A 115,343-nucleotide genomic window follows, 5' to 3' on the forward strand; every position below is an offset into this window, starting at 1 on the left:
CTAAACTATTTTATTAATAGAAGTACAAATGCTTCTGCAGAATCCTTTAATGCCAAAATTAAAGCTTTTAGAACGCAGTTCAGAGGCGTGAGAAACGTAAAATTCTTCCTCTATAGATTAACTACTATTTTTGCTTAATTCTAAAATCCCACAACTTTTGCTCTTGATCCTTGAAACCTTTGATGCTGTTGTTGTAGAAGATTAAAGGGAATCTAAATAATGGGTATACAACACAACCTAGTTATAATTGCAAAAAAAAGCCTCAAATTTCTTTGAGGCTTTTTGCAATTTTAGCGGTCTGGACGGGACTCGAACCCGCGACCTTCGCCGTGACAGGGCGACATTCTAACCAACTGAACTACCAGACCGTTGCTTTATTGCGAGTGCAAAGATACACGCCTTTTTAAATATCACAAACGTTTTTTGAGTTTTTTTTGTAAAATTTTTTATAAAAAATATTTTCAACTGATTTACAAGGTATTACAACTCGAAAAAAAGCATCAAAAATCAAGATTAATTAAGCAAATTTTTGACGTTCCACTAAATAGGTGGTTAAAACCGTATTGAAGTCCTTATTAATATCGGCTTCAACATACTTTATTTTATACTGTGCACACTTTAAACGCAAAGCTTCAAAATAGTTTTTCACGGTTTCCCTATAACTCTCTTTAACAGCATCGGCGTATAGATTAATGTACTCACCTGTTTCAACATCTATAAAACGTTTGGGCTTATTGTCAAAATCGAAGTCTTGTTCCCTTTTCTTATCCATCACATGAAAAAGCACCACTTCATGCTTATTGTATTTTAAATGCCTTAAAGCTTCAAACAACTTCGCTTCGTCTTCCGAAGCTTGAAACATATCAGTAAATAAAAAAATCATGGAACGCTTATGTATTTTCTCTGCAATTTCATGCAAATACTTATAAGTTTCGGTGGTTTTGTTTAATGGGTTTGATACAGCGACTTGATTTAACTGATCTAACAACATTTGATGATGCCGCTCACTCCCCTTCTCTGGCGCATAATAATCATATTGATTACTATACACGCTTAAACCAACCGCATCGCGCTGTTTTTTTAAAATCTGCATTAACGATGCTGCTGCTAAAACCGAAAACCCAATTTTATTCAAATCATCAAACGAAAAGCCATTCATTTTCGGATAATGCATCGAACTACTATTATCTATAATCATATGGCAACGCAAATTGGTCTCATCATCATAGCGTTTGGTATACAATTTTTCGGTTTTAGCGAATAATTTCCAATCGATATGGCGCGTGCTTTCTCCTTGATTATAAATTTTATGCTCAGCGAATTCGGCAGAAAACCCGTGAAACGGACTCTTATGCATGCCTGCAATAAACCCTTCAACCACTTGCTTGGCAAGAAGTTCAAGGTTTTTAAAACCAGCTGCTTTATTAAGTTCGTTTTGTAACATATAAGAAGAGCCCCTCCTAGCCTCCCCGAAGGGGAGGAACACTCGTGTGGAGCTACATGGTTTTTAATTTATTTTAAACGTTTATATTCTCAATATTTTATTAGGAATGAGTAAAAGTTCCCCCTTTTGGGGGTTAGGGGGCTTAGCTTGGTCTATCTCACCCCATCAACAATACCATAAGCCACAGATTCCTCGGCACCCATCCAATGGTCGCGATTAAAATCTTTCATTACCTTTTCAAAGGTTTGTCCGCAATTATCTGCTAAAATCTGAGCACTTAATTCTTTTGTAATCACAATTTCTTTAGCTGTAATTTCAATATCACTAGCTTGGCCGCGTGCGCCACCACTAGGCTGATGAATCATCACACGAGCATGAGGCTGAATAAAACGTTTGCCTTTAGCGCCTGCCGATAAAATAATCGAACCCATAGATGCTGCAAAGCCTGTGCAAATCGTAGACACCTCGCTGTTTAAAGATTTTATACAATCGTAAATAGCAAATCCAGCAGTTACATACCCACCTGGGCTATTAATATAAAGTTCAATATCGGCCGTACCTAAAGCATCTAAATACATCAACCTATCAATAACATGTTTAGCCGATTTATCGTCTACCTGGCCCCATAAAAACACTTTACGTTGTTCTATAAATTTGCTATCAATAGCATCTTGCACTTTTATCTTATCGCTCATTTTGAAATTAATTTTGTTCTAAAATAAAAAAAGGTTCGCCAAATAGACAAACCTTTTCAATAATCTTTATATAAATGGACTATAAAAGTGCATCTATAGCCTCTGTATAAGCATTTTTAGGCGCTACACCAACTTGTCTTCCAACCACTTCTCCGTTTTGAAAAACTAAAACTGTTGGAATATTACGTACACCATATTTAGCAGCAAATTCCTGATTAGCATCTACATCCAGCTTACCAACAACGGCTTTACCTTCGTATTCATCACTAATTTGCTCAATAATTGGTCCAACCATTCTACAAGGTCCACACCATGCAGCCCAAAAATCTACTAAAACTGGTTTATCACTTTTTAAAACCGTTTCCTCAAACGTTGCATCTGTTATTTCTAATGCCATAATTTTTATATTTAAATCTGTTTTACGTCTACTTAAAGTACAAAATTAGTCAAAAAAAACTCGAAAGCTTACAATCCTACAATTTGTTTTCCTTATAGCTCTATTGTTTCGCCCTATTTCTCATTATTTGGGCGCATAAACCAGGCTATCCACTATATCTTTTTTGTGCTTTTAAATAGTAACAACCTTTCAAAAAACAATTAACAAATCATCACTTTAGTTCCTTTTAACCGTTACAACTAGCACAAAAAAGGATGCCGTTTCTATCCTTTGCGCAATGCACAACTTCTATAAAATTAAGGATTATATTTTTACATATAACGCTTTTATTTCATGACCTCAAAAGTTTTTGTATATGAAACGTAGCGTGAAAATCCGCAAGGAATTTCCGCCGTAAACCGAAGATAGTAAATTTGCGAGGACTTTCCGCGAGGAAAGTCAGAAGCAATGAAATATAGCCGGTGTTACCTGCTGGTTTTTAATTCCGTTTGCTTTTTAAAAATCAGAAACATAGACCAAAGTAATAATATTCCAAAGCCTAGAAACATTGTTATTGCTTGGTATGAATTAAATAGACCAATCTTTATTTCTATAATTGGCGAAACAAAAAAGTAAATAACATTATATGTGATATGAGTAAAAATACTTAACCAAATATTTAGTGTTCTAAGATATACATAACCAATTATTAATCCACCAATAAAAGTTGTCAGGAAACCAGAATCACTAAATGTATGTGCAAGTCCAAAAATTAATGCTGAAATCCACAGAGCTTTCGAAAAACCTTTTGAATTGTAGATTTTTTGAGCAATTATCCTACGGCAATATAGTTCTTCTAATAAGGCCCAAACAATTATAAATACAACTAAAAGAATTGATTCAGATTTTGTTCGGTTAACTTCGCCAATCCATTCCCAATCCATTAATTTATAGCCTAGTAAAAGAACAAAATGGTTAAAGACGAAAAGACCAATAATCCCAACTGTAATAGGAAAGATATATTGAAGTTTGAAGTTTTGATTTTCTTTTTTTGGAAGTGAGCTTGGATTAAACTTAATTAAGAAAAGCGCAGCAATAATAATTGACAATATTTTAATAATCCTTATTGTCCAATAGTCAGTAAGTCCATATGAGAATTTAAATCCAAGAAGTAAAACAAGTAAACTTAAAAATAAATTTAGGTACAGGTTTTTAGTCATATTTCATTCAAAATTCGATTTATTTCGGGCTGATTTTTCAACTTGCAGGTAATAAGTTATATCAAACACATTAAACCCACAACATCAAGATAACTTAGTAATCTATAATTCAACTACTAAATTCCCTTTTTCACAGTATGAGATTCCTGCCTTCGCAGGAATTAGTTTAGCTTAAAACGTATGTGTTGCGATTCCAGTTCGCTAATTAGTTCCTGACTTACCCTTACTTTTTGTTTTCGACTCGGCATATTTAATTTCACTTTGTCTTTAGTGTCGTAAATCACAAAATTAAGCGCCTGATTTCCAGGGTGCATATTAAAAAGCTCTTTTAAAGCCATGATTTTAGGCGTGTCCAAATCGTTTATATCTACTTGAATAGACAGTTTTTTAGCATAATTTTCCATCACATCATGCAGCAACTGAAAGCTGTTAAACTGCAACCTCGGATCACTTTTCTTGCCGGTATCTTTATTCGTCCAGCCTTCGCGCACAAATGTTTTTACAAACACGAAATTATTATGCATTAAAAAGTGTCTGAATTTTAAATAATCTTCACCAAAAATTCTAAACTCATAACTATCATAATAATCTTCAATAGTAAATAATGCCCAACCTTTGCCTTGTTTACTCACACGATGTTGCACATCGGTAACCACACCACCAAAAACCAACTCACGATTTACATAAGGTTCTAGCGTATTAAACATGCCAACCGTAGCATTGCAAAAGGTTTTCATTTCGGTTTTAAAATCGTCTAGCGGATGCCCCGAAATATAAACCCCTACCACTTCACGCTCTTTGCTGAGCTTCTCCATAGTACCCCATGACTCGCATGGTGGCACTTCGGGTTCGGCAATTTGTACCTCACTAGCTTCGCCAAATAAACTAACTTGCGCCGAATTTTCATTTTCTTTATGCTTTTGGGCGTATTTTATAGCTTTTTCTAAAAAAGTAATACCATCGCCATCATCATGAAAAAACTGTGCACGATGTGTATCGGCCAAACCATCAAAACCACCAGCTAAAGCTAGGTTTTCAAAAGCCTTTTTATTGGCTGCTCTTAAATCAATTCGTTTGGCCAAATCGAATATGGATTTATAAGGGCCATCTTCTTTTCTGTTTTCAACAATAGTCATCACAGCTCCATGACCAACACCTTTTATGGCTCCCATTCCAAATCGAACGGCCCCATCTTTATTTACCGAAAACTTATAGTAACTCTCATTCACATCAGGCCCTAGTACATCAAGCTTCATACGCTTACATTCGTCCATGAAAAAGGTCACCTGCTTAATGTCATTCATATTATTTGAAAGCACCGCCGCCATATATTCGGCAGGATAATGCGCTTTACAATAAGCGGTTTGGTAAGCAATCCAAGCATAACAGGTGGAGTGCGATTTATTGAAGGCATAACTCGCAAAGGCTTCCCAGTCTTTCCAAACTTTCTCTAAAATTTTAGCATCATGTCCGTTCGCACTAGCTTGCTCGATAAACTTAGGTTTCATTTTATCAAGTACCGCAATTTGCTTTTTACCCATCGCCTTACGCAGTACATCGGCCTCACCCTTTGTAAACCCTGCAAGACTTTGAGACAGTAACATTACCTGCTCTTGATATACCGTAATACCATAAGTTTCCTTGAGGTACTCTTCCATGGCTGGTAAATCGTACTCAATCTCTTCATCGCCATGCTTTCTTCTAACAAAACTCGGGATATATTCCATTGGCCCCGGACGATACAAGGCATTCATGGCAATTAAGTCTTCAAAAACCGTAGGTTTTAAATCGCGAAGGTGTTTTTGCATACCGGGCGATTCGTACTGGAATACCCCAACTGTTTCACCACGTTGGAACAATTCGTATGTTTTCTCATCATCTAAAGGAAAACTATCGGGATCGAGCTCTATACCATGCTTGGCTTTTACAATTTTAACCGTATCCTTAATAAGCGTTAAGGTTTTCAGTCCCAAGAAATCCATTTTTAGCAGTCCCGCATCTTCCACCACCGAGTTATCAAACTGGGTGACATACAAATCGGAATCCTTAGCTAATGACACCGGAACGAACTTGGTAATATCGTCTGGCGTGATAATTACCCCACAGGCATGAATACCAGTATTTCTAACCGAACCTTCAAGAGTTCTTGCTAGATTTAAAGTTTCAGCTTGCAAATCGCTACCATCGGCAATATTTAAAAGCTCGTTTACTTTTTCTAATTCTTCAGCTCTAAATTTCTTTGCTAATTCCTTTTCATCCAAACCAAATATTTTATTCAGCTTAGACATATTCGGAATCAACTTGGCAATTCTATCGGCATCAAAAAGCGGTAAATCCAGTACACGTGCCGTATCTCGAATAGACGATTTTGCCGCCATGGTACCGTAAGTGATAATTTGTGCCACCTGATTGGAGCCGTATTTCTCAATCACATAATCCATAACACGGCTTCGACCTTCATCATCGAAATCAATATCGATATCGGGCATGCTCACACGATCGGGATTTAAGAAACGCTCAAAAAGCAGATCGTACTTCATGGGGTCAATATTGGTAATCCACAAGCAATAGGCCACCACCGACCCTGCTGCCGAACCACGGCCTGGCCCCACCGAAACATCCATATTTCGAGCCTCACGAATAAAGTCTTCAACAATTAAGAAATATCCCGGATACCCTGTGTTTTCAATAACACTTAACTCGAAATCGAGACGCTCAATAACTTCCTCCGAAAGAGGTTCGCCGTAACGTTTCTTAGCACCTTCATAAGTTAAATGTCTTAAAAAAGCATTTTCACCACGCTTACCACCATCAACTAAATCTTCATCATGCTTAAATTCCTCGGGAATATCAAAAGCTGGTAATAAAACATCACGTGCTAATTGATACGCTTCAACCTTATCTACAACCTCCTGCACATTAGAAATCGCTTCAGGAACATCCTTAAACAGCTGTTTCATTTCTTCGGAAGACTTAAAATAGTATTCCTGATTTGGCAATCCGAATCGGTACCCGCGTCCGCGACCAATTGGTGTCGCCTGCTTTTCACCATCTTTTACACAAAGTAAAATATCGTGCGCATTAGCATCTTTTTTATCTTGATAATACGTGTTGTTAGAAGCTACTAATTTAATGTCGTGTTTACGCGCCAGTTCTATAAGCGTAGGATTCACACGATTTTCATCTTCTTGATTGTGGCGCATGATCTCGACGTACAAATCGTCACCAAACTCTTCTTTCCACCACAAGAGCGCTTCTTCCGCTTGGTTTTCACCAACATTAAGCACTTTACTTGGCACCTCACCATATAAGTTTCCGGTGAGCACCATGACATCTTCTTTATATTGCTGAATTAATTTTTTATCAATTCTAGGCAAATAATAAAAACCATCTACAAAGGCATGCGAAGATAATTTGGCTAGATTATGATAGCCATTTTTATTTTTAGCGAGTAAGACAATTTGATACCCATTGTCTTTTCGCGTTTTATCTAAGTGATCTTCACAAACAAAAAACTCACAACCAATAATGGGTTTAATTTCTTTGGCCGTAACGGTTGCTCCCGTAGCTTCGGCTTCTTTAATTTTGGCTTGAACACCACTATTGTGTCGGTTTACCGCATTCACAAAGTGAAAAGCCCCCATCATATTAGCATGATCGGTTAAAGCCACAGCTGGCATGTTGTATTTTGCTGCTGCCGAAACAATATCGGCCACACCCATGGTTGATTGCAATACCGAAAACTGCGAGTGATTATGCAGATGCACAAAATCGACATCTGATAGCTCGGAAATATTTTGTTTGATTTCTTCGGAAGACACATCAACGGTTTGCGCCTTTTTGATGCGTTCCTGGATTTTAGCACTTTCCTTTTTAAGGTTGATATGCTTTAATCCGATTAGCTGGATTGGCTCTGGATTGGCCTTTTTATAATTCTCGAAATAATCGGGCTGAACGTCCAGTGCTTCTTTAGTGTATTCCTCTAAACGAATAAGCTCTAAAAAACAGCGGGTTGTCGCTTCCACATCGGCAGTCGCATTATGCGCTTCGGCAAATGGTTCGTTAAATAGAAACTCATGTAATTCGGTAAGCGTTGGGAGTTTAAATTTACCGTAGCGTCCACCGGGGATTTTACAAAGTTCGGCCGTATGCTCGGTACAAGTATCTAAAACAGGGAGCTCTTGCAAGTTATTTTCAACGGCCTCACGCACAAATTCGGCACCCATAATATTTAAATCGAACTTCACATTTTGTCCGACTACAAATTTTGTTTTCCCTAGGGCTTCATTAAATTTCTCTAAAACCTCAGCTAAAGACACGCCTTGCTCTTCGGCCAATTCGGTAGAAATACCATGAATTTTCTCGGCATCATAAGGAATATTAAAACCATCGGGTTTCACCAAATAATCTTGACTTTCAATACAGCGTCCCATCTCGTCATGCAGCTGCCATGCGATTTGAATACACCTTGGCCAATTATCGGTATCGGTTATGGGCGCATCCCAACGTTTTGGCAATCCGGTAGTTTCAGTATCGAAAATTAAGTACATATTCCCCTCTTAATCTCCCCAAAGGGAGTAATTAATATTTATTTTGTTGACGTGTTGTTTTTGGTTATTCGTGAATTTGTTTGGTTCGAATAACGAGCCTATAAAAATACGTAGAATTTACACTTTTAGAAAATGAACCGCTAAAAGTTGTAAACAAAAAAGCGATGCTTCCAGTATTACACTGAAAGCATCGCAATTAGCTCAATTTAGACTTGGTTATGAAGCCAATTCTGCATGAACTTTTTCTAAATTAATAGCCGCTTGAATGGCGTTTCTCTGATTGTTTAACATGATATCAATACTTGGCGGCATATTACGATCTTTTAAAATCTCATCATATTCATTAAGACTTTCCTTTTCTCCACGAATAACCTCTTCTAAAACAACTTCTACATCGTTAGACATTAATAAGGTTTTTAAAACCACCCAATTTCTATGCACTGCACCTTTAAAGGTTCCGCCGTCTTTTGGAATTTGTCCGTGCTTTAAAATCTCAAGTCGTAAAGCTTTGGCAAAATCACCACGTTCAATCGCTCTTTTTTTAAAGAACATTTTCAGTCTTGGGTTATCTACAGTTTCGGCTGCATTCAAATACCCTTTTTCGGCATCATAATTCTTGATTAATAATTCGTTTAATTTATTTGAAATTTTCTCTGTGTACTTCATAATAGCTCTGTCATTTTAAATTTCAATAACTTCTTTTAAGATGTGTATTGTTTCACATCGTATACCTCAATATACCTTGAAAACTGTGTATTTACAAAGGATTAACAAACTTTACCACAGTTTTAAGAGCCCTTAACAAAATAGTCATCACAATTAAGATAAATTATCATAATTTAGTAGATTAAAATTTAACACATGAATTACAAATACCTTATTTTATTAGTATTAGCCGTTTTTTCAACAAAAATGCAGGCTCAAAACATACCGCTTTACGTAGGCACATACACCAATGAAGATGCCGAAGGGGTATACCAACTTCAATTTAACACCGAAACAGGTACGTTAAGTCAACAAAAATTAGCCATTAAAATTGACAACCCATCATTTATCGAATATTCCCCAGATCGTAAATATTTATACTCCACCAACCCTACTGGAGAAGGTTTTGTATCATCATACACGGTGAATGAAGATGGTTCTTTAACACTATTAACGCGTGTACGCAGTTACGGAAAACTACCATGCCACATTGCTTTAAACGAAGCTGGTAATAAAGCTGTAGTTTCAAATTATCTTGGCGGAACCGTTTCTATTTACTCTATTAATAAAGATGGTAGTTTAGACGATGCCTCTCAAGTTTTCGACCAAAACTCTGAAAAAGCAAAATCGCATGCACATTCGGCACAATTTTATAAAGACGATTTATTTGTAGCCGATTTAGGAAGAAATTCTGTTTTTCAATATGAATTAAAAAAAGGGGAATACAAACTTGAAACCGATGCCATAGTAAAAACAAAAGACAATCCTGGTCCGAGACATTTTACAATGACCAAAGACGGTGAATTCATGTACATTATTAACGAACTAGGAAGCAGCGTAACTTCAGTAAAAAGAAACAACAGTAAGTTTAAAGAAATTGATTTCGATTCTACCCTAGCGGAAGACTATAAAGGTAAAAATGCATCGGCTGATATTCATTTATCAAAAGATGAAAAGTTTCTATATGCAACAAACCGTGGTGAAAATGCGGTGGCAGTTTTTAAAAGAAACCTTAAAAAAGGGACTATTGAAAAAATCCAGAATATCTCTGTTCACGGCGATTGGCCAAGAAATTTCACCATAGACCCTACAGGAAAATTTCTTATTGTAGCAAACCGCAGAAGCAACAATCTAGCCGTTTTTAAAATAAACCAATCTACAGGCGAGCTAACTTTTTTACAAGACCACAAAACACCAACGCCAGTTTGCTTACTTTTTTAATTTTCAACCACAATAAACCACTGAAAATTAAAAAAATATAGTATCTTTGCGCCCTCATTAATAATCGAGGTCGAGAACCTCAAATAATTAATTATTATGCCTGTAAAAATTAGATTACAAAGACACGGTAAAAAAGGAAAACCTTTTTACTGGATCGTAGCAGCTGATGCTCGCGCGAAAAGAGATGGTAAATACTTAGAGAAATTAGGTATCTACAATCCAAACACAAATCCTGCAACTGTTGAATTAAACGTTGACGGAGCTGTACAGTGGTTACAGAATGGTGCACAACCAACTGACACTGCAAAAAACCTTTTATCTGAAAAAGGTGCTTTACTAAAAAATCACCTTGCTGGTGGTGTTAGAAAAGGCGCTTTAACTGAAGAGCAAGCAGAAGCTAAATTTACTGCTTGGTTAGAAGAAAAAACAGGTAAAATTCAAGCTAAAGTTGATGGTTTATCTGAAGCGCAAGCTAAAGCTAAAGCTGAAGCCTTAGAAGCTGAAAAAGCAGTTAACGCTGCAAGAATCGCTGCCGCTGCTCCTGTAGTAGAGGAAGAGGTTGCTGAAGAAGCTCCTGCCGCTGAAGCAGAAGCATCTAACGAAGAAGAATAAAAAAACAAATTTTTTATACTTTTAAACTCCGATAATTCGTTATCGGAGTTTTTTGTTTAATAATAACTCTAAGAGTTATTATTAAACATTCCCGCGAAGGTGGGAATCTCTATAGTATATATTATAAAGTTTTCCTAGTGAGCGGAAATCTATTAGACTCTAGAATTATTTTTGAAAAGATTCCCACCTACGTGGGAATGATAAAACCTGTTTTCAATGACAAAAGAAGATTGTTTCTATTTAGGTAAAATTGTAAAAAAATACAGTTTTAAAGGTGAAGTTTTGGCAAAACTAGACACCGACCAACCCGAAATTTACGAAAACTTAGATGCTATTTTTTTAGATTTAAGAACAAACCTCATTCCATTTTTTGTTGAAAGTTCACAATTACACAAATCGGAATTACTGCGTATAAAGTTTGAAGACGTAGACTCTGAAGCCGATGCCGACGCCATAATGAAGAGCGATTTGTACTTACCTTTAGATTTACTACCAAAACTAGAAGGCAACAAATTCTATTTTCACGAAGTGATTGGTTTTACTATTGAAGACATTAATTTTGGAACAGTAGGCACTATTAAAGCCATTAACGACTCGACTGCACAAGCGCTTTTTGAAATTGATAGAGATGGTGTGGAAATATTAATTCCAATGAATGATGAGTTTATTGTGAAAGTAGACCGCAGCAATAAAACCATATTAGTTGAAACGCCAGAAGGCTTAATCGACTTATATTTAGAATAGAAATAGGCTGTCTGAAAATTTTAAACCCGCCATTCTGAATCAAATTCAAAATGACGAAAGCACTTTTCAGACAGCCTATTTTATTTTTTAGTACAATTCTATTTTCAAGCGTAAGCCACTAAGTCTTGCCGATCTATGGCATCCATAGCTTCTTGAATGCTATCGCGATGCTTCATTAACAGTTTACAGGTTGATAAAGGCAAACTTAAAGCCCTTAGTGAATCGTTATACTTATTTATAGTTAAAGCTTGCATCTCACGAACCTCGTGAACCAAGTTTCCTTCGTCTTCATTAAATAAAACAAAGTTTCTAATATTCATCCAAAACTTATAAAATTCGGTACTTAAGCGACCTTCATATTTGTATCCGCCACCAAGATTGATAATTTCAAGTTTTATATCACGGCAAAATTCATTTCGTTGAATACCTTTTTCACGAAAAAAGCTCTTTAAACCTTCATCTGAAACTTTACTAATTAACTCTAAATAAATTTTTTCAACCTCCGTATTCATAATAAGAAGGCCATTTAAATTATCTAAAAATTTCTTGTTGTTTTTCATAGCTATTAATATTTAAGTTCAAAACAACCATAGAGTTAGGGAGAGCGTACAGTTGTTCTAGAACAAAAATAAAGATGAAGAATTGCGTTTCTATTTATTTAACAGAGTTTAGCTAATTTTAAGACTTTTTAACGGGTTAATTAATACAAAATCTTGTTCTGTTAACATATTAAACGGTTTTTAAACCCCTCTTTTTCATTTTATTAACATTTAAATTATATGAAAAATATTGAGTTGAAATTTAATTTTACCGAAATAAAAAACAATATTCACTAGTTTTACAACTCAAAATAAAACCATGTCCAATAAGCCATTTACATTTAAGCAGTTTAAAGTTAACCAAGACCAATGTGCTATGAAAATTGGTACCGATGCCGTTTTACTTGGCGCTTGGGCACCAATAGACCACAAACCCTTTTCGGTATTAGATATAGGTGCTGGCACAGGCGTTTTAAGCTTAATGCTTGCCCAAAGATGCCAGGCCGAAATAGTAGATGCCTTAGAAATAGATGATGCAGCTTACGAACAATGTGTTGATAATTTTGAACAATCCCATTGGGGCGATCGGCTTTTTTGTTACCATGCTGCTTTAGAAGAATTTGTTGATGAAATTGAAGACACTTACAATTTAATAGTCTGCAATCCGCCGTTTTATGCCGAAGATTACAAAACACAAAGTACCCCAAGAGATTTGGCGCGGTTTCAAGATGCTTTACCTTTTAAACATTTGGTTGAAGGCGCTTCCAAACTTCTTTCAAAACAGGGTGTTTTTTCGGTTATTATACCTTATAAAGAAGAGGCCCTTTTTATCGCATTAGCTTCAGAAGTAAATCTTTATCCGAATAAAAAACTTCACATTAAAGGCAACCCTTCTTCGGAAATAAAACGAAGCTTAATCGCCTTTTCTTTCCGCGAAAGCGCTATAGATTCCAGTGTGATGATTATTGAAAATGACAGACACGACTACACGGAAGATTACATAAACTTAACAAAAGATTTCTATTTAAAGATGTAATAAAATCGGCTAAAAATGATTAAATTTGAGTGGAACAATGTCTGTTTTATTAATTATTAGGCATTTTCTATAAAACCCTCTTTTTTAATTTCGTCTTTATGCGTCCAGATTTATTTGAAGCTCCAGATTACTACAACCTAGACGAATTATTAACCGATGAGCATAAATTAGTTCGCGATACCGCCCGAAAATGGGTAAAACGTGAGGTTTCCCCAATTATTGAAGATTATGCACAAAAGGCCGAATTCCCTAAGCAAATTATTAAAGGCTTAGCCGAAATAGGCGCCTTTGGATCGTACATTCCTTTAGAATATGGTGGCGCTGGATTAGACCAAATCTCTTACGGTTTAATAATGCAGGAAATTGAACGTGGTGATTCTGGCATTAGAAGCACTGCTTCTGTACAATCTTCGCTAGTCATGTATCCCATTTGGAAATATGGCAACGAAGCGCAACGCAAAAAATATTTACCCAAACTTGCCAATGGTGAATGGATAGGATGCTTTGGGCTAACCGAGCCCGACCATGGAAGCAACCCAAGCGGCATGGTTACAAATTTTAAAGACCAAGGCGATCACTATTTACTAAATGGTGCCAAAATGTGGATTAGCAATGCGCCTTTTGCACAAATAGCCATTGTTTGGGCCAAAGATGAAAACGGACGCATTCACGGCTTAATTGTGGAGCGTGGCATGGAAGGGTTTTCAACACCAGAAACACATAATAAATGGTCGTTACGGGCCTCATCCACTGGCGAACTCATATTTGATAACGTTAAAGTCCCAAAAGAAAACCTATTACCCAATAAATCGGGATTAGGCGCACCACTTGGTTGTTTAGATTCTGCCAGATACGGCATTGCTTGGGGCGCCATTGGAGCAGCTATGGATTGCTACGATACGGCTTTAAGATACAGCAAAGAGCGTACACAGTTTGGAAAACCGATTGGGCAGTTTCAATTGCAACAAAAAAAACTTGCCGAGATGATTACCGAAATTACTAAAGCCCAACTTTTAACCTGGCGTTTAGGGGTTTTAAAAAATGAAGGCAAAGCCACATCGGCACAAATATCGATGGCCAAAAGAAACAACGTAGACATGGCCATTACCATCGCTAGAGAGGCACGACAAATATTAGGTGGCATGGGCATTACTGGTGAATATGCCATTATGAGGCATGCCATGAATTTAGAGAGTGTTATTACCTACGAAGGCACTCACGACATACATTTATTAATTACAGGATTAGATATTACAGGATTAAATGCTTTTAAATAAATACTACTCCTGCGAACTTCTTGCTTATAAATTACTACTTCTTAAATTAATTTTAAAACTCAAACGTTTTCGGTAAAATATTTAATGAAAATTATTTAGAAGACTGACTTTTGACAGCTTTTATAAGGTTTTTACAGCATAAATTTGTTAATAAATAAGAGAAGATTACACATAATTAACTTATTATTATCATGCAAGAAGAATCAAGAAAAGACATTATCCAGTTTACAAACTTACAACTAGCTTCATTATGGCTACCAACGTTTAAGGACAAACCGGATAGTCCAGTTAAATTTTGCAATCCAAAATTTGAAGAATTAACAAGAGGAATGGTAAAGCATGTACAAGCTAACTCCAGACTTTTAGCAACACATCATGCTCCTGTAGATTCCCGTATTCAAAATTTTTTAAATGACTATTTAAAAGATATTGACACAGGAAAATCATACGTTATTCCAAACAACACCCTTATTCTTTCTAGAAAAGGACAAGCAAGAGAAGTTAGTTTACCACCAGATGGCGATTCTTTTGAAAGCAACATGGTAACTTCAAAAAGAATTAAACAAGGCATTCTAAACAATCCTTTGCATGATAAAAGAACAACGAAAGGCACCTTTCATATTGTTGAAGGGCCACTTCCTGTACCTTTAGATAAAAAAGAAGTGCCTAAAGTGGTTTTTGCACACTTTTTAAATGCGGCATTTAATCCTTCGGATGAATTAAAAAATTTACCATTCACATCAAGTCAGCCGGAAAATGAGCAAGCCAAAACTTTAGTGTCTATGATGCTAAGACCGGTGGTTTGTCCGGAAGTTAAAGGTGTGATTTCAGAGAAATCTTTAGAAGTACGTTTCTTCGCTCCAGGAAGCCTTGTGAGTAATTTAGATTTTGTGGAATCTATCTTTGGTAATGCTGGCGATCCGCACTTAGCTTTAAATGATGCTGCTTTAGACACCGAACACTGGACAGGTCATACAGGTTGTATTATTTTGGCGCCTCAATTATTAAAACTTAAAAAGAAAGATTTAGGCTTGCCACATATTGATGATGCTACCGAGCGTCAGAAAAACGACGGTATGTGCTGGACCAATGAAGATGAACTGTACAATGATGGTGGTGCTTTTAAAATTACCTGTAGAGACGATCGTGGTGTAGTTGTTACCATTATTGCCGACAACTACTACGGCTATTCTAAAAAAGAAATAAAAACCCAAATAAGCTACTCGGCCAACCTTTATGGTTTGGTTGAAGAAGAGCATGCTGGTGGGGCTATTGCCTTTGCTAGACGTGTTATGGGAAGTACTTTAGATGGTAGAGATTACACCGAATTCCATCACAACAAACACAGTTTTGAAGATGTAAAAAGCATATTAGGTGATCGCATCGAGGTACAACCAGAAAACTATGCGATTGATAAAAAGTATCCTAATATTATATACATTCCTGAATCTGCTTACGTAAACACCAACACGAATAGTATCACTTGGGAGCACAACGGAAAGGAAGAAAAGTTAATTCTTTCGCCTCGTAAAACCTACGTGCACCCTACAGGAAATAAATTTAGACTTGAAAAACATCAATCTGTAGATTTATGGCGTATTGTAGACACGTTTGCAGAAGGTATTTTTTGCCACAAACCATGTACGGTTTCTGGAGGTGGAAAATCGGAGATTTCAAAATCGATGCAAAACGCGATTACCTATAGCACGTTTAACATTCAGGATATTGAAGAAGATTTCAAAAAAGCAGACGAAATCATTGAGTTTGATTACACCACACGTTGGAAAGTAAAAGACCCAAACAGACCAAAATCGAGATCGTTTTTAAGTGAAGAAAGATCTTTAAGTTCTGCAGTGAAACTGCTAACACCTTCTGATGAAAATTCGGATGAGTACAACAAAATGTTGGAAGAAATTCCAGTTCATATCAGATCGTTAGTATTGTTTGTAAAACGTTTATACAGACAAGCACGTGGGGTTTTAAACTGGAAAGATTACATGTCGGTTGAAATAATTAACGGCGAAAACGGTACCGGACTTTTACACAACAACACCCCTGTAGTTGGTAGTTATGTACGTATTGGATTTAATCAAAAAGGAAACTGGTTACTTAATAAATTAAGATCTGACTTTTCACCTTGTGAAAAAATTCAAACCGAAGATGATATTACAGCTTCAATTACTTTGCCAAGAGAAGACTTTAAAAATTTAAACCCAGAGTTTAAAAACAAAAGTTTAAAAGTGGTTACCAACTGTGAGGCACATCTATTCCAAAGACCTGATGAAGCTGTTGTGAGAGGTTATGATAAAAATGCTGAGTTAGATATTGTTAGTGATGGTCGTTTTTTAACAAACTATGAGTTACTAAAAAAACAAGACGCTATCGATATTTATAACGACACGATTCATTTCGATAAATACACGCAGCCTGTAAAAGATTTCATTACAGAAATTGTAAACAGTCCGAAGGAAGAAGAATATTTCGTATTACCATCGCATACTAGAATTGTAAACGGTGAACCTACGAAAAACCCACGTTATTTAGAGCCTAATGTAAACGTGAGCGAAACTGAAGCGACTTATTTAGCTGAAGTTGGTGTACGTTTAGTTAGAAAAATAAAATCTGAAGACCCTGTAATTAACGTTGTAAACGCTGTTTTACCTGGTAGACGTAACAACCCTGCTGATAAAAAGGCTGGAATACGTGCGTTGGCGGTGTACAACCCAATTCATTACCAAGAAACTCCAGAATTGTTCATGGACTTTATTTGTAGTTTAACAGGTAAATCACCATCAACTACTGGTACAGGTTCTGAAGGTGCTTTAACTAAAGGGCCATTTAACATGTTAACCCCAACAACCGATTTAAACAATGCGTTATTATCGCATATTTTAACCGAATCGGATGCCTTTAGTACGGCTGCTGGTTATGTTGGAGGTAATAATCAAGTAGACCATGACATTAGTTTACTTATCCCGGAAATTTGGGCGCGTTTAGAACCCTCTGACCGTGATCCTAAAAAATTAATTGAAACAGGTTGTTTAGAAAAAATAGATGATTTTGAATATAACGGAGAAACTATTTTAGCTAGCCGTTTAGGGTATAGAATTACTAAACAGTTTTCTCACTTATGTTTAAACCGTTTATTTGACGAGCCTACTGCTGTTTTTAACGAAGAAATGTTAAAACCAGAATTACAAGGCATGGAAGATTATGTTGATGGTATTAAAAACATCGTTGAAGCCCAAGAAAAAGTAGCTTTACGTTATTTTGAAGACGGAAGTATTGAAGCTGCCATTCCACCATTAAAAGTATTAATACACATGATGGCTTACGGAAATTACGAAGGGAAAACCATGGACGATCCTGAATTGAGAAAGTTATTTGATAGAGACTACGTATTAAATAGTGACTGGTACAAAGAAAGACTGAAATTAAAACAACAAAAGGACATTCAGTTTTACGCCAATCAAATTGCTTATTTAGAAACGTTTGTTACTAACCCTAACAACACGAATATTGCGTCTGAAATGCATATTCAAGAGCGATTAGATCACGTAAAAGATCAATATAACGAAGTTAGTTCTGAAGCTTACTTAAACAGTTTAGCAGGTACCATTGGAGCCGATCCGTTGTGTAGAAAGTAAATTTAAACACTTATTGAACACCTTAAAAAGCCACCAAAATTTTGGTGGCTTTTTTATTTATAAAACCCCAAATGTTTAGAACAAAATATTTCCATTGATACTTACCCACCTCTAAACCTGTACTATATTGTCAATTACATTTAAAATTCATTCATTTTAAAACATTTATTTTTAGTTTCATTGATAATAAAATAAATTGCTCTAAGTAAATTTTTCAACGCCAACTAAAAATAAAATTCATGAATCGTATAAAGACGCTCTTATTTGTAATAATCATGCTTAACATGACACAAATTTCAGCACAAAACACACTTGATCGAATTTCAGTAAAGGCTAATAGTTTTATTTCAAAAAATGGTAAAAAAGTTGTTTTTAGAGGATTAAACACCAGCGATCCTGCAAAATTAGTAAATCAAAATCACTGGAATAAAGCCTATTTCACCGAAATAAAACATTGGGGCGCAAATATTGTTCGCTTTCCCGTACATCCAACAGCATGGACGAAATTAGGCAAAGAGAAATATTTAAAGCTTCTAGACGATGGTATAAAATGGGCAACCGAACTTAACCTATATGTAATTATCGATTGGCATAGCATTGGAAATCTACAAACCGAAATGTACCAAAGTGACATGTACGACACAACTTTAAAACAAACCTACGATTTTTGGCGTACCATCGCTGTAAAATACGGCGCAAACACAACGGTAGCATTCTACGAACTTTTTAACGAACCAACCACTTACAATAACACTTTAGGCACCGCAAGTTGGGACAAATGGAAAGCCATTAACGAAGAATTAATTACTATAATTCGCGCCAATAAAGGCGAAGGCATCCCTTTAGTTGCTGGCTTCAATTGGGCATACGACTTAACGCCTGTACTTGAAAACCCTATTAACGCCGAAGGCATCGCCTATGTAAGTCATCCGTATCCAGAGAAAAGAGAAAAACCTTGGGAAGCACAGTGGACAAAAGACTGGGGATTTATTAAAGACAACTACCCTTTAATACTTACTGAAATTGGTTTTTGCGGCCCAGAAGATCCAGGCGCACACAGCCCTGTGATAAGCGACGAATCTTACGGTGATGCCATTACAAATTATGCCGATGAAAAAGAAATCTCTTATGTTGTTTGGGTTTTCGATCCGGAATGGGCACCGCGTTTATTTGAAGATTGGAATTACAAACCTTCACGACATGGTAAATACTTCAAAAAGAAACTTCAAAGTTATGCTTCCGATAAATAATTCAGTTTAAATCAAATACCATTTTAATGAATCTAAATTATATTTCCATACTTCTTATTGCTTTGCTTTTTAATTGTAGAGAAGCTTCAACAACTGCAGAAAGTACTGAAACAGACAAAACAACCCCAACAAAATATGAAGCAAACAACGAAAACTTTCAATATTTTGGAAGACATGAATTCTTAGAAAAAAAAGTGGCTCTAATTTCTCCAGCTGCTTACGTTAGTATAAATTTTGAAGGTGATGTTTGCCATGTTTATTTACAAGCGGAACAAGTGCCATACAACTATGTGTCTTTCGAATTGGATGGCAAATATTTAGGACGCATAAAAATTGACAGCCAGGCAATGAAACCTTATAAAATTGAGGTGCCTTCAAATTCAAAACAGCACCATTTAAGAATTTTTAAAGAATCTGAAGTCTTCAACGGACCAGTTCTTTTTGAAGGTATTCAAGTAGTATCTGTTCTACCAAAAAGTAAAGACGCCAAATACTACATCGAATTTATTGGCGACTCCATAACCTGTGGTGCCGCTTCCGATGGTAGCACAACCCCTTGTGATGAAGGTGAGTATTTCGATCATGAAAACGCATATTATTCTTATGGAAGCAACGTTTCAAAAGCCTTAAATGCCAATTTTGCGCTTAGCTCGGTTTCAGGAATAGGCATGTATAGAAATTGGAATGATGAAAACAGTGAAGAACCCATTATGCCTGAGGTATATGAGAATTTATATCTAAATAAAAATCAATCAAAAAAATACGATTTCAAAAAGCAACCTGATATTGTTAGCATAGGTTTAGGCACAAACGATTTTTCTAACGGCGATGGTATAAAACCACGTCTTCCTTTTAACGAAGCCAAATATATTTCCAACTACATCGCATTTATAAAGACGGTGTACAGCAAGTATCCCGATACACAAATTGTATTACTAAACAGCCCAATGATTGGCGGAAACGACAATAAACGTCTTGTTTCCTACCTTAAAGAAGTGCAATCGCATTTCACTTCAAAAGCAAAAAAACCAGTTATTTTTGAGTTTCAACAAACATACATGAACGGCTGTGCATACCACCCAAGTGTTAACGAACACAAAACCATGGCAAGCAATCTAACCCCTTTCTTAAAAAATCTACTTGATTAAATATGAAATACTGTGTATTTATATGCTGTTTATTTTTAGGTGAATTGGCTTTCGCCGATGTTATTCTGCCTTCCATGTTTTCAGATCATATGGTTTTGCAACAACAGGATCAAGTACGAATCTGGGGATGGGCAGCCCCAAATGAAGACATTGTAATTTCCCCATCATGGAGTAACAAAACATACAAAACCAAAGCATCAAACCAAGCCTTTTGGGAATTAAAAATAGAAACTCCTAAATACGGCGGACCCTTTCAAATTAAAATTAACGGCTATAACGAGCTTGTTTTAAAAGATGTTCTAATTGGTGAAGTTTGGCTTTGTTCTGGACAATCTAACATGGAAATGCCTGCCAGTTGGGGCATAAAAAATGGCGATCAAGAAATTGCAGCTGCCAACCATACAAACATTCGTTTTTTTACGGCTCCAAAAATTTCAGCAAAAAATCCGCAAAATAACATCTTAACACAATGGGAACTTTGCACACCAGAAACCATGAAAAAATCTAGTGCTTTAGCCTATTTTTTTGCCACAAAAATTCAAGAAAACTTAAAGGATGTCCCTGTCGGGCTTATAGTATCTGCCTGGGGAGGCACTCCAGCAGAAATATGGATGCCTGAAAACACAATTACTAATAATGACACACTAAAAAAAGCTGCTGAAAAACTTAACTCTTCAAAATACGGTCCAATTGAACCTGCCAGAGCCTTTAACAGCATGATTAACCCACTAATTGGCTACACAATTTCTGGCGTACTTTGGTACCAAGGCGAATCGAATGGTGGCTCAACAGTTTACGACAAAACACTAGAAGCCTTAATAACCTCTTGGCGTCGATTATGGCAAAAAGACTTTCCTTTTTATTTGGTGCAAATTGCTCCTTATAATTACGGTGACAATCATTTTGGTGGCGTACAAATTCGCGATGCCCAACGCAGGGTTTCAAACAACATCCCAAATACCGAAATGGTTGTGATTAGTGATGTTTCCCCTATTGATGACATTCATCCAAAAGACAAAAAATCGGTTGGTTTTCGTTTGGCGGATATTGCTTTAAAAAAACATTATAAAGTCATTGATGGCTTAGTTGAAAGCCCCAACCTTTCCGCTATAACATTCAAAAAAAATGAAGCCATTTTAGCATTTCAATACGCCGATGGTCTGCACCAAAAAAACTTGAAATCGCTATTTGAAATCGCAGGGGAAGACCATGTTTTTCACTCTGCAAAATGTAAAATAAAAGACCAATTAATTACTGTGAGTTCAAAACAGGTAAAAACACCAAAATATGTGAGATTTGCATGGAAAAACAACAGTCAATCTAACATTTTTAATAAGGCAAACCTGCCACTTTCTAGTTTTACAACAGAAAATTAATGCTATGAAACGATTAAAAAAATACGCACCATTGGCATTAATACTTACCTCATTTTTAAACAGTAATGCACAACAATCCTTTCCAATGAATAAAGAAACAGAACAAAAGATAAACCACTTATTAGAAAAAATGACCATTGAAGAAAAAGTTGGTCAAATGAATCAATACAATGGTTTTTGGGACGTAACAGGACCAGCTCCTGAAGGCGGAAGTGCCGAAAAAAAATATGAACATTTAAGAAAAGGCTGGGTCGGGTCGATGCTTACCGTTCGAGGCGTAGATCAAGTTCGAGCTGTTCAAAAAATTGCTGTAGAAGAAACCCGATTGGGCATTCCGTTAATTATTGGTTTCGATGTGATTCATGGCTACAAAACATTAAGTCCCATTCCGCTTGCCGAAGCTGCTAGTTGGGATTTGGAAGCCATTAAAAACTCGGCAAGTATCGCTGCTGCGGAAGCATCGGCCTCTGGAATAAATTGGACATTTGGTCCTATGGTAGATATTTCCAGAGATGCCCGTTGGGGTCGTGTGATGGAAGGTGCGGGCGAAGATCCTTTTTTAGGAAGTAAAATTGCCGAAGCTAGAGTTAAAGGTTTTCAAGGGGAAGATCTTACTGCCACAAACACAATTGCCGCCTGCGCCAAACATTTTGCAGCTTACGGATTTGCTGAAGCAGGAAAGGAATACAACACCGCAGATATTGGCACCTCAACCTTACACAACATCGTTTTACCACCTTTTAAAGCCGCTGTAAATGCAGGCGTAAAAACACTAATGAATTCCTTTAACGAACTTAACGGCGTGCCTGTAACAGGAAGTTCATACCTACAACGTGACCTCTTAAAAGGCGCCTGGGGATTTAATGGTTTTGTAATTTCAGATTGGGCATCTATTAACGAAATGATTAGTTGGGGCCATGCCAAAGATAAACGTGAAGCAGCAAGAATAGCAGCTATAGCAGGTTCCGATATGGATATGGAAGGCTATGTTTATGTTGAAGAATTAGCACAATTAGTAAAAGATGGTGTTGTAGATGAAAAAATAATTGATGATGCTGTTAGCCGAATTTTAAGAGTGAAATTTGAATTAGGTTTATTTGACGATCCATACAAATATTGTGATGAAGCTCGCGAAAAAGAAACCATAGGAAACCCGAAACACCATGAAGGTGTATTGGACATGGCTAAAAAATCGATTGTACTTTTAAAAAACGAAAACAACCTCCTTCCTCTTAAAAAAGAAGGTCAGAAAATTGCCTTAATTGGCGCCTTGGCGAACGACAAAAACAGTCCTTTAGGAAGTTGGCGTATTGCTGCCGACAACAATACGGCTATTTCTGTTCTTGAAGGCATGCAACAGTACACGGGCAATGATTTAATTTTCGAGAAAGGCCCAGACTGCTTCATTGGTAATTCAACTTTTTTAGATGAAGTTATTATAAACAACAGTGATAAAACAGGTTTAGATGAAGCTGTAAACGCTGCAAAAAAAGCAGATGTTGTGGTTTTAGTTTTGGGTGAGCATGGCTTTCAAACAGGAGAAGGACGAAGCCGAACCGATTTAGAACTTCCAGCCTTACAGCAAGAACTATTAGAAGCCGTTTACAAAGCCAATAAACAAGTTGTTTTAGTCCTTAATAACGGGCGACCTTTAGCAATTAACTGGGCCGACCAAAATATCCCTGCCATTGTTGAAGCTTGGCAACTGGGCACGCAAACAGGACACGCCGTAGCCCAAGTGCTTTATGGCGATTATAACCCTAGCGGAAAACTCCCCATGACCTTCCCTAGAAATGTTGGGCAAGTCCCCATTTATTACAATTACAAAAACACAGGACGCCCAACTAACAAAGACAATAACGTGTTTTGGTCGCACTATTCCGATGTTGAAAAAACACCGCTCTACCCTTTTGGTTTCGGATTAAGTTACACCACTTTTGAATATTCCGATTTGAAACTAAACGGTACTGCTTTTAAAATTGGGGATGACATTAAAGTTTCTGTCAGCCTTAAAAACACAGGAACACGCGACGGCAAAGAAGTGGTTCAACTTTATATTAGAGATTTATTTGCTAGCGTAACACGTCCTGTTAAAGAATTAAAAGCTTTTGAATTGGTAGAATTAAAAGCTGGCGAAACCAAAACCATACATTTCACATTAAATAAAGAAAATCTTGGCTTTTATAACAATAACGGCACCTTTATCGTTGAACCTGGAGACTTCAAATTATTCGTTGGTGGAAGTTCTGTAACGGCTCTGGAAACAGATTTTGAACTGAATTAGTTGAATGCATCAATGCTTTTCTAACTAAATTTAACACGTAATATAATTTTACAGTGTTATAAAAAATATCCTATCCTTCTTAAAAAAACCTCTGCAAGTTTGTGACGAAACTTACAGAGGTTTTTTTATTAGATATAGTCTTTTCAGAAATAACGTGGTCTTACAAACTATTCAAGCAGCTTTAAATTAGCTTCTTTTATAATTTTTAAGGTAGTACTATCTCTTGCAAAAACAGAGTTTAAGCCCTGTGGTTCCTGAGGTGGATCTGCGGTAAAATCGTCGCCACGCTTCCATTTACCGTTTACACGATTAGAATCTGTTTTAGCATATCCCGCAAAGCCCCAAAAATTTAACCCTGCAAGAATGCCGTTTTCATTACGACTCTCTACAATACTATTAAAAATAGCATTGTAAAATGTATTTCTATTTTCTACAGAAGCTTCCAAGGACAGACTTTCCTTTTCTCTTGGAAATCCAAATTCAGACATCACAATAGGCTTTTTTAAAGCTTTAGCTGCAACAATGTGTTCCTCCATATAAGCGTAAGCATTTGCTATTGAAACTTGGGTGCTTTCTTTTTCATTATTAATATCGTACCATCCCCAATTTTTTGGCCACATGTGCATGGCTAAATAATCTATATTTTTATTATCATGCAGGCGTTTAAACATATCCATGTCTTGCAAAAAACCGTGTTTTCCTTCAGTGCCTGTAGACACCAAATGATTTGGATCTAATGTTTTTATCAAGCTTACTGTTTCTTTTAACCAGCCTGAAAAAGCAGCTTCATGATCTGGCGACATTAACACACGGGGTTCATTGGCCACTTGCCAAGACATAACAGTATGGTCTTCGGTATATTTTAAACCTGAATACCTGTTTTTTCGCCCGATAATGAATTTTACATGCGCATAATAGGCTTCTTTACAAGGTTTGCAACTGTGAAATTGCTTGGTGTAATTCATATATTCATCCCATGAATATTGTTCTAAAAACGGATTAGGTACTTCGCCATAACCATTCCATTTTAAATATTCCGACATCCCGCCAGACCAAATCCAATTGTTGTTCAAATACAAAACGGCATACATGTTTCGTTTACGCATTTCGGCCATCATAAAATCTAAACCGTCTAACAAATCGTCGTTATACACCCCCTGTTCAGGCTGTAAAGCTGGGTACACTTTCGAGTCGCCCCCATCGCCTTCGGCGCCAACTAAAATGCGTAAATTATCAATTCCAACAGATTTCATTAAATCCAATTCTTTAATTAAACGTGCTCTATCGCCACCCTTTTTAGCCCCAATTAGTGGTCCGTACCAATAATTAGCGCCAACAAAATAGTATGGTTTTCCATCTTTAAAAAACCTAGAATCTTTAACCGTAATTTGTTTTATATTAACATTTCTTACTGTTTTTTTATACTTCGCACTTTTACATGCTGAAAAAAACAAAATGCACAGCATCAATACAATGGTGTTTTTAATTTTCATAGTTTAGTCTTTTAAATTGGAAGTTTATACATATCTGGCATGTTGTTTTGAAGTACTGCTTTGGGCTTTTGTGAAAAGGCCAAAAAATCGGCAGTATCTGGCATGCCCGGAACCGGGGTGCAATACGTGTCTTGCGAATTATACCAAAACATCATAAAACCAATTTGATTGTTATTTTTAGTGATGGCTTGGTATAAATTTTCGGAATAAAATTTAGAAATAGGAGAATTAACGCCTGGCGTTATAAAGTAACCTGTTTCTGTAAACGCAGCAATTTTTACACGCTCAATCGCTAAATCTGAAATTATTTTAAGTTTTTTATTGGAATTATCTACACCCGTTTGTCCTTGATTCTTTAAATCGCCATAATTATCCATGCCTAAAATATCAACATAAGCATCGCCCGGATAACGCTCTAAATACTGCGCCTGGGTGGTAAAACTATTATCTGGCGAAAAAGCAAAAAGCATATTATTTACTTTTAGAGTGTCTCGTAAATACTTTACAGTAAACTGCCAAAGCGTTATATATTCTTGAGGTGAACAATATTCACGACCCCACCAAAACCAATTGCCATCAAACTCATGAAATGGCCTAAAAACAAAAGGGACTAATTTGCCATCTGCTCCAATCATACTTTGCGCAACCTCAGCCACTTTTTCAAGTTTCTTTTTGTAGTAGTCATGATTTACACCATTAGGCAAAATACTAGAAAACGCATTTGCTTTTTGGTAGTCGGTCATTTCAGAGGCATAAAAATGTTTGCCTTCAAAAGGCTCTCTTAAATGCCAACTAAAAATATTAACCATCCCTTTATTATACGCTTCAACAGCATCTGCTTTTATTTCATTTTCCTGCTGAAAAAACCAATTTGAAGCGGTGCCATCGTTTAAATCATCTGTAATAAACAGAAAATCTGACCCTAATAAGCCAGGGTCGCTTCCTGTTGTTTTTTTAATATCGGAATCGCCAGCATTATCTTTATAAAAACTACTAAAAGCATCTTGCTGACCAATAATAAATTTGGTTCTAGACAAGGTTTTTAAATGATAAAAAAGTGCTACAGTTTCGGCAGTTGCATTGGGATTAACCATATAGGAAGATGTTTCGGCTGGTGTTAATATAAAACCATCATCTGGCGAAGGTTCTTCAACAATTGGCGGTTCTTCCTCAATAAAAATGTCGTCTTCTTTGGAGCAACTTTCAAAAACTAAAACCAGAAACACTAAGGTTAATAATTTATGATTACTAAATAATTTCACCATCTATTTTATCATTTTTAAGTATTCAAAAGTATGCAAGCTCGCGTGGTATGATAAGGCGCTTTCCACATACTTACTTTGTCTTCTTCTGTATATATTTTTCCGAATTTATCTGCTCTAAAAAACCACTCACCATGTTTATGGTCGATTAGATGATTTTTTGTGTAATTCCAAATTGCCAAAGAAGCATTTATATAATTTTCATCAGGATTTAAATGGTTTGCATATTTTAAACCAATTAAGGCTTCCACTTGTGGCCACCAATGTTTATCGGTATCGATATGATTAGTGCGTCTGTTTTTATCGTTCAACACACCACCATCAACATCCAGAGCTTCCTTCAAAAAAGTATCGGCTACATTTAGCATTTTTGCGTTTGCTTTTTGGATTAAATCGATGTCGTTTAATGCTTTTGCTGCTTCAATAATTAACCATCCCGCTTCAATATCATGGCCATAAGAAATGCTGTTACTTAGAAGCTGCCATTGGTTATCGAAAAACAATTCATAATGATTATCGCTGTTCAAAAATTTATCAAAAAACAGATTTACAAGGCCTTTTAAAGCCTTTTTTAAATCGGCATTATCGTAAATTTTAAGCAGAGTTGTGTAGGCCTCTAAAACATGAAGATGGGTATTCATGGTTTTCGATGCGTTCATGTCTTTTTCGCTTAAACGCATGTCTTCAATCGGAGTCCAATCTTCATTAAAAGCTTCAAAATAACCTAAATTAACAGGGTCTTTCGCATGTTTTTCCAATTGCTGAAAAAGTTCAATCGCCCAAGCTTTAGCGGTTTCATTTTTTGAAAACAGATAATATTCCGATAAGGCATAAATCGTAAACGACTGCGCATAAACTTGTTTGCGTCTGTTTATGGGACGGCCTTGATAATCGAGTTCCCAAAACACGCCTTTATAAGTGTTGTCTTTAAAAAAAGTGATTAAGTACTGAAAAGCACGGTCGCAAATGCTTTGGTATGCGTTTGTTTTTAAATGATTTGAAGCTGCTGAAAACGACCAAAGAATTCGCGTATTTAAAATGATGCCTTTTGAAGCATTTTCAACCACTTTATTATCATGATTTATCTTCCCTACAAATCCACCAAATTCTTCATCCAATGTATTTTTCATCCAATAACTTAGGATGTTTTTTAATTCTGAATGCAACTCAGCTTTTAGTAAACTATAGGTTTCCATGATTAATAAAGTCCCTTATTATTATCGATTAATTGAATAATCGTGTTTACAGAATCCTGAGAGGTAAATTTATCTTCTGGCGTATTCATGCAATAATCTACAAGGCGATCTACGGTTGAAGTTGCCACGTGCATATTCGTATCGGATGACGCGTAATAAATATATACGGTGCCATCATCGTCGGTTATCCAACCATTGGAAAACAAAACATTAGACACATCGCCAATTCTTTCATTTTTATAAGGCGCCATAAAATGACCACCTGGTCTGTGAATTACTTTTGAAATATCGTTTAAATCTGTCATAAACATATACAGGGTATACCGCAATCCAGCTGCTGTATTTCTGGCACCATGAGCGAGATGCAACCAGCCTTTTTCGGTTTTTATTGGCGCTGGCCCTAGTCCGTTTTTTAATTCATATATCGTATGATACACTTTATCGTAAATGATGGTTTCTTCTTTAACTTCGGGATTTGTCATATCATCAATAAAACCAAAACCAATACCGCCACCGCTGCCTACGCTTATAAAGCCATCTTGCGGTCTTGTGTAAATGGCGTATTTCCCATTAACAAATTCGGGATGCAAAACAACATTACGCTGCTGTGCCGAACCTGAAATTAAATCTGGCAGGCGCTCCCAATTTTTTAAATCTTTGGTTCTTAAAATTCCTGCATTTGCAACCGCCGAACTGGTATCGCCTTCTGGAGCATCAGGATCTTTACGCTCGGTACAGAAAATACCATAAATCCAGCCGTCTTCATGCTGAATTAAGCGCATATCGTACACATTAACATCGGGATGATCTTCAATTTGAGGAATCACACAAGGTTTATCCCAAAACTTAAAATTATCGATGCCGTTAGGACTTTCCGCAATAGCGAAAAAAGATTTTCTATCATCACCTTCAACACGTACAACCATCACGTAATTTCCGTTCCATTTCATGGCGCCAGAATTAAAAGCCGCATTAAAACCAATACGCTCAAGTTCTAAAGGGTTTGTTTCCGGATTTAAATCGTAACGCCAATGCAGCGGCACATGCTCCGAAGTTAATACAGGGTTTTTAAAGCGTCTATAAATGCCATTATATCTTGAAATAGGCTTGTTTTTTTTGCTGATTAACTTCTTATAAGTTTTTTGCAATTTTTTTATATGATTAGCCATTTTGAACAGTCTTTTTTTTAATTATTAATCTAATTTTTCTTCTAATGAATTCCACCAAAACTTCTTTAATAGCACTAAACAAACTACTAAAACAGCAAGGGCAATATATACAGGCATGTTTTGCCTAAACACTAAATACATAGGTAGAATAACCAATGTCGTTTGGGCTATGATTCCGATAGCAACATTAAACATGTCTCTTCCAAAATCGTTATTCTTTTTAAAGTCTAGATTTTCTAAAACCAATTGATCGTGTACGGGTTTCCAAAACCCCCAGGGTCTTACATTTTTGTAAAAAGTTTTAAGTACGGCATCTTCAGTTGGTGGCGCAGAGTAGGTTCCAAGAATGCTTCCTATTAAAGAAACAACAAGTAGGATGGGAAATAAATACAGTGCATTTACAGTTGGAAATAGTTGTGGTACAATTGCCGCAGCCAACAAACCAGCAACCATGCCCCAGAAAAAACCTTCGCCATTAAAACGCCACCAATGCCATTTTAAAATGTTAGCCCCCACATAACTACCATACAGTACAGATACTATAATGTTTAGAATGGCGTTTACGTTTTCGGCAAAAAAGCCTAAAACAATACTTACAACTACCACCACGATACCCGTTAGGTAATTCATGTTTTTTATTTGAAAAGGTGTTGCATCTGGTTTGGTGTATTTTAAATAAATATCGTTTACCAAATACGCTTGTGCAGCATTAAGTGTTCCAGCAAATGTGGACATAAACGCAGCTATTAAACCTGCTAACAGAAGTCCTAACAAGCCTACAGGAACAAATTCCTTAATAGCTGTAGGTAAAATTAATTCGAAATCTATTTGCCCCGTGGAGTTTAATAAGTTTAATTGATCGTAATACACTAATGCCAATGCGGCAAAACCCGCAATCATTAAATACCGAATAGGCATTAAAATAACAGATACAAAACCACTCATTTTTGAAGCTTCTGCAGGTGATTTTGTAGATAAAATTTTCTGCATATCGTAAGTTGGCGCTGGCCCAGCAATACTTACAAGCACCCCTTTAAAAAGCATCATAAATAAAAGGTAGGTAAAAAGGCCGTAACCATCACTTTTAATTTTATCGGTAACCTCTGGAATAATTGCACTCCAATCCATATCCAAACCACCAACAAAAGGACTCATCCAATGTTCTGGAACTTGAAGATTTCCTGTGCCAACTGCTTGCCAGCCTAAGTAACCAATAACCAATGCAGCAATCGTCATGATAGCAAATTGCACTACATCGGCCCAAACAATACCAGACATACCCCCTAATAACGAATAGAACACCGCAAATATGGTAAATAGTGTACCGTAAAAGTGTGGCACATATGCTAACGGAATATTAAATGGCACATAATTACTAACGAGTTCCCAAGGCACAAAAATTTCAACAAATTTTCCTAAGCCTATAAAACCATAAGCCAAATAACCCAAGCATACAATAAGCGCAAATACAACCACAATAATGTGCGATAATTTAGCGCCTTTACCAAAACCAAAACGTGTTCCTATCCACTCTGCGCCTGTGGTGGCATTAGAACGTCTTAACCATTTTGATAAATAAACCATTAAAAATATTTGATTAAAAACAGGCCATAACCACGGAATCCAAGCACTTTTTATACCATAAACAAACATAAGTGTAACCAACCAAATGGTTCCAGAAATATCGAACATTCCTGAAGCATTAGAAAGCCCTAACAAATACCATGGTATCGATTTGCCACCTAACAAATAATCGTCTTTACTTTTTTGAGCTTTTTTTCGAAGCACTAATCCAATTACAACTATAGTAACGAGGTATGCGGCAATAATTAACAAATCTACTGAGTGCAGTAATTCCATATAGAGGTTATAGTTTTAGTTGGTTTATATCTTTTAAGAACAAGGTTTTTGGGGCATTTTCAAAAGCTTTAAAATCAGCTTCACTGGCATGGCCTTTATAAGGCATATAATGATGCTTTTTGGTATGATTTCTCCAGAATAAAACCCAAGAAATTCCTGTGTTTTCAAGATTGGGGTAAACCACTTGCGAAAACCAATTAGCTGTGGTTATAGCCTCCAAGCCTGTTTCGGTAAAAGCATATAATTTATCCTTTGTTTTTGCTATGCTTTGTACCAAGTTTAAATCATGCACTGCAGCAGCAATATAATCTTCAGAGTTTTTAAAATCGTAAATATCAATTCCTAAAATATCCACATATTTATCCCCAGGGTAAAAGGCCAAATAGTCATCTTCAGGATTTAATTTATTAGGAGAATAAACATAAAACAAGTTATGTAATTTATGCTGATCTCTTAAAACACGTACCGTATTACGCCATAATTGAATGTACTCGATAGCGTTACAGTTAGGATTTCCCCACCAAAACCAAGCACCATTCATTTCATGAAAAGGCCTAAAAGCAACAGGAATTGTTTTTCCTTTATATTTTAATGATTTTAAAAAAACAGCCACGCGTTCTAACCATAAATTATACTTTTCTACATACTGCCCTTCACCAATAATGGTGTTTACCGCAGGAGTTGCATCCCAAGAATCGCCATTCGTTTTAGGATTATCGGCATGCCAGCTAATGGTTATAATCCCTCCCTTACTATAGGCATCTATAATAAGTTCGCGCATGGTATTAAAAGGAATGCCATCTATATTTTTATCGCTTGCCAATTCTATTTTACTAATATCAAAACCATAAACGGCAGGAAAATCGCCAATAACATCATGAACATCACTTTTTTCAACATTTGGGAAATCTGATTTTGTCCAACCAATGCCATAAGCGGTATCGTCTTGATGCCCTACAGCAAAGCCTTCTTTAGAAATATAGTATAGTTTTTTGTGTAGTTTTTTTAATTCTTTGGAAGCCTTAGCATCAACTAAATCGGGTTTTTTATAATCCGCATTATAAAGTGATTTACAAGACGTACACAAAAACACACCCCCTATTAAGAGGTGTGCTAAAAATTTAGATGAAATAAGAAATTTCTTATTTTTTTGCATTTGGTAATTATTTTTTGATAATTTTGTATCATTCAAGATGTAAAACATGAAAATTTACATCAATAATATTACGAAGTCAAAAATAGGGATTAAACAAAGCATAATAATGATATTATTTTATCATTATAATAAAATATAATTACGTTTAAAAGATGAATATATTAGATAAAGTACACAGAGAGATCACTCCATTATCCCCTGAAGATAGTTTTTTAGTATTTGACAGAGTGAAAGAAAACTTTGATTTCCCCATTCATTTTCATCCCGAATACGAATTAAATTTCATAAAAAACGGCAAAGGTGTAAATCGCGCTATTGGCGACAGCATTGAAGAAATTGACAACATTGAACTGGTTTTAATCGGCCCCAATCTTCACCACGGCTGGATAGACAACAACTGTAAAAGCAAAGAAATACGTGAGATTACAATTCAGTTCCACGAGAACTTATTTAATGACGAGCTTTTATCTAGAAAAATCATGCTCCCTATAAAAGACATGTTTGACAGATCGATACACGGTATTTTATTTTCAAAAAAAATTAGTGAAGAGATGTTTGAACGCATCTCACAAGTCTCAAAACTAGACAGTATGGATTATTTTCTAGAGCTCACCTCCATACTGTACGATTTAGCCAACTCGAGAAATCAACGCCTTCTATCGACATACACCGCAACTCGAGACAGCTTTGAAAACAGTGACAAAATCAAAAAAATATACGAATACGTACAGGAAAACTACGATAAGAAAATTACACTTCCTGAAGCAGCAGAACTGGTAAACATGAGTCAAGTTTCTTTTAACAGGTTCATGAAAAAAAGAACAGGAAAAACATTTGTAGACTACGTAAACGACGTTCGCATAGGTTATGCCGCCATTAAATTAATTGAAAAAGACGTGAGCATTTCTGAAATCGCATTTCATTGCGGCTTCAATAATATTGCAAATTTTAACCGCGTATTTAAAAAGGCAAAAAAATGCACACCTAGCCAATACAAAAATGACTTTTCAGGAATAAAAAGAATACTATAATACATTGTATTCAAAAAAACAACCTTCAGACAACCGAGGAAAGTCACTACATAATTGTATTAAAAAGCAACTTCTGTGTTTTAATACATGACATTTTATACCCTTCACTGAAAAACCCCTTCCTCAAACTTCATTTTAAACGCAAATATTTTACTTGAATATGACAAAATAATATTAACAGGCGTTTAACATTTCCTCTAAATTTGAATTCACTAAACAATTACCTAAGAAAATGAATTTTTCTTAAAATAAATGAATAATAATTCACAATAAACTAACTAATTCTTAAAGACATGCAAAAAACAGTATTTAGAAACAAGTACGGTGGCACGAATCAGTGCTTTCTACTATTACTATTCTTTCTAATTAGCCAGATTGCTTTAGCTCAAACCACAGTTACAGGATCTATTAAGGATTCCAGTGGATTGCCGCTTTTAGGCGTTGCCATTTTGGAACAAGGCACGAATAATGGTGCAATTTCAGATTTTGACGGCTCCTATTCTATTGAAGTTAACAACAAAGCCAGCTTAGTTTACAGTTACTTAGGCTATAAATCGCAGGTCATTACTGTTGGAAACCAAACAGTAATAAATGTGAGTCTGGAAGAGTCTGCCGAAAGCTTAAACGAAGTGGTTATTATTGGTTATGGCGCACAAAAAAGAAGCGACATCACTAGTGCGATTTCTTCGGTTCAAGCCAAAGATATTGAAGATTTAAAACAAATTAATGTCGACCAAATGCTTCAAGGTAAAGCATCTGGGGTTTCTGTAACAAATAACTCTGGTGCACCTGGAGGCGCAGCTTCTATTCGAATTAGAGGAACAACTTCCATTACAGGAACCAACGAACCTTTATACATTATTGATGGCGTGCCAATTTCTGGTGATGCCACAGGACGATCAACCAGCGGACAACCACTAGCAGGGAAAGATGGTTTTTCTTCATCTGGAGGCTCTGGAAATAATGCGGTAAGCCCACTATCTATGGTAAACCCGAACGATGTGGAAAGTATTGACATCTTAAAAGATGCTTCGGCAACCGCTATTTATGGATCTAGAGGTGCTAATGGTGTAATTATTATCACAACTAAATCTGGTAAAAAAAATGGCGGAAAAATCGCTTATGAAGGCTACACCTCTATTGTTACAAATTACAAAAACCTTGAGGTTATGGATTTGCAACAATACGCTAAAAACAAAACAGAGTTAGCCAACCTTTTTGGATTTCAAACGCGTCCAGAATTTTCACATCCAGAACTTTTAGGAAAAGGCACCGATTGGCAAAACGAGGTTTACCAAACCGCCATTTCTAAAAACCATCAAATATCATTTTCTGGAGCTAAAGGTGGCACCAACTTCTATTTGTCTGGAGGTTTTCTAGACCAAGAAGGCACCATTATTAATTCTGGATTAAAACGCTATACAACCCGATTAAACGTGAATTCCGATTTAAAAAGTTGGGTTACTGTTGGCGCCAATTTTTCGGCAGGAATTACCAACGAAAGAATTACAGTAAACCAAAGTTTTGGTGGTTTAATAAGCAACACACTACTTCAGTCGCCAGATATTCCGGTTAAAAATGCCGATGGTTCTTTTGCCGGCCCACCAAGTCCAGACCAAAGTGCTACGTATTTTAATCCGGTAGCAGAAGCGCTTACTAGAAAAAATTCCTTGATTAGAAAAAACTTCTTAGGTAACGTTTACGCCGATTTTCATATTGTAAAAGGGCTAACCTACCGCATTGAACTTTCTGCAAACACAGAATTCTCAGAAAATGAAGATTTTAGACCTTCATATAAATGGGGTGCTCAAGAAAATGTGACTGCCGATTTAGACACTAGAAATCAGAACTGGTATTCAACAAATTTTAAAAACTTGTTAACCTATCACAGGACTATAAACAAACATGATTTTACAGCCATGGTTGGTCAAGAAGCTAACGATAGCCATTGGAAAGGGGTAATAACCTCATCAAACGATTTTAAAACAAACGAAAACTACAGCATCAACCTAGCAAATCCAGATAACAATACGGTAACTGGATACCAAGGTAGTGCTTCAATTTCATCGTTTTTCGGACGTATTATTTATAATTATGATGACCGATATAGCATAACAGGATCGATTCGCTCAGACACCTCATCAAAATTCGACCCTACAACCGATAATCAAACGGGGGTTTTCAAAGCCATTTCTGGATCTTGGAAATTATCCAACGAGGCCTTTATGAAGAACACTAAAAAATACATTGACAACATCAAATTTAGAGTTGGATATGGTGAAACAGGAAATCAACAAATTGAAAACAACAGATATACCGCCTTATTAAACTCGCAAAACTCGGCTTTAGGAAGCGGATTTCTTGTATCCAATTCGCCTAACCCAGATTTAACTTGGGAATCTTTAAATCAGACAAATTTTGGTTTAGACTTTACTCTGTTTAACGCTTCGTTCTTAGCCAGTATCGATGTATTTAATAAAACCTCTGAAGACTTTTTATTTCAAGTACCATTACCCGATTACTTAACGGGCGGTGGTAACCAGTACGGCGGAATTTCTGCGCCATTTTCAAATCTAGGTACCATGGAAAACAAAGGCTACGAATTTAGCCTAAGCTATAACCTAGCCACCGAAAACTTTAGCTGGAACAGTAATTTTATCTACTCTTACTACGCCAATACATTAGTTGACATTCAAGACGGCATCGTTTTAACACAGCAAGTAAACACTAACGGTTACCAACCTGTAGTGGTTACAAACACCATTATTGGAGAGCCTATTGGTCAATTTTACGGCTATGTTGCCGAAGGGCTTTTTAATGATATGGACGATTTAAACAACGCTCCTATTCAATTCGGACAGGCAGTTGGTACCGCAAGTGGCGAAACTTATTTGGGCGATGTTAAGTATAAAGATGTAAATGGCGATGGTGTGGTAGACACATCTGACAAAACAATTATTGGGAGTCCGCATCCAGATTTCACCTTCGGATTTACAAACAACTTTAAATACCGTCAATTTGATTTATCTGTATTTTTACAAGGATCGTACGGTAACGATGTTATGAATTTAACCCGAAGAGCTGGAACAAAAAATGCTTCGTTATATGAAAATCAATTGGTTGAAGCTGCCAACTATTGGACACCAACAAACACGAATACCGATATTCCTAGACCAATTGCCGATTTATCGAACACAAACTTACTCATATCAAGCCGTTATCTAGAAGACGGTTCGTATATAAGAATTCAAAACGTAACTTTAGGTTATTCCTTGCCATTAGATATTTTAAGCAAATTTAAAATGTCTCGATTCCGAATTTATGGAACGGCTCAAAATCTAGTCACTTTTACAAATTATTCTGGTTACGACCCTGAGATAGGTGCCTTTAACCAAAGTCCGCTATTAGCAGGAATAGACAATGGAAGGTATCCATCTCCAAGAACATTTTCAATAGGTGTAAACGTAGAATTTTAAAAAAACAAAAATGAAAAATAACAATTTATATAAACTACTTTTCGTAGCAATACTAAGTTTAGGTTTTGGTTCATGTTCTGCTGAATTTACAGATAGACCACCTGAAGACGCCATAAGCTTAGACGGCTACTACAATAATAACGAACAAGTAATGTCTGCTACAAACGGCATGTATAGCAGAACATGGTTTCAATTTTGTAATAAATTTTTCTGGTCGCTAGAAATAGGCTCAGGAAACATGTATTCTGGATCTCCAGATGTTGCTGGATTACGAACCTTTTCACTAAACGGAAGTGATCCTGAATTAGCAAACGGTTGGGCCGCTTTATGGGCCAATGTTGCACAAGCTAATGCTATTATCAACTTTTTAGAAGCCCGAGTATCACCAAACGTAAGCCAGCAGGTTATAGACAATACCATTGGCGAAGCTTATTTTATTCGTGCTACCGCCTATTTTTACTTAGTACGTATGTGGGGGCCTGTTCCAATTATTGAAAACAACTTAGATTATTCTGACGACCCGTATATTAATACAAACCCAGAATCTGATGTTTATAAACTAATCGAGCTGGATTACTTAGCTGCTATAGACAAATTAGAAAGTAAAATTCGCAGTTCTAACTATGCTGAAAACGGTCGTGTTTCAAAAGGATCAGCAAAAGCCATGTTAGCCAAAGTATATTTATACCAAAAGGAATACTTAAAAGCGAGAACGCTTGCCGAAGAAGTAATTTCTAGTGGCGAGTTTAAATTACTTGGTGGTAGCCAGTTACCAAATATGTCTTTTGCCGATTTATTTTTATACAAAAACAATAACAACGAAGAGTCTATTTTTGCCATTCAATGGAAAACCGATGGTGCTTATGGTTCGGGAAACAACAGTAACACACAATTTGGAATAAGCAGCTCTACGGTGTCTACCTCAAACGCGACTTACGGTGGCGTAATGGCGCCATCACAAGATGTTATGGTTTTATATGAAGGCGCAGATGTAAGAGGCCATGAAACTGTTATGCTTCCTGGAGACACCTATCCAAACATGAACACTTCAATTGGCATTGGTTTTACTGTTCCAGATGAAGACAACGCACAAGCTTCTGGTGGTGGTATTAAAAAGTACTGTATTGGTAGAGAAACCGCCGAAACAGGCCCGGTTGATGCATGGGGCATGATGGACAATAGCCAATACATTATGAGGTACGCCGAATTACTTTTAATACATGCCGAAGCTATTCTTGCAGGAGGCGCAAGCACATCAGATCCAGCCGCATTAAATTCCTTCAATGCCGTTAGACAAAGAGCAGGACTTTCAACAAAAACATCTATTACATTTGATGATATTTTTAAAGAAAGACGTTTAGAATTGTGCTTTGAAGGCGATTATTGGTTCGACCTTGGAAGACTTGAAAAGCCAGATGCTATTGCACTTATATCAGCACAAAATAGAGGCAATATATACGCTGCAGAATATTACACACCCGTTTATTCTACCGATCGTACAGCGAATGATTTCTTAATGAAATATCCTGATAACGATGTTGCTAAAAATCCTAAATTATTAGAAGCACCTGTGCCTTATGAGTTTAACTAATATTAATTCCATGACAATGAAAACACTAAATATAAAACAGGCATTAAGCTACAGTCTTATCGCATTATTGTGCATTGGCGGTCTAGTTTCATGCTCATCAAATGACGACGTTAACGACTCTAGCAACACGCCACCTGTAATAAACACAGTTAGTTTAGCTGAAGAAGGCGATTTAACCCCTACCGATGTTGGTTACGCTAATAACATGTACATTATTCAAGGTTCTGGATTTCTTTTTTTAGAGAAAATCTATTTTAACGGCACCGATACTTATTTTAATCCGACATTGGTTACCGATACAGCCATTTTTGTTACGGTAGACCAAAACACGCCTTACGAAAATGCTTCAAATGAATTAAAATTAGTAACCAAAGGAGGCTCGGTTACTTATCCGTTTGTAATTGCACCACCAGCACCACAAATCCTTAAAGGCTTTAATCCTGTGAATGCAAATGATGGCGATGAAGTTACCATTTATGGAAACTTCTTTTTAGATCCCGTAGTTACTTTTGGAACCATTGAAGCCGAAGTTATTTCTAATACTTTAACCGAAATTGTTGTTAAAGCCCCTGTAGGATCAAACAAAAAATACATTACAGTTACAACCATTTCTGGAGAAGCCACCACAACTTACGCCGTTGGAACAGCACTTTATGATGATGTTTGGTATAACGGTTGGGATGTAGAATCGTGGAATAACCAAGTTTACGTAACCGATGATAAAGCTGCGCAAGGCACTACCTATTTCAAAAAAGATATGGGAGGCTGGGACAACCTTCAAGGAAATTGGAATTGGGATGACCAATTAGCAGACTACTCGGGGATTAGACTCTCTTTAAAAGGTGAAGCCGGCTCTAAACTAAAATTGGTTTTTAATGGCAATTGGGATGATGCCACGGCTCCAATTATCGAATTAACTAACGAGTGGAAGGATTATTATTTCACATGGGAAGAATTATTTAACCCTGCTGCTGTACAAAATATTTCATTTCAAGAATTTACGGGTGATGGCGGCGTCTATTACTTCGATAATTTCGGATATGTATTAAAATAGTTTCGTTGTTTGTTTTAGTTAACAAGAGAACCCTTTATAGCCATATTTAGGGTTCTCTTTAATTTAATATTGTATGAAAAAATTAGCCTTAATAATATGCCTTCTAACATTAAATAGTCAGGCTCAAAAATTTGAGAATCTCGCCAAAACACCGCCATTAGGTTGGAACAGCTGGAACACCTTTGGCACAGATATTAATGAAGAACTAGTAAAAGGTATTGCCGATAAATTTGTGGAACTTGGCCTAAAAGATGCTGGCTACGAATACATTGTTCTAGATGATGGTTGGATGACCAAACAAAGAGACAAAAACGGAAACTTAGTCCCTGACCCTGAAAAATTCCCTAGCGGCATGAAAGCCCTTGCCGATTATATTCACAGTAAAGGCTTAAAATTCGGACTTTACAATTGTGCGGGAGCAACAACCTGTGCAGGTTACCCCGGAAGCCGCGGCCATGAATATCAAGATGCCAGAGCCTATGCCTCCTGGGACGTTGATTATCTAAAATACGATTGGTGCGATTCAGGAAAAATTAATGCTGAAAGCGCCTATATTACCATGCGAGATGCTCTTAAATCCGCAGGAAGACCAGTAGTTTTTAGTATTTGCGAATGGGGTGATAATGAACCTTGGAAATGGGCCAAAGACATCGGACATTTATGGCGCGTAACAGGCGATATTATAAATTGTTGGGATTGCGAAGTGGGACACGGCTCATGGTCGTCTAGCGGTATTTGGAAAATTATTAACATGCGTAAAGACATTCGTAAAGCCGCAGGTCCAGGCGGTTGGAATGATTATGATATGATGGAAGTAGGAAACGGCATGACCGACGCCGAAGACCGCAGCCACTTTGCCATGTGGAGCATGTTAGCATCACCTTTAATTATGGGTAATGATTTAAGATCAGCTCCAAAAGAAACCATAAAAACACTTTCAAACAAAGAAGTTATTGCTGTAAATCAAGATGAATTAGGCATTCAAGGTTTTCGCTTTACAAATGAAAATAATATGGAAATCTGGCTAAAACCTTTAAGCAACGATGCTTGGGCAATGACTTTTATAAACATGAGCGACCAGCCAGTAGATTTTAATTTCGATTGGAACAAACACAATATTGGCGATGATGTAAACAATCTTTATGTTGACATGAAAAAGACCCGCTTCAAAATTCGAGACCTTTTTAATCATAAAGACTTAGGTACTACAGCTAAAAACTTAAAAACCACAATCCAAGCTCATGATGTTGTTATGGTGAGATTGGAAAAGATATAAACCTCCCTAAAGAACCCCGTTGAAACTATTACGCAAACCTTTTGGTTAGAAAACAGTTTAAAACAAATTCTTAACCTTAAAAAGCCACCAAAATTTTGGTGGCTTTTTGTTATGATAACTAAATATTTATTTCAAATCAATTAAAAATATACAGCACATAATGGCAGGGCTTCTTTAATACGATTTTGTTCTGTTTTACTAAAATTATTATTGGTTAAAATGAGTGTACGCAAATTTTGCAACGCAGATATTGTTTTAGGTAATTCCGTTAACTCGTTTCCAGATAAAATAGCCATTTCCAAATTTTTTAAATTTGAAAAACTCGCTGGCAATGTCTTCAAATTATTATCGTTTAGAATTAACGTTTTTAAATGACTTAAAGCACCAATACTATTAGGAATGTTCTGTAAGCGATTGTGCTCCATGTTTAATTCCTCAAGAGTTTGTATGCGCGTCCATTCGGTATCTAACTCATAAAACTGATTATAGCCTACTTGCAAGGTTTTTAATGATGTTAAAGCTGCCACAGAAGGTGGTAAATAACTCAATTGATTATTATCCAATTGCAGCACTTGAAGTTTTTTACATTGGTCGATAGTACTAGGCAAAGCCACCAAACTATTCCCTGAAAGGTATACAAATTGAAGATTTTTTAAATCACCAATATTTTCTGAAATTTTAGCAATTTTATTATCAGACAAATCCAATTTCACTAAGTTTTTAAGCTTTGAAATTTCATTTGGAACATAACTAAATTCGTTCCCCTTCAGATTTAAAATTTCTAAATCCTTTAAACTGAAAAGTTTTGCATCCCAACGTTCAAAATAATTTCCCATGGCATTTAAAAAAACCAAATCTTTTAAATATTGGATCTGTTCTGGAAGCTGAAAGAGTTGCTGGTCCCGTAAATTTAATTGGGTTGCATTTTTGCTTTCAGCAAGCGCCTTTTCAACACTATAAAACATGGTTTCGGTTAAAGGATTTGCGTTTTGAGCAGATCCTTGAAACATGGTCATTCCAAATATAAAAATCACAAAAAGGTACTTCATCATCTATAATCGTTATATAAAAAGACTGGTACAAACCTTATTGCACCAGTCTTTTTTTTAAAGAATAAAAAAATTAATTATGCTTCATAACCTTGTAAGTCGCTGAGTTTTTACCCACAGTAACTTTTACAAAAAGCATTTGATTGTTTTTTACATAAGCTGCTAAATCTAAAGCTATAACACTGCTATTGCTTAGCTTTGCACCTTCCTTTTTAGTTAATACATTTTGACCCAGCACGTTGAAAACCTCAACAGTAATATCGCCATTTTGGTTGGCAACATCTACATTCAAAATACCATTTGTTGGATTTGGATATACCGAAATATCATTTTTTAAAACCTCATCAATCTCTAAGGTTTCTTGTACCAAAATATATTTTTCTTTGGTTACTTCGGTTCCGTTCCCGCTAGCATTTCCTACGGTAAGACTTGCTTTAAAAGTTCCAGCGGTATTATAAGTAACGGTTGGGTTTGCTTCAGTAGAAGTTTCAGGAGCACCACCTTCAAACGTCCAAGACCAAGTATTTGGATTGTTTGAACTTAAATCTGAAAATGTCACGGTTTCACCTAACTCTATTTTTTCTTTAGAAGCCTTAAAAGCTCCTACTGGAATTTGAGCTCCAAGATTTTCTTTTAATGCAAATACCACTGTTGATGATGCATTTAATGTTACCTCTGAAAACGTAGCATCTTTCTGTGCTTCGTTAGAACCACTTGGGTGCTGTACAGAAAAGAATCCGTAAGCAAAGTCTGGAGTAAAGGTTAAACCTGTTGGCTCAGATCCGTTAGGCATAGAAGCAAACAATTCAACATTCGGATTTGCCTGTGTATGGTCTGGACGCACTACCCAAATGTAGTTGTTCCCACCATCTTGCAATACCCAAAGGTTTCCTTTATCATCAAATGTTAAGTTATCATTTCCACCGCCCCAAGCTTCGTTAAATACGCCTGTTTCAGTTCTTATATCATAAGAAGTTCCACCTACAAATGTTTTAAAATTAGTTACGGTAGAACCATTTTCTGTAAAACTGTACACACGGCTTTTTCCTTTTGAAGTAAAATAAATTTCTCCAGTTATAGGATGAATTTCACAATCTTCAACACCATTAAAATCTGTTCCACCTAAAGCAGCTGCTGCACTTGCAACATTATTTCTTTCTGTTGGAGTGGTGTTAGGTACTTGCACCCATTTTGCTGTAGTAGACGAAGGATCGTTAGCCACTAATGGATCGTCTAACACTAAAACATATAAGGCTCCTTCTGAAAGGTCTCCAGCAGTAGTTGCAACAAACTTATATACACAGTCTGTACCACCATCTTCACCATAATAGGCGGTTTTCATATCGTTAGCAACGACTACATTTTCATGCTTCATTCTTCCCATGGCCCATAATTTTTCTTGCCCCTTTCCATAATCCACAACTTTCGCAGTTGCAGGATCAATTTCTACAAGCCAACCTACATCTTGATAGCCATCGCTATTAGAATCGCCACTAGTAGTGCTTTCTTCAGCAGTTATAATGGTTCCCCATGGCGTTGTACCCCCAGAACAGTTACGAGTGGTTGTTACTAAAGCAGAATTAAAGAAATCTACAGGTTGGGTTTTAGTAACTTCCCATAATAATGTGTTTTGATTAAAATTCACATCTGCAACCGTAACGCCTCCAGGTGTTGTTTCATGATTAATTGAAACATATCCCAGCTTACTAGAACCGTTAATTGGTGTATATCCTGTAAAATCATTATTACCTCCTACAGCACCATTCCCCGAAGTATAAGCGTCTCCTTGTTTTACAATTAACTGAAAACGGTGATTGCTTGGAATGATCATTTTTGAAGTTTGCCCAGTAGGCTCAATAGACGTGAAGCAACCAATTGTTCCTGCTTCACAAGGAGCAATTACTGGTTCATTTTTTATAAACATATCGAATTGTAAATCTGAACTCTGTCCGTCTCGATTATGTAATTCTACAGCAATTCTATTTACGCCTTCAACAAAGAAAGACTTTGCAATACTATGTGTATAAAAGGTATTTTCATCATTACCGCTCACAATAGCTTCAGAATGTGTTAGGTAATCTGTTGCCCCAGCTGGCATATTATCTCGTATAACTTCAACGCCGTTTACATAAACAATAGCGCCATCATCGCGCTTTAAACCAAAAAGCACATTATCTGTTAAATCGTTTAAAACGATATTTACATCTTTTATAAAGTAAGTTGTAATGTATTTGTTATTTGAATCTGCTCCAAAAGAAACTTGGGTAGCCACAGGATCCCCATAACCAAGCGGTGCAAACCCAACTGCCCATGCGCTCATGTCGAATCCCGTTTCCTTCCAAGGTGTTGCATCTAAACTCACACCTGTATCTAAGTAAGACCATAAAAGTCCTTCAGCCATAGGGTAACTTGCAACACTTGCCGATTTAGGAACAATGCTTGTTGCCATATCGAAACCTAAATCTGAACTCGACCCACTACGTTGGTGTAATTCTACAGCAATTACATTATCACCATTTTGCAATAAATTGGCAACAGTAAAAGCCATAAAAGCATCCTCATCAGCGCCTCCTATGGTACTTGAAGCGAAGGTATTGTAATTAATCACACCTTCTGGCATATTATCTCTTATAATTTCGGTACCATTAAGATATACCACGGCACCATCATCTTTTAAAATATTAAAAACAAGATCGCCATAAGCTGTAGCATCTACAATACTAAATTCGTATCTAAAATAATAGGTAGGATATTTATTATCGGAATCTGAACCAAAGGATAAAGTTGTAACCTCATCGCCATCACCATAGCCAAATTGAGAAGCTCCGGTTTGCCAAGCGCTATCATCGTATCCTATTTCTTTCCACGCAACACCAAGATCCATTCCTGAATCATTATAACTCCAAGTACTTCCAGCACTAAAAGGAAAACCTCCTAATGGCAACGAATTGGCTGCGGTATTGTTTTTTAAATCTGCTGAATCTGCGAAGCCTAAAAAGCTCAACATTAACAGCACTACTAATGGTAAATTTGTTTTCATATTTACTAATTATTTTGAATGGTTAATCCTTTTTTATAGGACAATTCAAAACTAGTAAGATGCTATTTCGTTTATGGAAACTGTACTTTACCCTTAGGTCACAGAACTGTTATGAATACCATGCTTAATCTTAATTAAAGATTAAGACCCTTGCCTAAAACGCTTCACATATGAAGTAAACTTTACCTAAATATTATCTAAAAACCCCGTTACAAATGAAGATTTTAACAGCCCTAATTTCCAAACAAATTACTGCAAAAGATTCAATTTTCTTGTAGCAACCGATGTATCGGTAAGGCTATTCATAAAAGCTATCAAAGCATTTATTTCTTCAGCAGTTAAATCAAGTGGCGTATCGGGCAGTGTTTGGTTTGTTACCTCTAACCCCATGCCTGCACCACCACCTTGGTTATAAAAATCGAGAACTTGTGCTAGGGTTTCATAATTTCCATTATGAAAATATGGTGCTGTTTTTTCAATGTTTCTAATGGTAGGTGTCTTAAAGGATTTTTCGTAAATCCATGCAGACTCGCTAGCTACACCATTTTTCCAACGCCCTTCATCGGTATCTAATTCTTTTATTTTTGAAGTCGGACTTTTTAACACACCCAAAATTTCGGTTTCAGTTTCAATATACAAGGGAGGAACCAAGCCAGAAAATGTGGGGGCGAAATGACAGGTTGCACAGGCGCCTTTTCCCATAAAAATATTAAACCCTGCTTGAACATCCTCATTTATTGAGTCTAACTCTCCCCGAACATATTGATCAAACTCACTGTTGAAGGATTGTAAAGACAACACAAAAGAGGCTAATGCTTTTGCTAAATTTTCACGGTTTATTTTATCTTTCCCGAAGACGGATTCAAACTGATTTTGATAGGTATCGGAAGCATTCAATTTTTGTAAAATCTCAGAATAAGCCGTATTAAATTCCTTCGGATTAAAAATAACGTGCTCTACTTGCTGCTCGAGCGTGAAGGCACGAGAATCGTAGAAAAAGCGCTTAGCATAAACAGCATTGAGTAAGGTTGGCGAATTTCTCAAAACCGTAACACCTTCAATATTACTAGAGGATTTGGCTTGTGCATCTGTAAATGCAAGATTAGGATTATGGCAAGTTGCACAGCTCATTTTATTGTCGCCACTTATCAAAGGGTCGTAAAAAAGCGCTTCGCCCAACTGTTTTAATTCCTTAGAATCTTCCTTTTCCTTTAGTTGCGTATAGAAATAAGGATCTAAAAAATTAGACGCAAAAATACTAGTACTCTCTGGATTCCAAGCCGTGTGGTTCTTTAAATTTTCAGAATTGATTTTAATTGGCAAGGCTCCAAACGCTTTATATAAAGGATCTATATAATTTTTAAGAAACGCTAATCTATCGAAAGTTTCAAAAGTTGCAGTTCCTTCTAGTTGTGAGATAGCTCCTTTAAACAGTTGAAGAATCTCGTTGCTTTTTGGATATTTATAAGTTATTGGTTCGTTTTCCATTAAGGCCTTCATAGCTGCTAGTGAAACCATTGCTTCATTTAAACCATTTGCCGAACCAGGAGTATCGAACCCGGTGACTCCTAATGTAAAAATTCGCACCAATTGTAAACGGGTTGCTAAAACTAATTCTTCTGGAGTTGGCACTATTTGCCCTAAGGCATTGGCTAAAAAATTAAATTGAGTTTTTACTTTTTTGGATAATGCTGCGATTTGCACTTTCTCTTCGGAAGGATTTTCTGCAAATATCAGTTCATCCAATACTTGTAATCCTTCTGGGGGAATCACAGTTGGCTGGTTTCCAGATTTTGATATTTTTAGTAATGGCGCACCATTTAAGTGTTTCCCTGTAAATTCAGGGTTATAATAAGCAACGTAAAACTCTACTTTTTTGTATGCCAGACGTGCATTGGTTAATACCGTTTGAAGCGAATCTGAAGAAACTTTGCCATGTTTAAAGGCCGATGCGGTTTCGTCTAATTTTTCTAAGGCCTGACTTGTCGCCTTAAAATAATTATTGAGTTTATCTGTAGATGCGACATAAGTACTATTACCCGTTGTGCAACTGGTAAAATTTAGAATAAAAAATACGCTTAAGCTAAAAATAGTAGTAATGCTGAATTTTTGCACAGTAAATAAGATTAACCGCAAATTAACTACTTACAAAAACTTTAATTGTTACTAGTATATTACCAAAGATTTAAATAATACCTATTAGAAATAAAAAAAGGCAGTAACCATACAGCTACCACCTTTTTTAATTTAAAATAAAGGACCTTATTTTCTAACTTTTTTCACGATAGCTAAAGCATCTTTTACGTCTTGCTCTAACTTCGCGTAATCTTTATTTGCAATAATATCTTTTGAGATTAATTGAGACCCCATTCCAACACAAGTTGCTCCTGCATCGAACCAGCCTTTAAGGTTTTCTTCAGTTGGAGAAACCCCACCAGTTGGCATAATGCTTGTCCAAGGTTGAGGACCTTTAATACCTTTTATGAATTTTGGTCCGTATAAATCACCAGGGAATAATTTTACGATTTCACATCCTAATTCTTCCGCTCTAGCGATTTCAGTTAATGATCCACATCCTGGAGACCAAAGTACTTTTTTACGGTTACATGCGATTGCGATATCTTCTCTTAATACAGGCGTTACAATAAAGTTTGCACCTAAAGCCATGTATAATGAAGCCGCAGCACCATCGGTTACAGAACCAACACCCATAATCATTCCTGGTAATTCAGCAATAGCATATTTCGTTAATTCACCAAAAACTTCGTGAGCGAAATCACCACGAGCTGTAAACTCCATTAAACGCGCACCACCATCGTAGCAAGCTTTTAATACTTTCTTACTTAATTCTATATCACTGTGGAAAAATAAAGGAATCATTCCTGTATCTTTCATGGCTTGCGCCACTTCTAATCTTGAAAATTGTGCCATAATTGTTTATTTTTTTAATTCCAGTTTAAAATTTTCTTAACGTCGTAGTCTTCTGGATTAACTACATATTTTTTTGCTTCTTCATAATCACGCTCTCTAATATAAATGAGGTGATTGATGAATAACTGAGCCATATCAGAATTTATATCAACTAATCTTGGAGGAACTTTGCCGTTCTCATCTTCAAAATCACTTAAATATAAAGGGGTTATATCGCCTCTTGAATTAGCACTTACAATACACCCTGTAATGCCTTCATCAAATAATTTTTTAACACCAATACCCAACAAGGTACACAAAGTTAAATCAAAAGCTATAGGATTGCAACATCTTAATTCGTAACCAATTTCTACGGGTCTCGATTTAATTTCTAATCCTATTTCTTTCAGTTTGACTTGTAAAAGGTAATTGAAGATATGTGATTTACTAACGTTCCCTAGTTCTGGGTGTCCATGATCATCATAGGTGAAATTAATACCTGAATTTGTAATTTCATCTTCATCCATAAAATGAAAAACACCTTCACTGACTAAAGCCACACCGTATTCAATCCCTTTAATTTTACTTTTAATGATTGATGAAATAATCATATTGATAAGCTTATCGAAAGTAATGTTCGTTTTATTGAACATTTCTGGGATAATCATCATAGGAAAATGACAAGCTGAAGCAATACCAAAAGCCAAATGCCCTGCTGATCGCCCCATGGCCGAAACAACAAACCAGTTCTGACTTGTTCTAGCATCTTCATAAACGGTGTTTCCTATACGAACACCTTCATCTTTTGCGGTATGAAATCCAAAGGTTGGGTTTCTATCCGGCAAAGGCAAATCGTTGTCTATGGTTTTAGGCACGTGAATATGGGCAACATCCAGCTGTTTACTAACAAGAAATTTTGTTAATCGACTTGCTGTAGATGCGGTATCATCGCCACCTATAGTAACCAATAATTTGACATTGTTTTTTTGGAAGAAATCGGCTTTAAAATCGGAATCTTTAGGTTTAAAACGACTCATAATTAAAGTTGAACCGCCACGACTAAAAATACGATCTGCTTTATTAAAATCGAAAATTTCAACTTGAGGATCATCAGAAAACAAGCCTTTATAACCATGATGTATCCCTAATACATTATAACCGTCTTTAATGAAGGTTTTAGCAAGGGTACTAATTACAGTATTAATGCCTGGAGCGGGTCCGCCACCACATATAATTGCAATTGATTTTTCCATATATAAAAAAAAGGTAATGAGTTGCCTCATTACCTTTTTACTTATTTATTATCGAGCTACACGACCAGAAGCGTCGCCACCCATTAATTTTTTAACTTCATCAACTGTTACTAAGTTGGCATCACCTTTAATAGTGTGTTTTAAACAAGACGCAGCAACAGCAAAGTCAAGTGCGTTTTGGTCGTCATCTGGGTACGTTAATAATCCGTAGATTAAACCTCCCATGAATGAATCACCACCACCTACTCTATCAACGATATCTGTAATTTGGTATTGACGCGTTTCTAACATTTGTTTTCCATCATATAAAACTCCAGCCCATGTGTTATGAGATGCAGAGATAGAACCTCTTAATGTAGTAATAACCTTTTTAGCTCTTGGGAATTTTTCCATCATTTGCTTACAAACAGATAAGAAAGCTTCAGCTTTTACATCGTGTCCAGCAGTTTGAACTGTAATACCTTCTGGTTTGATACCAAAGTGCATTTCAGCATCTTCTTCGTTTCCTAAAACAACATCACAGTAAGATGTTAATTCAGTCATGATAGACTCTCTATGTGCATCGTCACAGTACTTCCATAATTTAGCACGGTAGTTTAAATCTGTAGAGATTGTAATACCTTTTGCGCTAGCCGCTTTAACAGCTTCTAAACATACTTCTGCAGAACTTTGAGAAATCGCTGGTGTAATACCAGTCCAGTGAAACCACTCAACACCTTCAAAAACAGCATCCCAATCAATCATTCCAGACTCAATAGTAGACATAGAAGAATACGCTCTATCGTAAACCACTTTAGATCCTCTTGAAACAGCACCAGTTTCTAGGAAATAGATTCCTAAACGCTCACCACCCCAAACAATTTTATCTACACCAACGCCTCTTTTGCGCATTTCCATCATGGCACACTCGCCAATATCATTCTTAGGTAAACGTGTTACAAAATCACAAGAAACACCATAGTTAGCTAATGATACTGCCACGTTAGATTCACCACCACCATAAACAACATCAAAATTGTTAGCTTGAGAAAATCTTAAAAATCCTTGAGGAGCTAATCTTAACATGATTTCTCCAAATGTTACTACTTTACTCATTTCTTTTTATTGTTAAATATTCAAAAATTATGTTTTGCTTAAACGTTTAAGCAATCGGTGTAAAAAAAAAATTCATCATCAAAACAGATAATTAATTGTGTTTTGATTATAAAAATTTAAGAATTACATTTGCTTAAACGTTTAAGCAAAGATATAAAAAAAATAAATATCAAAAGAAAATCAACCATAAAAGATATAGCCAACGTGCTAAACATCTCTCCTGCTGCGGTTTCTAAAGCGCTGCACGACGATTCGCGCATTAGCGAGAAGACAAAAAAAGCGGTAAAACAGGTGGCTAAAAACTTGAATTATCAGCCCAATCATCTTGCAAGTGCCTTACGAAAAGGTAAGAGCAACTTGGTTGGCGTTATTGTGCCTAGAACAAATAGTCATTTTTTCTCTTCAGTGATTCAAAACATGGAAGAGGTTTTAAACAAAAAAGGCTACAACATTATCATGACACATTCCAACGAATCGTATAAAAAGGAATGTGATAGCATTGACACTTTACTATTTACGCAGGTTGATGGTATTATCGCTTCGATGGCTAATGAAACGATTGATTTAGAACATTACAATAAAATTAAATCTAAGGGAATTCCGCTTATTCTATTTGACCGTGGTGAAAATGATTTGAACGTGGATTACATTGGAATAGACGATTATAAAAGCAGTCATATTATTGTAAAACATTTGGTTGAACAAGGCTGTAAACGTATTGCGCATATAAGTGGCTATAAACACACACGTATTTTTAACAACCGAATTAGAGGTTATATTGATGCGCTTAAGCAACATGATTTACCGCTTGAAGAAGAATTACTTATAGAAAGTAGTTTAACTATTGAAGACGGCCGTAAAAAAATGCTTCAGCTTCTAAGTTTAAAAAACAGGCCCGATGCCGTTTATGTTGCTGGCGATTATGCTGCATTAGGAGCCTTACAAGTACTAAAAGAACAAAACATTAAAATTCCTAACGACATTGCTTTGGTTGGTTTTGGTAACGAACCGTTTACTGCACTGGTTACCCCATCGATAACCAGCATTAATCAACATAGCGAACAAATTGGAAAACTTGCAGCCAAAACCTTTTTAGAGCATGCTAAAACCGATACGGTTAAGCAAACCTTAAATAAAAAAATATTAGATGCCGAACTTATTATTCGGGATTCTTCACGTTTAAAAAGTTAAACATAGACTTTTTATTAATTACTCTGAAACCCATTTAAAAAAAAAACAAAATCGCCTAAAAAGTAAATTTTAGGCGATTTTTATTAATAATTATGCTGTATTTAAATAAGCTTTAAATGCTTTTAGTGCGATACAACAATCATTTTAGATGCTTTTAAACCACTAGCATTTGAAAAACGAACAAGATATGTTCCGTTAGATAATGACGCTGTGTTTAAAACAATAGGTTCGTTTGAATTTTGAATTGCTTTACGCATTACTAAGCGACCATCTAAGTTATAAACCGCAATGTTATTTATAGCAAAATTGTTTGTTTTAATATTTAAAACACTGTTTGCTGGAACTGGATAAATTTTAATGCTATTCGAAAAATCAACATCTTCAGTGGAAAGCGCTGCGTTAAATTCGCCATAAAAATTAAGCTCTGTTATAGAGGTCCAATCACTTCCACTTCCGTTTGGTTGTCCGAAACCAAGGATTTTCACATATCTTACACCAGTTGCTACCGATGGTAATACAAAACTTTTAAAAGTATTATCGCTACTACTTATTAAATTACCTGTACCAAAAGGGTCGGTAAAATCGGCATCCTCTATTCCTGTTGAAGACAAACGCACTTGAAAATCGTAAGTTTTACCGCTAACAGAGGCAAAATCGATAATTTCTAAATCGTAGTAAGCTCCTAAATCAATAATAATAAAAGAGGCGCCTCCTGTGGTGCCATCGGAAGACCAATTGGTTGTTTGATCTTTATCTAAAACATTAACGGCGTAATTAAATTTCGTACTTCCATTGACTTCTTCCATGGAGAAAGCACGTACAACCACACCATCGGCGCCACTACCCTGATCGTTAATAAGCGTTGCCAAATCGGTTGGCTTTGGTGCGTTTTGAGTAATGCTTAAGGTTCTTACAATATCATCACCTCCTGGGTTTTGAGTAAACGTTACAGAACCATTTCGAGCTGTTGAACCGGTGTTCTTAGTTACCGACACTGAAACTACAGCGTCACCAGAACCAGAATTAGTATCAATAGTAATCCATGAATCGTTAGATACAGCAGTCCAACCTACATTAGCTGTAACATTCACATCTGCACTACCTGCTTCATAATCGAAAGCTGGCAAACTACTTACTAACAAAGATTCGCTTATCACAATAGAGCAATCGCCATTTATGATTTTTGCGCCTGCATTATCTAAAAAACAAGCACCAATACCATGACCAACCATGGTATCATCCGTTGGGCCGTAAGCTCCCATATCGGCACCTTTACCTGCTGCACCTGAAAATGTATATATTTCTCCATCTGAAGACGCTGTAATTCCAGACTCTAGAGAGAAACCATTACCTGTATCGGCATTATCCTGACCTAAAGCTGTACCAACATACACATTTCCAGAATACATTAAACTAGTTCCTATGTCTGAAAAAGCTGTAGCCGTTTCACCAACAATAACATCTGATGAATTAGTATGACCAGTATCAAAATAAATTAAGTTATTCGCAACTGTTCCTGTAACTACACCATCCCCTTTATCAATATTATAAAACAAAGGTGCGTTGGTGTTTACAATAGTGTTATTAGACAGGATTATATCTTTTGATTCTTGATAATCGCTTGAATAGCTTGTTGAGCTACAATCGTCTATACTAACCTTTTCACCTCCTATAAAAGTGATTCCGTTATTCCATTTTGCCTGATCTACAAGTGTAACACAATCTTGAATATAGTTGTTTGTAATGGTATGGTCGCTATCTACAATACGTATACCACCTGTACCATCAATGTTGTTACCTAAAAAGTAATTTCCATCTACTGTTGCTCCAGAACCATGACGAAGCACCAAAGAACCTCGACATTCTCTAAACGTATTATTTATAAAGGAATTCCCTTTACTTTTATTAGAAATAATTTCATTTTCTCCGTCCGATTTAACAAAATAATTATTACTAACCAAGCAGTTTGCTTGTACCATCTGCCCTTCACTAACGCCAATACGAATGGTTTCACTATCTCCGGCATTTTGTAGGGTCGGGTTAATTTTTTCATAATTGTAAAAATAGTTATTACTAATAGTGTGTTTTACCTCTGCACATTGATCACCTCCGTTTTTTGACAAATTGTAATAAAGTTCGACTAAAATTAAAGCACCGGCATTCTTTTTATTCATAAACGAACAGTTAAGAACGCTATTATTAGCTCCGTACATTTTAACCCAGTTATGCTTTTTACTTACTCCTACAACTTCATCGGTTGGATCGACAATCAATCCATCCATCGCACAATTTTGAAGCGTACTGTTGTAAGCTAAATCGCTACTGTCTCTAAACTCGATTACAGCACTATCACCATAACCTCCCTTCCAATAAAAACCATCTACAATCACATAATCGCCGGCAATACTTAAACGCGCACCGTTAGTAAAAGTTACCCCTCCTGGTGTTTCAGCTCTAAAAATAATTGGGTTGTTTTCAGCGCCATTAGCACCAAATCGCATGCGTCCTGAATTGTTATAAACGCCATCTGCAAGTTCTACAATATCGCCTGGAACCAAAGTTGGAGATAAATCCCTTATATCTTCTGGATCTGTAATTTTATAAACCGTTTGCGCCATGGCTAACGATGTTATAAAGAAAAATAGAGTGAATACATTGAGTTTTGTTCGTGTAGATTTCGCGCACGACCGCATGATAAGTGTAATTGTACTTGCCATTTTAATTTAGTTTTAGTTTGTTTTTAGTCTATTTATTTGAACAACAAAACTGGTTATCCAAACTGGTTATCCAAATATAATGATAATTTTTTAAAAGGAAAAACCTTTGGCTATTGACAATGGATGAAGAAGAACAATGAAGAATGAACAATGAACAATGAAGAATGAAGAATGAATAATTAATAGTTAAAATTGACAATTAGCTATTTAGAATGTGATTGCGTGTGTTCCAAAATAAAATGATGTATGCGATTTATTGTTGCTTTGAATAGCATTCCTTTTTCAGAAAAGGAAATAGAACAAAAAAAACAGGAGTACATCTTAAAAGATATACTCCTGCATATTTTACCAATTATAAATGAAATTTAGCTTAATTAAAAGCTACAACATTTAAGTTTTAATCAAATTAGATACCTAAAGCTTGACCACCACCAATTTGAACAGTTTCAGCAGTCATGAAAGACGCATCATCACTAGCTAAGAAAGAAACAACACCAGCTACTTCTTCTGGCTGACCTAATCTTCCTAGTAAAACACTGTTTGCCCAAGAAGCGAAAACTTCTGGCTTAGTAGCTTTAATTTGCGCATGAAAAGGCGTATCAATTGTACCTGGAGATACTGCGTTTACTCTAATTCCATATTCAGCTAAATCTTTAGCTAATGCTCTTGTTATAGATTGTACACCACCTTTTGATACAGAGTAGATTCCTGCACCAGGTCCTGCACCATTCCATGCAGCATTAGAGGTATAGTTAATAATAGAAGCATTCTCCCCTTTTTTAAGGAAAGGAATCGCTGCTCTTGAAGCATAAAATACCGAGTCTAAGTTTAAAGCCATAACAAATCTGTATTGTTCCGTTGTCATTTCTTCAAATCTAGCTCTAACACCAATACCACCAGCATTGTTTACAAGCACATCAATTCTACCGTATTTTTCACCAATTTTAGTGATGTTTTCTGTTACTTCTTCTTCTTTAGTTACGTCAAAACCATAGTACTCAGCAGTAATTCCTTCTGCAGTAAGTTCTTTAATTCTTTCAGCTCCTGCTGTATCTTCAATACCGTTAATTACAACCGTATAACCATCTTTTCCTAATCGTTTAGCTACTTCGAAGCCAATACCTCCGGTAGCACCTGTTATAACCGCAACTTTTTCTTTTGAATTACTCATTATTCTTAATTTAATTTATTATTATTTTAATACTATTTTTTTTCTATCGCTTTAACCTTAGGCACTAATATCCACACACTTAATAAAGTTAAAATGGCTAGTGCAGCACCTATAATAAAAGCTGGTGTATAATTCCCGCCACTTGTTAACCAAGGCACTAAATAAGTTAAAGCCGCAGCTGTTAATTTTGCTGCCATACCAGAAAATCCAGCTAAGGTACCAACTGTTTTTCCTGAAAATAAATCACTAGGTAAGGTTTGAACATTACCAATGGCTGTTTGGAAACCAAATAAAATAACCGCCATAATAATAACAGCTGTTGTAGGTCCACCTGGGTTTGCCATAGCTAATAAAGCAGGTAACATAATTAAACCTCCAAGGGTGATAACCATTTTACGTGTTTTATTAATATCCCATCCTTTTTTTAGTCTGTTTTGAGCTAAAAGCCCTCCAAACCAAGCACCAAGCATAGCGCCTACATAAGGCACCCATCCATAAAGTCCGATAGATTTAACATCCATTCCATAAACTTCATTTAAATAAATTGGAATCCAGAATACGAATAACCACCAAATTGGATCTATAAATGCAGAAGCTAAAATAACTCCCCAACTTTCTTTATGACCTAACAGCGCTTTTGTGTCTGGATTATACGCTTCAGTTTCATCGGCATTCGAATCAAAATCTTCATTTTTCTGACCAGTTAAAATATAATCACGTTCTTCATCTGTAATCCAAGGGTGTTTTCTTGGTGGTGCTTTTACTAAAATCCACCATGGAATTAACCAAAGTAAACCAGTTAAACCAATTAAAATGAAAATCGATTTCCAGCTAAAGTAAATGGTTAAAAATGCAATTAGCGGAATGGAAATAATCCCTCCAATAGCTGCACCCGAATTAAAAATTCCTTGTGCGAGTGCGCGTTCTTTAGTAGGAAACCATTCTGCATTACCTTTGGTGGCACCAGGCCAGTTACCTGCTTCGGAAACACCTAAAATGGCACGAAAAATTCCGAAACTTAAAATCCCTTGTGCAAAGGCATGTAAAGCTGTTGCAATAGACCATACACCAATTGATAGTACAAATCCTAATCGCGTACCAACCCAATCGAAAATTTTACCAAAAATAGCTTGACCAAAAGCATATGAAAAAACAAAAATTATTGAAATAAGAGCATAAATAGATTTTGTTTCGTCTGGGGTATGTCCTGGATATAACTCTTGTGCTATATCGGGCCAAAGTACACTTAATGACTGACGATCAATATAATTGATAATAGTAGCTATGGCAATTAATGCAACAACCCACCAACGTAAACCTTTTATTTTCATATTTTAAATTTTAGTAATTACTATCCAGCACGACTTTTTAAACCGTGAAATTCCTGTACACAAACACAAGTGCTTGTATATTATAATCTGTAAATTATGTTTGAAGAAAAACTACATGTAGAATTTCTTCCCTCCTATTAAAATATAAGATAGTAGATAAAAACGTGCATTTTCTTAACTACTAAATATTTTGCTGTTATGAATTATAACAGTATTGATAGAGCATATTAAAATGATTCTTCATTTTTTGTTTTGCTTCTACCGGGTTTTGGGATTTTATGGCTTCATAAATTTCTCGATGTTCTTGTATTCCTAATATGGATTGTCTTTTATCACAAACATGATACTTTTCAAAATCCATAATTATTTGCGGTATTATAGTAAGCATGAACATATTCATGGTTGCATTACCACTGGCTTTAGCTATAGCTAAATGAAAAAGCAAATCTTCTTGAACGGCATCTTCACCGGCATTTGTTTTCTCTATATAAGCTTCTAAAGCTTTCTTTATGTGTTTTAAGTCGTCTTCTGTTCTTCGTAATGAAGCTAAACTAACAGTTTTCAACTCTAATAATATTCTTGTTTCAACTAACGATTTAAAATCTGGTGCATCTAATCTTAAAATATCATCAATCATTCCATTTAAAGCAATAACACCTGTATTTGCTACAAAGGTTCCACTTTGTGGAATGGATTTCAGTAAACCATAAAACTCTAATTTTTGAATGGCTTCCCTGATGTTACTTCTTGTAACTCCAAACTTTTCTGAAAGCATTCTTTCTGATGGTAATTTATCACCAGGCTCCAGGTTTTTATAATTAATTAATTCTTTAATTTGACTAATTATCTTCTTCTGAATCTTATTTTGGCTTTCGTTTACTGTAATAACTTCTAATTTCATCTTCTCGTCGTAATTCGTAACTAGTAAAAATTTACTAGCCGATAAATTTAATAAAAACTGCTCTAAATTTGTAATTAGTTCTAATGTAATTGCCCTTAATCACTAAACTAATGTGTTTTAACTGACAAAACAATAGTATTAAACAATTTTATTAATATTACCGTTATTACTAATGGCTAACCTCTAGTTCGTAAAATCGAACCTTGGCATAAGCACCTTTATCTCTAGACTGGAAATAATTACCAGCTTTAAAATAATTCTCGAATACTCCCCAACGTTGCATATGAACACTTTCATACACTTTGTATTCGTTTCCGTTGAGAATAATCACCATTTTCCCTTCTGAAATTTGAACTTCTAAAGTAAATTTTCTAAAACCTACTTCTTGTTCGAAGTTAAATCCTTCATCATCATCCCAGGCATCTTCATGCAAAATTTCTTCATTTGAAGCTGCAATGTTTTTCAACACTTTTGTTTTTACTCTTACCTTCCCGTTTTGCCAATAAATTTTCAAAATTGGAGGTGCATTATTATCATCTTCACCAATTAAATCACGCTGTTCATTACTTAACCGCCCATGAATTTGCATGATTATGGTTTTATGATATTTGCCTTTGGAATCTTTTGAAATTTCATCCATGGCAATGACACCCTTCATATTACCGCCATCTTTAAAAGTCCAGTTCGCATTGTTATCTCCTGGAACCATTTGCTCTCTTAGCTCAGATCTGGTATACTTCGTGTTTTTTGTTGTCGATTCTGTAGGCATGGCGTGAAACACAATAGCCCCTTTTGTAGAATCGATATACATATAAGGTTTTGCAACCTCGTTACTTGCAAAATCTAAAATCTCTGGCGGTTCAATTTCATAAGGCTTTCCTTTTTCATTAAGCACTGGTAGGGTTACTTTCCAATGACTTAAATCGATATCTGGAAGCTTTACTTTTTTCCGTTTTTTCTTCTTTTTTTTAGATTTTTTTTCTGTTTTAGCTTTAGTATCTGTATCGCTACTTGTCTTTTCTTGACAAGTAGCGTTTACAGATATGAAAACTATAAGTAATAATCCTAAAATTTCAGTTCTAAAATTTTTCATATATACTATTATTTATAGTTTTTAATTGATTTTACACTAAAATCCAGGAGTGATGATGTCTATGTTATCATAAAACACTTCATTACTAGAGTCAACTGCATTTATAGCTCTTACATAAATTACAACAATGTCACTTGACGCTTTAAACGTAAATGTATTTGTAGTAAAAGTATCATTGCTTGCTGAAGATTTATCAGGATTGTAATCGTTAGTGATTACATAATAAGCATCAGATTCAGACATTGGATCTGCATCAATTCCAGCTTCTGTAGTAATCTCATTATTTAAAATAAAGATTTCAGAATTTATGCCAGGAGCTTCAGATCTAGAATCAATTGTAAAGGTATATTCCACTCCAGGCTCAACTTTAAGCAATTGATACAATCTACGACAAGGCTCATAAAGTTTAAGACCTCTAGTTTTTGCGCCATTAACATAGTTCCCATCACTAGTAGAACCAGGCTGTTCATTAGTACAAAAATTATCATCAATATAAGTATTTAATGCCCCGTTATTCCATAAAGCTTGATATGGACTTGGAATTTCACCTAAATTATCGTCTACTACTGTCGCACCAGGTGTCATATCCCAAGCATCAGCGTTATCTCCTGTATTCCCAATGTATTCATCACCTGTTCCATTAAGCACAATAGCTTTAAATGTAGGTTGAACACCTCCAACAGGCACAAAATATGAAACACTTTTAGCAACACCTTCAATATTAGTTGTCGTTAAAGTAACCTCATAAGTTCCTGCGGCAGCATAAGTATGAGAAGGATTTAATTCCGTTGATGAGTTACCATCACCAAAATCCCAAGCGTGAGTTTCTGCCAAAATTGAAGCATCTGTAAATTGTACTTGTAAACCAGTTACATTTTCAAATGTAAAATCTGGAACAGTAGATAGTACTAAACCTTCAACTTTTTGAGATACAGAATACGTATCACCAGCAAAATTTGTAGCAGTTAAAACAACATCATAAGGACCAACATCTTTATACGTATGAATTGGACTGAAACTAGGATCGTTTTCAGTATCTTCATTAGACCATTCGGTAGAACTACCATCACCAAAATCCCATACTAAAGACTCGGCTCCAGATGTAGCATTGGTAAAAGTTACTTGTGTATCTTCCACGGCAAAGGTAAAACCAACTGATATTGGACCTACTTGAGTAGAATCCTTAGCAATTAACCCATCTGAGCTAGTAGTGGTTAATTTTACATCATACAGACCTCCTTCAGTATAAGTATAATTAGGGTTAGCCTCATCCGAAGTATTACCATCTCCAAACTCCCACAAATAAGAAGCAGCATCGGTAGAATAGCTTCTAAATATAACAGTTAATTGGTCATCTGCATCTAAACTGGTAGTAAACTGAGTACTCGGCTGAATGTTATTCACATTCCCAGAAGGCGGAACAAAAGGTTCGTGTCCATCGTCATAACAAGACACTATCCCCAACGCCACAAAAATCAGTACAAGCGTACTTTTTGTGTGTTTTTTAATTAAATTATAAATCATAATAGTTTAGTTTTTATTGTTTTACTGAAATCTCAAAAGCGTCTAATCTGTATTCATCACCTGAATTAGTTGCAAAAATAATCACAGATTCATTTGTTCCTGCTTCAAAAGTGATGGCATGTTTCTTAAACACATCAGCTACTCTTCCTTCATTAGTTTCTGTTCTAGAAGCAACAATATTACTAGCTAATAAAGATTCTGCATAAGAAGATGTATTAGGTGTAAGAATTGATAAAGTCATTTCACCTGGGTTATCTAAGTTAAACGCTGTAAAATATGTAATTACATAAGTAGCTCCTGGTGTAACATCAATTTCTTGATAAGCAACTCTGTCACCTCCTGATGGAAATTTAGCTGATTGATAGCCTTCTGGTACAGATCCTAACTCTGAATTAGAGTTAATTTGGGGTACAGTAGTACCACCACCAAGAGGACTCCAAGCAGAATTACTAGGCACTCTCCATGAATCTCTACCATCACCTGTTCCATCGAATAAATCATTATCTTCGAATCCTGCTTCTGAAATTTCAGGAACTGCTACCGTTGGTATAGCTTGAGCAACAGTAATCGTTTTAAGAGTTTCATCCGATTTCCCTAGGTTATCTGTCACTTTTAAAGTTACATCGTAAACACCTGGTCCTGGAAATCCAAATATGACTTCACGATCTTGCAAAGTTGCTGGAGGCAAATTTGCAATTTGTTCGTTATAAAAAGCAATAAGAGCAATAGTTTCTTCACTACGAGAAGCTTCTGCTTCAGCTTTTTGCGCCTCTAATTTTATTACTTCCTGTTCCATTACTGCCTTTTTAGCAGGGTCTGATTCACAAGGAATTTTAAATTCTAATTTATCAATTTCAGACTGAATACCAACAACAGTAGCATCAGCAGCATCAATACTTTGTTCTAAAATTGGTAACTCTTTATTAATAAGTACCAAACCGGTATCTGGAGTCACCGTCCAATCATATTGTGTACCATTTACAGCTAAATTTGTTCCAGCTTGGAAAAAATAATCATAATTGGCAGATAACTCCACATCATTACAATCGAACTCCGAAGAAGACACATCGCTAAAACTATAAAAAGGTGTTGGACCTGTTTTATCTTCTAAATCTCCAACTTCTGGTAAATCATCATTAACACAAGATGCAAAAGATAACAATGCACCTGCTGCGATATACCTTAAATTAAACAAATATTTTTTCATAATTTTTAAGTTTTTAGTATCCATCATTTTGATCGTAAAAATTAGGTAAGTTATCTCTCTCTCTTTGTGGGAAAGGAAGGTATTTCTTTGGGCTTGTGTAGAATAAACTATTATCATCAGAGAACTTCTGTAAAACTTTATCAGCTTCACCAAAACGAATTAAATCGTATAAACGTTGATTTTCGTAAACAAATTCAACTCTTCTCTCGTCTAATAAGGCTTGCTTAGTAACTTCAACTTCTGGATCTAAACCAGCTCTCTCACGGACTTCATTAAAAGCAGCTACAGCTCTAGAATCCGTTGTGCTATTATTTCCAGCTAAAATAGCTTCAGTATATAACAATAACACATCGGCATATCTTAAAACAATCCAGTCGTTATCGCCAATTTCACCTGGCGTAGGGAACTTAGCGTTAAAAGTGTCGTTTGTTGGAATGGTAGGATTATAAGACAAAGGATCAATACTTCCATAAAATCTTACTGGTTGTAACTCTGGCGTCATCACAGATAAGAAATCTAAAGTAGCAATGTTTATACCATTAGATGGTCCTTGTAAAGTCATTGCAAAACTGAAAGATTCTGAATCGGTTTGTACTTGACTGTTTAAATCACTATCACTAGTTACGTAATTATCACTTAATGCTAAATCATAAGCAATTGCGAAAATTACCTCATCGTTAATCTCACGTGCAGGGCTGTTAACCCACGCTCCATCTGGCACACCGTCTGTAAAGCCATTGCTATCTAATGCGTTACCAAATACATGTCCATAATTATCAATTAATTTAGCATAATGATCAAATATTGGAATGTTCTCATTAGGTGTTGTAATTATACGGTAATCGTACGAATCACTATTATCAACAACAGAAGCTAGTAGTAACTCAGCTTCAGAATAATTAGGAGTTGGTTGACTTAAATAAGCTTTAGCTGTTAAACAAATAGCTGCACCTGCTGAAGGGCGGTATCTATTTTGTTCTACTCCACTTAAATAAGCAATTGAAGTTTTAAAATCTTCAATAATTTTAGCATAAACTTCTGCTTCAGGTAATTGAGGATAATCTAAAGCTTCATCTTTAGTAACATCTAAAACCTTATCGATATAAGGGATATTTTGATAAGCTCTCACTAAATTAAAGTGAGCTAAAGCACGCATAAAGTAAGCTTCTCCTACTGCATATTGATATTTTTCTGGTGCAAGAAAACGGTTATCTATAATTGTATTTGCGTGTTTTATTACTGCGTAGTTATTAGAGTAATATGTAGCAACATCACCATTATTTGGGTCGATATCGAAAGCGTTGAAATCGGGATAATTTCCGTTTTCTGAATTAGCTCTCACGTTATCCGACCTAAGTTCTGTTAATAAGTATTCATTAGCTGGAACTTTTTGATAAGCATCAAGCACTCCATTTGCTAAAAATTCGAACCCATTCTCGGTTTCTAACAGCTCTTCAATTGAAAGCGCCGTAGGATTTGTTAAGTCAAGTTCTTCAGCACAACCCGTTAATAAAGCAGCGACTGAAAAACAAGCTATAATGTTTTTATATATCTTTTTCATAATTAATTAAAAATTAAAGTTAATCCCTGCTGAAATTGTTTTTATTACTGGACCATCACCTCTTTGGTAACCTGCTGTTAATGGTGTATTCGCATTATCAGATGTTTGACCAGCAGCCTCTGGGTTAAACCCTTCGTAATCTGCAGCAGTAAAGAATAATAAATTCTCACCTGTTAGATATAATCTTAATTTGTCAATATTATACTTTGAAGTAAATGATTCTGGTATTGTATAACCAAATGTTATATTTCTTAAAGCAACAAAAGAAGCGTCTTGAATATGATCATCAGTATATCTTCTATGCACTAACAAATCTCTATCAACAAAATTTGAAACCGCATTTACAGCAGACTCACTAGCATAATACATTTGATCTAAATCTGCAACTCTAACTTCACCACCGTGAGACCCTTGGAATTGGAATCCAAAATCTAAGTTTTTATAAACTAATTCTGAATTTACACCCCACATAAAATCAGGATATGGATTACCTAATTCAGTTCTATCATCGCCATCAATAATACCATCGCCATTTAAATCTTTTACGTATACGTGAGCATAATCATTATTAAATCTATTAAATGGATTATCTACCCATTCTAAAGGCATCTCTTTTTCATAAACCCAACCATAAAACGATGTTATAGGCTGACCAACGCGAGCAATAAATTCTGTAGGTCTAGTGTCTTGATCAATTCTTGAAAGAATCTGATCGTTATTACCTAAACTAACAACTTCGTTTCTGTTTAAAGAAAAGTTACCCGAAGCTTTCCAACTTAAGTTTTCTGAAGTATAAATTCGTGAACCTACTTCAATTTCAACACCTTCATTTTTAACCTCTCCAATATTTTGAAGCCAGTTATCAGCGCCATATACTCCTGAAACAGGTGCGAATAAGATTAAGTCTTTACTACTTCTAGTATAATAATCTACACCTAACGTAAATAGGTTTCGTCCAAAAGTAACATCAAGACCAGGGTTAAACTCTACCAATTGCTCCCAACCTAAATCTTGATTTGCAAGAGTTATAGCTTTTACACCAGATAAACCTTGATAACTTACTGTACTGAATGACTCTTCAAATCGGTAAAGTGAATTAAAAATATTATTGTCAATTTCGTTAGAACCAGAAACACCATAACTCGCTCTAATTTTTAAGAAACTAATAACATCGCTATTAGACAAGAAATCCTCTTTTGAAAGAATCCAACCTGCAGAAGCTGCTGGAAAAAACCCAAATCTTGTGTTGGTACCAAATCTTGTACTACCATCAGTACGCGCTGAAACTTGTAATAAATATTTTTCGTCATAGTTGTAATCAACTCTTCCAAAATAAGACACTAACTTATCCATACCGTTATCAGTATAGGAAATACCTCCGTCTGCAATAGCAATATTATTATTAAAATCATTAGTGTAGCCTACAGCTTCTGTTTGCTGATAATAGAAATGTCTTTCTGTATATTCAAAACCAAGTACAGAGTTGAAATTATGTTTTCCAAAACTCCTATTGTATTTAAGAAGTGACTCAATGGCATATTGATTCATTTCATCTCTACTTTCAAGACGAAATGCCTCTTGATCTCTATTTTCTTGACCGTATAAATAATCGTTGTTATTATTTTTACCATTTCTGAAAACACCTGAAATCGACTGTCTGAAGTTAAGCCCTTTTGCTAATTTGAAATCCATATATGCAGAAGTATTTAAATTCAGCTTTCTTTTTATACGGTCTCTTTCCAAATAATGAACTAAAGGGTGTACGTTTTTAGTTGTAGATAAAGTTAAACCTCCAGAAGTTAAAGGACTAACAGTTGGAAGCCCTGTAACTGGATCTCTATTAATAGCTCTAGGGTTGTTTGGATCTTGTGTAAAAACGTGATCGAAAGCTCTAGAGAAACCATAGCTTCCCACACCGATATTTTCGAACTGTTTTCCAGCATCCCCTGGATCCCCTTGTGTTATATACTTCATATGCTCTTCATTTAAATAAAGAGGCAAATGACCATATTGTCTTAAAGGATCGGTAAATCTTGTAGGTACTCTTTTTTGGTCATTATAGTTTGCACTAATATTGGCTCCAAACTTAATTTTCTTATTTTTAGATTTACTATCAATCTTGATTCTTGCATTAAATTTCTGGAAATTGTCTCCTAAAACAACACCTTCATCTTCAAGATAACCAATAGACCCCGTATAACTTGTTAACTCTGTACCACCTCTAACAGCTAAAGAGTGACTCGTAATAACACCTCCGTTAAAAATCTCATCTTGCCAGTTTTGTTCGCCATCACCTAATGATGCAATAAAGTCCATAGCCTCAAGCTCTGCATAAGCTGTATCATAATACCTATTAATATCAGCATATCTTGGACTCGTAATTGGAATAGCAGCAACTTCTCCTGCTAAACTATTTAACCTCGAACGCTCTTGAGCAATTGTTGTGTTGAAATTGTCATTATTCTTAGTAAACTTATATCCCGTAAACGTGTTATACGAGAATTTAGTTTGACCAACAATTCCTTCTTTTAATGTTACTAAAATAACACCATTCGCACCACGAGAACCGTAGATAGCTACCGAAGAAGCATCTTTTAAAACACTTAAAGACTCAATATTGTTATTATCGATAGAGCCTAAAATATCTGGATCGGTACCTATTACCACACCATCAATAACAATAAGTGGTGCAGATGAACCAGTAATAGAACCCGGCCCTCTTAACGTAATTTTTGGGTCACCACCAGCCTCTGAAGATGTCGTTTGAATTCTCAAACCGGCAACTTTACCTTGTAGTGCGTTTTCAACACGAGCCACAGAACGATCTTGAATATCTTTAGCATCAACTTTGGTTAAAGCACTAGTAATATCTTTCTCCTTTTGATCACCATAACCAATTACAACAACTTCATCAAGTTGATCAATATCTTCAACTAGCGTAATATTTAAAGTCGCTTTACCGTCTACTAGTTTAGTTTGTGTTACAAAACCAAGGTAAGAGAACTGCAAAGCCTCTCCTTCGTTTACCGTTATTTCGTAACGCCCATCAAAATCTGTACTTGTTCCTCTTGTAGTATTAAGAATAATTACATTTACACCTGGAATTGGAATACCATCGGTAGCCGATACGACTTCACCTTTCAGGACCGTTCCATTTTGTGCAATTGCTGTTATACTAAAGAGTAGTATAACAACTAAAATTAGTTTGTTTTTTACTTTCATAATTAGTGTTTTTGTTCAAAAAGTATAGTTAACTATGCTCCAGATCGTTAGAGCTAGAGACAATTTTTTTTACCACTACTTAACATAAGCACTATTACAAAAGCAAATTATTACTAACTTTGTAAGTTCATGCTTGTTATTAAATGATGGCGTGAATTCTACGTTACTTCCCTCCTAAAAGAAGTAAGCAGTTAAGAAGGATGGGCGTGCACCCGTCCTTTTTTTTACATTAAAATCATAATATTAACATTAGTTTTTTGGAGAAGATTATACATTAAATTTAGTTTTTTTAGTTATTATTTTTTTTGGGAAACCAAATTGGTTGACCAAATTGGTTTCCCAAATATATGTTAAATTACTGTTACCGCAAAATATTTTTAAATTTTAACAGTTTTAGCGCTTAAAATCCTCACAGACATAGCTCATTATATCGATAAAAACACTTTTTATAAACCAACCTTGTACTTTTATTATAGGTTGATAAATGGATAAAACAATCACATTTTAGTGTTTTCTACACATAAGCAAAAGCTTATTAATTGATCATTTAAAATATTTCTATACAACTTCTTTTAATACCTTTATTTAAAATAATAGGCTCCAGTCCACTGAATATTTTCACCTTCTATATTTAGATTATGACTAGCTGTTTTTGAAGCATCTCCATTTGACACTATAAGTGTTTTAACAGCTCCATTTAAATCTTTTATACTTAAAGCCGTATAATCATTATCGTTATAAATCACTTTTAATTCTGAAATATTACTTTTTGAATTCACAGCAAATTCTGAAACCGGACTATACCCTCCATGCGATTCTATAACCGATGCAAAAACTGTGTTTTTAACCGGTTTCTTTCTAATCATAAAAGCGGCTTCTCTTCTTAAGTTGAACTCAGGATCGTTGGCTCCTATTCTTGTAAAAAATAAATCATCTTGTTTATCGGTTACAGTTGTTAAGGTGTAAAAACGCCCCAAATTAAGCCAAGTCAGTTGTGCATTATCATTATTTGCCTTGCCTTCACCTTCAACAAAAAGATGCTGATAACCATTTTTAGCGCCTAAAGGTTTTAATGTTGATGGCGTATTGTATTTAAAATTGGTTTCCATTACATGTCCCATAAAATAATAAGGAAAATCATATTGATTCGCTTTATCGGAAGTCACGCTCATGAGGTCTACCACATAAGGTTTTTCAAAACCCGCAGATGTAATCACTGCCATGGTACGATGCAAAACAGTTCCTGGATAAGCATTAGCTTCGGTAGCACTTACAATTTTAATGTTGTCGTTATCGAAATCGTAAAAGCTTAAGTCAGAATGGTGCTTCATACCAATTTCATATTTACCTTGAAAATGGCTAGTTTCATTTTGAATTACGGTATTATGTGCAATACTTTGTTTTGCCCAAGTGGTGTTTTCTTTTAAATAATTACCACCGCCTTTTTGCTCGATATTAACAAAACGCGCTAAACCATAATCTTGAATGACTTCATCGCCATCTTCATATAATGAAAAAGACAGTTTATCATAATGCCCGTGGCTTAAACCTTGTGCTGCATATTTAAAAACCACTTCAATATCGTTGTCTCTTAAAATTGCAACACCCCCTTGTTTACCATCGGGACCATCGGTTAAATTAATAGACTTTTTTTCAAAAGGTTTTGCTTTACCATTTTTAATCCCTAGCGCTACTGCTAAACCAGCATCGTCTAAGAGTACGCGTTCTTGCTTTTCGGCAATACTTAATAATCCAGGATTTTTATCGCCATGGTGGTATGCAATATCTACGGCTGTAACTAATTCTTTGGAATAGTATGACATGCCTTTTTGCCCATCATTTAGCGGGAAAAAATCGCCATCGGCATCGGAAAGATTTAATAAAGCAGAAACCGACTTTAGTAAAACACCATCTTTATACTCGAAAATTTTAAGTTCTGGCTTAACATTATTTAAGGCTTCAGCAAAAATTAAAAAAGGATACATGGCGTAACGCTGGTAATAAGGCCCTTCGGTGTAATAACCATCTGGCGAAAATGGCTCTTCTAAATTGGCTAAAAAACCAGCTTTACCATCTTCATTTTTTATAAAACCACCATCATTATCTTTGGCGTTCGCATCCAATCCATCATTTTCTAGACCATAAAGTGCACGATGTAATAACTCGGCATCATCCATAACCAAGGCGATCATTCCTACAGCGGCATTTCCCCAAGTACTATGGTTGTGTACACGGTTATAAAATTGCGGATTATCAATAGAAATATAATCGGCAAAGGGTCTAAACAAATTGGTTTCTAGTTTTTCACGTTCTTCAGCCGATAAATAATCGTAAACACAATCGTAAGCCTGACTAACATAAACCAACCAATTTGAGTCGTTTAAACATTGCCAAAACAATTTACCACGTGCATAAGAACGTGTTTGTGGATGCACAGGCAAATCTTTATAAATAGCCTCGTATCCAAAAAGCATGTCTTTTACATAAATGGCATATTTTTCATCTTGTAAAATCTGATATAACAACCCCGCTTTTTCTAATATTAAAAAGTTTCGTTTATGGCGTGCGTGCGTATAGCCACCTGAAAAGTCTTTTGGCACAGGAATTTGAATACCCAAAGCTATTTCGGCATCAACTTCTTCTTTAGTCGCAGCCAAAGAAGCATCGAAAATTGGAATATTTCCCAATTCTTTTCTGATTTGCTCTACGCCAGATTTGGTTAAAATTAGTTTAGGATGATCTCCTGAGTGACTAATTTCCTTTTCTTTTACAGGACTTTCTGATTGCTCTTTACATGACAACATAAAGCCTATAAAAAAAAGACTTAAAATAGAAACAGTTGATATTTTACTTTTTAATTTCATTCGTTATTTATTAGAAATTTTGCTGAAATCTACTTGGGCAGATTCTTTAAATCATTAAAGTGAACAGGAGTAGTTTTGATACATCCTGAACAAAAACCAAATTGGTTTACCAGATTGGTTGTCCAAATATACAAATATTTCTTACATCGACCAAAAAAGCATAAAACCTGATGCCTTTTTCGGTCTATGTAAATTAGTCATTAATTAAAAGCAAACAAATAAAACATAGTTAAATTTCTGATTTACACCTATTTAAATAATAATTACGATTATTAAAACATATAAAAAAAACAAGTTTAAAAATGCTTTATAGGAGTTACAAACTGAAAATTACCGACTCAATAAAGAAAGAATATTCGTTCGTGATTTTTACTGGTAAACCAGAAATGAATCCGATGAAATTCTTGATTATGTAGTTTTATTTAAAAAAATCAAAGTTTTTTCCTTCGTTATATTGCTTTTGAAATGCGTTTGCTTTTGAGTATTATTTCGAAGGATTCATCAGCATCAAAAACATTTTAGTTCCATCAATAAAACACAACAGTTTTATGGCTAGTTTTTAATCATTCTATTAAAAAATAGCATCATAAATGCCTAAAAATTCAATTTTTACTCCCTTTCTGAGACAAGTTAATCATCGAAAAAACGCATTAAGACAATTCTTACTCACAAAAAAAGGTTTTGCATAAATCCGAAGATAAACACAAAACCTAAAAATGTATTCGATTATACTTTTAAAGATTAATACATAAGTTTCATCTCTAAATTCTCTTGAACTTTAATTTCGCCAGAATTGATTAAAGTATTATTTGATTCCTCGTTATTTTTAGCGCCCCATAATACGGACACAAATTTAACTGGATTGTTTTTAAAAGTGTTTCCTGTAATATTTACATTCACAATACCTCTATGATTTAAAAGGGTTTTATTAGCTTCATACTGACCACAGTTGGTAAATGTACTGTTTGAAACTAATAGGTTTCCTCCAATAGTAGACTCATCATAACCCCCTCTATAATAATCAACCACATTTTGTTTAATTGCATTAAATGTACAATCTGTAATGGTTAAATATTCGGTGTTGTAATCGCCTTTATCATTTGTTTCTTCCGATAATTCGATACCATTTTCGCAATTAGCAAAACTTGTTTTTTCGAAAGTAACGGTTTCTGCATAAGACTCTTTATAGGCTTTTAAAATGTATGCAAAATCGCTGATATCGCTATTTGAAACCGTTAAACCAAAATGGTTCGACATGTTTTCTTTAAGCGTTGCGAAAGCATAATTTTCGTTATTTCCTTTTAAAACAATATTATTTAAAGTTAAAAGTCCTTTAGGATTTAACTCAAACGCTGGTGAAGCTCCTGCTCGAGAAAAAACAATTTCTGCTTTATTGTTAGCATCAGATTGGATGGTGATTGTTTTAGCAATTTTTAAAGTTGTGTTTAATTGATAAACACCTTTATTTAAAGTAATAATATCACCTGACTGGGCAGCATCAATTTTTTGCTGAAGTTCTTCAACCGTAGAAACCGTATGCGTTGTTGCCTCTTTAACTTCAACAACATTAGAATACCAATCGGTTCCGTATTTCGATTTATCCAAAATATTTGGGTTGGCAACATCTGGGTTTACAACCGCTCCAATGGTATTATTATTGGCTCTAGAATTGCCGAATAAATCGGTAGTAATGGTATTAAAATCGAAACCTTCATAAGGCACTACAGAACTTGGTACCCCTGTTGGAATTATAATATTATCCGATATTTTTTTCAACTCTAACGAAGCTGCTTCAATACCGCCATCAAAATTATTAAAGACCACGCCTTGATTATCGATAACGTTGCTTTTAAAAATTACGCCATCGGCTTTATCATGCTCGAAAACAGGATAATCATCGCCTACCTCATTATATATAATGTTATTGGCTAAAGTTGTTCTAATGGCTCTTGCAGATCTGATTTCAGAAGCAGGCAATACATCTTTCTGACTGATATTTGTACCCACTCCAAATTGCCAAGGTGAATCGCAATTAACATAAGTATTATACGCCACGACAACATCTGTAACTTGGTTGTATCTGTTTTGAGGTGATTTATGAATACCATTCATCACCGCTAAAGCACTTCTAAAACTAGCCCCTTTTATGTTGAAAAAATAGTTGTTTGTAACCCAGTGTCCTGAATTTATAATACGAATTCCGCCAACATTTGTGTTGCCACTATCGTTAATAAAATAATTACCATCGATAATACAATAGTTTCCGTGTCTGGTTACTAAAGATCCTTCGCTGTTATAAAACACATTATTTCTAAACTCGTTAAAATTGGTTTTACTTGAAATAATTTCAACTTCACCATTACACTCTTCAAACAGGTTGTTTTTTACCATGGTATAACTTGGTGCCATAGAGGTAAAACTATTTCCTATTTGGATGGTTTCGGCACTTGCCCCCCCTTTTCTAGGACGTGGACCAAAATGATTGTTTACAATTTGGTGGTAATTATTCATGCTTTCAATGCCCTCAAGATTCACACGTACTGTTGGACCACGATTGGTTTTCCCAGCGATGTAACAGTGCTCTAGCACGTTGTGTCTTCCCCAAAACTGTACCCATAAATCGGTTTCATCGCGGTGTAATTGGTTAAAATCTTCTATAACACAATTGATGACTTTACAGTTAAAAGCAATTTCTTCTTCGTTAATTCTAAAATCGATAACAGAGCTGCTTGGTGAATGACCATTTTTAAAATGTAAACCTTCAACAACCAAAAACTCGCCACCTAATTTTAAATACGATTCGCCTTCAATAGAAACTTTTCCAGCTGTTTCTGCTTTTAAAACAATAGGTTGTTCTTTAGTACCTTTAGCCCTGAACTTAATTTGAACATCTTTCCATACGCCGTTTGATAAAACGATAACATCGCCTGGTGCCGCTTTATCTAACGCTGTATTAAGTTCTTCCTTATTAGTTACTTTTGAAGCTAATACTCCCGAAGACTTTTCTTTACAGCCTACAGTTAAAAACAAAACTGCTAAAACCAATAAAGCTTGTTTTTTTAATTTAAGCGGTACGCTATTAATTTGTTTCTTTTTCATTCTTATTTAATTATAGTTTATTCTTTTGTAAAAACACAATCAACAAGTTATTAATTACCAGCTGTTTACACAACTGTTTCCATATAAATAATAAAAAGGGATTATAAATATTATCCTAGAACACAAATAAGGCGATCTATTTAAATATTATATCCCAACTTCATTTAATACAAAAAAAGCCTTTTATTTTACTAAAAGGCCTTTTTATAACTAAACAACTACTTATTGAACTACTAATTTTCTACTTAGCGTTCTACCACTAACCTCAATTTTAAGAAGATAAACTCCTTTATTTAAGCTAGACAAATCAATTACGCTACTACTACTAAATTGATTGTTTTGATAAACATTTTTACCTAACAGATTGTAAATACTTACTGCTGAGATTTCAATGTTTTTAGATTTTATATTTAAAATGTCTTTTACTGGATTTGGATAGATTGCGAATTCTGAAGCAAAATGATCATCAACAGAAGCTGTAGCATCTTCATAAAGCATGAAATTGTCATAAAACACTTCATAACTACTACTAATTGCTTGAGGAGCTCTACCATAAATAACGACTTTACTAGCTGTAGCAGTAAAAGTTAATGAATTATTAGTAAAAGTATTAGTTGTCTCATCACCTTTACTTGAATTAAAATCGTTAGTAATATGTAAATACCCATCAACCATAGTTCCATCATGCGAAAGTGCATCTTCACTAGTAATTTCTTGATTTAACATAAAAAACTCAGTATTAACATTTTCAGCTTCAGACCTAGAGTCTACCGAAAAAACATACTGTTTACCTGGAGTCACAGCTACTACTTGATACAAACGACGACTAGATTCACCCAATTTAATACCTCTAGTTTTAACACCATTTTGGTAAGTTCCATCACTGGTTGATCCCGGCTGCTCACTGTCATCACCATAAAAACTTTCTAACCAGGCATCCAAATCACCATTGTCCCAAAGTGCTTTATATGGACTAGCAGTCCCCCCATCTACCGAACTAGGCGGTGTCATATCAAATGTATCAGCATTATCATTGACATCAACTGTATGCGCATCTAAATCTCCATTTATAACAAGGTTCGTTTGAGCTCCCGCATTGTTAAAGCACATTGCGCAAGCAAAAAGCGCGCTAAATGCATAAGATTTTTTGTTTAAAAGTAATTTTGTTTTCATAAAATTTAGTTTTAGTGTTAATTTTTAGTTTTTCGTTTGGAAAACCAAATTGGTTTACCAAACTGGTGTTCCAAATATAGGTATAAATTCGAGTCCTCCAAATTTTTATATGTTAAAATTTGATTTTAGTAGAATAAAAACAAAAAAGTAGTATAAAATTGAGTCTGGAAATCAGTACTATATTATATAGGTTTCTAACGACTTAATGAAATGAGTTTGTTTTAATGAAATATTGTAATCCTAAAGTTTTTATACACCATATATATAATGAAGAAAATTTTAACTTTTAAATACGGTTTCAGTTCCTTTAGTTAATTCTAGGTGTTTCCCTTTTCCCCTTAACTCGTATAAGGTATTTTTATACCAAATGCCCGAGCCCGTACGTAGCCGTTGTAGTTTTAATGTTTTACCTTCAAATTTTAAAATAACATAACCTTTGGTGTTATTAAAAAACATTTCTAAAACATTGCCGTTTTTGTCAAGCACCTTGCTTGTAACAATTTCATCGGTGGCTTTTTCTAAGATTTGAGACTGTGTTGTTTCTGTTGCTTCTTTTTCATGAAATACACAAGTGTTTAAACTAAACCCTATAAATAGGTATAATAAGTATGCTTGACTTTTCATTTTTGAAAGCGTTCTAACTTCACTTCTTGTAAAGTTAAAAAATTAAAACTGATTAAAAAAGCATAAAATATTAATAATCAATTATTTACATATTATTTTTTTCATTTTAAGAAGCGAATCTAAACCCAATTGAAACAAAGTCATGGTTAGTAAATCCTGAAGATTATTAAGCTCTGAAACATCCATGGCGAAACTTATTTGCGGATTTGGACCTTCTAATAAAAATAATTCGGAAGTATTAGTCTTGGCGCCATCAGCAAAAGATTGGGTTTTAATTAAGGCGCGCTCAATGTTTTTAGAAAACTGAATAAGTTCCTGCTGATTTAAAAATAAACCTGTGTTTTTAAATACTAATTGTACTTTATTAAAGTCTTTTGCAGCGCTTCTTTTCCATTGAAAAGCAATTCCAAAATCGTTATAACAAATAGTATTTATATCGTCCATGCTTATTAGTTTAAAATAAACATGTAGTCAATATCAGTAATATCCAAATGGGCTGAAAACACATCGGTTTTAATCCCCGAAAAAAGCCTTTTTAACTCGTATATTTCTTGCCGTTTAAACATTAAAACCAGATTGTTTTGCATGGAAGGAATGGGTATTTTCCGCTTTACCTTGGCACAGGCATACTTATGTTCCCAATAGTCAATTTCAATAGTATTCAAGTAGTTTTTAAACTGCATGAATTCATTTTTATTGAGTTCCAGATAGATATTATTGAATTCCAAATGATAAACCTGACATTTAATACACAAGGATAATTCGCCACTTTTAACTTTCGATAATACTTTAATATGATTGTTACACATAGGCCATTCTTTTAATAACAGTCGGTTTTTATTTGATTTCTACCCTGGAAAACCTCTAATGGTTTGTCGAATTGCTGCAGCGTAATTTGGTTTAAAACTTGCTTCACGCCTTTTTCCATGGCCACAGAACCACAAATCATGATTATGCCACCATTTTTTAATACACGAGCTACCAAATCCTGCTTTTCTAAAATTAAATTCTGAACATAACGTTTCTGACTTTCTTCTTGTGAAAAGCCCACATAAAGTCCAGATAAATTTTTAGCATAAAAAGCTTTATCTACAAATGGCGCATACATTTTAAAGGAATCGCAGGTACGACCGCCCCAAAACAAATAGCTTTTCACATGGTTTTGCTTTTCGGCATTCATCATACCAACAAATGGTGCCAGACCCGTTCCGTTGGAAATCATAACCACCTCTTTAGCCTTTTTAGGAAAATGAAAATCTTTATGTTGGTCGATGTGCGCTAATAAACTATCGTTTACTTTAAGGTTATTTAAATAATTGGAGCAAACGCCAAATTCATGCTTTTTAATGCTCAAAATAATATTTCCACCTACTTTCCCAATGGAATATTGCCTTGGCAAGTCGTCGTTTTTAGGCGTAATAGACAGTAAATCGCCAGAAGTAAATTTTGTCTTTTCTACGGGTTCCAATTCTAATAAAAAAGAAGGATCGCTGTTTAGTTCCGTACGTTTTACAACTTTAAATTGTTTTGCTTTTTTTGAAGGCACTTTTCGCTCTGGCGCTTCAACTTGCAGACTTAAATTCTTGCTTGCTCCCCAAGATTGTACCCAGGAATTAAATTCGCTAAACGATTGATTATTTATTTTATGAAGTGGTAAATTGGGGATAAATTTTTGATTAACCTGTAACATGCTATCTATAAGAATGGCATATTTACAAAAGCCTTTATAAGCTAACGAACCAAAACCAACTATGGCATATTGAAGGTTATTATTTTGCGGTGTTTGAAGCACTAATTTCTCAAAATTTCTGGCATTTGTAGGCGGTTCTCCATCGCCGTAAGTAGCGGTTAATACCACCAAATGAGCGGCGTTCTTATAGGTTGAATATTGATTTAATTCTGATACAAAAACCGATTTCCCTTCAGCAATTAAAGCGTTGCATAAAGACTTCGCAAAAGCAAATGTACTGCCTGTTTCCGAGCCTATAAGTATGATGTATTCGGCAACATCTTTACTAAAGGTGTTTTTAATTTTAATGTTATTCTTTTTACGATTTAACGTCATGGCAAAGCCCGAATAGATAAAAAACAAAATACCAAAACAGCTTAAAAGTAAAACCACCGACCAAGGAATAGAGCCTTGCCCTGTATGTAAAATTAAACTCCAACTGGAGGCTTTAGAAATTAAACCATAATCTTGGTTACTCACTACTTTGCCGCTGTATTGATTCACATACAACTCGCGATCCTTTAACTTGACGAAATAGTAATCTTCAATAGCATCAGAAAACGGGAATTCAACACGTTTCACAGCATCTAATGTGATGTTATTGAAAACCATAAAATCTGAAACATCTAACTTTTCGGAAGCAAGAGACATGTCATCTTTAAATTGATGCGCTATTTTATCTTCTGGAAGTAATGAAAACTTTTCTAAGGATAAATAAACCCCTGTAATGGTGATAATAATAATTGGAATTAAAGCATAACGCCCAATTATGATATGATAATAGGAATTAAAATCTTCTTTAACAATTTTTGAAAAGAAACGTGTTATACCACCTTGTCGCTTAGCTATTAAAAGCAACCCAGTTACTGCCATTAAAAGCAGTAAAAGGGATACAAAACCAATAATGAAACGCCCTGTAGACTTTAAAAATAACGAACGGTGTAAATTTGTTGCAAACCTAAAAAGGGGTTCTTTTTCAATAACATCGCCTATTTTTTTCGCCGTAAAAGGGTTTATGTAAAACGTTTCGCTTTTACCTTCGTTTGTAAAAACAGAGGCTAAAACAAAATCGTTATGATCTATTTCTACACTTATTACTTCATCGTATTCTGCCTGTAAAAGCGCTATGGTTTTTAAAAGTGGCTGCGTTTCTGCATGTTCAATCGCATAGGGTTTTAACTGATTGGAAATCGGTTCGAACGCTAAAATAATGCCCGTTACAGAGGCTAATAATACGAATATTGAAGAAGCTATAGCCAAAACAAGATGGCTATACCTCCATATAGAAATAGTCATTTTTATTAAATTTTATTGAGGCATCATACGTACATAACGGATAAAACCGTTGCCTTCAAATTTACTTTTAACTGATGCTGAAGTAAGTTCGAATTCCACATCATCTTTGTAGTATTCTTGATTTTCAACAGCCGATTCAAAACGAATTTTATAGCCAGCATCAATTTTATCATTTTCAATAGCGATAACGCTAATACTGCGTCCGCCACCAGATACCGTAGCACCTGTAATGGCATCAATATCGGTTCTTACTTTACCGTGAAATTGCCACCATTCGGTAATATCAGAATACCACTCATCATCATCACCCTGTACGTAAAGCGTTTTTACATAGTCGCCCTTCGGATTTAATAATGAAATGGCGATGTAAGCCCCTTCGCCTGTATAATTCTTCATTTGAATCATACATTTATAAGTTGAAGTTTCCGTAATCGATTTAAACCCAAATAAGCTGAAAGCGACCAAAATGAAAACTGGAAATATTTTAAAAATTGTGTTTCTACGCATCGTTAATTATTGTAAAAAATTAATATCTATGTTATGGTTTTGAAGGTATTCGTTTTCTTGAGCTAAGTCGTAAACAGACTCATCAAAATCTGTTTTTTCTTCTTTATTAGCACCAATACTTAAAAGGTATTTAACAACCTTTACATCTTTAGCCTGCATTACGGCTTTATGTAACGGCGTTAAACCATTGTTGTTTTTAGCATTTATATCGGCACCAAAAGCGCTTACTACTTTTAATAACTCTAAAGCATTTCTATTATCTAAAGCTAAATGATACAGGGTATTTCCGTCTTTTTGAGCATTTTTAATTTGAAGCCCTTTAGCGGTTAAATCTTTTAATTTCTCATTAAAATCGGCTTCTTTTTTAGCGTTGAAACTCTTCAGTAAATAATACCCTAAATTGTTTCCTTTAGCATCTACAACCTGAACATCGGCACCTTTACGAAGTAAATATGATACCACTTTTGGAGTGTTATTAATCGCATTTATTAAAGCAGAACGCCCGTCTTTATTGGTGTGATTAATGTTTTTTGTTTTTGAAGCCAACAACTCAATAATCTCTAAAGAATTTCTTCCTGAAGCTCTTATTAAAGCATTATCGCCTGCTGCATCAACTTGATTTACATCAATACCTTTACTTAAAAAGTATTTTATGGTTTCCAAGTCTTTATTCCCAGACGCTAAATTAAAAAGTGGTGTTTGGCCTTCGCTGTTTGTTAAATTTGCTTCCAAACCTAAACCTTCTAAATATTTAAGGTATTCTAAAGAATTCTGACTTCTACGAGAGCCTCTTGTTGCTAAAAACAAAGCGTTTTCACCTTTTTTATTCAACGTTTTATACGGTACGTTTTTGTCTAGCAATAAAGCTACCATCTCTTTATTTCCAGATTTGGCGGCATAGTTAAAAACCCCGTTTCCGTCCTCATCAACATCATTTAAAGTAAGTCCTTTTGCGGTGAAATAATCAACCAATTCGAAGGTTTTTATATGTTGCATTAGTAATAACAGTGCATTTGCGCCATGTTCATTCGTATCTGTTTTAACATCGATACCGCTTTTAATACATAAATCGTAAATTTTTGTATCTGTAATTCCTGCAGTAGCTGCGAAAGTTAAAACCGAATAATGGTGAGCATCTCTTAATTCTAAATTCGCACCATGTTTTATTAAATAGTGAAGCAATTCGTAATTTCCGCTATTCGATGCCCAAAACGCATAAGTACGTTTATCGTGAGTTAGCTTGTTTACATCGTTTCCTTCTATGGCAAGCAAATGTTTTATAACTTTTAATGAAGCTTTTCCAAAAATGGCGTAGGTTACAGCATCAAATCCACCGCCATTGGCTTCGGTAGCGCTATTGCCTTCTTTAATTTTTTGCTCGATGAGTTCTAAAGATGGGTTTTCTTTCCAGAAATCGCGTTCTAAAAAGACATTTTTGGTTTGTGCTAGCACTACGTTTGCTAACAAAAGGGCGATGACTACTAATTTTTGTGTTTTCATATTTTTTTATGAATGGTTGAGGTTTTAATATCATTAAATCACAATAACATATACTATTTAGATTTAATTTAAATAATAAAATAATTTGCGCAAATTTATGTAGAATGAGTCTAAATAAAAATAATATTAGCGTATTTTTTTATATTTTTTTTGAAGTATTATTTTGAAAAAAACTAGCAATGAAGGCAACAAAACACGAAGAAGATACCTTATTAAATTTCACTAAAACCTATTCTGTTTTATTTAATACCGGAAAAGCGTTTATTTAAAAAAAGCTTTTTAACAGCTATAAGTTTGAAAGAGAATCTATTTTAAAGATCTTTAACGAAACAACAAATTTTAAAACATGTCATTTAATACTTTAAAAACAATATTGTTCGTGACCCTACATGTATGTAGCTCATTTGTCATGAATTCACAAAGTGAAAAATCAGAAAAAGGAATTACCGAATGGATTTTAGCCGAAGTTTTGAAAGCCCAACCCAAGGCTATTAAAATTAGTGGAAACCCTCAAGTAATAGAATCTCCATTGGGAGACGCGGTATTCTTTAATGGCAAGGACGATGCTTTCTTTTTTAATAATATGCCCTTAACTGGTTTAGATGAATTTACTATTGAAATGATTTTTAACCCTTCTGAAACTGGCGATTTTGAACAACGCATTGTTCATTTTGGAGAAGTTTCTGGAGATCGTATTCTTTTAGAAATTCGAGCCGTAGATTCTAATTGGTATTTTGATGCTTTTGCTAAATCTGGAGACGCTAAAAAAACCTTATTGGATGAAAGCCTAACCCACCGCTTAGGCCAATGGCATCATGTGGCTTTTGTAGTAACTAAAAACCAGTTACGCACCTATGTAAACGGCGAATTGGAATTAACACAAGCTTTTAATTTCAAGCCCATAAACACAGGAAAAAGCTCTGTTGGTGTACGTTTAAACGAACGCTCTTGGTTTAAAGGCAGTATTTACAAAGTAAAAGTAACCCCAAAAGCCATAGGGCCGAAAGCGTTTGTAGGTTTTTAATGAAAATTAGCGCTATACCAAACTCAATATTTGAACCACAACAATTAATAAAACCATCGCAATAGGATAAACCGTTGCGTAGGCCACAGAGGGCGCATCGGTATCTACTAAATTATCAACCGCAGCTAATCCTGGTGTACTGGTCATACTTCCCGTTAAGGTTCCTAACAAAGTCAGCATATTTAATTTAAAGAAGGTTCTGCCAATAATTGTGGTAATAATCATGGGTACCAAGGTGATTATAATACCATAAATAAACAATTCTAGACCAAACTGTTGAAAAGTAGAAACCATACTAGACCCAGCGCTTGTTCCTACAGCAGCTAAAAAGAAAAGTAATCCAAATTGACGCAGCAATTGGTTAGCAGCACCCGTCATGGTCCACATAATAGGACCCGTTTTACCAGTTCTTCCTAAAATAAGCGCCACTAATAAAATACCTCCTGTAAGCCCTAAGCTGAATGAAAACGAATCGACATTAATACTTATTTTTCCAACTAAAATTCCTAAAATGATTCCTGCAGCAATAGGTAAAAAATCAGCACTTGAAAGTTTGCTGGTATCGTCTCCAAAAATACGAGTTACATGCTTCATGTTGGCTTTATGACAAACAACCGTTAATTTATCACCAAATTGCAATTGAAAAGATGGCGAAGGCGAAATGGTAATTCCAGACCTAATAATGCGCGTAATAGTAGCATGGTAAGTTTCTAAAGTATTTAATTGTCCGATGGTTTTTTTAACCACTTCTTTATTGGTTACTAAAATAGAACGGATGTCGAAATTAGCTTCCAAAGGTATTTCTTGATCTGTTTCAGATCCAATTAACAGTTCAATACGCTTTAAAGCATCGCTAGTTCCAACAGCTTTTATAACATCGCCCTTATGAAAAACAATTTCTGGTTCTGGCACAATGGCGACATTGTTTTGCATAATTCGTGAAATAACCGCCTTGGTCATGAAACGCACATTTAATTGGCCTAATGTTTTTCCTATTACATTTTCATTTTCAACCACAAAATGCTTTCTATAAATTTCAGGGTAACCTGCAGAGACTTCATCTTTATATTTTTTCTCTTCGTCCTTTAAATTCACTTTTAAAATACGAGGTAAAAAACTAACAAAAAGAATCACCCCAATAACCCCAAACGGATAGCCAATACCGTAACCAATAGAAGCTAATGGCGAGTCGGTTGCATCGATGGCTGCAGCTAAACCAGGTGTACTAGTTAAAGCGCCGTTTAACAAACCAATAACTAAATTTTTATCGACACCAAAGAAGTAAAAAACAACAAAGGCTAAAACCCCCGAACTTCCTATTAGAATTGCTGCTAAAGCCGCCAATTCACGTCCGTTTTTTTTAAAAGATTCGAAAAAGCTAGGCCCCGCTTGAATACCTATGGTGAAAATAAAAAGCACCAAACCGATATACTGAAAGTCTTTTGGAACTTGAACCCCATAATGCCCGAAGATTAAGGCGACAAAGATTACGGCTGAAACATCAAGAGAAATCCCTTTTATTTTTATGCGGCCTATTATAAAACCAATTGCTATAATTAAAAACAACACAAAATAACTGTTAGAAAATAGCCCCATAAGATCAAGTTTTGGTGTCCTACAAATTTAACCACTTAATTAGTTTTAAGCGAATTTAAAGTCCAAAGAATTCGGGAAAATCGTTAACTTATTGAGATTCTAAATAAAGCGTTTTAGGTATTATTTTTGAAGAAAATTTATCAGCTTATCGAGACCAATTTTGATTAGCCATCATTTAAAAATATTTCACCAAACTAAATTATAACATCAAGTTTGCTTTTCAGACAGCATTAATAACTTTATTCTAAATTCTTTATTTCCTTTTGAATAGCTTTAATAATATGATCTGGTATTTCTAAGGCTGTTGCCAGTATGGTCCAACGAGGTATTAAAGCTTGAACCTCATCAATAATTCCTTTAGGATTTTTTATTGAAAACGTATCAGCAACGGCAAGAACATCTTTAATTGTTATTGAAGAACGCTTATTATTAATGGATAAAGCCCGAGAGGTTGCTTTGAATGTAAATAACGGATTAAGAGCAAAGGTTAAATCGTATGCAGGGCATAAATTCCACCTATTACTTTCTTTGCTATAGATAAAACTATGGTTTTTTAAATGGTCGTCTACATTTTTAAATACCAAATTAAAAATCATACGTTTAAACAATTGTTGTAAATCTTTGTGCGGCACTTCTAATTCTAAGGCCACTTTAAAAACATTTTCATAAGAAGAGTTTTCTGGTTGGCTTTTAAAGTCCCACCCTGTTAACCCAGTTACGGTTAACACATGCTGTTTTTCGCCATTTTGTCTATCATATCTAAGTGTAGCAAAGTGTTTATTTTCAATAAGCTTTGAGGGCATCATATCGATATTGATTTCATTCGCTAATAAATAATAAACATATTCTACTTGTTCTTTATTATACCCATCAGCATCATCAATATGTAGTTTTACTAAATAATGATTATAGTCTTCACTTACCACGCTATCACCTGCAATAATTTCTCCTGATATTTTATGTTCTGAAATAAGGATTTTTGGTCTTGCTCCACCTGCTGAAGTTCCCATCTTAAAAACGTTAAGTAAAGACAGCTCATCGAGAGCGTTACCTGTTGTATCTGCTTTTAATTTTAAAACCTTTTCTAAGATGCTAATAATCTCGTCGATGTTTACTGTTGATGTTTTAGGCAATTCTTTTATAGGTCTATACGTTAAAGCGCCCATACCGCGATCTGCGACATAAGCCAACTGCTCCAATGGTGTTACTTTTTGCACCCCACGCACTTTTAACCATTCTTGAAAAATGATATTTCCAAAAGTATCAGGTAGCGAATCGGCTATCATTGGAGGTAAACCCTGAAAAGTCTCCTTTTGGAATTCGGTAAAAACCTGCACTGGTTTTCTGCGTTTAAATATAAAAGGAAAGAGTTTTGAATATTTGCCAGATTCTAAAAACTCAGGGTTGTATTGAAAAAATGATTTACCCTGATCTATGTCATAACCCAACTTTCCAATCTCTTGGTTAAAAGCAAAAACAGCTATAATTTTATCTCTGGCCATCTATTAATACAATGAAATGTTATCTTGATTCGCTATTTCCCTATCTATTTCTTTAGTAATAGCTGGTAGTAACCCAAAATGATTAACAATTTTCAAGACCGTATCTAAGGTCGCATTTTTACCATTCTCAAATTTTTGGATGGTATACCTGGACAAGCCCAAAGCTTCCCCAAGGTCCTCTTGCGACATATTGTAGCTTTGCCTTTTCTTTTTACAAAGGTCACCTAGCTTCATTTTTACATCTTTAATTGTGATTGGATTAATCATATTTGTTTATTATAATACACAAATATACTAAAAATAAACAAAATGTGTATTATAATAAACATTTAAAAGAAATTCTACATAATGAATTAAAGCTTGATTTTATTTTGATTTAAAAACACGAGGCTGGCTAAAATATAAGTGAATATGATACGAGAAACTAATCTGATTTATTAAGGTTATAACTATAACTAACAAGATATTCATTTGCTTTCCTATATTTAGAAGGCGTCATTTTTTTAAGTTGTTTAAAGTGCTTAATAAAATTCGATATGTTATGATAGCCTGACATATATGCTATTTGTTCAATCGCATGATTTTCTTCAATCAGAAGTCTCGAAGCATAACTTATTCTAAGATCTTTCAAAAAAGACGAGAAGCTTTTACCTGTATGTTTTTTAAAAAATCTACAAAAAGTAGTCGGTGAAAGGTTTGCTAAGGAAGCAACTTCTGCAAGACGTATAGTTCTATGAAAGTTTTGCATTATATAATGATAAACCGTATTAAATCTTTGGTCTTTAAATTCAAAAAATTGTCTTGCAAATGCTTCACTAGCTAAATATTCACAATGCTCAGATTTATCTATAATATTTAGAATACTAAATAAACATAACACACGTTTAAAATCAGTTTGCTCATTCATCCTGAGCAACGTGTTAGAGATTTCTTTATGGGCATGACCTTGAATTTTAATACCTCGTAATGCTTTAGAGTAAATAGAATCTAGAAATTTCATTTCAGATAATGCTGAAAAATCAGATCCATGAAAATTCTCCTCAAAATGAACAACAATAGCTTTCGCCATTGACTTAGAGGGAATCGCATAGTGAGAACTTGAATTTTTCCATTGATGAGGAACATTCTTTCCTAATAAAACTAAATCTCCTGGTTCAAAAGTTTGAATACTATCCCCTATAAAACGAGTGCCATGCCCTTGTATTACTAAAATTAATTCTAATTCAGGGTGATAATGCCATGGAAATTCAAAATATGGCACCTCAATATTTTGATACAAAACAGCTTTTTTATTTGCTTTTTGATGCCTTATAAGTTCTGGCTTCATTTATCTAATATTATCTTTTTAAATACTTTGTATAAACAAAAAGACAAGATAGTATAAAAATTGACTAATTTATAGCAAGTAAATACAAATAATATTAAATAATATTGGTAAATGATTTTAATAGGTGATAAGTCTGAAAAATCGATACACTTTTGCTGTTGAAGTAATTATAAAATACTTGACGTTGAATACCTCTGGCTTTGCTTCTATTTTGTGCAACAAAACTTAAAGACACGTAAGTAACGGTATTCTATCATGTTAACTAAAAGCAATAATGAATCTTGACAAATTTGATTAAACTATTAAAAAACGATATTCCAAAAACGCTTATAAATATTAATTATTGATATGAAAATTATTAAGGCTGAAGTTATTGTTTGTGCTCCAGGGAGAAACTTTGTTACTATTAAAATAGAAACGGATCAAGGTATTTATGGCTTAGGTGACGCTACTTTAAATGGCAGAGAACTTGCTGTTGCGACATATTTAGAAAAACACCTCATACCTTGTTTGATAGGTAGAGACCCTTTTGATTCTGAGGATATATGGCATTACTTTTATCGTGGAGTGTATTGGAGAAGAGGCGCTGTAAACATGACGGCAATTGGAGCCATAGATATGGCTTTATGGGACATAAAAGGCAAAGCTTTAGATGTTCCTGTTTATAAATTACTAGGCGGTAAAAGCAGGCAAAAACTAATGGCCTACACCCATGCCCAAGGGAGGGATATGGAAGAAACCATTGATAAAGTAGCAGAAAAAGTGGCGCAAGGCTACCAAGCAGTTCGTGTACAGTCCGGGGTTCCAGGGATGAAAGATATTTATGGGATTTCTAATGACAAAAAATCTTACGAACCTGCAATCATTGGTCAGAAACCAATAGAAGAAAGTTGGAACACATCTAAGTACCTAAACTACATCCCTAAACTGTTCTCAAAAGTTAGGGAAACATTTTCAGATGATTTACACCTTCTACATGACGCACACCACAGATTAACCCCCATTGAGGCTGCACGACTTGGTAAAGAATTAGAACCTTTTAACTTGTTCTGGTTAGAAGATACGATTCCTGCAGAATTACAAGAAGGTTTTAAACTTTTACGCCAACACACCTCTACGCCTTTGGCCGTAGGAGAAATTTTCAATACTATTTATGACTGTCAAGACTTGATTACTAATCAACTGATCGATTATATACGTATGACTATTGCTCATGGAGGCGGCATAACGCCCATGTTAAAAATTGCATCATTAGCCGGCTTATACCATATAAAAACAGGGTGTCACGGGCCATCAGATCTATCGCCAATTAACTTAGCTGCATGCTTACACTTTGGTACTGCAATAAATAATTTTGGAATCCAAGAATATATGGGATATGCAGATCTAACCATGGAAGTCTTTAAGTTTTCACATGATTTTAAAAATGGATTCTTCACCATGAGTGAGGCTCCTGGTTTAGGTATAGACATGGATTTCGAAAAAGCAAAAAAACACCAATATAAACAAGCATATTTACCCGTAAATAGACTTGAAGACGGTACGCTTCATAGCTGGTAAATAGTAACTTTAAACGAATTACAATATGCAACGATTCACAGATAAAACAGTAGTAATAACAGGAGCCTCTAAACTAGGAGGTGTTGGCGCTTCAACAGCGCAATTATTTGTTAAAGAGGGTGCTAACGTTATCATGTTAGACATGGACGAGGATAATGGACATAAATTACAAGAACATTTAGGTGCTAAAACCCTTTTCTTAAAATGCAATGTAGCCGATGAAACTTCAGTTAAAAATTGTTTTGAAAAAGGAATACAGACCTTTGGAAGCGTTGATTATCTAGTAAATAATGCCGGTATACTTGCCTATACTCCTGTTCATGAGACGACACTAGAGGAATGGAATCGCATTATGGGTGTAAATATTACAGGACAGTTTCTATGTGCTAAATATGCCATTTCATCCATGTTAAAAAAACAAAAGGGCGCTATCGTTAATGTAGGAAGCGCTCAATCTTTCATGAGTCAGAAAAAGGTAGCCCCATATGTGACTTCTAAAACCGCTATACTAGGATTAACACGAAGTATTGCTGTTGATTATGCACCAAATATACGATGCAACGCCGTTTGCCCCAGTACCATTGATACACCAATGCTTGCATGGGCCCTAGAACAATCTCCAGACCCTAAAGCGGTAATGGATGAATGTTTGGATATGCATTTAATGAAGCGCGTTGCTAAACCAGAAGAAATAGCATCATTAATTGCCTTTTTATGTAGTGATGATTCGGCTAATATCACTGGTCAGTCTTTTAGAAGTGATGGTGGAATTGGCATTTTAATAGATGGCAGTATACAGGAATAATTCCTAATTATTTATTTTGTCTTTTTTTAAACTTAAATAAATTATGAAAAAAGAACACTTTGATGTCCAACCCATTTTCGAGTACACCTGCGAGCATGGTGAAGGTCCTATTTGGGATTGCGAAACTGAAACTTTCTACTGGGTTGACTTGTTAAAGGGGCGTATTCAAAAAGGAGCATGGTTAACAAAGAAGGTAGACATTCACACTATAGATCAAGCTGTTGGAGCTATTGCTTTACATGATAACAATCAAATAATTATAGCCGCAAGAGATGGTTTTGGCATCTATAATGAATTAAAACATACTTTTAATCTTATTGAGCCTTCCCCTATTATTAATAATAAAAATGTTCGGTTTAATGATGGTGCTATAGATCCTGTTGGACGTTTTTTTGCAGGAACGATGGAGTGGAACGGTAAGCGAGAAAAAGGAGCTCTCTATCGACTAGATACAGACCATTCAATACATCTTATAGAAGAAAGGCTTACCATACCAAATGGCATGGGGTGGAACAAGGCTAATACTACTTTCTATATGATAGATACAGAACAACATTGCATGTTCGCATATGATTATAGTATGAATACTGGCGCGCTCTCAAATAAACGCATTCATGTTCAATTTAACAATAACGAATTTCCAGATGGGATGACCATAGACGTCAATGATCATTTTTGGATTGCACTTTGGGGCGGCGGCAAAATAGTTCACCTTGATGAAAAGGGTAAAAAAATCAAAGATATCATATTACCTGTTCCCTACCCTACAAGCTGCTGTTTTGGCGGTCCCAATTTGGACCACCTACTTATAACGTCTTCTAGACTCGTTATGAGTGCTGAAGACATTTTGAAATACCCATTATCAGGAAGAAATTTATTGATTAAAACGGATTCTAAAGGAAAAAAGAGGAATTCGAGTCGTCTTCTTTGAAACTAACCTAACTTTTGTTTCTAACCCCTTTTAATGCTAACCTGCCTGCTGGCAGGCAGGAATTAAACCATTCAGAAGTCAATTTAGAGGAGTCAAAAATATAGAATTCTTCCTTTACAGATTAACCACAATTTTTGCATAAACACAACAATTAGGATTGATCCGAAATTTGATTTATCAGATTAAACTTGCAGAAACTATTATTGATTAGCAATCAGTTAAAAATATCTCTGGAACCTCAATATGATGATGTCTGGTATACTTTTTAGACCTCGCCGGAATCATTCCATACTAAAATCAAACAAACTAAGCACAAATAAATTTTGCACGTATCATTTTAATAAAAAACGATAAAAACAGAAAAAATGTATTTGAAGTATTTAAATAAAAAAAGCCTCATCTAATAAAAGATAAGGCTTTAGTACTGAAGACGGGACTTGAACCCGTACGTCCTAATGGACATTGGATTTTAAGTCCAACGTGTCTACCAATTCCACCACTTCAGCAACTTGGTATATTTTAAGAAAGTTTCAGAGCGAAAGACGGGATTTGAACCCGCGACCCCCACCTTGGCAAGGTGATGCTCTACCCCTGAGCTACTTTCGCAGTCTTTTAATGAACTAAGCAATATCGCTATTGCGGATGCAAATTTAAAACTTTTATGCAAATACCAAAGCCTTTTTCGAAAATAAATTAAATTATTTTTAAACTTGCTTTTTCTTGCCCAACATACGCTTAATTTCATTCAATTTCATAAGCGCTTCCACAGGTGTAAGTGTATCAATATCAGTATTTAATATTTCTTCTTTAATATTTTCAAGTAATGGGTCGTCTAAATTAAAAAAACTGAGTTGCATATCGTCATGAATCGTTTTTACCTTATCGGTAAGCTCTTCACTGGAATGCGACTTCTCCAATTTCTTCAAAATCATGTTGGCACGATGCAAAACTTGTTGCGGCATACCAGCCATTTTTGCCACGTGAATTCCAAAACTATGTTCGCTACCACCTTCAACCAGTTTTCTTAAAAAAAGCACGTTGTTTTTTAGCTCTTTAACCGAAACATTAAAGTTTTTTATTCGGCTAAAGGTTTCACACATTTCATTCAATTCATGATAATGCGTTGCAAAAAGCGTTTTTGGCTTTGCAGGATGCTCATGTAAGTATTCGCTAATCGCCCAAGCAATTGAAATCCCATCATAAGTACTAGTTCCACGACCAATTTCATCGAGAAGCACCAAGCTTCTGTTGGAAATATTATTCAAAATAGAGGCTGTTTCATTCATTTCAACCATAAAAGTCGATTCGCCCATCGAAATATTATCGCTGGCTCCTACTCTAGTAAAAATTTTATCAACCAAACCAATTCGCGCTGCTTCCGCAGGGACAAAACTGCCTATTTGCGCCAATAAAACGATTAATGCTGTTTGCCTTAAAATAGCCGATTTACCAGACATATTTGGCCCCGTAATCATGATAATTTGTTGCCCTTCACGATCTAAAAACACGTTGTTCGCAATATAAGCTTCACCAATTGGTAATTGCTTTTCAATTACAGGATGGCGCCCTTCTTTTATATCTAAATCGTGTGATTCATCAATAACAGGATACACATAATTATTGTCTTTTGCCAATTGCGAAAATCCGCATAAACAGTCCAACTGCCCAATCCAATATGCGTTTTGCTGCACTGGTTTTATGTACTGACTCATCCAAATAATCAACTCGGAAAACAACTGCTGCTCTATGGCCTGAATACGGTCTTCAGCACCTAAAATTTTGGCTTCGTACTCCTTAAGCTCCTCCGTAATATAGCGTTCGGCATTTACAAGTGTTTGCTTCCTAATCCATTCCGGCGGCACTTTATCTTTATGTGTATTTCTAACTTCAATATAATATCCAAACACATTATTTGAAGCAATTTTAAGCGAAGTAATACCTGTGCGCTCACTTTCGCGGGCCAGCATATTATCCAAATAATCTTTTCCAGATTTAGATAACCCGCGAAGCTCATCCAATTCTTCTGAAAACCCTACCGCAATACTGTTCCCTTTTAAAATATTTACAGGCGCATCTTCATTAAGCGTCGCCTTTATTTTTTCGCGAAGCACATCGCAACCCTGCAAGGTATCGCCAATAATTTTTAAGGAGTCGTTCTCGCAATTTGAAGCTAAAGATTTTATAGGCACAATAGCTTCTAACGAATTTTTAAGCTGAATAACCTCCCGCGGATTGACTTTACCCGTTGCAATTTTCGAGATTAAGCGTTCTAAATCGCCTATTTGCTTAATGTGATTCTGTATTTTCTGAAGCTGAGCGTCTTCAGTCGATAAATACCGAACCACTTCATGACGCTGTTTTATCTTCTTAACATTTTTTAGCGGCAGTGCCAACCACCGTTTTAGCAACCTTCCGCCCATTGGCGAAATGGTTTTATCAATCACATTTAAAAGCGTTACAGCGTTGTTATTTGTAGAATTGTAAAGTTCTAAATTCCGAATGGTGAATTTATCCATCCACACATAATCATCTTCAGCAATTCTAGAAATGGCCGTGATATGTTGCAACTTTTTGTGCTGAGTTTCACCCAAATAATGCAGAATGGAACCCGATGCAATAATGCCTTCTTTTAAATCTTCAATACCAAAACCTTTAAGCGTTTTCGTATCGAAATGTTTGGTTAAGGTTTCGTAAGCATAATCGGTTTGATACACCCAATCTTCCAAATAAAAAGTATGGAAATCTTCACCAAAAGTATCGTTAAAAAGACTGCGCTTTTGTTTGGAGACTAAAACTTCACTCGGACTAAAATTTTGAAGTAGTTTATCAATATATTCGGCATTACCTTGAGAGGTTAAAAACTCGCCCGTAGAAATGTCTAAAAACGAAATCCCTATGTTTTTTTTATCAAAATAAACAGAACATAAAAAGTTGTTCGATTTCGAAATTAAAACCTCATCATTAAGTGCCACACCTGGAGTTACTAATTCTGTAACGCCACGTTTTACAATGTTTTTGGTTTGTTTTGGATCTTCCAACTGGTCGCAAATCGCAACGCGCTCGCCTGCTTTTACTAATTTTGGTAAATAGGTATTTAACGAATGGTGCGGAAATCCTGCCAACTCAATTTCACTTTCGCTTCCTGCCCCGCGTTTAGTTAAAATAATACCCAAAATACCAGCCGTTTTTACAGCATCTGCCCCAAAGGTTTCATAAAAATCGCCCACCCTAAACAACAACAACGCATCGGGATACTTTGCTTTTATGGCATTGTACTGTTTCATTAACGGTGTTTCCTTTTTTGCTTTTTTCGTCATAGCTCTGTTTTCATTCCCCAGAAGAGTGGAATCTACCAATGGTATTGTTGTTTTTAAGTATTATTTTTGCCGCTGTTGCAAGATTGCTAATGTAGCATTATTTTGATTTTCACTAAAATCGTGCTCTTACAAGTTATTTACAATTAGCATGAGATTTCAACAATTTTTCGTGCAAATTATAGAATGTATTCTAAGCATCTATCCCATAAGATACAAGGCTATTCGTTCTAGAAGTAATATATAATAATAAGATTTTTCGCTTTCGCGGAAATAAAAAAACAACTTTCAATGCGTAAATTAAAGAACAGCGAATTAAACCGATTAAGTGTTGATGCGTTTAAGGAAGCAGAAAAAACACCAATCATTATTGTGCTTGATAACATACGAAGCTTAAACAATATTGGCTCGGTTTTTAGAACCAGTGATGCTTTTTTAATTGAAAAAATTTATCTCTGCGGCATTACTGCTACGCCGCCCCACAAAGACATCCAGAAAACTGCTTTAGGAAGCACCGAAACCGTAAATTGGGAATACGTTGAAAACACCATCGATTTGGTTGAAAAACTTAAATCTGAAGGCATAAAAGTCGCTTCCATCGAGCAGGCCGAAAACGCCACCATGTTAAATGATTTTACGGTTGAAAAAAATACTAAATACGCCCTAGTTTTTGGAAATGAAGTTAAAGGTGTTTCTCAAAACGTAGTTTCTGCTAGCGATGTTATTATCGAAATTCCGCAGTATGGAACCAAGCATTCATTAAATATTTCGGTGAGTTGTGGGATTGTAACCTGGGATTTATTCAGTAAATTAGGTTACTAAAACCTTGTTAATTATGAAACTAAAATCAATCTCGCCATACCTTACCGCCATTTTGTTTTCATCTACTGCTTTAAGCGCTCAAGAAATTCCAATTAAAAATCTTGACATGTCGTTAGCGGCGACTAAAAAAGAACAAAGTACCCCAGTTCTTATCAACGAAATTGAAGGCGTAAGCACCGAACACATCACTATTAATAGTGATGTCACTAAAAAGGTAAAGATTGATAAGAAGCACAAAACCATCTATTTATTTATAAAAGGTTACGGAGAATTAACTTCGGAAGGCAAAACATACGACATCGTCCCCGAAACCATCATGCTGCCTAATAATGTAAAACACATTACATTTAAAGCTAACAAAGATGAAGTGCTTCACTACCTAAAAATTTCTGTACATCAAACAGAATTAGACCGTGAATACATTAAAACTTTCCCAAAGGAAAACACAGAAAATATGTATTTCGCAAAATTTACCGATTGCGAATCCTACACCGAGCCTATTAAAAGTCCGCAAACCACAAGCAGAACCATATTACCAAACAAATACATTCCTAGAGTAGCTATGGGAACCGTTAAAACTATTGGGCCAGATGCCGTTGGTGCACATGTACACGCCATGCTAGAACAATTGTTTTTGGGCTTAGACAACAATCAAGCCATCGTACATGCAGACGAAGCGCAAGTAGATTTTCCACCCTATTCATTACTACATATCCCACTAGGTTCAAGCCACTCTGTTTCTGTTAATGCCAACCAAGAATTATACTATGTGTGGATGGATTTCTTTTTAGATAAAGACGGCGAAAAATGGTTGGAAACACACAACAAAGAAGAATAAAACCATTTCAACCCAACAAGAAGTTTAAAAAATTTGACTAAAGAAACCAAAAGAAAAAAACAACCCTGGCCCACTAAAGCGGTTATGGATCAAATTTACGACAAGCATCTTTGGGGCGGTAACGACCATGATTTTTATTCCGGCGCAGGCTCCCATGATCCTGAAATCATTACACCATATTTAGACGCCATCGCAACCTTTTTAAAAGCCCATAACAACGTGTTAACCGTTTGCGATTTGGGTTGCGGCGATTTTAATATTGGCAAGCAACTTGTTAAATACACCCAAAAATATAAAGCCATAGATATTGTTGAAAATCTTATCGCACGAAACAAAAACATTTACCAGGAAAACAACTTAGAATTTTATTGTTTAGACATCGCTAAAGACAAACTCCCTCCTGGCGATTGCATTATATTACGCCAAGTTTTACAGCATTTATCAAATAAAGAAATAGCAAACACCCTTCAAAAATTAACAGCTTACAAATACATTATTCTTACCGAGCACATCCCAACAGAAGCATTTAAACCAAATTTAGACATCATTTCTGGGCAAGGCATCCGCATAAAGAAAAACAGCGGTGTTAATATTCTGGAAGCTCCTTTTAATTTTAAAGTTAAAGAAGTTAAACAACTTGATGAGCATATTCTAGAAGATGGTAAAGGGCGCCTTGTAACGTTGCTTTTTACTTTGTTTTAAGGGAATTGAAAAACCAAATAAGTACTCAAAATATCTGATTTATTCATGAACGCATGAATAATAAAAAACAACTATCTGGTATCTCAACCAAAAACTGAGTACTAAACTAAATATATATCTTTATAGTTCGTTATATATTGATTAAGTCTTAAAAACTGATTTTTAGAACCTTTAAATTTTACAGTTTCTTTAAAATTAGAAAAGCCATACTTATCCAAAAAAACACCAATAGAAGTATTTAAAAAAGAAGAAGACATAGATAAATTTGAATCTACGTATAATAGCAACTGCTCACCATTTAAATATGCCCGCTGTAGCGCATTAAAAAGAATTTCCCCTTCCTCATTTGAGCTTGAATTTCTCACGATATTCTTTAAAATTAAAGTTTTCATTAGACAAATATTTTATTAACTACACGATAAAATTCCATACAAAAGTATAAATAAATATACGTTATTTTTCCTAAAAGTCAAATATTTCATCTGATTCATCTTTTTCAACAAAAGTATTTAAGTCTACTTCTATTTTAATTAATGTACCTGAAAAGTCAAATTCAACCCTACCTGAACGATACATTTCACCTGCAGTTTTCTCAACAAAACCATTATTAGATATAATTAATAATTTACCTTTTGAACTTTCAGTAAGCTCCAATATATTATTCAAACCAAAACCTCTATTTCTTGGAGTAGAATTAATAGAGAAACCTCTTTCTAAGGATTTAATAATAGCCTTCCAGTCTTCCATTGGCTTCTCTTCTTTACATTTTCTATCATTATTAATTGAAGAAGCAATACCAACACCAAAATCACAAACAGAAAACGATATTTTATTGTTCTTGGGGTAATATTGAGTAATAATATAACCTGTAACAGAAGAATTAGAATGATCAAAAACATTATTAAAAACCTCATCCATGTTTGCCGACAATGCTATTAAGTCTTTATTCCCTTCAAACCTTTCAAAATATTGTTTAGCATACATAGAGTATGAATATATCATATCTGAAGATATTTTCCACAAACAAAGAGTTGTTCGGTTATATGATAAAGTAAATTTAGCCCTATCAAAACCCTCATTCCAATATTCTTTAAATTTTATATTAAAAAGATGCGTATTAAACCCTTTCGTTCCTCCAATAAACCTAACATTACATTTCTTAATGTAAAAGCTTTCAATCAAACAAGCTAGTATAACAAAATCATCCGTTTCCATAAACGGACTTCATTAAAATCGACAATAAGCAAATCTACATCATCAACATGATTTAAACTTTCCTTTACAAACCGAAACCAATCAGCAGTTCGCTGAGTAGATGGAACTAATAAAATATATTCATTCATTAAATATCCTTTAACACAAAGGTAATTAAAAGCCAATAGCTCCCAATCAAAAGAGAAACAGCAATATTTTGACTAATTCAACTCCTGTGCTTAAAACCAAAATTAAGACTTATATTAAAGCATTATTACAACATCAGACAGGCTTCTTAGTGAACGAAGTAATCTCCCTCAAAATCCATAGATAATCGGCGCGATTTTCTACGAAATCGCGATTAGAAACATCTATAATTTTCACATTAAATTCGGTTTGAGTTTTTAAAAATTCTAAATAGCCTGTGTTTATTTTTTCCAAATAATCGTTGGCTATGTTTTGCTCGAAATCGCGGCCACGTTTTTTAATGTTTTGCTGCAATTGTTCTGTATTTTGATGCAAATAAACATATAAATCGGGCTTGCGCAATTCTTTATACATTAAGTAAAACAACTTCCTGTACAAATTAAACTCATCGCCTTGTAGGGTGATTTTAGAAAAAATAAGCGATTTAAACACATCGTAATCGCTCACAATAAAATCTTTAAACAAATCCAATTGCGATAAATCTTCAGAAATTTGCTGATAGCGGTCTGCCAAAAAAGACATTTCTAAAGTAAAAGCATAACGCGCGCCGTCTTCGTAAAATTTTGGTAAAAACGGATTATCAGCAAAGCGTTCTAAAATAAGTTTTGCATTATAATCATGTGCAATTTTTGTAGACAAACTTGTTTTTCCGGCGCCAATATTACCTTCAATAGCAATGTAACTGTATTTTGAAAAATTATAGGCTTTACTTGGGTTTTTCAACCATATTTTAAGTGGTTCTAAAACCGATGCATCATCGCAGGTTTCTAACAACTCTGCAATGGATTTTCCTAAAACCGGATGCATCACTTTAGGCGCAATATCGTTTAGTGGCAACAAAACAAATTTACGCTTACTCATTTCAGGATGCGGAATTTGCAAGGTTTCGGTGTTTATTATTTCAGCTTCAGCTAAAACAATATCCAAATCAATCACGCGGGCTTCGTAACCGCTTTTCTGGGTTCGAACGCGACCTAAATCGATCTCAATTTTAAGAAGTAAATCTAAAACATGCTGAGGTTTTAAATCACTTTGTAAAACCAAACAGCAATTAAAAAAATCGTCGCTCTCAAAACCAAAAGCAGGCGATTTATAAACTTTAGAAATAGACAAAACATTACCAATCTGCTCGTGAATGGCCTGAATGGCGTCCTGTAAATTCTTAAATTTATCGCCTTTATTGCTTCCTAAAGCAAGATAATATGTCGTGGTTTTTAGCATAAGAAAGGCAAAATAACTAAAACAATTTTTAATACTTTATATTTATAGTCGCGAATTTAATATTTACTTTGATTTGTTCTCGATACCATGTGCCTTAGGCCGCATCACTCGAACTGATACAGCGTCTATTTGTCACTTCGAGTGATTCCGATTTTTCTTCGGAATTGTATCGAGAAGCACATTTCTAAAACCACGAAATTTTATCATATTTTTGTTTAATCACTAAATTGCTAACTAAACGACCTTACTTACAACTTTCAAACTGAAAAAAAATCACAAATGACTTTAAGAGATAAACTTGCTGCCCAACGTATTTACATGCTTTTAGGGGGCTTATTCATAACGTCGTTGGTGGTTTCAAACCTTATTTTTCAGAAATTTTTTTATTGGCATCCGTTTGAAATAGAAATTTTTGGAAACAGCTTGTTTGAAATTTCGGTTGGCGTGCTCCCCTATCCCATTACTTTTTTAATCACCGATTTAATTAGCGAAATTTATGGTAAAAAACGCGCCAACGATATTGTGGTTGTAGGTATTTTTGCGTCGCTATTCTCGTTGTTAATAATAAAAGTAGCAAGTGCAGTGCCTGCCACAAACTGGAGTTACGTTAACGACGATATGTTTAACACGGTTTTTGGCAACACCTCAATCGCCGTTTTTGCAAGCATGATTACTTATTTATTTGCGCAATTTATAGACATTCAAATTTATCATTTCTGGAAACGCCTAACTCGCGGTAAACATCTATGGCTTCGCAATAATTTTTCAACCTGGTTTTCGCAATTTATAGATACCTTTACCATCGTTTTATTATTGTGCTCTTTTGATATTATCCCTTGGGAAAATTTTAAAGGTTTAGTGATTAGCGGATTTCTTTTTAAAGCCCTAATTGCACTTTGCGACACACCACTTTTATACATTGGCGTATTTTTGTTTAGAAAAAGATTCAATTTAAAAACAAACCAAGAAATAGATTTATTGTAAAGCAAAAACGTCGCTTTACCCTTAATCTTAACATAAAATAATTCGAAAATTCATCTGTAAATAGCAATTTTGCGTATTGTAGAACGCAAACCCCATTCAACCTTTAAGAATACCTCACATGAAAAAAGCTTTAAAAATTATTGGCATCACTTTACTTAGCATTCTAATTTTACTCATTGCTATTCCCTTTGTTTTTCAAGGTCAGATTAAAGAGTTGGTTAAAACAGCCATTAACCAAAACCTAAATGCAAAGGTAGAATTTAGCGATGTTAGCCTTAGTTTAATTCAAAGTTTTCCAAAAGCCCAAGTAGGCATTAGCGATTTGGTAATTACCAATTTAGAGCCTTTTCAAGACGAAACTTTTGCTACCATTAAAAGCATAGCGTTTACCATGTCGATTAAGGAACTTTTCAAAAAGGCCAATGAACCGCTTGTTATCAATTCCATTTATGTGAACGAAGCGCTTATCACATTAAAAACAGATAAATTCGGAAATAACAATTACGATATTACTAAAGAAGATAACGGTAACGCTTCCGCGGAAGCTAAACCAAGCAATTTCACGTTTAGTATTGAAGATTATAAAATTCAAAATAGTGCCTTTACTTATATTGACGAACTTTCAAAAACCACCGCACAACTTACCGAATTAAACCATGAAGGTCATGGCACATTTTCAGCCGAAATCTCCGAATTAGACACCAAAAGTGAAGCAAACATTAGCTTTACCCTAGACAGCATAAACTACCTAAACAGCAATCCTATAAAGTTAGATGCTTTAATTGGTTTAGATCTTGCCAATAGCAAATACACCTTTAAAGACAACAAAGCTTTTTTTAACGATTTGCCTATTCATTTTGAAGGTTACGTGCAACAACTTGAAAACGGACAACACATAGACATCACTTTTGAAAACCCCGAATCGTCTTTTAAAAGTTTCTTGGCGGCCATTCCTGAAATCTACTCAAAAAACATTGAAAACGTAGAAACTACAGGCGATTTCAAACTTAAAGGCATCGTAAAAGGAATGATGACCGAAGAAACCATTCCTACTTTAGATATCAACATCACCTCCAACAATGCCTCGTTTAAATACCCTGACTTACCAAAAAAGGTTGAAAACATCGTAATTAACACCACAATAAAAAACACCACAGGAAATGTTGATGATACTTATGTTGATGTAAAAGCTTTAAATTTCAAAATCGATCAAGACGTTTTTAAATCGTCTATTCTCCTTAAAAACATCACTGGAAATATGGCCGTAAATGCTGTAATTAATGGTGTTTTAAACCTTGGCAACCTCACTAAAGCGTATCCTTTAGAATTGGACACACCTTTAAGCGGACTATTAAAAGCTAACATGAATACGGCTTTTGACATGAACGCGATTGAAACAAATGCCTACGAACGTATTAAAGCTTCAGGAAATGCCACCATTACCAATTTTGTTTTTTCTTCGGATGCGATGAATCATCCTATGGATATTTCAAACATTGATATCACCTTTAATCCTTCAACCGTTAGCCTTAACGATTTCAAGGCTAAAACTGGCAAAAGTGATTTAAAAGCAACAGGAACCATTAATAACCTTTTAGGTTTTATGTTAAGTAACGGCACGCTTCAAGGTCATTTTGATTTGTATGCAAATAATTTAGCGGTTTCCGATTTTATGTCTGAAACTGAAGTTGAAACAGTAACAAATCAAAACACCAAAGAAACCGAAGCTTTAAAAATTCCAGCCTTTTTAGATTGTACCATTAAAGCGGTTGCCAAAAATGTGGCTTACGATAATTTAAACTTAAAAGACGTGATGGGTACGCTTTTAATAAAAGACCAACAAGCCACGATAAAAGATTTAACTTCGAGTTTATTTGACGGAAAGCTGGCTGTAAACGGAAGCGTTTCAACAAAAAAAGAAGTCCCTGCCTTTTCGTTTAATCTGGGCATAAATGGTTTTGATATTTCTAAAGCTTTTCAAGGTTTAGAACTTTTACAAAACTTAGCACCTATAGCCAAACTGCTTCAAGGTACATTAAACTCAACTATGGCTTTATCGGGCGATTTAACCAAGGATTTAACTCCAAATTTAAACACGCTAACAGGAAATGCGCTTACCGAATTATTAGGCGGAAAAGTAAATACCAATCAAGGGGAATTGTTTAACAAATTAGAAGGTGCTTTAAGCTTTGTTGATTTTAACAAATTGAACTTAAAAGATTTAAAAACAAAGATTGAATTTGCCAACGGACAAGTAAGCGTAAAACCTTTTGAAGTAAAATATGAAGATATTACCATAGATATTTCGGGCGCCCATGGTTTTGATAAATCGATTGATTATAACGCCGTGTTTAATGTGCCTGCGAAATATTTAGGAAGTGATATAAACCGCATTATTGGAAAAATTGACACACCAGAAGCAAACAACATTGCCATTCCGGTTACCGCTGCCATTGGAGGTACGTTTACAAGTCCAACAGTTAAAACCGATTTAACCAGTGGAATGTCTAATTTAACAAACCAACTTATTGAAATTGAAAAACAAAAACTCCTTAATAAAGGCACAAAACAAGCACAAAACATGCTAGGTGAATTAATAAGTGGTAATAAATCGAAAACAGATTCTCTTAAAACCAATCAAAATAATTCGGTTAACGATGTGCTTAACGGACTCCTTGGTGGAAGTAAAACAACGTCTAAAGACAGCACAAACACGAAATCGAATACCACAAAAAGCACAAACGATGCTGTAAAAAATGCCCTTAGCGGATTGCTAGGCGGCAAGAAAAAGAAAACTGACAGCGTTAAATAATACGCTTTCAATGATTTTTTACGCCTTCTGTCCATTCAAGTGATGCGACCTAAGAAGCATCGTATCGAGAATCCAATTCTAATTAAAATTTACTTCCGAAGAAAAACAACATCAAAAAAATTCTGTCCATTCGAGTAATGCGACCTAGGAGCATCGTATCGAGAATCTGGTTCTAATTAAAATTTACTTCCGAAGAAAAAACAACATCAAAAAACCTCTGTCAATTCGAGTGATGCGACCCTAGGAGCATCGTATCGAGAATCCAGTTCTAATTAAAATTTACTTCCGAAGAAATAACTACATCAAAAAAACTTCTGTCAATTCGAGTGATACGACCCTAGGAGCATCGTATCGAGAATCCAATTCTAATTAAAATTTACTTCAGAAGAAAAACAACATCAAAAAACTTCTGTCAATTCGAGTGATGCGACCTTAGGAGCATCGTATCGAGAATCCAATTCTAATTAAAATCTAATTCCGAAAAAAAACAACATCAAAAAAACTTCTGTCCATTCGAGTGATGCGACCTTAGGAGCATCGTATCGAGAATCTTGTTCTAATTAAAATTTACTTCAGAAGAAAAAACTACATCAAAAAAACTTCTGTCCATTCGAGTGATGCGACCTTAGGAGCATCGTATCGAGAATCTTGTTCTAATTAAAATTTACTTCCGAAGAAAAACAACATCAAAAAAACTTCTGTCCATTCGAGTGATGCGACCTAAGGAACATGGTATCGAGAATCTAGTTCTGATTTAAATTTACTTCAGAAGAAAAAACTACATCAAAAAACCTCTGTCAATTCGAGTGATGCGACCTAAGGAGCATCGTATCGAGAATCCAGTTCTAATTAAAATTTACTTCCGAAGAAATAACTACATCAAAAAACCTCTGTCCATTCGAGTGATGCGACCTAAGGAGCATCGTATCGAGAATCTTGTTCTAATTAAAATTTACTTCCGAAGAAAAAACTACATCAAAAAACTTCTGTCCATTCGAGTGATGCGACCTTAGGAGCATCGTATCGAGAATCTTGTTCTAATTAAAATTTACTTCCGAAGAAAAAACTACATCAAAAAACTTCTGTCCATTCGAGTGATGCGACCTTAGGAGCATCGTATCGAGAATCTAGTTCCTAATAAAATTAATTTTCAACAAAAAAGAAGATTAAAAAAACTCAAAATCGTTCAAAATTCATCAAAATCGAGCCGTTTTCAACGGTTTTGAACGATTTTTCATAATAAAACACGTAAATATTAGGTTTTTCAGATAAAAAGCTTATGTTATAGGTTAGACATAATCTTAAAAAATCTATATGAGGCAATTAAAAATCACAAAACAAGTTACCAACCGCGAATCCAAATCTTTAGACAAATACCTTCAAGACATTAGTAAAATACCGTTAATTACCGCCGAAGAGGAAGTAGAATTAGCGCAGCGTATTAAAAAAGGGGATCAAAAAGCTTTAGATACGCTTACAACGGCCAACTTACGTTTTGTTGTTTCGGTCTCAAAACAGTATCAAAATCAGGGTTTAACTTTGCCCGATTTAATCAACGAAGGCAACGCTGGCTTGGTAAAAGCGGCAAAACGATTTGATGAAACTAGAGGTTTTAAATTTATCTCTTATGCGGTTTGGTGGATTAGACAAGCAATTCTTCAAGCTTTAGCACAACAATCTCGAATAGTTAGGTTACCTTTGAACAAAATTGGTTCGATCAATAAAATAAATAAAGCGTATTCATTTTTAGAACAAACCCATGAAAGAGCACCTAGTGCTCAAGAGATTGCTACAACTTTAGACTTAACCGTTAGTGATGTTAAGCAATCGATGAAAGTCTCTGGAAGACATGTATCTATGGATGCACCGTTAAAGGAAGGCGAAACGTTCAGCTTATACGATGTTGTTAAATCGAATGAATCCAAATCACCGGATTCCGAATTAATACAAGAGTCCTTAAACGCCGATGTAAATCGTGCTTTAGAGACCCTATCGGATAAGGAAGCACAAGTTATTAGATACTTTTACGGTATTAGCGTAAAACAGTCCAAAAGTCTAGAAGAAATTGGCGTTGATTTTGGAATAACTAGAGAACGTGTAAGACAAATAAAAGAACGTGGTATACGCAGATTACGTCACGCTTCAAAAAGCAGAGTACTAAAAACGTATTTGGGGTAACCTAAATACTGAAAATTAATAAATATCGAGATATGTTAAAAATCATTGTAAAAGACGGCGAAAACATAGAGCGTGCCTTAAAACGCTACAAAAGAAAACACAGAAATATTAAAGTGATGCAAAACTTAAGAGACGGACAATTCTTTACAAAACCATCTGTAAAAAAACGTCGTCAAGTTCAAAAGGCATCTTACATTCAAGGTTTAAGAGATCAAGAAGAGATTTAATCTATTCTTTAATATAACACAGAAACCCATTTATAATTAATTTATAGATGGGTTTTTAGTTTACGGTAATGCTAACCACCAAACCTTCGTTGGCACGTACATTAAAAACAGTGTCGTCTTCAAAAATAAGATACTGCCCTTTAATACCAACCAATTTCCCGGTGTATTGCTGCTCTTTCAGAATATTTAAACTCTTAGGTTTTACAGGATATTTATGTACTGGGTAGTCAATATGTGTTTCTTTATTGCTTTCAATAAAATACGATTTCGCTTCATCTGGAATATAAGCTTCCAAGCGGTCGCGCCAAGTTTCTAAGCTTTCATCATCAATATCATTTTTAAGCATTTTTCGCCAATTGGTTTTATCGGCAATATGATCTTTTAGCGCCACCTCTGTAATGCCCGCCAAATAACGGTTAGGCACTTCTACAATTTCAATGGCTTCATGCGCACCTTGATCAATCCAACGCGTGGGCACCTGCGATTTTCTAGTCACACCTACTTTCACATTACTAGAATTTGCCAAATACACAATATGCGGTTTTAATTGCACCGCTTTTTCGTATTCTAAATTGCGATCTTCAATACCCAAATGTGCTTTACTTAATTCTGGATGCATAATCCAATCGGCAGCTTGCGGAATTTCAAAAAAACATTGCTTATCAAAACCTTGTCGGTAAATAGGCTTGTCCATACCACAATTCAAACATTGATATTTAACAAACTGAATACTAATGTTTTTGTCCAATAATTGGTTTACATTTAGGAAATCATTTTCAAATACTAAATAATATTGAATAGGACTTGAAAATTCTGTGTCCATTTTTGTTAAAACACCTTGGTAGGTCATAAAAAAAAGTGTTATTTTTAAAAAATTAAAGATAAAATAAATATGCCAATACCCATAGTTAATTCGATTGCATCTTGGTTTTTAAAAAAACGATTTCATCAAATAGAATTGTTTCTAAAATACCCTAATGAAGTGCAAAACGAATTGCTAATGAGTTTAATTCATTTTGCAAAAGACACCGAGTTTGGTAAAACCTACGATTTTGCATCCATTAAAAACTACAAAACTTTCGCAGAACGTGTACCCATTAAAAACTACGATGGATGGCAAGATGTAATAGATCGTTCCCGACAAGGAGAAACCAATCTTTTCTGGCCCACACCCATAAAATGGTTTGCTAAATCTAGCGGAACCACCAATGCAAAAAGTAAATTTATTCCCGTTAGTGAAGAATCTTTAGAAGACTGCCATTATGCAGCAAGTAAAGATTTACTCTGCATGTATTTAAACAATAATGAAGATTCGCAATTGTTTACAGGGAAGAGTTTACGCTTAGGCGGAAGCAAACAATTACACAAAGAAAACGGTACTGTTTTTGGCGATTTATCGGCGATTTTAATTGATAACATGCCTTTTTGGGCAGAATTTAGCAGTACACCAGGCAATAAGGTTTCTTTAATGAGCGACTGGGAATATAAAATGCAAGCTATTGTTGATGAAACCAGAAACGAAAATGTAACCAGCCTAGCAGGCGTACCGTCTTGGATGCTTGTTTTACTAAATAACGTTCTAGAAACCACAGGAAAAAACAGCATACTTGATGTTTGGCCAAACCTGGAAGTTTACTTTCATGGCGGCGTGAGTTTTACACCGTACGCCGATCAATACAAAAAAATTCTCCCAACATCAGGGTTTAAATATTACGAAATTTATAATGCTTCGGAAGGATTTTTTGCGATTCAAGATCAAAACCATTCCGATGAACTGCTTTTAATGCTGGATTACGGCATTTTTTACGAGTTTATTCCGATGGATATTTATGCGACTTCCGAAGAAAAAGCCATTCCGCTTAGCGAAGTTGAATTGCATAAAAATTACGCGGTTATCATTACCACAAATGCTGGATTGTGGCGCTATAAAATTGGTGACACCGTACGTTTTACATCGTTAAGCCCATACCGTGTTAAGGTTTCGGGACGTACCAAACATCATATAAATGTTTTTGGTGAAGAGCTTATTATTGAAAACGCAGAAAACGCTTTAAAAACGGTTTGTAAAGCGACACATTCTGAAATTGTAGATTTTACTGCTGCCCCTATTTTTATGGCTGGCAAAGAAAAAGGCGCACACGAATGGCTTATTGAATTTAAAACACCCCCAAAAGATCTCAACCAATTTAATGAATTGTTTGACAATGCCCTGAAAGCACTAAATTCCGATTACGAAGCGAAACGATTTAACAACATCACTTTAAACAAACCTAAAATAAATATCGCTAGAAACCGACTGTTTTACGATTGGCTAAAACAGAACAACAAACTAGGAGGCCAGCATAAAATTCCTCGCCTTTCTAACACAAGAGAATATATGGATGAGCTTAAAGCGCTTAACACACGTGAATTTGTAGGTTAATTCATAAACAAACAAGCTGTTATCGAATTAATTAGCTGTTAATCTATAGGTTATTGAAACGAAAGGGTTCTAGCTTATATTTACACCAACCATTTACTAACCTAACCTTTTCTAAATGAAAACGAAACTTTGTTTTCTAATTTTTCTTGTCTCTCACATGGTTTTTAGTCAAAGCACAAAAAACGCAAATACGGCAGAAAACACAAGTATAAAAACGTCTCAATCAACTAAAATTGGTCCAAACGGCTTCCTTTTTGAGATGCAGCCTACTACCATCAATTCTGATTTTTCTGAAATTGGCTCAGGCTTCTTCAGAAATAAATTCATTATGGTGTCCGCAAAAAAAATTGGAGCTTTAGCAAAAATAGACCACAATACAAATGAAGCTTACAAAGAATTGTATTGTGTAGATGTGGATGCTGAAAATGGCGCATTACACAGACCATTATCTTACTCCAGAATAATAAACACCCAGTTAAGTGAAGACCAGATTACGTTTTCAAAAGATGAAAAAACGGCATATTTTACACGTAGTACTCATGAAAACTCGTTAGAATTTAAACTGTACAAAACAACTTTAGAAAAAGACTCCAAAGGTAATTGGATAGACGAAACCTTACTAGATATTAACAAACCCAATGTTTCTATTGAAACCCCATTTATAAATCACACAGGCGACAAACTGTATTTTGCTGCAAATTATCCTGACAGTAAAGGCGGTTTCGATATTTATGTTGCTAATATAAATAGTGATGGTAGCCTAGGAGCGCCTAAAAATTTAGGAAGCACTATTAATACAGTGCAAGATGAAAAATACCCAGCGCTTTCCTTAGACGACCATTTCTTGTATTTTGCCTCGAAAGGCCATGAAAACATAGGAGGTTACGATATTTTTAGAAGTGAAATTTCTAAAGACCACTATAAATCACCGCGAAATTTAGGCTCTACAATTAATACTGAAAACGACGAAATAGCTTTCTTCCTAGCTACAGAAAACAGAGGCTATGTATCGTCTAACAAAGCTGGCGGCGTTGGCAGTTACGATATTTATATTGCCATAAACAAACACGTAAACCAAACTCTTAGAGGAATTGTTTCGGATTTAGACACCCATATTAAACTACCAAATACCCAATTAAGTTTACTAAATGATGAAGGTGAAGTGGTTGGCAAAACAGTTACCGCTGAAGACGGATCATACACCTTTAATGTTGCCCCTTTAGAGAACTATAGCATCATTGTTCATAAAGATGGTTTCGAGAATACTACCATCCCTTTCTATGCCGATAAAGGCATTGAGACAGAATACACCCAAAACATTGAATTGGAAACCATACCACCTATTGTTACGGAAACAAATATTGTTTTAGAAAATATTTATTTCGATTTTAATAAATGGAATGTAAAAGAAGAATCGTTTATCTCTTTAAATAAAATTGCGAAAGTACTAAACGATAATCCTAACATGAAACTAGCCATTAATGCCCACACTGACAATAAAGGTAGCGCGAGTTACAACTTAAGACTTTCTGAAAAACGAGCAGCCTCAGCCGTAAATTATTTAGTAAAAAATGGCATCTCAAAAAGCAGGCTGAAATCGAAAGGCTATGGCGAATCTGAACCACTAATTGATTGCAAAAACAATTGTTCGGCAGAAGATTTACAAGCCAACAGACGCATAGAATTTGTGATTATAAAATAGAAAAACAAGAAATCCGATTAAAAGCACGCTAATAACGTAATTAAACGAGTATTTTAACCTGTGGTCTAAAACACACAAAACCAGATTGTTCAAGTTTAATTATAAGAATACCTTTGGGCAGAATTTTGAAGACAAACAAGTAAACATTACTAAATCTAGTGATTTTACTCTTCTTATAAATATTATACCCTTTGTATTAATTAATATCCACAAAAAAACCCACACGACTCTCCGTGTGGGTTTTTAACATATTATATCTTGAACTTTAAATTATGAAACGGCTTTAAGTTTCTTTAAAGTTGTTTTAGATAATTTTTCTTCGGCGTAAGCCTTAGTTACATTTAAACTTTTCTCTTTGCTGCTAGGCAATTCAAACATAGCATCGGTTAAAATTTCTTCACAAAGCGAACGTAAACCTCTGGCTCCTAACTTATACTCAATAGCTTTATTTACAATATAATCTAAAGCACCATCTGTAATCGAAAAATCGATTTCATCCATGGTAAACAATTTCTTGTATTGCTTAATAATGGCATTTTTAGGCTCTGTAAGAATGGCTCTTAAAGTTGCTGCATCTAAAGGATCCATGTACGTTAACACAGGCAAACGTCCTATTATTTCAGGAATTAAACCGAAATCTTTTAAATCTTTTGGAATGATATATTGTAATAAATGATCTTGGTCGACAACATCATCAGACATAGAAGCGCTATAACCTACGGCTTGCATGTTTAAACGTTTTGAGATTACACGATCAATACCATCAAAAGCACCACCAGCGATAAATAAAATATTCTCGGTGTTCACTTCAATAAATTTTTGATCGGGATGTTTTCTACCGCCTTTTGGTGGCACGTTAACAACCGTACCTTCTAAAAGTTTTAGTAAAGCTTGTTGCACACCTTCACCCGAAACATCGCGTGTAATAGAAGGATTATCACTTTTTCTAGCAATTTTATCTATTTCATCTATAAAAACGATACCCTTTTCAGCTTTCTCTAGGTTGTAATCTGCTGCTTGTAATAAACGTGTTAAAATACTTTCTACATCTTCACCTACATAACCAGCTTCAGTTAAAACAGTGGCATCAACAATAGCCAATGGCACGTTTAACATTTTTGCAATGGTTTTAGCCATTAAGGTTTTTCCTGTACCTGTTTGACCAACCATAATAATGTTACTTTTTTGGATTTCAATATCATCCTTAGTAACAGGTTGTAATAATCTTTTATAATGATTGTAAACCGCAACCGACATCACCTTTTTAGTAATGTCTTGCCCAATAATATATTCGTCTAAAAACCCTTTAATTTGCTGGGGTTTTCTAAGTTTTAATTCTGCCGATAAATCACTACTATCGCTTTGTTTAGATTCTTCCAGAACAATGCCGTGCGCTTGCTCAATACATCTGTCGCAGATGTGCGCATCTAAGCCTGCTATCAACAAGTTTGTCTCTGGCTTCTTTCTACCACAAAACGAACATTCTAATTCTTCTTTTGCCATTAATCTACTTTTTATGGAACAAAATTATCATAAATCCCTCTATAACAATTCTTTAAAATTACAAATTTTTATTTAATTACGGACTAGAATTTCATCGATCATACCATATTCCTTGGCTTTATCGGCTTTCATCCAGTAATCACGATCACTATCTTGGTATACTTTGTCGTAATCCTGCCCCGAATGCTTACTGATAATCTTATAAAGTTCTTCCTTTAAAATTAGGATTTCTCTAGCTGTAATTTCAATATCACTCGCTTGTCCTTGCGCGCCACCTAAAGGTTGGTGAATCATAACACGAGAATGTGTTAACCCACTTCGTTTTCCTTTAGCGCCTGCACATAATAAAACAGCTCCCATTGAGGCTGCCATACCTGTACAAATAGTAGCCACATCAGGCTTTATAAACTGCATGGTATCGTAAATACCTAAACCAGCGTATACACTTCCACCTGGAGAATTGATATATATTTGAATGTCTTTATTAGCATCTGTGCTTTCTAAAAACAACAATTGGGCTTGTACAATATTAGCCACTTGATCGTTAATACCTGTTCCTAAAAAAATGATTCTATCCATCATTAAACGAGAGAATACATCAAAAACAGCAATATTCATTTGGCGTTCTTCAATAATATTTGGAGTCAAGCTTTGTGGATACATGCTACTCATTATTTTGTTATAATAAGTACTGCTAATCCCTTGATCTTTTATCGCGAATTTTTCAAATTCCTTTGCGTAATCCATAATTTTCCTTTTATATTTTTTAATTCAACATTGACTTTCAATAAAATACATTGAAAATCGATTTAAAAAAGTATGCTTTTAAATAAAAAAAGCGCTTAAACCTCTTGATTTAAGCGCTTAAAGATAAGCAATTAATTTTTTACTTATTTATCGCCGTAAACTTCTTTAACAAAGTTTTCGTAACTTAATTCTTTTACTTTAAGGTTTGCTTTTTCTTTGTAAACCGCTAATAATTTTTGGCTGATTAACTGCTCTGAAATACGACGTGCTTCATCTTGATTTCCTAATACACGTGCAGCAATATCCTCTAATTCTTTATCTGAAGGATTTAATTGACCAAATTGAGCCATTTGCCCTTTAATCATTTCTTTAGCGTGATTTTTAATATCGTCCATAGTAACTTGAACGTTATTATCTGTAATCAACTTCCCTTCAATTAATTGGTAACGTAAACCTTTTTCAGATTTCTCGTATTCTTCTCTGGCTTGAGCTAAATCAATTTCTTTTTCACCTGCAGTTTGCATCCATTTAGTTAAAAACTCGGCTGGTAAATCGAATTTTGTGTTTTCAACCAAATATTCAGTAACATCGTTTAATAACTTTTGATCGGCTTGTTGTACAAATTGTTTTTCGGCGTCTTCTTTAATTTTCGCTTTTAATTCTGAAACAGACTTTACTTCACCTTCACCAAAAAGTTTATCAAATAATTCTTGATCTAAATCGGCTAACTCACGTTCGTTAATTTCAGTAATAGTAAAATTCACTTCAATATCAAGACCATGAACATCGTCATGACTTAATTTTAAAGCATGCATTAAATCGTGCTCATCATCAAAAAGACCTTTAGTTTTTAATGTGATAACATCGCCAACTTTAGCACCTACAAATTGTTTTGCTGTTGCTTTCCCTTTAAATTTATCTAAAGTTAAAGTAACTGTGTTATCAATTTCTTTTTCTTCGTTGGTGTAAGTCCCAGTGATTTCGCTGTCTTTTTCAACTGTATCTTGAGAAACTAATTTCCCGTATTGTTTTTGAATTCGCTCAACTTGCTCATCAATCATTTTATCATCAGCAATAATATTATATTGTGTGATGGCTTTTTTTCCTTTTAATTCAACATCGAATTCTGGTGCTAAACCTAATTCAAATTCGAATGAAAAACCTTCAGCATCCCAATCGATATCATCTTGAGGTTTTGGTAATGGTTGCCCAAGAACGTCTAATTTTTCTTCAGTTAAATATTTGTTTAAAGCATCTTGCAAAAGCTTGTTTACCTCATCAACCAAAACTGCTTTTCCGTACTGCTTTTTAACCATGCCCATTGGTACATGACCTTTTCTAAAACCTGGAATATTTGCTGTTTTACGGTAATCGGTTAAGATTTTCTCTACTTTATCGCTATAATCTTCTTTAGCAATATCAACTTTAACAACAGCATTTAATGCATCAACGTTTTCTCTTGTAATATTCATTTTAAATGATATAAAGCCTTAAATCAGGCATTTAACAATAAGGTTTCTTTTAAAAACCTAAACTTTATGTAACCAAAATTGGGATGCAAAAATAATATATTTTTACATCCTAGCAAAGTTTTTAAGAACTTGATTTTTAGAGTGGTTTAATCCTCTTTTACAAACGAATGCAGTAGCGATTCTAGAATAGATAATAGAATACTAAAAAGGATGGCTGTCCAGATGCTGCTTACCGAAAACCCATCAATTAAATTACTTGCCAATAAAATAATTACAGCATTAATAATAAGTAAAAATAACCCTAAGGTTAGAATGGTAATGGGTAAGGTAAAAATGACTAAAATAGGTTTTATAAAAAAGTTTAAAACAGCTAAAATAACAGAGACAATTATTGCTGTAACATAACTATCCACGGTAACACCCGATAAAACATGAGCCAAAACAAATACAGCAACTGCGGTTAATAATAGGTTTAAAATGAGTTTCATTTTTTAGCGTTTTAAATTTTTAAACAATCACTAATATAAGATTTTTCTTGAAATTTAGATGAAAACTATGCTACAAACTGCATAACCGCTTCAAAAAAGTCCTTAGGATTTTCGGCATGCAACCAATGCCCTGCATTGGAAATGGTTTCAACTTCAGCAGCAGGAAAATGAGTTTTTATAATACGCTCATCACCAACACCAATGTATTCGGAGCGATCGCCACGTAAAAATAAAGTGTCGCCATTAAAGGTTGCATAACTTGGTAAAGGCTCGCCAACTTCGGCAACTTCATTATGAAGCACCTCAATATTTATGCGCAAGCCTAATTTGCCTTTTTCAACCCAATACAGGTTTTTAAGTAAAAATTGGCGTGTACCTAAATCTTGAACATACTCGCTTAAAACCTTATCAACTTCACCTCTGCCTTTAACTTCATCAAAATTTATAGCGCTTAAACCATTTAAAATCGCATCGTGATGTACGGGGTAGAATCTTGGTGAAATATCGGCAATTATTAATTTGGAAACCAATTCGGGAAATTGCGTTGCAAATAACATGGCTGTTTTTCCGCCCATGGAATGTCCTAATAATACAATATCAGATAATTGATGCGCATCGCAATAGGCTTTTAAGTCTTCCGAAAGGACTTCATAGCTAAAAGCATCATCGTGAAAACTGCGTCCGTGATTACGCTGATCGACCAAATGCACCTCGAAACCTTGCTCGCTAAACTGAACCCCTAAAGTTTTCCAGTTATCGCTCATCCCTAAAAAACCATGTAAAATAACAAATGGCTTGCCTGTTCCTATTATTGTTGAATGTAAAATCATTTTTTTCCTCCCTTAATCCCTCCGAAGGAGGGAAACTGTTATGCAATATTTTTTAACTGTGACTGAAAACTGCGACTAGTTACTTAAGTTTACGCAAATACATCTGTATCACATTTTCAACACCTAAATACAAACTTTCTGTAATAAGCGCATGCCCAATTGAAACTTCTAATAAATTAGGAATTTCATTTTTAAAAAATTCTGTATTATCTAAAGACAAATCGTGACCTGCATTAATTCCTAAACCTAAAGTGTTTGCCAGTTCGGCACTTTCTACATAAGGTTTTATAGCATTTTTGTTGCCCAAACTGTATTGATGCGCATACGCTTCGGTGTACAATTCTATACGGTCTGTTCCTGTAAGTTTAGCACCTTCAATTTGCTTTAAAACAGGATCGACAAAAATAGAAGTTCGAATGCCGTTATTTTTAAATTCCTGAATCACATCAACTAAAAAGTCTTTATGTTTTATGGTATCCCAACCTGCATTACTCGTAATAGCATCAACCGCATCTGGAACCAAAGTAACCTGCGTTGGTTTTACTTCTAGCACCAATTTCATAAACGATTCTACAGGATTTCCTTCAATATTATACTCCGTATAAACCTCTGGTTTTAAATCGCGAGCGTCTTGATAACGTATATGTCTTTCGTCTGGTCTTGGGTGAATGGTGATTCCCTCGGCTCCAAATCGTTGGGCATCTTTTGCAAATTGCACCACATTAGGCACATCGCCACCACGCGAGTTTCTTAACGTAGCAATCTTATTAATATTAACACTTAACTTTGTCATAAATCCATTTTAAAAAACAAAAATACAAAGTAGAACAGGCTTACATACTTTTTTTTTGATTAATTTGCAGTCCAATTCAGTAGGAATCATGAAACTTTTAGAATTCATCATAAACGACATAAAGCCACTAAATATTAGTAGCCGCGTGAGTGATTTGCAATTGTTATTTAATCAACTAACCTTTTCGCACATCCCTGTTAAAAGTGAAGACGGCCTTTTTTTAGGGTGTTTCTCGGAAGCCGATGCTTATTGTTTTGAAACCGAAAAAAGCCTAACCGAATACAAATATTCATTAGAAGATTTTTTTGTTAGAGACACCACACTTTGGTTGGATGTTTTGGAAACATTCGCCACAAGTTCCACCAATATCATGCCTGTACTTAATGCCAAAAACGAGTACTTAGGCTATTATGAACTTAGTGATATTATAAGTTTGTTTGCCGATTCGCCCTTTTTCTCTGAACCAGGCGGTGTTTTAGTGGTAGAAAAAGGCACTACCGATTATTCGCTTAGTGAAATTAGCCAAATTGTAGAATCTAACGGTGGTAAAATTCTAGGGGCATTTATTTCGAAAATGACCACCGATTTAACACAAATAACCCTAAAAATTGGCAATACCGGTCTTAACGACATCATTCAAACCTTTAGAAGATACAGCTATATTATTGTCTCTGGACACGAAGAAGATGGATATATTGAAGGTTTAAAAGAACGTTCGGACTATTTAAAAAAATACTTAAATATTTAATTTATGAAAGTTGCCGTTTTCGGACGTTTTTACAATTCAACCACATCAGTTTCAGTAGAAAGATTATTTAACTTTTTGTTGAAAAAAAACATTGATGCCTATATTGAAACCGAGTTTTTCAATATTATAAAAGAAAAATCCGCTAGAATTAATGACTTCAGTTCATTTAAAACCTTCGACACTTTAGATACAAGCTACGATTTTTTAGTAAGTATTGGTGGTGATGGCACTATATTAAGGAGCATCACTTTTGTAAAAGATATTGATATCCCTATAGTTGGTATTAACACAGGACGTCTTGGCTTTTTAGCTACCATACAAGTTGACGCTATTGAAGTGGCCATGCAAAATATTATTGATGGCAACTATAAAATTTCGGAACGTAGTCTTTTATCGGTTGAAACATCACCAGAAAACGACGATATTAAATCTTTAAATTTCGCTTTGAATGAAGTGGCTGTAAGTAGAAAAAACACCACATCGATGATTACGGTTGAAACCCATTTAGATGGTGAATATTTAACTTCGTATTGGAGCGATGGTTTAATCCTTTCAACACCAACAGGCTCAACAGGCTACTCTTTAAGTTGCGGCGGCCCTGTTATTACACCAAGCACCAATAGTTTTGTATTAACACCTATTGCACCTCACAATTTAAGCGCCCGTCCATTAATAATTCCAGATTCTACCGAGGTTCATTTAAGAGTTAGTGGTCGTGAAGACAACCATTTAGTATCCTTAGATTCTAGAATTGCGACCTTAGACAACGGCACACTTATAAAAATTAAAAAAGCAGATTTCAAAATAAAAATGATTGATCTTTTAGACGAAAGCTTTTTAATTACACTACGAAAAAAACTCCTTTGGGGTGAAGACAAACGAAACTAATCCTTATTAAGTATCCCTCAATAAAACAATAATTACAAAGAAATGCTGTTTTACACTAAGACTATTTAGTTCAATGTACTACAGACTAATCTTATTTATTATATTTGCAAACTTTTGAATATTTATGAGGCATTTAATCCTATTGATAATTAGCATTTTAAGCATCCAATTAAGCTACTCTCAAATTAACGAACTTGGCGTTTTTGTTGGAGCAAGTAATTTTATTGGCGACATTGGTGCTACCGACTATATCGCACCAAACCAATTGGCTATTGGTGGCATATATAAATGGAACAGAAGTAAAAGACACTCGTACCGTGCATCAATCATTTATACCGATTTAAAAGGCTACGACAGCGAATCGGATGACCCAAGACGCATACAAAGAGACTACGAGTTTTCAACTGAACTAATCGAACTTTCTGCTGGTATGGAATTTACTTTTACCGATTTCGATTTACATGCTGGAAACAAAATAGGCGCACCATATATCTATTCAGGAATAACTGCTGGTTATTATGACAATAGCTATTTTAACAGCGCAGGCATACAAACCCCAGAAGAAACATCTAGCTGGGCATTTGGTATTCCTATGGCATTAGGTTTTAAATCTAATTTCTTAGGAAACATTATTGTAGGTATTGAAGTTGGCGCTCGTTATACGTTTACCGACAAATTAGATGGTAGCATCCCAAACTCGAAAGCACTACAAGAACAACATAAAATTGGAAATATAAACAATAACGACTGGTATATGTTTACAGGTATTACACTTACCTATACCTTTGGAGAAAACCCCTGTTATTGTGTAGAATAAAAATGGATTTAAAAAACAACATACTGCCTCATGCGTTGCCTAAACATATTGCCATTATTATGGATGGTAACGGACGTTGGGCAAAACAACAAGGTATGATTCGTGCTTTTGGGCATGAAAACGGCACAAAATCGGTTAAAGAAACCGTAGAAGCTTGCGCCGAACTTGGTATTGAAAACCTCACACTGTATGCTTTTTCTACCGAAAACTGGAACCGCCCAAAACTTGAAGTGCAAACATTAATGAAGCTTTTAGTAAGCTCATTAACCAAAGAACTTAAAACGCTTAATGACAATAATATTAAGCTTGCTGCAATTGGTAATTTACAAGCGCTTCCTAAAAAAGTATACAAAGAACTTTCTGACGCCATAGAAAGTACTAAAAATAATACACGAATGACTTTAAGCCTGGCTTTAAGCTATGGTTCTAGAGACGAAATAGTAAACGCAGTAAAAGAAATTAGTATTAAAGTTAAAAATAATATAATTTCGCACGAAAATATTGATGAATCAATTATAAATGAGCATCTTTACACGCAAAATTTACCAGACGTAGATTTGCTTGTTAGAACCAGCGGTGAGCAACGGATAAGCAATTTTTTACTATGGCAAATTGCATATGCCGAATTACATTTTACAAGTGTGTTGTGGCCAGATTTTACCAGACAACATTTGTATGAAGCTATTATTGAATATCAAAAAAGAGAACGACGATTTGGGAAAACCAGTGACCAACTTAGTTAATATTCCTAATATATTAACATTTTTGAAATATTGTACTGCTATAATTCTTTTTATAGGAAGCCTTAATGTTAAGGCACAAATTGCAAATAAAAAGTACATCTTAGGAGAAATTACTGTTTCTGGTGATACGTCTTTTAGCGAACAAACCATTATTACTTATTCGGGTTTAAGCAAAGGCAAAGAAATCACCATTCCTGGTGA

Annotated in this window: 88 protein-coding genes and 3 tRNA genes (1 of these 91 running past the window's edge); 35 read left to right on the forward strand and 56 right to left on the reverse strand. The window is 35.0% G+C overall.

Translation table 11 applies throughout. The features are described from left to right. Positions 1-138 (forward strand): transposase (locus H6X70_RS06330; RefSeq protein WP_194765898.1); only part of this gene is annotated, 138 nt, incomplete at its 5' end. A gap of 156 nt (positions 139-294) precedes the next feature. Here H6X70_RS06330 and H6X70_RS06335 read toward each other — a convergent pair. The 7 genes from H6X70_RS06335 to H6X70_RS06365 form a co-directional block, all read right to left on the reverse strand. Further along, a tRNA-Asp gene (locus H6X70_RS06335) sits at positions 295-368 on the reverse strand. A gap of 149 nt (positions 369-517) precedes the next feature. Next, on the reverse strand, positions 518-1,444 hold the full coding sequence (locus H6X70_RS06340; RefSeq protein ID WP_194766838.1) for a DUF58 domain-containing protein: 927 nt from the start codon (positions 1,442-1,444) through the stop codon (positions 518-520). A 152-nt stretch (positions 1,445-1,596) separates the two neighbouring features. After that, positions 1,597-2,139 (reverse strand): ClpP family protease, encoded by a 543-nt coding sequence (locus H6X70_RS06345; protein ID WP_194766839.1) that lies wholly within the window; start codon positions 2,137-2,139, stop codon positions 1,597-1,599. A 79-nt stretch (positions 2,140-2,218) separates the two neighbouring features. Next, positions 2,219-2,536 carry a thioredoxin gene (trxA, locus tag H6X70_RS06350; RefSeq protein WP_194766840.1) on the reverse strand — a complete coding sequence of 106 codons (318 nt, stop codon included), beginning with the start codon at positions 2,534-2,536 and terminating at the stop codon, positions 2,219-2,221. A gap of 464 nt (positions 2,537-3,000) precedes the next feature. Next, positions 3,001-3,735: a CPBP family intramembrane glutamic endopeptidase gene (locus tag H6X70_RS06355; RefSeq protein WP_194766841.1), complete on the reverse strand. Its 735-nt coding sequence runs from the start codon at positions 3,733-3,735 to the stop codon at positions 3,001-3,003. 161 nt (positions 3,736-3,896) lie between these two features. Beyond that, entirely contained in the window at positions 3,897-8,285 is a 4,389-nt protein-coding gene (gene dnaE / locus H6X70_RS06360) for a DNA polymerase III subunit alpha (protein WP_194766842.1), read from the reverse strand. 216 nt (positions 8,286-8,501) lie between these two features. Beyond that, positions 8,502-8,951, reverse strand: a complete 450-nt coding sequence (locus tag H6X70_RS06365) for a ferritin-like domain-containing protein (RefSeq protein WP_194766843.1) — start codon at positions 8,949-8,951, stop codon at positions 8,502-8,504. Positions 8,952-9,146: 195 nt separating this feature from the next. On the opposite strand from H6X70_RS06365, the gene H6X70_RS06370 reads away from it, so the two are divergent. From H6X70_RS06370 to rimM, 3 genes are all read left to right on the forward strand, one after another. Then, positions 9,147-10,211: a lactonase family protein gene (locus tag H6X70_RS06370; RefSeq protein WP_194766844.1), complete on the forward strand. Its 1,065-nt coding sequence runs from the start codon at positions 9,147-9,149 to the stop codon at positions 10,209-10,211. Positions 10,212-10,307: 96 nt separating this feature from the next. Further along, a complete protein-coding gene (locus H6X70_RS06375; RefSeq protein WP_194766845.1) occupies positions 10,308-10,823 on the forward strand; it encodes a 30S ribosomal protein S16 in 516 nt (171 codons plus the stop codon). Positions 10,824-11,039: 216 nt separating this feature from the next. Beyond that, positions 11,040-11,567, forward strand: a complete 528-nt coding sequence (gene rimM / locus H6X70_RS06380) for a ribosome maturation factor RimM (RefSeq protein ID WP_194766846.1) — start codon at positions 11,040-11,042, stop codon at positions 11,565-11,567. Between the two features lie 104 nt (positions 11,568-11,671). On the opposite strand, the gene H6X70_RS06385 is transcribed toward rimM, so the two are convergent. Continuing rightward, the gene (locus H6X70_RS06385; protein ID WP_194766847.1) at positions 11,672-12,127 is read right to left on the reverse strand and encodes a DUF2383 domain-containing protein; all 456 of its coding nucleotides are present in this window, start codon (positions 12,125-12,127) and stop codon (positions 11,672-11,674) included. Positions 12,128-12,425: 298 nt separating this feature from the next. Here H6X70_RS06385 and H6X70_RS06390 point away from each other — a divergent pair, with 298 nt between their 5' ends. From H6X70_RS06390 to bglX, 7 genes are all read left to right on the forward strand, one after another. Next, a complete protein-coding gene (locus tag H6X70_RS06390) occupies positions 12,426-13,142 on the forward strand; it encodes a tRNA1(Val) (adenine(37)-N6)-methyltransferase (protein ID WP_194766848.1) in 717 nt (238 codons plus the stop codon). Between the two features lie 98 nt (positions 13,143-13,240). Further along, positions 13,241-14,419 carry an acyl-CoA dehydrogenase family protein gene (locus H6X70_RS06395; RefSeq protein ID WP_194766849.1) on the forward strand — a complete coding sequence of 393 codons (1,179 nt, stop codon included), beginning with the start codon at positions 13,241-13,243 and terminating at the stop codon, positions 14,417-14,419. Positions 14,420-14,610: 191 nt separating this feature from the next. Continuing rightward, positions 14,611-18,066 carry a hypothetical protein gene (locus H6X70_RS06400; protein WP_194766850.1) on the forward strand — a complete coding sequence of 1,152 codons (3,456 nt, stop codon included), beginning with the start codon at positions 14,611-14,613 and terminating at the stop codon, positions 18,064-18,066. A 239-nt stretch (positions 18,067-18,305) separates the two neighbouring features. Next, complete coding sequence (locus H6X70_RS06405) at positions 18,306-19,316, forward strand: glycoside hydrolase family 5 protein (RefSeq protein ID WP_194766851.1); 1,011 nt, start codon at positions 18,306-18,308, stop codon at positions 19,314-19,316. A 26-nt stretch (positions 19,317-19,342) separates the two neighbouring features. Beyond that, on the forward strand, positions 19,343-20,464 hold the full coding sequence (locus tag H6X70_RS06410) for an SGNH/GDSL hydrolase family protein (protein WP_194766852.1): 1,122 nt from the start codon (positions 19,343-19,345) through the stop codon (positions 20,462-20,464). A 2-nt stretch (positions 20,465-20,466) separates the two neighbouring features. Next, on the forward strand, positions 20,467-21,840 hold the full coding sequence (locus H6X70_RS06415) for a sialate O-acetylesterase (protein WP_194766853.1): 1,374 nt from the start codon (positions 20,467-20,469) through the stop codon (positions 21,838-21,840). Positions 21,841-21,844: 4 nt separating this feature from the next. Further along, positions 21,845-24,124 carry a beta-glucosidase BglX gene (gene bglX / locus H6X70_RS06420; protein WP_194766854.1) on the forward strand — a complete coding sequence of 760 codons (2,280 nt, stop codon included), beginning with the start codon at positions 21,845-21,847 and terminating at the stop codon, positions 24,122-24,124. Between the two features lie 167 nt (positions 24,125-24,291). Here the strand turns inward: bglX and H6X70_RS06425 are convergent, their stop codons facing one another. Genes H6X70_RS06425 through H6X70_RS06450 form a run of 6 tightly spaced genes read right to left on the reverse strand, consistent with a single transcriptional unit; the run spans position 24,292 to position 32,260 of the window. Continuing rightward, on the reverse strand, positions 24,292-25,617 hold the full coding sequence (locus tag H6X70_RS06425; protein ID WP_194766855.1) for a glycoside hydrolase 5 family protein: 1,326 nt from the start codon (positions 25,615-25,617) through the stop codon (positions 24,292-24,294). Positions 25,618-25,628: 11 nt separating this feature from the next. Continuing rightward, positions 25,629-26,882: a glycoside hydrolase family 26 protein gene (locus H6X70_RS06430; RefSeq protein WP_194766856.1), complete on the reverse strand. Its 1,254-nt coding sequence runs from the start codon at positions 26,880-26,882 to the stop codon at positions 25,629-25,631. A 14-nt stretch (positions 26,883-26,896) separates the two neighbouring features. Next, the gene (locus tag H6X70_RS06435; RefSeq protein WP_194766857.1) at positions 26,897-28,075 is read right to left on the reverse strand and encodes an AGE family epimerase/isomerase; all 1,179 of its coding nucleotides are present in this window, start codon (positions 28,073-28,075) and stop codon (positions 26,897-26,899) included. Between the two features lie 2 nt (positions 28,076-28,077). After that, positions 28,078-29,244 (reverse strand): glycosidase, encoded by a 1,167-nt coding sequence (locus H6X70_RS06440; RefSeq protein ID WP_194766858.1) that lies wholly within the window; start codon positions 29,242-29,244, stop codon positions 28,078-28,080. 24 nt (positions 29,245-29,268) lie between these two features. Next, complete coding sequence (locus H6X70_RS06445; protein WP_194766859.1) at positions 29,269-31,104, reverse strand: sodium:solute symporter family protein; 1,836 nt, start codon at positions 31,102-31,104, stop codon at positions 29,269-29,271. Positions 31,105-31,111: 7 nt separating this feature from the next. Next, positions 31,112-32,260: a glycoside hydrolase family 26 protein gene (locus H6X70_RS06450; protein WP_194766860.1), complete on the reverse strand. Its 1,149-nt coding sequence runs from the start codon at positions 32,258-32,260 to the stop codon at positions 31,112-31,114. 152 nt (positions 32,261-32,412) lie between these two features. Between H6X70_RS06450 and H6X70_RS06455 the strand changes: the two genes are divergently transcribed. The 5 genes from H6X70_RS06455 to H6X70_RS06475 all read left to right on the forward strand — a co-directional run bounded on the left by H6X70_RS06455 (position 32,413) and on the right by H6X70_RS06475 (position 40,688). After that, positions 32,413-33,291: an AraC family transcriptional regulator gene (locus tag H6X70_RS06455; RefSeq protein WP_194766861.1), complete on the forward strand. Its 879-nt coding sequence runs from the start codon at positions 32,413-32,415 to the stop codon at positions 33,289-33,291. 293 nt (positions 33,292-33,584) lie between these two features. Next, a complete protein-coding gene (locus tag H6X70_RS06460) occupies positions 33,585-36,767 on the forward strand; it encodes a SusC/RagA family TonB-linked outer membrane protein (RefSeq protein ID WP_194766862.1) in 3,183 nt (1,060 codons plus the stop codon). 10 nt (positions 36,768-36,777) lie between these two features. Then, entirely contained in the window at positions 36,778-38,358 is a 1,581-nt protein-coding gene (locus tag H6X70_RS06465; RefSeq protein WP_194766863.1) for a RagB/SusD family nutrient uptake outer membrane protein, read from the forward strand. A 16-nt stretch (positions 38,359-38,374) separates the two neighbouring features. Then, a complete protein-coding gene (locus H6X70_RS06470) occupies positions 38,375-39,412 on the forward strand; it encodes an IPT/TIG domain-containing protein (protein WP_194766864.1) in 1,038 nt (345 codons plus the stop codon). Positions 39,413-39,485: 73 nt separating this feature from the next. Continuing rightward, positions 39,486-40,688 (forward strand): glycoside hydrolase family 27 protein, encoded by a 1,203-nt coding sequence (locus H6X70_RS06475; protein ID WP_194766865.1) that lies wholly within the window; start codon positions 39,486-39,488, stop codon positions 40,686-40,688. A 140-nt stretch (positions 40,689-40,828) separates the two neighbouring features. Here H6X70_RS06475 and H6X70_RS06480 read toward each other — a convergent pair whose 3' ends face one another. The 6 genes from H6X70_RS06480 to H6X70_RS06505 form a co-directional block, all read right to left on the reverse strand. After that, positions 40,829-41,740 (reverse strand): leucine-rich repeat domain-containing protein, encoded by a 912-nt coding sequence (locus tag H6X70_RS06480; RefSeq protein ID WP_194766866.1) that lies wholly within the window; start codon positions 41,738-41,740, stop codon positions 40,829-40,831. Positions 41,741-41,810: 70 nt separating this feature from the next. Beyond that, positions 41,811-44,777 (reverse strand): alkaline phosphatase PhoX, encoded by a 2,967-nt coding sequence (locus tag H6X70_RS06485; protein WP_194766867.1) that lies wholly within the window; start codon positions 44,775-44,777, stop codon positions 41,811-41,813. Between the two features lie 249 nt (positions 44,778-45,026). Continuing rightward, positions 45,027-46,892, reverse strand: a complete 1,866-nt coding sequence (locus H6X70_RS06490; RefSeq protein ID WP_194766868.1) for a cytochrome c peroxidase — start codon at positions 46,890-46,892, stop codon at positions 45,027-45,029. 147 nt (positions 46,893-47,039) lie between these two features. Next, the gene (locus tag H6X70_RS06495) at positions 47,040-47,708 is read right to left on the reverse strand and encodes a bifunctional 4-hydroxy-2-oxoglutarate aldolase/2-dehydro-3-deoxy-phosphogluconate aldolase (protein ID WP_067147016.1); all 669 of its coding nucleotides are present in this window, start codon (positions 47,706-47,708) and stop codon (positions 47,040-47,042) included. Positions 47,709-47,722: 14 nt separating this feature from the next. Continuing rightward, a complete protein-coding gene (locus H6X70_RS06500) occupies positions 47,723-48,940 on the reverse strand; it encodes a 6-phosphofructokinase (RefSeq protein ID WP_194766869.1) in 1,218 nt (405 codons plus the stop codon). A 48-nt stretch (positions 48,941-48,988) separates the two neighbouring features. Beyond that, complete coding sequence (locus tag H6X70_RS06505) at positions 48,989-50,035, reverse strand: sugar kinase (protein WP_194766870.1); 1,047 nt, start codon at positions 50,033-50,035, stop codon at positions 48,989-48,991. A 129-nt stretch (positions 50,036-50,164) separates the two neighbouring features. Here H6X70_RS06505 and H6X70_RS06510 point away from each other — a divergent pair, with 129 nt between their 5' ends. Then, entirely contained in the window at positions 50,165-51,226 is a 1,062-nt protein-coding gene (locus H6X70_RS06510) for a LacI family DNA-binding transcriptional regulator (protein ID WP_228530287.1), read from the forward strand. Positions 51,227-51,348: 122 nt separating this feature from the next. On the opposite strand, the gene H6X70_RS06515 is transcribed toward H6X70_RS06510, so the two are convergent. The 18 genes from H6X70_RS06515 to H6X70_RS06600 all read right to left on the reverse strand — a co-directional run bounded on the left by H6X70_RS06515 (position 51,349) and on the right by H6X70_RS06600 (position 78,745). Further along, entirely contained in the window at positions 51,349-53,943 is a 2,595-nt protein-coding gene (locus H6X70_RS06515; protein ID WP_228530288.1) for a chondroitinase-B domain-containing protein, read from the reverse strand. A 406-nt stretch (positions 53,944-54,349) separates the two neighbouring features. Then, positions 54,350-55,114: an SDR family NAD(P)-dependent oxidoreductase gene (locus H6X70_RS06520; protein ID WP_194766871.1), complete on the reverse strand. Its 765-nt coding sequence runs from the start codon at positions 55,112-55,114 to the stop codon at positions 54,350-54,352. A gap of 32 nt (positions 55,115-55,146) precedes the next feature. Continuing rightward, positions 55,147-56,445 carry an MFS transporter gene (locus H6X70_RS06525; RefSeq protein ID WP_194766872.1) on the reverse strand — a complete coding sequence of 433 codons (1,299 nt, stop codon included), beginning with the start codon at positions 56,443-56,445 and terminating at the stop codon, positions 55,147-55,149. 196 nt (positions 56,446-56,641) lie between these two features. Continuing rightward, on the reverse strand, positions 56,642-57,346 hold the full coding sequence (locus tag H6X70_RS06530) for a FadR/GntR family transcriptional regulator (RefSeq protein ID WP_194766873.1): 705 nt from the start codon (positions 57,344-57,346) through the stop codon (positions 56,642-56,644). Positions 57,347-57,515: 169 nt separating this feature from the next. Beyond that, positions 57,516-58,439, reverse strand: coding sequence for a polysaccharide lyase family 7 protein (locus tag H6X70_RS06535; RefSeq protein WP_194766874.1), 924 nt, complete (start codon positions 58,437-58,439; stop codon positions 57,516-57,518). Positions 58,440-58,475: 36 nt separating this feature from the next. Then, positions 58,476-59,963 (reverse strand): PKD domain-containing protein, encoded by a 1,488-nt coding sequence (locus H6X70_RS06540; protein WP_194766875.1) that lies wholly within the window; start codon positions 59,961-59,963, stop codon positions 58,476-58,478. A gap of 13 nt (positions 59,964-59,976) precedes the next feature. Then, positions 59,977-61,170 carry a PKD domain-containing protein gene (locus H6X70_RS06545; RefSeq protein ID WP_228530289.1) on the reverse strand — a complete coding sequence of 398 codons (1,194 nt, stop codon included), beginning with the start codon at positions 61,168-61,170 and terminating at the stop codon, positions 59,977-59,979. 13 nt (positions 61,171-61,183) lie between these two features. Then, the gene (locus tag H6X70_RS06550; protein WP_194766876.1) at positions 61,184-62,731 is read right to left on the reverse strand and encodes a RagB/SusD family nutrient uptake outer membrane protein; all 1,548 of its coding nucleotides are present in this window, start codon (positions 62,729-62,731) and stop codon (positions 61,184-61,186) included. Positions 62,732-62,737: 6 nt separating this feature from the next. Then, positions 62,738-65,953 (reverse strand): SusC/RagA family TonB-linked outer membrane protein, encoded by a 3,216-nt coding sequence (locus H6X70_RS06555; protein WP_194766877.1) that lies wholly within the window; start codon positions 65,951-65,953, stop codon positions 62,738-62,740. Positions 65,954-66,534: 581 nt separating this feature from the next. Then, entirely contained in the window at positions 66,535-68,817 is a 2,283-nt protein-coding gene (locus H6X70_RS06560; RefSeq protein ID WP_194766878.1) for an alginate lyase family protein, read from the reverse strand. Between the two features lie 741 nt (positions 68,818-69,558). After that, positions 69,559-71,916 (reverse strand): chondroitinase-B domain-containing protein, encoded by a 2,358-nt coding sequence (locus H6X70_RS06565; RefSeq protein ID WP_194766879.1) that lies wholly within the window; start codon positions 71,914-71,916, stop codon positions 69,559-69,561. A 222-nt stretch (positions 71,917-72,138) separates the two neighbouring features. Then, on the reverse strand, positions 72,139-73,089 hold the full coding sequence (locus H6X70_RS06570; protein ID WP_194766880.1) for a T9SS type A sorting domain-containing protein: 951 nt from the start codon (positions 73,087-73,089) through the stop codon (positions 72,139-72,141). Between the two features lie 279 nt (positions 73,090-73,368). Then, on the reverse strand, positions 73,369-73,713 hold the full coding sequence (locus tag H6X70_RS06575) for an MliC family protein (protein WP_194766881.1): 345 nt from the start codon (positions 73,711-73,713) through the stop codon (positions 73,369-73,371). 81 nt (positions 73,714-73,794) lie between these two features. Continuing rightward, positions 73,795-74,157 (reverse strand): hypothetical protein, encoded by a 363-nt coding sequence (locus H6X70_RS06580; protein WP_228530290.1) that lies wholly within the window; start codon positions 74,155-74,157, stop codon positions 73,795-73,797. Between the two features lie 5 nt (positions 74,158-74,162). Further along, positions 74,163-74,522, reverse strand: a complete 360-nt coding sequence (locus H6X70_RS06585) for a DUF6686 family protein (RefSeq protein WP_194766882.1) — start codon at positions 74,520-74,522, stop codon at positions 74,163-74,165. 11 nt (positions 74,523-74,533) lie between these two features. Then, positions 74,534-76,738 (reverse strand): PepSY domain-containing protein, encoded by a 2,205-nt coding sequence (locus H6X70_RS06590; RefSeq protein ID WP_194766883.1) that lies wholly within the window; start codon positions 76,736-76,738, stop codon positions 74,534-74,536. Between the two features lie 12 nt (positions 76,739-76,750). Beyond that, positions 76,751-77,245: a DUF2271 domain-containing protein gene (locus H6X70_RS06595; protein ID WP_194766884.1), complete on the reverse strand. Its 495-nt coding sequence runs from the start codon at positions 77,243-77,245 to the stop codon at positions 76,751-76,753. 6 nt (positions 77,246-77,251) lie between these two features. Further along, positions 77,252-78,745 carry an ankyrin repeat domain-containing protein gene (locus H6X70_RS06600; protein WP_194766885.1) on the reverse strand — a complete coding sequence of 498 codons (1,494 nt, stop codon included), beginning with the start codon at positions 78,743-78,745 and terminating at the stop codon, positions 77,252-77,254. Positions 78,746-79,154: 409 nt separating this feature from the next. On the opposite strand from H6X70_RS06600, the gene H6X70_RS06605 reads away from it, so the two are divergent. Further along, entirely contained in the window at positions 79,155-79,769 is a 615-nt protein-coding gene (locus H6X70_RS06605; protein WP_194766886.1) for a LamG domain-containing protein, read from the forward strand. Positions 79,770-79,781: 12 nt separating this feature from the next. Here H6X70_RS06605 and H6X70_RS06610 read toward each other — a convergent pair whose 3' ends face one another. From H6X70_RS06610 to H6X70_RS06625, 4 genes are all read right to left on the reverse strand, one after another. After that, positions 79,782-81,365 carry an aspartate:alanine exchanger family transporter gene (locus H6X70_RS06610; protein ID WP_194766887.1) on the reverse strand — a complete coding sequence of 528 codons (1,584 nt, stop codon included), beginning with the start codon at positions 81,363-81,365 and terminating at the stop codon, positions 79,782-79,784. A gap of 239 nt (positions 81,366-81,604) precedes the next feature. Continuing rightward, a complete protein-coding gene (locus H6X70_RS06615) occupies positions 81,605-82,867 on the reverse strand; it encodes a type II toxin-antitoxin system HipA family toxin (RefSeq protein ID WP_194766888.1) in 1,263 nt (420 codons plus the stop codon). Between the two features lie 3 nt (positions 82,868-82,870). Beyond that, the gene (locus H6X70_RS06620) at positions 82,871-83,134 is read right to left on the reverse strand and encodes a helix-turn-helix domain-containing protein (protein ID WP_194766889.1); all 264 of its coding nucleotides are present in this window, start codon (positions 83,132-83,134) and stop codon (positions 82,871-82,873) included. A 157-nt stretch (positions 83,135-83,291) separates the two neighbouring features. Beyond that, positions 83,292-84,194: an AraC family transcriptional regulator gene (locus H6X70_RS06625; protein ID WP_194766890.1), complete on the reverse strand. Its 903-nt coding sequence runs from the start codon at positions 84,192-84,194 to the stop codon at positions 83,292-83,294. 348 nt (positions 84,195-84,542) lie between these two features. Between H6X70_RS06625 and manD the strand changes: the two genes are divergently transcribed. From manD to H6X70_RS06640, 3 genes are read left to right on the forward strand one after another with little or no spacing between them, the layout of a single operon-like run. After that, positions 84,543-85,754, forward strand: coding sequence for a D-mannonate dehydratase ManD (gene manD / locus H6X70_RS06630; RefSeq protein ID WP_194766891.1), 1,212 nt, complete (start codon positions 84,543-84,545; stop codon positions 85,752-85,754). A 25-nt stretch (positions 85,755-85,779) separates the two neighbouring features. Beyond that, positions 85,780-86,559, forward strand: a complete 780-nt coding sequence (locus tag H6X70_RS06635; protein WP_194766892.1) for an SDR family NAD(P)-dependent oxidoreductase — start codon at positions 85,780-85,782, stop codon at positions 86,557-86,559. Positions 86,560-86,602: 43 nt separating this feature from the next. After that, on the forward strand, positions 86,603-87,490 hold the full coding sequence (locus H6X70_RS06640; RefSeq protein ID WP_194766893.1) for an SMP-30/gluconolactonase/LRE family protein: 888 nt from the start codon (positions 86,603-86,605) through the stop codon (positions 87,488-87,490). Positions 87,491-87,912: 422 nt separating this feature from the next. Here H6X70_RS06640 and H6X70_RS06645 read toward each other — a convergent pair. From H6X70_RS06645 to mutS, 3 genes are all read right to left on the reverse strand, one after another. Continuing rightward, a tRNA-Leu gene (locus H6X70_RS06645) sits at positions 87,913-87,996 on the reverse strand. Between the two features lie 28 nt (positions 87,997-88,024). After that, positions 88,025-88,096 (reverse strand) — tRNA-Gly (locus tag H6X70_RS06650). A gap of 98 nt (positions 88,097-88,194) precedes the next feature. Beyond that, entirely contained in the window at positions 88,195-90,807 is a 2,613-nt protein-coding gene (gene mutS / locus H6X70_RS06655) for a DNA mismatch repair protein MutS (protein ID WP_194766894.1), read from the reverse strand. A 288-nt stretch (positions 90,808-91,095) separates the two neighbouring features. Here mutS and H6X70_RS06660 point away from each other — a divergent pair, with 288 nt between their 5' ends. The 3 genes from H6X70_RS06660 to H6X70_RS06670 all read left to right on the forward strand — a co-directional run bounded on the left by H6X70_RS06660 (position 91,096) and on the right by H6X70_RS06670 (position 93,166). After that, positions 91,096-91,626 carry an RNA methyltransferase gene (locus H6X70_RS06660; RefSeq protein ID WP_194766895.1) on the forward strand — a complete coding sequence of 177 codons (531 nt, stop codon included), beginning with the start codon at positions 91,096-91,098 and terminating at the stop codon, positions 91,624-91,626. 13 nt (positions 91,627-91,639) lie between these two features. Continuing rightward, positions 91,640-92,464 (forward strand): hypothetical protein, encoded by an 825-nt coding sequence (locus H6X70_RS06665; protein ID WP_194766896.1) that lies wholly within the window; start codon positions 91,640-91,642, stop codon positions 92,462-92,464. A gap of 84 nt (positions 92,465-92,548) precedes the next feature. Then, on the forward strand, positions 92,549-93,166 hold the full coding sequence (locus H6X70_RS06670; protein WP_194767022.1) for a class I SAM-dependent methyltransferase: 618 nt from the start codon (positions 92,549-92,551) through the stop codon (positions 93,164-93,166). Positions 93,167-93,267: 101 nt separating this feature from the next. On the opposite strand, the gene H6X70_RS06675 is transcribed toward H6X70_RS06670, so the two are convergent. From H6X70_RS06675 to folK, 4 genes are all read right to left on the reverse strand, one after another. Beyond that, positions 93,268-93,558 carry an STAS-like domain-containing protein gene (locus H6X70_RS06675; RefSeq protein ID WP_194766897.1) on the reverse strand — a complete coding sequence of 97 codons (291 nt, stop codon included), beginning with the start codon at positions 93,556-93,558 and terminating at the stop codon, positions 93,268-93,270. 70 nt (positions 93,559-93,628) lie between these two features. Beyond that, positions 93,629-94,381, reverse strand: coding sequence for a hypothetical protein (locus tag H6X70_RS06680; RefSeq protein WP_194766898.1), 753 nt, complete (start codon positions 94,379-94,381; stop codon positions 93,629-93,631). After that, positions 94,354-94,509, reverse strand: coding sequence for a hypothetical protein (locus H6X70_RS06685; protein ID WP_194766899.1), 156 nt, complete (start codon positions 94,507-94,509; stop codon positions 94,354-94,356). Before H6X70_RS06685 ends, H6X70_RS06680 begins: the two co-directional genes overlap by 28 nt. Before the next feature lie 133 nt (positions 94,510-94,642). Next, entirely contained in the window at positions 94,643-95,788 is a 1,146-nt protein-coding gene (folK, locus tag H6X70_RS06690; protein WP_194766900.1) for a 2-amino-4-hydroxy-6-hydroxymethyldihydropteridine diphosphokinase, read from the reverse strand. A 279-nt stretch (positions 95,789-96,067) separates the two neighbouring features. Between folK and H6X70_RS06695 the strand changes: the two genes are divergently transcribed. The 4 genes from H6X70_RS06695 to rpsU all read left to right on the forward strand — a co-directional run bounded on the left by H6X70_RS06695 (position 96,068) and on the right by rpsU (position 101,989). Further along, positions 96,068-96,772, forward strand: coding sequence for a queuosine precursor transporter (locus H6X70_RS06695; RefSeq protein ID WP_194766901.1), 705 nt, complete (start codon positions 96,068-96,070; stop codon positions 96,770-96,772). 118 nt (positions 96,773-96,890) lie between these two features. After that, positions 96,891-99,584, forward strand: coding sequence for an AsmA-like C-terminal region-containing protein (locus tag H6X70_RS06700; RefSeq protein WP_194766902.1), 2,694 nt, complete (start codon positions 96,891-96,893; stop codon positions 99,582-99,584). 1,314 nt (positions 99,585-100,898) lie between these two features. Beyond that, positions 100,899-101,762, forward strand: a complete 864-nt coding sequence (locus tag H6X70_RS06705; protein WP_194766903.1) for an RNA polymerase sigma factor RpoD/SigA — start codon at positions 100,899-100,901, stop codon at positions 101,760-101,762. Between the two features lie 32 nt (positions 101,763-101,794). Further along, positions 101,795-101,989, forward strand: coding sequence for a 30S ribosomal protein S21 (gene rpsU, locus H6X70_RS06710; RefSeq protein WP_194766904.1), 195 nt, complete (start codon positions 101,795-101,797; stop codon positions 101,987-101,989). Between the two features lie 55 nt (positions 101,990-102,044). Here the strand turns inward: rpsU and H6X70_RS06715 are convergent, their stop codons facing one another. Beyond that, positions 102,045-102,839 carry a DUF2797 domain-containing protein gene (locus H6X70_RS06715; protein ID WP_194766905.1) on the reverse strand — a complete coding sequence of 265 codons (795 nt, stop codon included), beginning with the start codon at positions 102,837-102,839 and terminating at the stop codon, positions 102,045-102,047. A gap of 42 nt (positions 102,840-102,881) precedes the next feature. Here H6X70_RS06715 and H6X70_RS06720 point away from each other — a divergent pair, with 42 nt between their 5' ends. Further along, positions 102,882-104,411, forward strand: a complete 1,530-nt coding sequence (locus H6X70_RS06720) for a GH3 auxin-responsive promoter family protein (RefSeq protein WP_194766906.1) — start codon at positions 102,882-102,884, stop codon at positions 104,409-104,411. 115 nt (positions 104,412-104,526) lie between these two features. Next, positions 104,527-106,113, forward strand: coding sequence for an OmpA family protein (locus H6X70_RS06725; RefSeq protein ID WP_194766907.1), 1,587 nt, complete (start codon positions 104,527-104,529; stop codon positions 106,111-106,113). A 270-nt stretch (positions 106,114-106,383) separates the two neighbouring features. Here H6X70_RS06725 and clpX read toward each other — a convergent pair whose 3' ends face one another. The 6 genes from clpX to H6X70_RS06755 all read right to left on the reverse strand — a co-directional run bounded on the left by clpX (position 106,384) and on the right by H6X70_RS06755 (position 111,946). Beyond that, positions 106,384-107,616 carry an ATP-dependent Clp protease ATP-binding subunit ClpX gene (gene clpX / locus H6X70_RS06730; RefSeq protein WP_194766908.1) on the reverse strand — a complete coding sequence of 411 codons (1,233 nt, stop codon included), beginning with the start codon at positions 107,614-107,616 and terminating at the stop codon, positions 106,384-106,386. A gap of 72 nt (positions 107,617-107,688) precedes the next feature. After that, a complete protein-coding gene (clpP, locus tag H6X70_RS06735; RefSeq protein ID WP_194766909.1) occupies positions 107,689-108,363 on the reverse strand; it encodes an ATP-dependent Clp endopeptidase proteolytic subunit ClpP in 675 nt (224 codons plus the stop codon). A 143-nt stretch (positions 108,364-108,506) separates the two neighbouring features. Next, a complete protein-coding gene (gene tig, locus H6X70_RS06740) occupies positions 108,507-109,835 on the reverse strand; it encodes a trigger factor (protein WP_194766910.1) in 1,329 nt (442 codons plus the stop codon). A 146-nt stretch (positions 109,836-109,981) separates the two neighbouring features. Then, positions 109,982-110,323, reverse strand: coding sequence for a phage holin family protein (locus tag H6X70_RS06745; protein ID WP_194766911.1), 342 nt, complete (start codon positions 110,321-110,323; stop codon positions 109,982-109,984). A 65-nt stretch (positions 110,324-110,388) separates the two neighbouring features. Next, the gene (locus H6X70_RS06750; protein WP_194766912.1) at positions 110,389-111,153 is read right to left on the reverse strand and encodes an alpha/beta fold hydrolase; all 765 of its coding nucleotides are present in this window, start codon (positions 111,151-111,153) and stop codon (positions 110,389-110,391) included. 79 nt (positions 111,154-111,232) lie between these two features. Further along, entirely contained in the window at positions 111,233-111,946 is a 714-nt protein-coding gene (locus H6X70_RS06755; RefSeq protein WP_194766913.1) for a pyridoxine 5'-phosphate synthase, read from the reverse strand. Positions 111,947-112,034: 88 nt separating this feature from the next. On the opposite strand from H6X70_RS06755, the gene H6X70_RS06760 reads away from it, so the two are divergent. From H6X70_RS06760 to bamA, 5 genes are all read left to right on the forward strand, one after another. Then, positions 112,035-112,694 carry an acetoin utilization protein acuB gene (locus H6X70_RS06760; protein ID WP_194766914.1) on the forward strand — a complete coding sequence of 220 codons (660 nt, stop codon included), beginning with the start codon at positions 112,035-112,037 and terminating at the stop codon, positions 112,692-112,694. A gap of 3 nt (positions 112,695-112,697) precedes the next feature. Further along, a complete protein-coding gene (locus H6X70_RS06765) occupies positions 112,698-113,582 on the forward strand; it encodes an NAD kinase (protein ID WP_194766915.1) in 885 nt (294 codons plus the stop codon). A 124-nt stretch (positions 113,583-113,706) separates the two neighbouring features. Next, positions 113,707-114,399 carry a DUF6089 family protein gene (locus H6X70_RS06770; RefSeq protein ID WP_194766916.1) on the forward strand — a complete coding sequence of 231 codons (693 nt, stop codon included), beginning with the start codon at positions 113,707-113,709 and terminating at the stop codon, positions 114,397-114,399. Between the two features lie 2 nt (positions 114,400-114,401). Continuing rightward, positions 114,402-115,142: an isoprenyl transferase gene (locus H6X70_RS06775; RefSeq protein ID WP_194766917.1), complete on the forward strand. Its 741-nt coding sequence runs from the start codon at positions 114,402-114,404 to the stop codon at positions 115,140-115,142. Further along, positions 115,075-115,343 carry the start of an outer membrane protein assembly factor BamA gene (gene bamA / locus H6X70_RS06780; protein WP_194766918.1) on the forward strand. It continues 2,371 nt past the right edge of the window, so the window shows 269 of its 2,640 coding nt (coding positions 1-269); its start codon is at positions 115,075-115,077; its stop codon lies beyond the right edge, outside the window. Before H6X70_RS06775 ends, bamA begins: the two co-directional genes overlap by 68 nt.

The sequence above is a fragment of the Tamlana sp. I1 genome (assembly GCF_015355625.1).
Lineage (GTDB): Bacteria > Bacteroidota > Bacteroidia > Flavobacteriales > Flavobacteriaceae > Pseudotamlana.

Excerpts from the sequence above, each read along its gene's own strand:
- H6X70_RS06575 (WP_194766881.1), bottom strand. The coding sequence starts at position 73,713 with ATGAAAAGTCAAGCATACTTATTATACCTATTTATAGGGTTTAGTTTA.
- H6X70_RS06775 (WP_194766917.1), top strand. The coding sequence starts at position 114,402 with ATGGATTTAAAAAACAACATACTGCCTCATGCGTTGCCTAAACATATT.
- H6X70_RS06600 (WP_194766885.1), bottom strand. The coding sequence starts at position 78,745 with ATGAAAACACAAAAATTAGTAGTCATCGCCCTTTTGTTAGCAAACGTA.
- H6X70_RS06435 (WP_194766857.1), bottom strand. The coding sequence starts at position 28,075 with ATGGAAACCTATAGTTTACTAAAAGCTGAGTTGCATTCAGAATTAAAA.
- folK (WP_194766900.1), bottom strand. The coding sequence starts at position 95,788 with ATGCTAAAAACCACGACATATTATCTTGCTTTAGGAAGCAATAAAGGC.
- H6X70_RS06585 (WP_194766882.1), bottom strand. The coding sequence starts at position 74,522 with ATGTGTAACAATCATATTAAAGTATTATCGAAAGTTAAAAGTGGCGAA.
- rpsU (WP_194766904.1), top strand. The coding sequence starts at position 101,795 with ATGTTAAAAATCATTGTAAAAGACGGCGAAAACATAGAGCGTGCCTTA.
- H6X70_RS06390 (WP_194766848.1), top strand. The coding sequence starts at position 12,426 with ATGTCCAATAAGCCATTTACATTTAAGCAGTTTAAAGTTAACCAAGAC.
- H6X70_RS06700 (WP_194766902.1), top strand. The coding sequence starts at position 96,891 with ATGAAAAAAGCTTTAAAAATTATTGGCATCACTTTACTTAGCATTCTA.
- H6X70_RS06480 (WP_194766866.1), bottom strand. The coding sequence starts at position 41,740 with ATGATGAAGTACCTTTTTGTGATTTTTATATTTGGAATGACCATGTTT.
- H6X70_RS06365 (WP_194766843.1), bottom strand. The coding sequence starts at position 8,951 with ATGAAGTACACAGAGAAAATTTCAAATAAATTAAACGAATTATTAATC.
- H6X70_RS06400 (WP_194766850.1), top strand. The coding sequence starts at position 14,611 with ATGCAAGAAGAATCAAGAAAAGACATTATCCAGTTTACAAACTTACAA.
- H6X70_RS06720 (WP_194766906.1), top strand. The coding sequence starts at position 102,882 with ATGCCAATACCCATAGTTAATTCGATTGCATCTTGGTTTTTAAAAAAA.
- H6X70_RS06685 (WP_194766899.1), bottom strand. The coding sequence starts at position 94,509 with ATGAATGAATATATTTTATTAGTTCCATCTACTCAGCGAACTGCTGAT.
- H6X70_RS06695 (WP_194766901.1), top strand. The coding sequence starts at position 96,068 with ATGACTTTAAGAGATAAACTTGCTGCCCAACGTATTTACATGCTTTTA.
- rimM (WP_194766846.1), top strand. The coding sequence starts at position 11,040 with ATGACAAAAGAAGATTGTTTCTATTTAGGTAAAATTGTAAAAAAATAC.
- H6X70_RS06405 (WP_194766851.1), top strand. The coding sequence starts at position 18,306 with ATGAATCGTATAAAGACGCTCTTATTTGTAATAATCATGCTTAACATG.
- H6X70_RS06450 (WP_194766860.1), bottom strand. The coding sequence starts at position 32,260 with ATGCAAAAAAATAAGAAATTTCTTATTTCATCTAAATTTTTAGCACAC.
- H6X70_RS06660 (WP_194766895.1), top strand. The coding sequence starts at position 91,096 with ATGCGTAAATTAAAGAACAGCGAATTAAACCGATTAAGTGTTGATGCG.
- clpX (WP_194766908.1), bottom strand. The coding sequence starts at position 107,616 with ATGGCAAAAGAAGAATTAGAATGTTCGTTTTGTGGTAGAAAGAAGCCA.
- H6X70_RS06625 (WP_194766890.1), bottom strand. The coding sequence starts at position 84,194 with ATGAAGCCAGAACTTATAAGGCATCAAAAAGCAAATAAAAAAGCTGTT.
- H6X70_RS06415 (WP_194766853.1), top strand. The coding sequence starts at position 20,467 with ATGAAATACTGTGTATTTATATGCTGTTTATTTTTAGGTGAATTGGCT.
- H6X70_RS06770 (WP_194766916.1), top strand. The coding sequence starts at position 113,707 with ATGAGGCATTTAATCCTATTGATAATTAGCATTTTAAGCATCCAATTA.
- H6X70_RS06675 (WP_194766897.1), bottom strand. The coding sequence starts at position 93,558 with ATGAAAACTTTAATTTTAAAGAATATCGTGAGAAATTCAAGCTCAAAT.
- H6X70_RS06560 (WP_194766878.1), bottom strand. The coding sequence starts at position 68,817 with ATGAAATTAAAAAGTAAAATATCAACTGTTTCTATTTTAAGTCTTTTT.
- H6X70_RS06615 (WP_194766888.1), bottom strand. The coding sequence starts at position 82,867 with ATGGCCAGAGATAAAATTATAGCTGTTTTTGCTTTTAACCAAGAGATT.
- tig (WP_194766910.1), bottom strand. The coding sequence starts at position 109,835 with ATGAATATTACAAGAGAAAACGTTGATGCATTAAATGCTGTTGTTAAA.
- H6X70_RS06505 (WP_194766870.1), bottom strand. The coding sequence starts at position 50,035 with ATGAGTAAAGTAGTAACATTTGGAGAAATCATGTTAAGATTAGCTCCT.
- H6X70_RS06370 (WP_194766844.1), top strand. The coding sequence starts at position 9,147 with ATGAATTACAAATACCTTATTTTATTAGTATTAGCCGTTTTTTCAACA.
- H6X70_RS06550 (WP_194766876.1), bottom strand. The coding sequence starts at position 62,731 with ATGAAAAAGATATATAAAAACATTATAGCTTGTTTTTCAGTCGCTGCT.
- H6X70_RS06515 (WP_228530288.1), bottom strand. The coding sequence starts at position 53,943 with ATGGCAAGTACAATTACACTTATCATGCGGTCGTGCGCGAAATCTACA.
- H6X70_RS06385 (WP_194766847.1), bottom strand. The coding sequence starts at position 12,127 with ATGAAAAACAACAAGAAATTTTTAGATAATTTAAATGGCCTTCTTATT.
- H6X70_RS06455 (WP_194766861.1), top strand. The coding sequence starts at position 32,413 with ATGAATATATTAGATAAAGTACACAGAGAGATCACTCCATTATCCCCT.
- H6X70_RS06535 (WP_194766874.1), bottom strand. The coding sequence starts at position 58,439 with ATGAAAAATTTTAGAACTGAAATTTTAGGATTATTACTTATAGTTTTC.
- H6X70_RS06640 (WP_194766893.1), top strand. The coding sequence starts at position 86,603 with ATGAAAAAAGAACACTTTGATGTCCAACCCATTTTCGAGTACACCTGC.
- H6X70_RS06465 (WP_194766863.1), top strand. The coding sequence starts at position 36,778 with ATGAAAAATAACAATTTATATAAACTACTTTTCGTAGCAATACTAAGT.
- clpP (WP_194766909.1), bottom strand. The coding sequence starts at position 108,363 with ATGGATTACGCAAAGGAATTTGAAAAATTCGCGATAAAAGATCAAGGG.
- H6X70_RS06525 (WP_194766872.1), bottom strand. The coding sequence starts at position 56,445 with ATGAAAATAAAAGGTTTACGTTGGTGGGTTGTTGCATTAATTGCCATA.
- bglX (WP_194766854.1), top strand. The coding sequence starts at position 21,845 with ATGAAACGATTAAAAAAATACGCACCATTGGCATTAATACTTACCTCA.
- H6X70_RS06495 (WP_067147016.1), bottom strand. The coding sequence starts at position 47,708 with ATGGCACAATTTTCAAGATTAGAAGTGGCGCAAGCCATGAAAGATACA.
- H6X70_RS06725 (WP_194766907.1), top strand. The coding sequence starts at position 104,527 with ATGAAAACGAAACTTTGTTTTCTAATTTTTCTTGTCTCTCACATGGTT.
- H6X70_RS06705 (WP_194766903.1), top strand. The coding sequence starts at position 100,899 with ATGAGGCAATTAAAAATCACAAAACAAGTTACCAACCGCGAATCCAAA.
- H6X70_RS06540 (WP_194766875.1), bottom strand. The coding sequence starts at position 59,963 with ATGATTTATAATTTAATTAAAAAACACACAAAAAGTACGCTTGTACTG.
- H6X70_RS06620 (WP_194766889.1), bottom strand. The coding sequence starts at position 83,134 with ATGATTAATCCAATCACAATTAAAGATGTAAAAATGAAGCTAGGTGAC.
- H6X70_RS06750 (WP_194766912.1), bottom strand. The coding sequence starts at position 111,153 with ATGATTTTACATTCAACAATAATAGGAACAGGCAAGCCATTTGTTATT.
- H6X70_RS06665 (WP_194766896.1), top strand. The coding sequence starts at position 91,640 with ATGAAACTAAAATCAATCTCGCCATACCTTACCGCCATTTTGTTTTCA.
- H6X70_RS06430 (WP_194766856.1), bottom strand. The coding sequence starts at position 26,882 with ATGGTGAAATTATTTAGTAATCATAAATTATTAACCTTAGTGTTTCTG.
- H6X70_RS06460 (WP_194766862.1), top strand. The coding sequence starts at position 33,585 with ATGCAAAAAACAGTATTTAGAAACAAGTACGGTGGCACGAATCAGTGC.
- H6X70_RS06580 (WP_228530290.1), bottom strand. The coding sequence starts at position 74,157 with ATGGACGATATAAATACTATTTGTTATAACGATTTTGGAATTGCTTTT.
- H6X70_RS06410 (WP_194766852.1), top strand. The coding sequence starts at position 19,343 with ATGAATCTAAATTATATTTCCATACTTCTTATTGCTTTGCTTTTTAAT.
- trxA (WP_194766840.1), bottom strand. The coding sequence starts at position 2,536 with ATGGCATTAGAAATAACAGATGCAACGTTTGAGGAAACGGTTTTAAAA.
- H6X70_RS06595 (WP_194766884.1), bottom strand. The coding sequence starts at position 77,245 with ATGCGTAGAAACACAATTTTTAAAATATTTCCAGTTTTCATTTTGGTC.
- H6X70_RS06475 (WP_194766865.1), top strand. The coding sequence starts at position 39,486 with ATGAAAAAATTAGCCTTAATAATATGCCTTCTAACATTAAATAGTCAG.
- H6X70_RS06440 (WP_194766858.1), bottom strand. The coding sequence starts at position 29,244 with ATGGCTAATCATATAAAAAAATTGCAAAAAACTTATAAGAAGTTAATC.
- H6X70_RS06715 (WP_194766905.1), bottom strand. The coding sequence starts at position 102,839 with ATGACCTACCAAGGTGTTTTAACAAAAATGGACACAGAATTTTCAAGT.
- H6X70_RS06345 (WP_194766839.1), bottom strand. The coding sequence starts at position 2,139 with ATGAGCGATAAGATAAAAGTGCAAGATGCTATTGATAGCAAATTTATA.
- H6X70_RS06605 (WP_194766886.1), top strand. The coding sequence starts at position 79,155 with ATGAATTCACAAAGTGAAAAATCAGAAAAAGGAATTACCGAATGGATT.
- H6X70_RS06545 (WP_228530289.1), bottom strand. The coding sequence starts at position 61,170 with ATGAAAAAATATTTGTTTAATTTAAGGTATATCGCAGCAGGTGCATTG.
- mutS (WP_194766894.1), bottom strand. The coding sequence starts at position 90,807 with ATGACGAAAAAAGCAAAAAAGGAAACACCGTTAATGAAACAGTACAAT.
- H6X70_RS06760 (WP_194766914.1), top strand. The coding sequence starts at position 112,035 with ATGAAACTTTTAGAATTCATCATAAACGACATAAAGCCACTAAATATT.
- manD (WP_194766891.1), top strand. The coding sequence starts at position 84,543 with ATGAAAATTATTAAGGCTGAAGTTATTGTTTGTGCTCCAGGGAGAAAC.
- H6X70_RS06635 (WP_194766892.1), top strand. The coding sequence starts at position 85,780 with ATGCAACGATTCACAGATAAAACAGTAGTAATAACAGGAGCCTCTAAA.
- dnaE (WP_194766842.1), bottom strand. The coding sequence starts at position 8,285 with ATGTACTTAATTTTCGATACTGAAACTACCGGATTGCCAAAACGTTGG.
- H6X70_RS06520 (WP_194766871.1), bottom strand. The coding sequence starts at position 55,114 with ATGAGTAATTCAAAAGAAAAAGTTGCGGTTATAACAGGTGCTACCGGA.
- H6X70_RS06590 (WP_194766883.1), bottom strand. The coding sequence starts at position 76,738 with ATGACTATTTCTATATGGAGGTATAGCCATCTTGTTTTGGCTATAGCT.
- H6X70_RS06470 (WP_194766864.1), top strand. The coding sequence starts at position 38,375 with ATGAAAACACTAAATATAAAACAGGCATTAAGCTACAGTCTTATCGCA.
- H6X70_RS06570 (WP_194766880.1), bottom strand. The coding sequence starts at position 73,089 with ATGAAAACAAAATTACTTTTAAACAAAAAATCTTATGCATTTAGCGCG.
- H6X70_RS06445 (WP_194766859.1), bottom strand. The coding sequence starts at position 31,104 with ATGGAATTACTGCACTCAGTAGATTTGTTAATTATTGCCGCATACCTC.
- H6X70_RS06375 (WP_194766845.1), top strand. The coding sequence starts at position 10,308 with ATGCCTGTAAAAATTAGATTACAAAGACACGGTAAAAAAGGAAAACCT.
- H6X70_RS06755 (WP_194766913.1), bottom strand. The coding sequence starts at position 111,946 with ATGACAAAGTTAAGTGTTAATATTAATAAGATTGCTACGTTAAGAAAC.
- H6X70_RS06500 (WP_194766869.1), bottom strand. The coding sequence starts at position 48,940 with ATGGAAAAATCAATTGCAATTATATGTGGTGGCGGACCCGCTCCAGGC.
- H6X70_RS06485 (WP_194766867.1), bottom strand. The coding sequence starts at position 44,777 with ATGAAAACAAATTTACCATTAGTAGTGCTGTTAATGTTGAGCTTTTTA.
- H6X70_RS06395 (WP_194766849.1), top strand. The coding sequence starts at position 13,241 with ATGCGTCCAGATTTATTTGAAGCTCCAGATTACTACAACCTAGACGAA.
- H6X70_RS06680 (WP_194766898.1), bottom strand. The coding sequence starts at position 94,381 with ATGGAAACGGATGATTTTGTTATACTAGCTTGTTTGATTGAAAGCTTT.
- H6X70_RS06670 (WP_194767022.1), top strand. The coding sequence starts at position 92,549 with ATGGATCAAATTTACGACAAGCATCTTTGGGGCGGTAACGACCATGAT.
- H6X70_RS06340 (WP_194766838.1), bottom strand. The coding sequence starts at position 1,444 with ATGTTACAAAACGAACTTAATAAAGCAGCTGGTTTTAAAAACCTTGAA.
- H6X70_RS06745 (WP_194766911.1), bottom strand. The coding sequence starts at position 110,323 with ATGAAACTCATTTTAAACCTATTATTAACCGCAGTTGCTGTATTTGTT.
- H6X70_RS06555 (WP_194766877.1), bottom strand. The coding sequence starts at position 65,953 with ATGAAAGTAAAAAACAAACTAATTTTAGTTGTTATACTACTCTTTAGT.
- H6X70_RS06610 (WP_194766887.1), bottom strand. The coding sequence starts at position 81,365 with ATGGGGCTATTTTCTAACAGTTATTTTGTGTTGTTTTTAATTATAGCA.
- H6X70_RS06355 (WP_194766841.1), bottom strand. The coding sequence starts at position 3,735 with ATGACTAAAAACCTGTACCTAAATTTATTTTTAAGTTTACTTGTTTTA.
- H6X70_RS06425 (WP_194766855.1), bottom strand. The coding sequence starts at position 25,617 with ATGAAAATTAAAAACACCATTGTATTGATGCTGTGCATTTTGTTTTTT.
- H6X70_RS06565 (WP_194766879.1), bottom strand. The coding sequence starts at position 71,916 with ATGAAAAAGAAACAAATTAATAGCGTACCGCTTAAATTAAAAAAACAA.
- H6X70_RS06765 (WP_194766915.1), top strand. The coding sequence starts at position 112,698 with ATGAAAGTTGCCGTTTTCGGACGTTTTTACAATTCAACCACATCAGTT.
- H6X70_RS06530 (WP_194766873.1), bottom strand. The coding sequence starts at position 57,346 with ATGAAATTAGAAGTTATTACAGTAAACGAAAGCCAAAATAAGATTCAG.